Raw genomic sequence first — 110,513 nt, 5'->3', positions numbered from 1 at the left:
TAATCAGTAATTTGTAGCATGTTTTTCATTCTCTACAAAGGACTGATAGACCAAGGTCTCGGCGCACGAGAGGCAACGATAGCGGCGTCCCTTGCGGGCCAGCGAGTGCCGGTGCGAGGTGAAGAAGTGCGCCTGGCAGCCACAGTGGTAACGGTAAGGCATCGGGCTCGCCCGGCGGGTATCGAAGGAGTGCGTCACGTTTGCCTCGAGACCGAACAGGCGCTCCATCACGGTTCGCCACTCACGGCCATGAGGCTTTGCCTGGCGCCCGTCGCGCAGGTGGCGCACCAGCCAGTGAGCCATCTCATGGGGCACGACCTCGGTCAGGAAGGCATGTCGATTCTCAGCATAAAGCACCGGGTTGAAGCGTAGCCCACCGCGACCGTAGTGGGCCTGGCCGGCACACTTTCCGCGCAGGTCACACCAGACCTTGGGCCGCGGCAGGTCGGGGTAGTACTGGCAGCACAACTGCCAGGCGGCCTCCACTCGCTCCAGCAGAGCCCGGTGAAGCGTTGCCTCGTCGAGGCTCGCCAGCCATTGGGAGGAAGGATCGGGAAGCACGGGTCGTCTCATGGGTGCTAGAATGACGTCCCGCCAAGGTGACGTCCAGCCCGGCGCGGCCACTACCCGCTTTCACGATGCCATGCGAGAGGCCCATGTCAGACACGCCCCTGCCCCAGCCCCTGCTCGAGGACGAGGAGCTAGAACGTCTCGATGAGTTCCTCGACTCCAAGAGCGTCGATCCCGACGCCCTGGACCTGATCTCTGCTCACGGTTTCCTCGTTGCCTTGGCCGTAGCGCCGCGCGAGCTGGAGGCTGCCACCTGGGTGGCCGAGCTGTTCCACGGCGAACCCGCCTTCGTCGATGCCACCGAGCGCAGCGAAATCCTGGGATTGCTGGAGAAGCTGCGCGACAACGCCATCGCTACGCTGGAGCAGGGCGGGCTGCCCGAGTTGCCCTTCGAACTCACGCTGGACGGAGTGCCACCGGAGGAAACGCCCATCGGCGACTGGTGCGCCGGCTTCATGGAGGCTGTGTTTCTCGACGAAACGGCTTGGTTCGAACAGGACGAGGAGACCGTGGCCACCCTGCTGCTGCCGTTCATGGCACTTTCGGGGCTGTTCGAAGACGAGCCGGACATGGCCGAGATGGCGGCGGACACGGCACGCCTGGAGTCGCTGGTCATCCAACTGCCGGACCTGGTGCTGGACCTCTACTTGCACTACCGCGTACCGCCCGAGACACCCAAGCCGGTGCCGCGCAAGAAGAAGCCCGCCGGCCGCGGTCCTGGCAGGGGCAAGCGGTAGCTGTCTCCAGGCTTGCGTAGCACAGGCAGGTCGGCTTCTGATGCACTAGCGCTTGTTCAATCGGGTTGTGAATTCAGCCGTGGATGGGGCTCCTCGCCCCATAACATGACCAATGCACCCGAGAGGAACATGGCGATGGCAACGAACCAGAAGGTGCCTAGCGGCCATCGGTGAGGGTGGCGCCAGGCCTGAACCAGCGCTGCAGCGGCGGTTGTAACCCCTCCGCCGGGAAATTCCAGTCCACTGATAGCCGCACAGCACCGAGTGCGTGCCGTGTCGAGCCTCATCGCGCCTGTCCTCTTCAGCCTATGTTGACGAGGCGACATCTAAGAGGAAGAGAGGAATTGAGCGACTGCAGGCCCGAATCGCTTCTGCTAAGCAATCCCTTGTATTGAGTAAAGCTTCCTCGCGGAAATGGCGATAACGTTCAAGTTTTCTCGGGATGCATCTTCAGGATCCAGTCGACAAGCATCTCGGCCTCTTCTTCGCTAACTTCTGCACGTTCACCGGGCTCCGGCATGACAGCAGAACCCCAGTGCTTTTCTCCCCCCGAAACGATGACATCGATAAGATATCCCCTCATCTCACTGTCTGAATATTTTGCTGCGATACTGTTGAAGCCAGGCGCCCTGGGCGTGTCATCCTTTCTTTCGTGGCAACTAAGGCACTGCTTTTCTTCCGCTAGCTTCTGCATGTCTGTATGGGTGTCAGCTGTCACCGTAAGCGAGCTCAGAAGCAGGATGCCGAATGAAAATAAAGCAATAATAGTTTTCATTTTCCCTTTCCCCTTGTCAATTGAGTCAGTGAATCACTTGACTCTTGATTAAGCCAAGAGTCGTGGAGTTAAAGTTAGGCCTTGGCCAGATCTTGAGCTATAGGGATAGGTTGGTATTTTCGGCTTAAATTTGTAACCGCCCAAGGAAAACAATTTCAGCAGGCACCGCTCCTACCTCTAAGTCTATGCCAGCACGCCCTATGCTGAATAGAAGGGGGTGAACTATAAATTGAGCCAGATCCACGAGCTTCTGCCGCTGCACTAGAAGCCGGGCGCCTAATCACTCCTAATGGGTGATGCCCAACGCTTAGCATCGAGTATTTCTTAGCGGGTATTTGTAAAGGAGAAAGGGGACGATGCCACTCAGGACCACGCTGGGCTACACCATGCACCAATCACGGTCAGGGACTTCGCCGCTATCCCCGGATGCGCCTTACCTGCGAGACCGGCCAGGCAAGCCGATGACAATGTCGCTTGTCGTAATGATGGCATTAGCAGCCGGACCATGCGCGTCAGCCCCCGTCGACGCTCAGGAAGCCGATCGGCCTGGCCGTTTCTCTCAACGCAGCGTGGCCGCCCAACTGGAAACGACCATCAGCGAGCTGAGCGACTGGATCATCGATCACAGCGACTACCGTAAAGCCCCCAATGTCATTGTCACTTGGGAAGGGCAGCTTTCGTTGCAAGCGCGCTGCTTTCCAAATTTCCCGAGTGACTTGATGCCAGCCATCCTGATTAAGGCAGCCTACGACTCCAGCACTTCGACGATCTACGTGGACACCGGCTTCGACCCAGGAGATCCGATCGATATCAGCTACCTGCTACATGAACTCGTTCATCACCACCAGCTGCGCGCCGCCAAAAACACCACAGCGCGCCACCGGGGGGAATTGGAGGGCGAAGCGTACCGGCTACAGCTTGCTTGGCTCAGCGAGCAAGGGTACACCGACCCCTACGCTGAGCTCGGGATCGATGAAAAGACGCTGCTGATCATCGAGCGCTGTCCTCGCTAGCCCGTCTGCGACACCCTGCGCCGCGAGTTCTTCGCACACTTTGACGCCGCCAACATCGATACCAAGTTATACAGGGGCTGGCATGGCCAAGATTCCTTATGGCTCAAATGATCCAGAGACTTGGCTGGCCAGCCGTGATTTGGTTTTCAAGCCGGACCAGAGGGTGGCCAGGGCCACCAGAAGGATCAATGGCAGCATGGCCAGGTTGAGAGCCTCCCATCCCAGGCGGTGCAGCAGTTGCCCGGCCATCAGCGAGCCGATGGCCACCAGCGTGAAGATGATCAGGTCGTTGACGCCCTGCACCTTGCCCCGCTCGGCCTCGCTATGAACCGTGGAGAGCATGGCGCTGCCACCCACGAACAGGAAGTTCCAGCCCACGCCCAGCAGCACCAGTGCTACCCAGAAGTGCGCCAGGCTGGTGCCGAGTTTGGCGACCAGCACCGTGCCGATGAGCAGCGTCACCCCGCTGAGCAGGATGCGTTGCACGCCGAAGCGGGCGATCAGGCTGCCGGTCACGAAAGACGGCGCGAACATGCCAAGCACGTGCCACTGCATGATGAAGGCGATCTGGCTCATCTCGAAGCCTTGGGCGCGCATCGCCAGTGGCGTGGCGGTCATCACCAGTATCATGATGGCGTAGCCCACCGCGCCGGCCAGTACCGCCACCCTGAATTTGGGCAGGGCGGCGATTTCCGACATCGGGCGTGATGTCTCCCCGGGCTGCGGCTCGCCGCTGGGCGGTACGCGCAGTTGCGTCAGCAGGCCGATGGCCAGCAGTGCGAGGATGGCGATCACCAGATAAGGCCCACCGGAGGGCACGCCAGCGATGAGGCCACTGGCGGCGCTGGCGTTCCAGGGGCCGAGGAAGGCGGCCACCACCCCGCCGGCCATCACGAAGGAGATCGCACGACTACGAAAAGCAGGGTTCGCCACGTCGGCAGCAGCGAAGCGGTAGTACATGGCGAAGCCTTGGTAGAGCCCCAGCAGCAGGTTGCCGGCGCAGAACAGCCAGAAGGAGCCCAGCGCAATGGCACCGAAACTCAGCAGGCCACCGGCCACGCCACCCAAGCTTGCCCCGGTGATGAAGCCTCGGCGCCGGCCCACTCGCTTCATGAAAAGTGAGGCGGGTAAGGTTGATACCACCGTTCCCAACATCAATATGGCTATTGGCAGAGTGGCCAGCGCCGGGTCGGAAGTGAGTTGCTGCCCCACCACCCCGCTCAGGGTCATCACTGTCACCATGGCAATGACGAACAGGGTCTGGCTGAGCACCAGGATGGCGACGTTCTGCTTTTCCCGGTTTACCGGCTGCATCGCGATCTCTCCAAGGGAGTGAGGTTTTGGGATATTGGGACGACTAGAACACCAGTACCTTGTCGGCCTGCTCGGTGATTTCGGCCAAGGCATCCATGGTGCTGCGCTCGGCGCCTTTCACCACCTCCTCGCCGATGATTCCCCGGGCATCCATGCAGGTGCCACACAGCAGCACGCGGCCCTTGGTGGTGACCCGCTTGACCATGCGCTCGACGTTGTAGAAGCCATCCGGGGTCTTCTGTCCCGCCTTGGCACCGGACACGGCATCACCCATCAAGAAGACGGTGACGTCGCCTTCGCGCTTCAGCAGCGCATGAGCCAGGCGCAGGCCGTTGTAGAGGCGCTCGGTACCGTAGGGCGGATCGTTGATGATAATGAGCGTATTCATTGTGTTCCCTTGCTTCGAGGATGGGTATCCGGAGTGGAAAGCGGCGGGGCTGCCCGTGGCGTAACAGGGGTGCCGCCAGCTTCGACATGTCGTGCCACCTTGCCCTTCATGCGCACGCTCGCTTCACCGTAGTCGCGTCAGCCAGGCATCGAAACTGCCAAAGATCCACTCCTTGAAGCGCTGCCAGCGCGGGCGCCGCACCCACTCACGATGGTTGATCTCACGGCTGGCGGCGAAGTTGCGCTCGAACAGTGCCGCCACCTCGCTGGCGAAGCGGGCATCGTCCACTTCCTGGTTGGCCTCCAGGTTCCAGTGCAAGCTCCAATGATCGAAATTGCACGAGCCCAGGCTCGACCACTGGTCGACCAACGAGAACTTGGCGTGAATGAAGCTGGGCTGAAATTCGAAGATGCGCACCCCGGCGCGCAGCAGCCTGCGATAGAAGCGCTGACCGGCATAACGCACCCAGGGGTGGTCGTGGTCACGGCCAGGCAATAGCAGGCGCACGTCGACGCCGCGGCGGGAGGCACGAGCCAGCCGCCTGCGCAGGCTGCGGGTGGGGACGAAGTAGGGCGTGCACAGCCAGATGCGGCGTTGAGCCGATGACACCCGGCCATAGAGGGAGTGGCGAATGGCCTGGTAGCGATAGCCCTGCCCCCACACCACTCGGCCACGCATGCCATGGTAGTCCTCGTGGGGCCGGAGTTCGAGCTGCAGGTGCCGCACCATGGCCGTCTCGCCCGCGCCACGTGTCAGCGGCGAATCCCAAAGCCGCGAGAACAGCCGCACCCAGTCGGCAATGACCGGCCCCTCGATGCGCACTGCGACTTCGTACCAAGCCTCGATGAACTCATCCACCGCACCGAAGCCACCAGTGAAGGCCACACGGCCGTCGATCACCACCAGCTTGCGATGATCGCGGGTCAGGTTGCGTGTCAGCGAACGCAGCCCCAACGGATTGAACAGACGCAGCGCCACGCCAGCCTGCTCCAGCCGCCGGCGATCCTCGCCTCCAAGACCCATGGCGCCATAGGCATCCAGCATCAGCGCAACCGCCACGCCGCGCTCGGCGGCCCGGCACAGCGCATCGATCAGCGCCGTAGCCAAGTGCCCCGACTCCATCAGGTAGAGCTCGATGAGGATCGAGCGGCGCGCCTCCTCGATGGCTGTGAACATTACCGGCAGGAAGCACGACGACTCCGCCAGCAACTCGAACCGATTGCCGTCCCGCCACACGCCATGCATGGCATGCCTCCCGTCACCTCTCCTGCCGTGATTGACGCACGTTTGCCGGCCAAGGGAAAGCACCTGACCCGAAATGGCCCCGTGGCTATACTGGCCCCTCGGTTCGACGTCGAGGCAATAGGATGGCTCTAGCCCATACACTGCTCGCTGCACTTCGCGCCCCGCTGAAGGGCTTGATCAAGGCTTGGGTCGAGACTCGCCTCATCGAGCCCGATCCCGGCGACTTGCCCATCGACCCCGCGCTACCGACACTTTACGTACTGCCCCACTCGGCGCTCTCTGATGCCCTGCTGCTCGAGATTCTTGGCCAGCGCCACGGACTGCCGCCGGCCAGCGGCAGAATTTTCCTGAACGACCTTGCGCTACCGGCCAGCGTCGCGCTGCCCACCAGGCAGCGCCGCCTGTGGCGGCGCAACCGCGCACTGGAGGCTCCCTTTCGTCAGGCACTGGAGCATCTGGAGACCCACCCGGAGGCTGATCTCCAGTTGATTCCGGTGAGCGTGTTCTGGGGTCGCGCACCGGGCAAGCGCTTCGGCCTCTGGCGCCTGCTGGCAGCAGACAGCTGGCAGCTGACCGGGCGGCTGCGACGAGCGCTGTCGGTCCTGATCAACGGCAAGAGCGTGGAGGTCCACTTCGGCGCGCCGCTCAGGCTACGCGTCCTGCTCGACGAGCGTGGCCCGACCGTGGCCAACCGCAAGAGTGCACGGCTGCTGCGGGTCCACTTCCGGCGCATGCGCATCCGGGTACTCGGCCCTGACCTCTCCCACCGTCGCACCCTGATCGAAGGCGTGGCAACCAGCCGTGAAGTGCGCCGAGTCATCGGCGAGCTGGCGCCAGCCGAGAAGCGTTCGCCTGAGAGACTACAACGACGAGCCCTGCGTTACGGTCGTGAAATCGCTTCAAACATGACGTACCCGGTGCTGCGCTTCATGGATGGCCTGCTGCGTCGGCTGTGGAATCGACTGTACGATGGCGTCGAGGTGCGCGGCCTCGACCGGGTCAAGGCGCTGGCCGGCGACCACACGCTGGTCTACGTCCCGTGTCACCGCAGCCATATCGACTATCTGCTGCTCTCCTACGTGCTCTATCGCGACGGGCTGATGCCGCCACACATCGCCGCCGGGCGTAATCTGAACATGCCGCTGATCGGTCCGTTGTTGCGCCGCGGTGGCGCTTTCTTCCTGCGCCGTAGCTTCCGCGAAAAGCCACTCTATGCCGCGGTCTTTAACGAATATCTGCATCGACTGCTGGAGCGTGGCCACCCCCTGGAGTACTTCATCGAGGGCGGACGCTCGCGCAGCGGCCGCATGCTCTTGCCGCGGCCCGGCATGCTGTCGATGACACTGCGCTCGTTCCGCCGCAGTGCGGCAGGTACCGGCCCGCCCCGGCTCGTGTTCATCCCGGTCTATATCGGCTACGAGCGCATCATCGAGAATGCCAGTTACCAGCGCGAGCTGCGTGGCGGCAAGAAGCGCAAGGAGTCGCCATTGGCGCTGCTGCGGGTACTCGGCCAGCTGCGCCAGCGATTCGGCAAAGTGACGGTAAGCGTCGGCGAACCACTCCAGCTCGGCGCCTGGCTCAACGACACCAGGCCGGGATGGAGAGACGACCTCACCCAGGCCAAGCCGGCCTGGCTCACCCAGTCCGTGCCGGAACTCGGCAATGAGCTCGCCCGGCGAATCAACGCCGCGGCGGCCCTCAATCCGGTCAATCTGGTGGCGCTGGTCCTGCTGGCCACGCCCCACCACGCCATCGAAGCCAGCCTGATGTCGCGTCAGCTCGCCCTGCTCACCGCCCTGCAGCGCCACTGCCCCGGCGGACGCCACGTCAGCCTGCCGCCAGGTGATCCTGACGACTGGATCGCCGAGGTCGTCGCCCTGGGGATGATCGAACGCCGTCCGCATGCGCTGGGCGATATCCTCATGGTAACGGCTGATCAGGCCAGCCTGCTGGTGTGGTACCGCAACAACGTGTTGCACTTGTTCGCCCTGGCGGGCCTGACCGCCTTCGCTTTTCGCCATGCTCCGCGCCACGACCTCGAGGGTCTGCTCGCTCAGCTCGGCCCACCCTGGCCGATACTGGCACGCGAGCTATTCCTCGAGCCGGTGATGCTGCCACAGGCGCTGCCCACGATGTTGGAGGCACTGTGCAAAGAGGGATTGCTGCAGCCTCACGGGGACGGTTGGCAGCGCCCCAAGAGCCTGGAGGCCGGCGAACAGCTGCGCTTGCTGGCGAGGCTGATGCAGCCCTCGCTGGAGCGCGGCTATCTGCTGCTGACGATCCTGCTCGATCACACTCCCGGGCACCTGAGCCGTGATGCCCTGGCCGAACGCAGCCAGCAACTGACTGAGCGCCTGGCCCTGCTCACCGGCCGCGATGCGCCGGAGTTCTTCGACCACAAGCTGTTCGCCAGCCTGATCGAAAGCCTGGAGGCCGAAGGCTGGATCTGGGAGCAGGGCGAGCGACTATGGTTCGACGAACGGCTGCGCAGCGCCGCGCAACGCACCGGAGAGCTGTACGATCCGGCGCTGAGGCATCGTTTGCAGCTCATCAGCCACGGGTAGGGGAAGCGCTGGACTGGCTTGGATTAGTATTCAGGCCTTCAGAGAGCGGTGGACGTAGAGGTCGTAGCGGCTGGTCTTGCCTTCGATGACGTGCTGTGGCGCCGGCCCCTCGATGGGCGGCGCCTTGCGCGGCCGCTTGACCACCACTCGGTGGGTGGCCACGTCCAGCGCCGCTTCCAGCAGCCGCGGGGCATCATCGTCGTCGCCGGCGAGCTCACGAAACAGGCGCATCTCCTTCTTCACCAGCGCCGACTTCTCGCGATGCGGGAACATGGGGTCAAGATGGATCACCTGCGGTGCCACCGTGCTGGCGGCCACCAGCGCGGCGAGATCTCGGGCGGCATCGCCATGGGCCAGGTGCATGCGGGCCACGATGTCTGCCGTCTCGGGGTCGCGGACGGCACGCACCAGGCCATCCTCCAGCAGGGCATGGATCGCCGGTACGCGTTCGATCAGCAGCACCTCGGCCCCGAGGCTCGCCAGCACGAAGGCGTCGCGACCCAGGCCGGCAGTGGCATCGACCACGCTGGGCGTCCCGCCCGAGGCAAGACCACAGGCCCGTGCGATCAATTGCCCCCGGCCGCCACCGAAGCGGCGTCGGTGTGCAGCACGCCCCTCGGCGAAGTCGACCCGTAGCGGCTTGCCGTAGCGAACCGGGTCGCCAGCAAGCACCAGGGCATCCCCTTCGCGCAGAAGCGTGAGTCCTTCGTTCACCCGGCCCGGCCGCGCGTCGACGAAGCTCATTTGCCCTTCTGCCATGCCACCTCGTCGCGTAGATAGATCGGCTGCGCCTCATGGGCGACGGTGCGCACTCCCGCCGCATAGTCGCGTGCCGCCAGCATCACCATCTCCTCCGCCGCCGGCTCGGATTCGGCGTCGCGCTGGCCGACAGCCGCCTGGACCTCGGCCGGCATCGCTTCCCACAGCGACCAGCCGGAGCCGATGCCGTACCACCCGCCCTGGCTCGCAATCGTGGGCAAGTGCAAGCGCTGCGGCGGCAACACCGCCTCCTCGAGCAACGCCTCGGTCATTCCATCGCGACAGCGCCAGGCGGCTACGTAGATCTCTCCCATGCGCGCATCCATGGCGGTAACGACATGCTCGACGCCGTGGCGCCGATGCGCTGCCAGGGCCAGCGCCTCTAGCGTCGAAATGCCCAGCAATGGGCGGTCGAGACCATAGGCCAGCCCCTGGGCCGTGCCGGCGGCAATACGCAACCCGGTGAAGGAGCCCGGGCCGCGGCCGTAGGCCACGGCGTCCAGATCGGCAGGCGACACGCCCGCCTCGGCCAATACCGCGTCGACCATGGGTAGCAGGCGGCGGGTATGCTCGCGCGGCGTCAAGGCGAAGCGTGAAACGAGACGCTCTTCGCCGCCGTCGCGCCGAAGCAGCAGGGCGGCAGAGCAAGCGCTGGAGGAGGCGTCGAGGGCCAGCAGGATCGGCATAGGGATTGTCGCGTCAAAGCATGGGCAGGTCATTATACGCCGCCGAGCGGTGCAGGACGATGGCCCCTAACGAGACTGGCCCGCCAGGGCGGGCCAGTGCACAACGCACGCGAGCGAAGGGAGTTAAGCGTCCAACGCCTCAGTCACTTTGCGCGTGATCTCGTCGACGCTGCCGATCCCTTCCACGCGATGATAGGCGGGTGCCGCTTGCGGCTCCTCCTCGGCCCACTGCTGGTAGTAGTCGACCAGCGGTGCGGTCTGCTCGTGGTAAACCGCCAGACGGTTGCGCACGGTGGACTCGCGATCGTCGTCGCGCTGAATCAGCGGCTCGCCGGTCACGTCGTCCTTGCCTTCCTGCTTCGGCGGGTTGTACTCGATGTGATAGACCCGACCGGAGTCCGGGTGCACGCGACGGCCCGCCAGTCGCTTGACGATCTCCTCGTCGGCCACGGCGATCTCGAGCACGTGATCGATCTTGACCCCGGCCTCCTTCATGGCATCGGCCTGGGGAATCGTGCGCGGAAAGCCGTCGAACAGGAAACCATTCTCGCAGTCGGGCTGAGCGATGCGCTCCTTGACCAGCGAGATGATGAGATCGTCGGACACCAGGCCACCGCTGGTCATGATCTCCTTGACCTTAAGCCCCAGCTCACTGCCCTCCTTGACCGCCGCGCGCAACATGTCGCCGGTGGAGATCTGCGGAATCTTGTAGCGTTCGCAGATGAACTGGGCCTGGGTACCTTTGCCGGCACCCGGCGCGCCCAACAGAATCAAACGCATCTAGCTGCTCCTTGAGAGAGTGGAAATTCTTGTGAGTAAACGGAATGTCATGAACGATAACCGCGGTGGCAACGGTAGACAACCACAGCCTGCCTAAAAGCCCTGCACAGCGGTCCAAAGCTGCTGCGTTTTCAGCCTATTAAGGCCAGGTTGCACTTTGGTATCCCACCCTGAAACGAGGCCCGAAACAGCGACGGCGCCCCGCAGGGCGCCGTCGAAGCCACTTCAGTCCTCGATCACATCAGCATGCGCCGGATATCGCTGAGCGCCGCCGCCAGGAAGGCGGTGAAGCGTGCAGCGTCGGCACCGTTGACGGCCCGGTGGTCGTAGGAGAGGGACAGCGGCATCATCAGCCGCGGCTCGAAGTCGGAGCCGTTCCATACCGGCTTCATCTGCGCCTTGGAGATGCCGAGGATGGCGACCTCCGGGGCGTTGACGATCGGCGTGAAGGCGGTGCCACCGATGGAGCCCAGGCTGGAGATGGTGAAACAGCCGCCGGTCATCTCCTCGCGCTTGAGCTTCTTCGACTGTGCCTTGCCGGCCAGCTCCACGCTCTCCTTGGCCAGCTCGATCAGCGACTTCTTGTCGGCATCGCGGATCACCGGCACCATCAACCCGTCGGGAGTGTCGACCGCGACGCCGATGTGGACGTACTTCTTCCACACCAACGTCTCGCCGTCGCTCTTCAGGCTGACGTTGAACTGCGGGAACTTGCGCAGAGCGAAAGCGCACGCCTTGATCATGAACGGCAACGGCGTGAGCTTGGCACCCTGGGCCTCGGCTTCCGCCTTCATCGACTTGCGGAAGGCCTCCAGCTCGGTGATGTCCGCCTCGTCGAACTGGGTGACGTGGGGTACGTTGAGCCAGCTGCGATGCAGGTTGGTGGCACCCATCTTGAGCAGGCGGCCCATCGGCTTCTCTTCGATCTCACCGAACTGGCTGAAGTCCTGATCCGGCACCGGCGGTATACCCGCGCCCCCGGTCGCCGCTGGCGCAGCGGCAGGCGCCTTGGCCTGGCCCGCCATCACCTGCTTGACGTAGGCGTGGACGTCCTCCTTCAGCACCCGCTCCTTGGGTCCGCTCGGCTTGACCAGCCCCAGGTCGACGCCCAGTTCGCGGGCCAGCATGCGCACCGCGGGACCGGCGTGGACCAGCTTGCCGTCGCGCGGCTTGTGAGCTGCCATCTGCGCCTCGGGGCTCGGCGTGCCGGCCGGTGTCGGCTTGGCCTGGGTGGGCGAGGCCGGCTTTTCGCTCGGCTCGCTCGGCGCCTTGCTGGCCTTGGGCGTGGCCGCCCGCGGCTTGGCCCCTGCCACCTCGATATAGCCGATCAGGTCACCCTCGGAGACGGTGTCACCCTCCTTGACGGTGAGCTCGATCAGCTTGCCCTTGTAGGGGCTCGGCACGTCCATGGAGGCCTTGTCGGACTCCAGCGTGATCAGCGGATCCTCCTCATCGACCTCGTCGCCAGCACTGACGGCGATCTCGATGACCGGCACGTCGCTCGAGCCGGAGAGGTCCGGCACGCGGATCTCCTTGCGCTCGGGCTCGCCGCTCGTCGCCTCTTCCTCGGCCGGGGCCTCGGCCTGTTCGGCGGGCTCATCGGTGGTTTCGACCGCCTCGGGCTCGGCCTCATCGGCCTCGCCGTCGCCAGCGATCTCCATGGTACCGATCACGTCGCCCTCGGAGACGGTATCGCCCTCCTTGACGGTGAAAGACACCAGCTTGCCGGTGTAGGGGCTGGGCACGTCCATGGAGGCCTTGTCGGACTCCAGCGTGATCAGCGGATCCTCCTCGCTCACCTCGTCGCCTTCGGAGACGGCGACTTCGATCACCTCGACGTTCTCCGAGCCACCCAGATCGGGCACCTTGATCTCGACGGTGCGCTTGCCGCCGCCGGAGGATTTCTTCGCCGCCGGCTTCTCTTCGGCGGCCGGGGATTCCTTGGGCGCCTCTTCTCGCTTGGCCTCGGCCTTCTCGCCGCTGCCGGCGTCATCGCTACCGCCACCCTCTACCTCGAGTTCGACGATGTCGTCGCCCTCGGAGACGGTATCGCCCTCCTTCACCAGTACGCGAACGACCTTACCGCCCTTGGGCGAGGGTACGTCCATGCTGGCCTTGTCGGACTCCAGCGTGATCAGGGTGTCCTCGGGCTGGATGACGTCCCCTTCGGATACGGCGATTTCGATGATCTCGACGTCTTCGCTGCCGCCGATGTCTGGAACTTTTATGATTTCGCTACTCAAGGTCGCGCTCCTTCCAAATCGTGCCTGGAACAGGCGGGCTCATGCCCGCCTTGCCACCGGATCAGCTCGTCAGCGGGTTGGGCTTGCTGGGATCGATGCCGTATTTCTTGATCGCCTCGGCGACGACCTTGCGATCCAGCTCGCCACGGTCGGCCAACGCCTTGAGCGAGGCCACGGTCACGAAGTAGCGATCGACCTCGAAGAAGTGACGCAGCTTCTCGCGGGTATCGGAACGACCATAGCCGTCGGTTCCCAGTACATGGTAGTCGTTCGGCACCCAGGCACGAACCTGGTCGGCAAAAAGGCGCATGTAGTCGGTGGAGCCAATGACCGGCCCCTTGCGACCTTCCAGGCAGCGTGTGACGTGAGGTTTGATCGGCTCGTCGGCGGCACTGATGAATGCCTCACGCTCGAGCAGCAGCGCCTCGCGGCGCAGCTCGTTGAAGCTGGTCACGCTCCACACGTCGGATGCCACGCCCCACTCGTCGGCCAGCATCCGGGCCGCCGCTTCCACCTCGCGCAGGATGGTGCCGGAACCGAGCAGCTGCACATGGCCCTTGTCGCCCTGATGCTCGCGCAGCAGGTACATGCCCTTGATGATGTCTTCGGCAGGCACGTTCTCGAGTTCGGGATGCTCGTAGTTCTCGTTCATCACCGTCAGGTAGTAGAAGCAGTTCTCCTTGTCGGCGAACATGCGCTTCAGGCCGTCCTGAACGATCACCGAGACCTCATGGGCATAAGTCGGGTCGTAGCTGCGGCAGTTGGGGATCATTGCCGCCTGCAGGTGGCTGTGACCATCCTGGTGCTGGAGGCCTTCGCCGTTCAGCGTGGTGCGTCCGGCGGTGCCACCGACCAGGAAGCCCCGCGCCTGCAGGTCGCCGGCGGCCCAGGCCAGGTCGCCGATGCGCTGGAAGCCGAACATCGAGTAGTAGATGTAGAACGGCAGCAGCGGCAGGTTGTGGTTGCTGTAGGAGGTCGCCGCGGCGATCCACGCCGACATCGCGCCGGCCTCGGTGATGCCCTCCTCGAGGATCTGACCCTTCTTGTCCTCGCGGTAGAACATGATCTGGCCCTTGTCGACGGGCTCGTATTTCTGGCCTTCGGAGGTATAGATGCCGAGCTGGCGGAACATGCCCTCCATGCCGAAGGTACGCGCCTCGTCGGGGACGATCGGTACCACCTGCTGGCCGATCTTTTTGTCCTTCACCAGGCCGTTGAGAATGCGCACGAAGGCCATGGTCGTGGAGATCTCACGTCCCTTGGAGCCTGCCAGTTGGGTGGCAAAGGTCTTGTCTTCGAGAGTGGGGATCGTCAACGCCTGGAAGTCGCTGCGCCGCTGCGGCAGGTAACCACCCAGGCGCTCACGCTGGAGGTGCATGTACTTGAGCTCGGGCGAGTCGTCCTCCGGCTTGTAGTACGGCACCTCCTTGAGCTGTTCATCGGTCAGCGGAATGCCGAAGCGGTCGCGGAACTTGCGCAGCGCTTCGTATTCCATGGTCTTGACCTGGTGGGCTTCCATGGAAGCCTCGCCCTCGCCGCTGCCCATGCCGTAGCCCTTGACGGTATGCGCCAGGATCACAGTGGGACGGCCGTTGGCACTGTTGACCGCCTCATGGTAGGCCGCGTAGACCTTGAACGGATCGTGACCGCCACGATTGAGCCGCCAGATGTCCTCGTCGGACAGGTCCTTGACCATCTCGGCGGTTTCCGGATACTTGCCGAAGAAGTGCTCGCGGGTGTAACCGCCATCGATGGCCTTGTAGTTCTGGTACTCGCCGTCGACCGCCTCGTCCATGCGTTTCTGCAGGACGCCCTTCTTGTCCTTCTCGAACAGCGGGTCCCACAGCCGGCCCCAGACCACCTTGAGCACGTTCCAGCCGGCACCGCGGAAGACGCCCTCGAGCTCGTCGATGATGCGACCGTTGCCGCGCACCGGGCCATCCAGGCGCTGCAGGTTGCAGTTGACGACGAAGATCAGGTTGTCGAGCTTCTCGCGGCTGGCCAGGTGGATGGCACCCAGCGATTCCGGCTCGTCGCACTCGCCGTCGCCCATGAAGCACCAGATCTTGCGATCATGCATTTCCCGGAGCTCGCGCGAATCGAGGTACTTCATCACGTGAGCCTGGTAGATCGCCTGGATCGGACCGAGGCCCATGGAGACGGTAGGGAACTGCCAGAAGTCCGGCATCAGCCAAGGGTGCGGATAGGACGATAGGCCATCGCCGTCGACTTCCTGGCGATACTTGTCCATCTGCGCCTCAGTGAGGCGTCCTTCCAGGTAGGCGCGGGCATACACACCCGGTGCCACGTGGCCCTGGATGTAGACCAGGTCGCCCTCGAAATCGCCGTTGGGCGCACGGAAGAAATGGTTGAAGCCGACGTCGTAGAGCGTGGCGGCGGACATGAAGCTGGCGATATGCCCACCCAGGCCTGGGTTGGCGCGATTGTTGCGGATGACCTGGGCGATGGCGTTGTAGCGGATCAGCGAGCGGATGCGCCGCTCCATGAACAAATCACCCGGCATCGGCGCTTCGCGGTGCACCGGGATGGTGTTGCGATGCGGCGTGGTCACCGAGAAGGGTGCCTGCATGCCGTCACGACGCAGCCGGTCGGCCAGGCGTGTCAGCAGGTACCGGGCGCGTTCCTCGCCCTCACGATCCAGGACCGACTCCAGGGAATCCAGCCATTCCGTGGTTTCGACCGGATCGAAATCTTCTCTTGCCTCCAGACTCATAGACGTCTCTCCGAGTGACAATGTGATGTCAGATCGCCCCCTGCGTTTGGACGCTGGGACGGGTCAATGCTACTGACGATCAGGGGAATGTCAGGCCGCGACGCGGCTGTTGTAGTCATTTTACAGAAGCGCATACAACGAATGGCGTAGAACATACCGTAAAGTGGCCTCCCTGCCAATCACAGAGAAATGGAATTTTTTTCCATTCTAGCAATATTGCATTGCACACAAGATGTTACGACAACCATCTCGGCCTGGCCGCCACAGAACCCGAAATGTAATAAAACTACCGTATGATTACTTCCCCGCTGTTGGCATGCGCTTTATTTGCGTGGTCCCAACGCCTTGAGGCACTGGCGAAAATAGGCCCAGTCGAAGGCGGGGCCGGGATCGCTCTTGCGCAGAGGGGCCACCCTGGCGTGGCTGGTGATGCGCGCGGGATTCACTTCAGAGTAGCTCACCATCAGCGCCCTCATGGCCAGGGCCAAGGTCCGATATTGAGCATCACGATAGGCATGGATCTCATCGCCTTCCAGCTCGATACCGACAGTGAAATCGTTCAGCGCACGACGTGGGCGCCCCCCTTCGATCCAGCACGAGCGCCCTGCGTGCCAGGCACGGCGGTCGAAAGGTACGAACTGCACGCACTCGCCATCGCGGCGAATCAGCAGATGCGCCGAGACCCGCAGCTGAGCGATGCCGGGAAAGAAGGGATGAACTGCAGCCTCCAGCGAATTGGTGAACAGCCGCTCGATATGTTCGCCGCCGAACTCGCCTGGAGGCAGGCTGATCGAATGCAGCACTACCGCCGAGATCTCGCCCTGTGGACGGGCGTCCTGGTTGGGCGACGGCACGCGCCTTACGCCTTCCAGCCAGCCTTCCTCGATTCTCATCTCGATCCCCTGACGTCCTGGAGCTGGATTCCTCTATAATGACGGTCCCGACGCTCCATGAACATGAAAAGGCCCGCCATGCATTATCAGGACGCCCTTGCCGAAGCGATCCGTGAAGCCTCCGCCCACCTGCTGGCCGAGGATGTCGGCCCTGGCGACATCACCGCGCAGCTGATTCCCGAGTCGCAGTGGGCCACGGCCCAGGTCATCACCCGCGAACCGGCGGTGCTGTGCGGCATGGCCTGGGTGGGAGAGATCTACCGTCGCCTCGACCCCAGCATCCACTTGCGCTGGAGCGCCGCTGACGGCGACCGACTGGAGGCAGGCCAGTGCTTCCTAGAGATCGAAGGCCCTGCCCGCCGCCTGCTGACCGGAGAGCGCGCCGCCCTCAACCTGCTGCAGACGCTATCCGCCACCGCCACTCGCACGCGCCACTACGTCGATCTTATCGCAGGCACCGGCGTGCGCCTGCTCGATACCCGCAAGACCCTGCCTGGCCTGCGCCTGGCACAGAAGTATGCGGTGTCCTGCGGTGGCGGACACAACCACCGCATCGGTCTGTACGACGCCTTCCTGATCAAGGAGAACCACATCGCCGCCTGCGGCAGCATCGCGGCCGCAGTCAAGGAGGCGCGCAGCATTGCGCGTGACTTGCCGGTGGAAGTGGAGGTGGAGAATTTCGCCGAACTCGACCAAGCCTTGGCGGCCGGCGCCGACATCGTCATGCTGGACAACTTCACGCTCGACGACATGCGTGAGGCGGTGAAACGCAATGCCGGCCGAGCCACGCTGGAGGCCTCCGGTAACGTCGACGAGAGCACGCTGCGCCAGATCGCCGAGACCGGCGTCGATTGCATCTCCTGCGGCGCCCTGACCAAGGACGTCAAGGCGATAGATCTGTCGATGCGCATCACCCAACTACGCGACGCCTGAATCAGGTTTCGACAGCGGAGAGGCGCCTCTCCAGCCGCCGCCTCTCGAGTCGTGCGCCATTCCTCGTCACCCATTCCGTGCCGAGGTCTCGCCAGCCGCGGCGCAGCAGGCTCTCGGCCAGCATGCGGCTGGCATCGATAGTGGCATGCCCGCAACCGTGCTCGAGCAGCATGCGCTCGGCGTGCACCAGCAGGGTCGAGCCAATGCCGCGCCGTGCCAGTGAAGGCCATACGTAGAGGGTGTGGATGTGCCCCTTGGGGATGTCCAGCTCCAGAAACCCTACGCAGCGCCCGTCGCAGGTAGCCATCAGGGTCGTGTAGAGCGCCTGACGTGCAACCCAAGCACTGGCCTCCCTCGGCATCGTCGCGGCCCAGGCCGCACGCTGCTCCACGCTGTAATGAGCGGCAGCGCCCTGCATCACGGCGTGATGGAAGACCTCGGCCTGGTCGGCACCGTCACGCGCCTTGGCCTGACGATAGAGAATCCGCAGCGAACCACCCCTCGGGGAGGGCGCATCGTTCATCGTCGTCGTTTCCATCTTACCTGCCCCTGTCTCGCGTGCCTGTCTCGCCGTGCAGGGTACACAAGCTCGCCGCTGCGGCCAATGGCAGGCATAATGCAACGCCATGACCAACCCAACGCCTCCTGCCGCCGGTCTCACGATGCAACCCATCGGGCACATCGAGAGCGACTTCCCCGACAAGTTCGGCGTACCGCGCCAGCCCGGCCTGGCATCGGTTGCACACGCTGAGCTGATTCTCACCACGCCCTACGACGACCCCTTGACGGTGCGCGGCCTCGAGGCCTTCAGTCACCTGTGGCTGACCTTCGTCTTCCATCACAGTCCCGAGCGCTGGACGCCACTCGTTCGCCCGCCGCGGCTCGGCGGCAATGCCAAGGTCGGCGTCTTCGCCAGCCGCAGCACCCATCGCCCCAACCGGCTGGGGCTGTCACTGGTGGAACTGCTCGCGATCGATACCGGCCATGGGGTACGCCTGGTGCTGGGCGGCTGCGACCTGGTAAGCGGCACGCCGGTGCTCGACATCAAGCCCTACCTGCCTTGGGTGGAGGCGCGCCCCGATGCACGCGCCGGCTACGCACCGGCGGCACCATCGTTGCTGGAGGTACGCTTCAGCGATGCGGCCGAATCGACGCTGGCCACGCGTCCCGACGGTTCTTCACTGCGCGAACTGATTCGCCAAGTGCTGGCCCAGGATCCTCGCCCCGCCTATCGCAAAGGAGCTGAGGAGAGGCTCTATGGCGTGCGCTTGCGCGATGTGGACGTGCGCTTTCGCGCCCTCGAGGAAGCCCAGGCAACGCTGGTGGAAGTGGTGGAAATCGTCCCGAGCTGAAACGCTGACGCCCTCACAAGGAGGGCGCCAGGCAGATCGATGACGGAGAGGCTCGGTGCTTGCTCAGGCGAACTCGACACCGATGCGCCGACCCACTTCCTCGTAGGCCTCGATCACCCCACCCAGGCCTTGGCGGAAGCGATCCTTGTCCATCTTGTTGCGCGTCTCGGCATCCCACAGACGACAGCCATCCGGCGAGAATTCGTCACCCAGCACGATCCGGCCCTTGAACAGGCCGAATTCCAGCTTGTAATCCACCAGCAGCAGCCCGCCGTCGGCGAACAGCTGCTTGAGCACGTCATTGACCCTGAAGGTCAGCGCCTTCATCTCGGCGAGCTGCTCGGGCGTAGCCCAGCCGAAGGTCTCGGCGAGCGACTCGTTGATCATGGGGTCGTGCAACGCATCGTTCTTGAGGAACAATTCGAAGGTGGGCGGGGTGAGCTCACTGCCCTCCTCCACGCCGAGACGCTTGACCAAGCCACCGGCGGCGATGTTCCGCACTACGCACTCCAGCGGGATCATCTCGAGCTTCTTGACCAGGCTCTCGGTATCGGAAAGGCGCTTTTCGAAGTGGGTGGGAATGCCCGCTGCTGTCAGTTTCTCCATGATGAAGGCGTTGAAGCGGTTGTTGACCATGCCCTTGCGAGCCAGCGATTCCATGCGCTCGCCGTCGAAGGCACTGGTATCGTCACGGAAATGAAGGACGAGCAGGTCGGGATCGTCGGTGGCATATACCGATTTGGCCTTGCCGGCGTAGAGTTCTTGGCGCTTTTCCATGAGGATCTCCAGAAGGAATGAAGGCATGACCAGAGGATGGCAATTCAGGTGATCGCCTGCCAATCCAGCCCGCTGTCCTGGGCGGCGATCGTCAGGCGTGAGCCGTCGCCGTCGAGCAGCGGCGTCAGGGTATCGAGGACGAGCTCGGGGCAATTGTTGTGCTCGGAAAGATGCGAGCAGACGATGCGCTGCAGGCGATCGAGGCCCAGGCGCTGGAGCAGCGCCGCCGCCTGGACGTTGGCCAGGTGCCCCCAATTGCCGCCGACCCTGCGCTTGAGCCGCGGTGGGTAGGGTCCGACCTCGAGCATGTAACGATCGTGGTTGCACTCGAGGATCAGCGCATCGCAGCCGCTGAAGGCTTCGACGACATGATCGGTGGGCTGCCCCAGGTCGGTCAGCACGCCAAGATGACGGCCGTGCGACTCGAAGCGGAACTGGACCGGTTCACGGGCGTCGTGGGGCACCGTGAACGGATCGATCACGAGGCTCTTGACCGCGAAGCGCGATTGCGGCGTGATCCAATGTCGGCAGGGCACCTCGCCCAGACGTCCCGAAAGCCATGTGCCCGGGGTGATGTAGACCGGCACGGCGTAGCGCCGCGCTAGAGGGCCGACACCGCGCAAGTGATCGCCATGCTCGTGGGTCACCAGTACGGCATCGAGCTGGCGCGGATGCAGACCGAGACGCGCCAGGCGTCGCTCGGTCTCGCGCAGGCCGAAACCGCAGTCGACCAGCACCATGGTCTCTTCGTCGCTGACCAGGGTGGCGTTGCCCTTGCTGCCGCTGCCGAGCGAGGCGAAGCGAAGCTTGCCCATAACCGGCAACGGCTCGTTGACCTGCCCCAGCTGCATCAGCGCAGCAGGCCCGACACCCGCTCGAGCAATTCGCGGGCGTCCCCTTCGGTGAAGCGCCGCTCGCTCTCGTTGACGGCACGCAGCGTGGTGCGCTCGGGGCCATCGGACTCCAGCACCAGACGAATCTGCTGGGGCATCTGGCGCACGTCGGGGCTCAAGATGATCTGGAGCATGCCGCGGTCACGCTCGGAGGCGGTCATGTAGCTGACCAGGAAATCGTGCTGCTGCGGATTCTGCTCGAGCAGCTCGCGACGGTTCTCGACACTGAAGTCGGCTTCCAACTGGTGGTTCAGCTCGGCCCAGACGCGGTCGATGTCGAGCGGAATGCGTACCACCCACTCGCCGCTGTCGAGCTGCTCGAAGCGCAGGCGGTCCTCGCGTGACATCTGCTGCCCCGCCAGAGATGCGGCACTGGCACTCTCGCTGCGTGCACTGAAGTGCTGCTCCAGCGCATCGAGACAGGCCGCCACCGGGCGCCCGTTCTGGTCGCAGCGAACCTCGCTGTCCCCGGCGCGCAGCCCCTGGCTCACGCTCAGCCGACCCTGTGCCGTCTCCAGCACGCCTCGGGCGTCGTCGCTGGACTGGACCTGCAAGCCACGAGCACGGGCAAAATCCTGCAGCTGCGGCCACACCATGCCCGGGTCGGAGCCGACCACCAGCCAGCGATCAGTGCCGATCTCCCGCCGCTCGACGAAGTCCCGCTCCACCGCACCGCCCGATGCCAGGCGCTCCGGGCTGGGAGCACTGAAACCATCGTCGTCGGAGCGCAAGCTGCCTTGGGCCTCCGGCACCGGCATGGCGTCGCGATAACGCTGCTCGTTGCGCCCTTGCGGCAGGACCAGAGGCGCACTGCGCTGGGCCTTCACGTAATCGATGTTGCGGTCGTCATAGAAGCCTTCGCGGGCACAGCCAGCAGTGGCCAGGGCAGCGAGAGCCACCAGCGGCATCCATTTCAGCGCAGAATTCATGCGTTCACCTTGCAGTCAGATTATCGGGGCGGCGGGAGCTTTCCAGGCCGCCTCAATCGTCGATTACGCCAGCCAGTTGCAGGGCCTCATCCACCGTCGCATGGTACTTGCCGGACAGCCAGGTAAGCGGCAGACGAATGCCCTGCTCGATCATGCCCATGCGGTGCAGCGCCCACTTGACCGGAATCGGGTTGGATTCGATGCCCAGGTTGGTATGCAGCGGCATCAGCCGGGTGTTGATCTGGTGAGCGCGATCGGCATCACCGGCGACCGCAGCAACGCACAGCTCATGCATGGCCTTGGGCGCCACGTTGGCGGTAACCGAGATGTCGCCGTCGCCGCCCATCAACATGAATTCGCAGGCGGTACCGTCGTCACCGGAGTAGAGCATGAAACCGCTGCCCTTGAGCCGCGCGATGAGGTCTTCGGCGCGCTCGAGATTGCCGGTGGCATCCTTGAGCCCGACGATATTGCCGACCTCGGCCAGGCGCAACACGGTCTCGTTGTAGAGATCGGAGCAGGTGCGGCCGGGCACGTTGTAGAGGATTACCGGGAGGCGGCTGCCCTCGGCGACCGCCTTGAAGTGGCGATAGAGCCCTTCCTGGGTCGGCTTGTTGTAGTAGGGACACACCGACAGGCAGTAATCAGCGCCCACTTCGCTGGCATAGCGCGCCAGCTCCACGGCTTCGGAAGTGGCATTGGCCCCGGTGCCGGCGATGACCGGAATGCGACCATCGACCTCTTCCACCACGGCGCGAATCACGTCGAAATGCTCGGCGAAGGACATGGTGGTGGGCTCACCGGTGGTGCCGGCGGCGACGATGCCGTCGGTACCGTTCTCCAAGTGGAAGTTCACCAAGCGGCGCAACGCCTCCCAGTCGATATCGCCATTGGCCTTCATCGGCGTCGCCAGGGCGACGATACTGCCAGTGATCATCCTCTCTTCCTCTGCAATAGCCGCTCATGCCGCACTCGGGTGTCGTATCGACCACGAGCAAAGGGTAAATGGTACTCAGGCGGCACAGGCCTGTACAGCACGGCCGACGCGCTCTTTGACAGCACCCGCCGGGCTGCGTGTAATAAAGCGCCGTACATCCCATCAAGGAGCCCTTCATGACGCTAGCCATCGGTCAATCCGTGCCTGATTTCAGCGCCACTGCCACCGGTGACACGACAGTCACACTTTCCGCACTCAAGGGTCGCCAGGTGGTGATCTACTTCTACCCCAAGGCCAGCACCCCCGGCTGCACCACCGAAGGTGGCGACTTCCGCGACCGCAAGGCCGAGTTCGACGCGGCCAATACCGTCATCTTCGGCGCCTCGCGCGACGGCATTCGCGCGCAGGAGAACTTCAAGGCCAAGCAGGCGTTCAACTTCGAGCTGATTTCCGACAAGGACGAGGAAATCTGCCAGCTGTTCGACGTCATCCAGCTAAAGAAGTTGTATGGCAAGGAGCATCTCGGCATCGAACGCAGCACTTTCCTGATCGACGCCGAAGGCAAGCTTGCCCGCGAGTGGCGCGGCGTCAAGGTCAAGGGGCACGCCCAGGAGGTCCTCGAAGCTGCCCAGGCACTGCATACCGCCAACTGATCGCAGCCAAGATCAGCGCCCCGACCGGCACCCGGCCGGGACGCCCTTCACTCCTCGATCTGGTGCTCCAGCTCGACGGGCTGGAGCGAGTCGTGGTACTGCCTGATCCCCCTCGGCCAGGCATAGACCAGCGCCTTGAGCAGGGTGGCCAGGGGAATGGCGAAGAAGATGCCCCAGAATCCCCAGACTCCACCGAAGAACAGTACCGCCACGATGATCGACACCGGATGCAGGTTGACCGCCTCGGAGAACAGGATCGGCACCAGCACGTTGCCATCCAGTGCCTGGATCACACCATAGGCGAACAGCACGTAGAGGAACTGGTCGCTCATGCCGAAGTGAAAGCCCGCCACGGCGGCCACCGGCAGGGTCGCCACGGCAGCACCGATGTAGGGTACCAGTACCGAACAGCCCACCAGCACCGCCAGCAGCGCCGAATAAGGCAAGCCGAAAAAGGCGAAGGTGAAGAACGACACGGTGCCGACGATAATGATTTCGATGAATTTGCCGCGCACGTAGTTGGCGATCTGAGCATCCATTTCCTGCCAGATGCGCGTCATCAGCGAGCGCTGCTGGGGCAGCAGCGACAGACAAAAATTCACCAACTGATCGCGATCCTTGAGCAGGAAGAAGACCAGGATCGGCACCAGCACCAGATAGATGATCAGGGCCAGCAGGTTGCCAAGCGAAGCCAGCGACAGCGACAGCGCGCGCTGGCCGAATTGGGTCAGCTCGCGGCCGGCAACCGCGATCCATTCCTGCACCTGATCCGGCGTGACCAGATTGGGGTAACGCCCCTGGAGTTCATCCAGCCAGCGCTGACCGCTGGCGACGATGCGCGGCGTCTCCTGAACCAGGCTGACGAGCTGGTTCCATATCAACGGCATCAAAATGAAGGCCAGCGCCAGCAGCACGCCGATGAAGGCCAGGAAGATCAGCGTCACGGCCAGCAGGTGCGGCACGCCGCGTCGTGTCATGGCGTTGACGCCGCCCTGCAACAGGAAGGCGATCACCAGGGCGGTGAGGAACGGTGCCAGCATGCGGCCGAACAGGATCACCACGGCGAAGCCCAGTATCAGCAGCACCAGCAGGATCACCGCCTCCTCGTCGGAGAAGTAGTGCTCGACCCAGCCCTTGAACACCTCACGTAGGATCATGAGGTTGGCACCTCACCCTTGCGCAGCCAGTAATGATATATCTCGCCCCGCTCCTCCCGCTCGACTAACGCGTGAATACTGTTGTCGGCGAAGGTCTCGAAATCGCGCCAGGAGCCGGCATCGGTCGCCAGGACCTCGAGTACTTGGCCAGGCTTCAACCGAGCCAGCGCCTGCTTCGCCTTGAGCAGAGGCAGCGGGCAAGGCAGGCCGCAAGCATCGAGCACATCATCTGGTTGCACAGCCATGTCGTCTCCCGAAAAATGACTAACGCTCATACGCATCGGGCTACATGCCCTTGCAACAAAGCGCAAAACCCTTGAGATTTAAAGGCACTTTGCAGGCCGAATCAATGTCGGATAATGAACCGAACGCCGCTTCGAACGAGACTGGCACATGCTGCGCAAGACCCGAAACTGCCTGACCACCGCTGCCGTAGCGCTGACCTTGGGCCTGGCTGCCCCGGCCAGCGCTACGGAGGACTACGGACTGCCCAGCCTGACCGGCAGCAGCCAGGCCATCACCGGCGAGGAGTTCCGCCTGGGCCGCGCCTGGCTGCGCCAGTTTCGTGCTCGCACCCCCAGTTGGCAGGACCCTATCGCACAAGAGTATGTGGAATCGCTGGTGTCGCGCCTGCTGCCTCACAGCGGGCTTACCGATTCCAATACCGTCGTCACTCTGGTGGATAACCGAGCCCTCAATGCCTTCGCCGTGCCGGGAGGCGTCATCGGCGTCAACGCCGGCCTGTTCGCCTTCGCCAGTGAAGAGGATGCCGTCGCCTCGGTGCTGGCCCACGAACTGGGCCACCTCTCCCAGCGCCACTACTCACGCGGCCAGGCGCGTGCCGAGCAGACCCAGTTGCCGGCCATGGCGGCAATGCTGGCCGGAATGCTGATCGCCGCCAGCGGTGGCGGTGACGCCGGTATCGCTGCCGCCATGGGCTCTCAGGCCGCCTTCATTCAGGATCAGTTGGCCTACTCGCGGCGTTTCGAACAGGAGGCCGACCGCCTCGGCCTGCAGACCATGGTCCAGGCCGGCTTCGACCCCGACGCCATGGTCAGGATGTTCCGCGCCATGCAGCGCCAGGTGAGCCTCCAAGGCGGCAATCCACCGGAGTTCCTGCTCACCCACCCGCTGACTGAGTCGCGCATCAGTGATGCCGAGTCCCGTGCCTCTCAGCTCGAGCCAGCGCGCCCTCGCGAGGGTGACCCGATCTATCACCTGGTGCGCGCCCGGGCACTGCTGGCGGTGAATCAGCGCGACCCGCAGCAGGCGGCGACACGCCTGGCTCAGGATGACGCCCCGCCAGAGGCCAGGCGCTATCTCGACGCCCTGATTACCGCCCACCACGGCCAGACCGACAGCGCTCTCGGCCAGCTCGACAGTCTGGCCCGAGAACTCCCCGACCTGGCACTGCTGCCGGTCAGTGCCGCCGAGGTCGCCTTCAAGGCGGGCCGTTACGACGACGCCATCGAACGCAGCCGACGCCTGCTGCGCCTGATGCCGGGCCACATGCCGGCCACCCGCATCCTGGGCGAAGCGCTACTGCAGCGCGACCCCAACGAGGCTTACCGAGTCCTGCATGAGCTGTCGAACCGGCGCCCCGAGGACCCGCAGGTCTTCACCCTGCTCGCCGAAGCCGCCGGCCGTAGCGGTCGCGAGGCCTGGGGCCACCTGGCACGGGCCGAGCACATGCAGCTTACCGGTGAGATCGACCGCGCCATCCGCCAGCTCGACGTAGCCCGCCGAGTAGCGGAGCAGAGCGGCGCGACCAACGCCCTGGCGCGCATCGAGCAACGGCGGGAGGACTTCGTCGGCTATCGCGAGACAATGGAGAAGTTCTAGCTCGCCTCCGCCTGCTCGGCACTACCTCTGAAAGTTGAGCATGCGCTCCAGCGGTGTGAGGGCCTTCTGGCGCAGCTCGGCATCGACGAAGATCTCACCGCTGCCTTCGCGCAGGGCGCCGGCCAGGTTGTCCAGCGCATTCATCGCCATCCACGGGCAGTGGGCGCAGCTACGACAAGTGGCGCCGTTACCGGCGGTGGGGGCCTCGAACAGGGTCTTCTCCGGCACCATCTGCTGCATCTTGAAGAAGATGCCACGGTCGGTGGCGACGATCAGCTTGTCGTTCGGCAGCTCCTTGGCCGCCTTGATCAGCTGCGAAGTCGAGCCGGCCACATCGGCCAACGCCACGACTGAAGCAGGCGATTCGGGGTGCACCAGCACGGCGGCGTCGGGATAGACCCCCTTGAGGTCCTCGATGCCCTTGGCCTTGAACTCCTCGTGCACGATGCAGGCACCGTCCCAGAGCAGCATGTCGGCGCCGGTCTTCTGCTGGATATAGCCACCCAAGTGCTTGTCCGGGGCCCACAGGATCTTCTCGCCGCGCGCCTGCAGGTGCTCGATGACGTCCACCGCGATGGAGGATGTCACCACCCAGTCGGCGCGCGCCTTCACCGCCGCCGAAGTGTTGGCGTAGACCACCACGGTACGATCGGGGTGCTGGTCGCAGAAGGCGCTGAACTCATCTACCGGGCAGCCGATGTCGAGCGAGCAGGTAGCTTCCAGCGTCGGCATCAGCACGCGCTTCTCCGGGGACAGGATCTTGGCCGTCTCACCCATGAAGCGCACCCCGGCCACCACCAAGGTGTCGGCTTCGTGACGCGCGCCGAAGCGGGCCATTTCCAGCGAATCGGCAACGCACCCGCCGGTTTCTTCAGCCAGCTGCTGAATGGCATCGTCGGTGTAGTAATGAGCCACGAGCACCGCGTTGTGCAGCTCCAGCAGACGCTTTATCTCGTCGATGCGAGCCTCGTCCTCGGCCGGGATGCGGGTCGGGCAGTAAGCGCGAGCGAGGTGCTCACGCACCTCGATTCGGGAAGTCATGATCGTCATCGTGTCTACCACTGTGACTGGCAGGGGCTCCCCCTGCGTGTACCGGGTGCATCGCTGATCGTACGCTCCGTACGGGCGATACGCCTGGGGCTGATAACGGCGTCTCTCGCCACATCCGCCCATTGCGCTATCTTACACCACATCCCTGTGTTGCTGGCTAGTGCTTGGCCGCCTTGCCACTACATAACGACATGGAGGCACGTGCCGCCGTTTCAAGGTCGCCAACAGCAGAGCGCCCCCGCCTCGTGAGAGGCGGGGGCGCGATATCTGGTGGGTCGTGTAGGATTCGAACCTACGACCAATTGGTTAAAAGCCAACTGCTCTACCAACTGAGCTAACGACCCAGCACTTGCATACAAGCTTCCAGGCCCGGAATGGTGGGTCGTGTAGGATTCGAACCTACGACCAATTGGTTAAAAGCCAACTGCTCTACCAACTGAGCTAACGACCCTTCCGAACGGGGGCAGATATTACTGATCACACCCCCGCCTGGCAAGGACTTTTTTGACTTTAGGCGAGCATGCTCGCCCAGCTATTCGTCCATCGCTCATCTAGCGGCCCTTGATATTCTTGGGCTTACGCATCGCCTGTACCGGGCGCCGCTTGTTCTTGTCGCGGCTCCAGCGGTTCTTCTCGTCCGGCGTAAGCTCGGGCACCTTGCGCGGCGTCAGCCCGGCAGACTGGGCCAGGTCGTCGATCTCGTCCTGGGACATTTCCACCCACTCACCCGCTTTGGCGCGCTTGTCGAGGAAGATGTTGCCGTAGCGCACCCGCTTCAAGCGGCTCACCGTGAGCCCCTGAGATTCCCACAGCCGGCGCACCTCGCGGTTGCGCCCTTCCATGATCACCACATGGAACCAGGTGTTGATCCCTTCGCCGCCGAACTCCTGCACGTCGGTGAAGCGCGCCGGACCATCCTCGAGCATCACCCCCTCGACCATGGCCACGATATGTTCCTTGCGCACTTCGCCCATCACTCGCACGGCATATTCGCGCTCGATCTGGGTGGAGGGATGCATCAAGCGGTTGGCCAGCTCGCCATCAGTGGTGAACAGCAGCAGGCCGCTGGTGTTGATGTCCAGGCGGCCGATGGCGATCCAGCGTTCGCCCTTGAGGCGCGGCAGACGCTCGAACACGGTGCGCCTCCCCTCGGGATCCTTGCGCGTACACAGCTCGCCTTCCGGCTTGTTGTACATGATCACCCGGCGCGGCGTCTCCTCGGCGCCGCGCAGGGTCACCGGGCGGTCGTCGAAGGCGACCCGGTCGCGCATCTCGATGCGATCGCCGAGCGTGGCGACCTTGCCGTTGACCTTGACGCGGCCGGCTTCGATGGCCGCTTCCATCTCGCGGCGCGAACCCAACCCGGCCCGGGCCAGGACCTTCTGCAGTTTTTCCGTGTTGCTCGTCATGTGTCTTCTGACTTCTCGTCTACGGTGGATTCCGCCCCCGCTCCGCCGTCATCGTCGACGCTGGTGCGGGCACGTTCGGCCAGGCGAGCCTCGAGATCGGCGAAGCTCAATCCTGGCCTGTCGGACGCCTTCCCGGCGTGTGGTACGTCGGCCGTCCCGGCCGTCGGTTCGTCAAGCGTAGCGTACGTTTCGGCACGCTCGTCGGCATTCTGATCTTCGATGCCGGCGCCATAGCTGGCCTCATCCTCGTCGCCGGTCATTTCCCCGCCTACGGCATCTTCGTCGGCCTGAGCCAGCAATGTGCTGGGCGGCGGCGGGGCCTCGTCCTCGAACACCGGCTCCGCCATACCCTTGAGTTCGTGCATGGGCGGCAGCTCATCCAGGGTCTTGAGCCCGAAGTCATCGAGGAACTGACGGGTGGTGGCATAAACCGCCGGACGACCCGGCACGTCACGGTGTCCGACCACGCGAATCCAGCCACGTTCGGCCAGGGTCCGCATGATCGAGCTGCTCACCGCCACCCCGCGCACTTCCTCGATGTCGCCGCGGGTCACCGGCTGACGATAGGCAATCAGCGCCAGGGTCTCCAACAGCGCTCGCGAGTAGCGCTGCGGGCGTTCGTCCCACAAACGCGAGACCCAGGGCGAAAGTCGCGGGCGAATACGCAATTGATAGCCCGAGGCGGTCTCGATCAGCTCCATGGCGCCGCGTTCGTGACGCCCTGCCACTCGTTCCAGCGCCTCGCGCAAGCTGCGCCGCTGCGGCCGCTCATGGTCGTCGAACAGCCCTTCGAGGCGTTCGAGCGACAGCGGCTCGGCTGCCGCCAGCAGTGCCGCCTCGAGGATCTCGTCGAGGCTGTCGGGCAGCTCCATGGCGGTCATGCGTTATCACCCCCTTCGGACATGCTCTTCTCCCCTCTGGCCACGGGCGATTCGGCAAAGGGGCTCTCGACGTCAACGCCCTCGTCATCGAAGGCTTCCTCCCCCGACTCCTCTCGTGGTGCACGGGCGCGCACATGGATCGGCGATAGCGGTGCATTCTGCACGATCTCGATCATCGCCTCCTTGGCCAGTTCGAGAATGGCCATGAAGGTGACGATGACGCCGGCACGCCCCTCCTCGAGGGTGAACAGCGCCTCGAACGGCGTGTAGTGCTCGTGGTTGAGACGCTCCATGATCGCCAGCATGCGCTCGCGAGTCGAGAGCACTTCGCGTCCCACCTGGTGGGCCTGGTTGAGTTCGGCCCGGCGCAGGATCCCGGCCAAGGCGCCGAGCAGTTCGTCGAGCTCCACGTCGGGGTGAATCACCCGTGCCTGCAGCGGCGGCAGTGCCGCCCGTGCCGGAAACCAATCGCGCCCCACCCGCGGCAGCCCGGCCAACGCCTCGGCCGCGCTCTTGAGCTGCTCGTACTCCTGCAGGCGGCGTATCAGCTCGGCACGTGGGTCGTCTTCCTCGTCGTCGCCCCCCTCCCTTGGCGGGCGCGGCAGCAGGGTCCGTGACTTGATCTCGGCCAGCATCGCCGCCATCAGCAGGTACTCGCCGGCCAGCTCGATCTCCATCGCCTTCATCAACTCCACGTACTCGATGTACTGCCGAGTGATGGCGGCCACGTCGATGGCCAGAATATCCAGGTTTTGCCGGCGAATCAGGTAGAGCAGCAGGTCGAGCGGCCCCTCGAACGCCTCGAGAAAAATCCGCAGCGCCTCCGGCGGGATATACAGATCCTCGGGCAGCTGAGTGATCGGCTCGTCGAATAGCCGCGCCAGCACCGCCGACTGGGTCTCGGCGTCGCTCGTGGCCGGCTGATCGGGAACAGCCGTGTGGGGCGTCTCGCTCACGCAGCGCGGACCTCTCGGGATGGGTCACAAACAAACGGACAGTCTAACCGAAACCATCATGGTGGAACATGGCAGCTCAGGACCTGACCGGGGCGCCACGGACCAGATAGAGAGCGAACAACGACAGTAGTGCAGCGAAGAAGCACCACACCGAGAAGAAGGCATAAGCGTAGAACATCATCGTCGCCACCATAGCAACCAGAAGCATAAGGCTGAAGACCATCAGGCGCCGATCCGAGGCAATCATGAAGGGAATGAGCGTCACGATCACATAAGCCAGGGTATAAAGCTGCTTCTGCAGCACTGGCCTGGCAGTCTCGTAAGCAATGGAGCTATTGACCACCGTGGTGGTAAAACCGGTGATACCAAGCAGTAGCGGCAGGTAGACCATCACTCCTACTCCGCCGCCAATGACCAAGAAGGAAAGCAGGAGGCTGCGCCGGCGTGCACTGCCCGTCTCAAGCCGGTAGGCGATCCAAGGAGAGTAGAAGGGCCAGATGCCAAACGCGAAGAAAAGGTAGACCAGCGATAGGGAGTGGACCCGGGATGAATCTCCCTGGCCCAAAGCCAGCCAAAGCCAGCCCTCGGTGGCTTGTTGCGCAGCGAATAGCAGCGGCATGGCAGCTATGGGGCGGTAACGTGGCTCCCTACCCCGGCATCGGTACAAGCAATAGGCTCCGGCCGCGACAAGCAGTCCGCTAGCCGCAAAGCTGGACTCGGCAGAGAAACACATGGCTCGCCCTCGCACCCCCGTTGTCTTGCACAGTAGCGAGTTATTCCCAGCACCTCAATCGGCGGCAACAGCACGTCGATAGCGCCCGGTGTAGTCGAACAGCTTCTCTCGCACCTGCCAATGTCGGCCCACCTTGCGCCCCACCACGAAGTCGGGGTGGCGCAGACGCCGACGCTCGACGACGACTTCCTCCGCGCTCAACGGCCGCCAGCGTGCTCCCGGCGCGCGTAGGTGATCGCGCAAGAAGACAGCAGCGAAAGCGGCACGCTGGGCCGCGGTCTCCAAGGCGAACCACTCGGCCAGCGTCTCCCCATCCTCGTCGTGGTAGGTGACCTTGAGGCGCGGCAGGCCACGCCCGTTGTCGGTGGCCTCGAGTTGCATTCCGGCCACTCGCAGCACTTTGGCATTGCTGAGGCGCAGCGCTTCCTTGAGCTTGTCGTCGGCGTCGACCAGCAGGGTCTCGCAGCCGTGGCAGCGCCGCGCGGCGATGTCGTTTTCGGCGCCGCACTCGCCGCAAACCTTGAAGCGATAGCGAAATTCACACTGATACTGTTTACAGGCGCCCGAAGCCGCGCCCCGTTGGCCACTGCCCTCCCCGCTGGAAGGGCCAGGATCGTTGATGAGCCCTTGGCAGCGCCTGCCGAAGTGCTCGATGACGATGTCGCCGTCGCGCCGCCCCCAGAACAGGTTGGCGTGGCCGCAAGCGGGGCATTCGACCTGCACCGGCTCGGTGTCCGAGGCCGGCCTGGGGCTGCCCACCTCCGGTGCGTAGAGGTCCCAAGGATTGCCGGCGTAATCGAGGATCAGGCAGTCGGTCTTGCCCGGTGCGAGTCGCAGGCCACGCCCCACGATCTGTTGGTAGAGACTCACCGACTCGGTGGGCCGCAGGATCGCGATCAGGTCGACGTGGGGCGCATCGAAGCCGGTGGTGAGCACCGCCACGTTGACCAGGTACCTGAGCTCCTGCCCCTTGAAAGCGGCTATGAGGCGTTCGCGCTCGCGTGATGGCGTCTCGCCGGTGATCAGTGCCGCCTCATCGGGGGGCAGGTAGCCGAGGATCTCCTCGGCGTGAGCCACCGTGGCGGCGAAGAGCATCACGCCCTGGCGCTGGCGGGCGCGCTCGATGATCTCGGCGACGATGCCCGGCGTAGCGCGGCTGCCCGCCACCACCCGGTTGAGTTCCTCTTCGCGGTAAAGCCCACTGGCGGCCGGGCGAAGCGAGGCGAAGTCGTAGCGCTCGACGGCAGCATCCACGCGCCGTGGCTCGGCCAGGTAGCCCTGCTTGACCATTAATCGCAGCGGCTGCTCGAAGACGCAGTCGCGAAAGAAGCAGTCGTCGTCGCCGCGTACCATGCCGTGATGATGCCGGTAGTAGATGAACCCCTGCCCCAGGCGATAAGGCGTGGCGGTCAGCCCCAGCACCTTGAGCCGCGGGTTGGCCTGGCGCAGGCGCTCGATCACGCGGCGGTAACCGGCGTCCTTGTCCGGCGAGACCCGATGACACTCGTCGATTACCAGCAGGGTGAAATTACTGTCGTCGAAGCGCTCCAGGTTGCGCACCACCGACTGTACCGAGCCGAACACCACCTGGCGCGCACTCTCCTTGCGCCCCAGCCCGGCACTGTAGATATCCGCCTCGAGGCCATAGGCCAGGTACTTGGCGTGGTTCTGTTCCACCAGTTCGCGCACATGAGCGAGCACCAGCACCCGTCCGCGTGCGAGGCGCGCCAGCTCGGCAATCACCAGCGACTTGCCGCTACCGGTGGGCAACACCACCACCGCCGGCTCGTCACTGGCGCGGAAATGTGTCACCACGCGACGCACGGCCTCCTGCTGGTAAGAACGCAGCGAAGGGCAGCGAGAGGTGGACATGGCAGCTACGCCGGAGGAATTCATAAAAGGCCAGTCGGACGATCGAGGCCCGTCATGTTAACCGTGATCGGATTCTTCGTCAGGTCGACATGGGTCGGCAAAGCACGGCTTGCGCCCGGCCATTCTGGCCGCCACGGCTTCCAGTTGCTCCTCGCCGCCGAGCAAACCCCGCTGCAGGCTCGCCTCCTGCGCCAAGCGCTCGCGCTCCGACATGCCAAGGGCGCGGGCAAACAGCTCGCGGGCTGCGGCCACGGCCTTGGGCGAGCGTGCTGCAACCGCCGTGGCGATATCGCGAGCGGTACCCTGCGGGTCGTCGGCCAGGCGAGTAGCCAGGCCCAACGTTACGGCTTCCTGCCCGTCCACCTTGCGTCCCGTCCAGGCCAGCTCGCGCAGCACGTCGCGGCGAATATTCTCTCCGGTCACGCTGATGGCCATATCGGGAATGATGCCCCAGACGATCTCCAGCAGTGCCAGCCGAGCCTCGCGGTGCACCACGCGAATATCGGCGCCCAATGCGATCTGCAGGCCACCCCCATAGACATGCCCGTGCAGGGCGGCGATCACCGGCACGCCGGCATCGCGCCAGCCCAGCGCCAGACGCTGCACCGGATTGATGCCCTGTTCGTCGGCAGCCAGCAACGAGGGCAGCCGCTCGGGGCGGGACATGATCGCTGCCATGTCGAGGCCGGCGCAGAAGCTCTCCCCCTCCCCCTTGAGTACCACGGCGCGCAAACCGTCGAGTTCACGCAAGCACTGCTGCGCTGCCAGCAGGGCATCGATCATCGCCCAGTCGAGGCCGTTGTGCTCGCGAGGTCTCGCCAGGGCGACCTCGGCCACATGATCCTGAAACGTAAGTGTCACCCGTTCATGAAAAACTTGCTGTGTCATGCATGGCTGCCTCATGTCATTCGTCAAGGCAGTCTGGCGCGACGGCTACAGTTGTCAAACCTTCGTTTCATTTTGCTTCGATGGATTTTTCCGCAGTTCGTCTATAGTGAGAGTTCAGTGCTGTGTCGGGCGAAGCCACCAAAGGGCAATGGGGAGTAGCGTGGCTTTCGTCATACCCGTGGATGGAATCACTGGTTCATCGGACCTAAACGTCGCGAAACTTGATGAAGGTCATGCAAACCGAAGGCATTCTCTGAGCATCATTGTGGCCGCCAACATGCGGGGAAGCGGCTGATGCTCGGCCTTCGTAAAGAGGACACCGCCATGCCAGAAAAACAAACAAGGATCACCAGGCTGGCCCTGGTGCTGGAAGAGCTGCTGACACTCGCCGAAGCGCACGAGCGCAACGAGGTCATGCGCTATAGACGACTCGCTTTCAGCTTCCTGCCTTTCGATACCGCCGTGAGCCGCCTGATGGCCTCACTTGGAATCCAATGCGAAATGCGCGTCGAGGAGTTACGCCGCCTCTCGCGTCAGTTGGGCCTTCCGGAGCCTTCCGGCATTCAGGCACAGCCAAGTGCTACCTTGGCACCTCCCTTCTTCGTCAGCACTCAGGCAGTGGCATATGATGTCTTGACCCAGGCGGTGACCGACGCCGGATACTCGCTGCACTTCCATGAGCATCTGCGCGAAGCCAGCACCGTACCGGCGCTATATCCCGCCCTGACGGCGGTGATCAAGCAGAAGCGGGCGGAGCATACCGTGCTGGAGGGTTTCCTCGCTTCTCGCAGTGAATCGACGCAAATGGAACAGCGCGCCTGAAGCGATGCCTTAGTCGGGCAGCGCAGCCAGCCATAAAACGGCAGGGATGAGCCAGGACAGCTGTAAACGAAGAGGCGGCCCGCAGGCCGCCTCTTTTATTTCGTTTCTTTCATGCCGATCGAGAATCAGCCAAGCCACACGCGCGCGTTGCGGAACAGCCGCATCCAGGCACCGTCCCGACCCCACTCCGCAGGACGCCAGGAGTTGCTCACGGCCCGCACCACCCGCTCCGGGTGAGGCATCATGATGGTGACACGCCCATCCGGTGTGGTCAGGCCGGTGATGCCGGAAGGCGAGCCGTTGGGGTTGGCCGGATAGTGAGTGGTCACCTGGCCGTAGTTGTCGACGTAGCGCAATGCGACCTGTGCGCTGCCCTGCATGCTGCGCAGGTGGGCGCTGTCGCGGAACTCGGCACGCCCCTCGCCGTGTGCCACGGCGATCGGTAGCCGCGACCCCTCCATGCCGGCCAGCAGGATCGAAGGATTCTGCTCCACCTGTACCATGGCCACCCGGGCCTCGAACTGCTCGGACTCGTTGCGCACGAAGCGCGGCCAGTTCTCGGCACCGGGGATCAGTTCCTTGAGCTGGGCGAACATCTGGCAACCGTTGCACACCCCGAGACCGAAGCTGTCGTCGCGCTCGAAAAAGGCTGCGAACTGCTCCCGGGCACGCGGGTTGAACAGCACCGACTTGGCCCAGCCGCCGCCGGCGCCGAGCACGTCGCCGTAGGAGAAGCCGCCGCAGGCGACCAAACCCTTGAACTCCTCAAGGGTAATTCGCCCTTCGAGAATGTCGCTCATGTGCACATCCACCGCCTCGAAGCCGGCACGGTCGAAGGCCCAGGCCATTTCCACATGACCGTTGACGCCCTGCTCGCGCAGGATGGCCACCGCCGGACGCGACGTGTTGACGAACGGCGCGGCGATGTCCTCGTCGACATCGAAGGTGGCAGTGGCCGAGAGGCCCGGATCGCGGCCGTCGAGCAGTCCGTCGAACTCGCTCTTGGCGCAGTCGGGATTGTCGCGCAGCGCCTGCATGCGGTAGCTGGTCTCGGCCCAGGTGCGCTGAGTCAGCAGCCGGGTGGTCTCCAGCAGCGGTTCCTCGAACAGGGTCACGCGCACCTGGTCGTCGTAGCGTGGCCGAGCGATGACGCCACAGGTCTCGATGCCGGCCGCGGCGAACTGGGCCAGCACCTCTTCGGTATGCCGGCGGTTGACCTGAATCACCGCGCCGAGCTCCTCGGCGAACAGCGCATCGACCGCCTGGGTCGGCTCGTCGATCAGCCAGTCGAGCTTGATCTCGAGGCCGGCGCGAGCGGCGAAGGCCATCTCCAGCAGAGTCACCAGCAGGCCACCGTCGCTGCGATCGTGGTAGGCCAGCAGTTTGTCGTCGCGGTTGAGCCCCTGGATTACGGCGAAGAACGCCTTGAGATCCTCCGGGTCATCGAGGTCCGGGCACTCGTTGCCGACCTGGCCGTAGACCTGCGCCAGTGCCGAGCCGCCCAGGCGGTTCCGGCCGCCACCCAGGTCAACCAGGATCAGGTCGCTCTCGTCCTGGTCGAGGTTGATCTGCGGCGTCAGGGTCTTCAGCGCATCGGTGGCCGGCGCGAAGCCAGTGACCGCCAACGTGAGCGGCGCGGTGACGCTCTTCTCCTCGGCCTCGTCGTCGCTCCGCCAGGCGGTGCGCATGGACATGGAGTCCTTGCCCACCGGGATGGCAATGCCGAGCTGCGGGCAGAGTTCCATGCCCACCGCGTGGACCGCGTCGAACAGCGCCTGGTTCTCGCCGACGTGATCGGCGGCACTCATCCAGTTGGCGGAGAGCTTGATGTCGCCGAGATTCTCGATGGGTGCCGCCGCTAGGTTGGTGATGGTCTCTGCCACCGCCAGCCGGGCGCTCGCCGCCGGGTCGATCAATGCCACCGGCGGGCGCTCGCCCATGGCCATGGCCTCGCCGGCGTGGGTATCGAAGCTCGCGGTGGTGACGGCGACGTCGGCCACCGGCACCTGCCACGGGCCGACCATCTGGTCGCGGGCCACCATTCCGGTAATCGAGCGGTCGCCAATGGTGATCAGGAAACTCTTGGAAGCCACCGTGGGCAGGCGCAGCACACGCTCCATCGCCTCGCGCAGGTCGAGGTTGTCGAGCATTACGCCGGGCAGTTCCAGCGCCTCGCGCTGAAATTCACGCTGCATCTTCGGCGGCTTGCCGAACAGGACGCTCATCGGCAGGTCGACCGGTTTCGTCGCGAAGTGACCGTCGTGCACCTCCAAGTGATGCGCCTCGGTGGCCTCGCCGACCACGGCGTAGGGGCAGCGCTCGCGGGCGCACAGCGCATCGAAGGTGTCGAGGTCCTGCGGCGCCACGGCCAGCACATAGCGTTCCTGGGCCTCGTTGCACCAGATCTCCAGCGGGCTCATGCCGGGCTCGGCGTTGGGTACCTCGCGCAGCTCGAAGCGTCCGCCGCGCTCACCGTCCTTGACCAGCTCGGGCAGGGCGTTGGAGAGCCCGCCGGCACCGACGTCATGGAAGAAGCGGATGGGATTGGCCTCGCCCAGCGCCCAGCAGCGGTCGATCACTTCCTGGGCTCGGCGTTCCATTTCGGGGTTCTCGCGCTGCACCGAGGCGAAATCGAGGTCGGCGCTGGAGGCGCCGGAGGCCATCGACGAGGCCGCCCCGCCACCCAGGCCGATCAACATGGCCGGCCCGCCCATCACGATCAGCTTACCGCCGACGGGGATCACGCCCTTCTGCACATGGCCTTCACGAATGTTGCCGTAGCCGCCGGCGATCATGATCGGCTTGTGGTAGCCGCGCCGCTCGATGCCACCAGCCCCCATGGTGTCCTGCTCATAGGTACGGAAATAGCCGGCAAGGTTGGGGCGCCCGAATTCGTTGTTGAACGACGCCCCGCCGATGGGCCCCTCAAGCATGATTGCAAGCGCCGACTGCATGCGCTCGGGCTTGCCGTAGTCGAACGCCTCCCAGGGTTGAACGAACTCGGGGATGCGCAGGTTGGAGACGGTGAAGCCGGTGAGGCCGGCCTTGGGCTTACCGCCGATGCCGGTGGCACCTTCGTCGCGGATCTCGCCACCAGCGCCGGTGGCTGCTCCCGGATAGGGCGCAATCGCCGTGGGGTGGTTGTGAGTCTCCACCTTCATCAGGATGTGGATCGGCTCGCGCTGCGCAGCGTACACGGCGCGCTCGGCGGCCTTGCCGGTCAGCGGCGCGGCGAAGAAACGCGGCGCCGTAGTCCCTTCGATCACCGCGGCGTTATCGCTATAGGCGGAGAGAATGTTCTCGGGTGCGGCCTGGTAGGTATTCTTGATCATCTTGAACAGCGAATGGCTCTGCGCCTCGCCGTCGATCACCCAGTCGGCGTTGAAGATCTTGTGTCGGCAATGCTCGGAGTTGGCCTGGGCGAACATCATCAGTTCGACGTCCGAGGGGTTGCGCTCCAGGTCGCGGAAGGCATCGACCAGGTAGTCGATCTCATCCTCGGCCAGCGCCAGGCCCAGGTTGAGGTTGGCTTCCTCGAGCGCCGCACGGCCCCCCTCGAGGATATCCACCTGCCCCAGCGGCGCCGGCTCATGATGAGCGAACAATCGAGCGGCATCTGAGGCGTCGGTCAGCACGCTCTCGGTCATGCGGTCATGGAGGGTCTCGTGAATCGCCATGAAGGCCGCCTCGGACATCGGCGCTTTGAGTGCCACGCGGTAGGCGATCCCGCGCTCGATCCGACGCACTCGCTCCAGGCCGCAGTTGTGGGCGATGTCGGTGGCCTTGGACGACCATGGCGACTGAGTACCGATGCGCGGCACCACGAGGAACAGTTGGCCTTCGCTATCGAGCGCGCTCTGGGGCTCATCGCTCCCGCTTCTGATGCCATAATCGAGCAACTGGCCGAGGAGGTTACGCTCCTCGTCGGAAAATTCACCGGAGTGATCCACGAAATGCACGTAGGCGGCGCGCAGGGACTCGACCTCGGGAACCCGTGCGCGCAGGGCAGCCAGCAGCTTGTCATGACGGAAAGCGGAAAGGGCAGGCGCGCCTCGAAGTTCGAGCATGTCTTGAAGCCTCTGAAGCAAGCGGAGGAAGGGGCCGCACGGCGGCGCAGAAAGGCGACATGATACTGGAAAGCGAGGGGTAGACGAAATGCAGCAGATGACAGTCGTGCCTCGGACCGTTATCGTGAAGCTCTCTTCGCCGATCGTCGTCTGAATGCCCCAGTTTGATAGTCCTGTCCCGCTAAGCCGCCTGCGCCTGGCCGCCTTGTTGCTGCTAGGAGTCATCCTGTGCCTGGCGCCCTACCGCCATTTCAAGCCCCCCAGTGGTTTGCTGGAAGCCGTTCGTCACCGCGATTTCATCAGCATTCACACGCGCAATACGCCGACCACCTACTACGAGGGGCGTCACGGCCCGACGGGATTCGAATACGAGCTGATGCTCCGTTTCGCCGACTTCCTCGGCGTCAGCCTGACCCTGGACTCGCGCCACCATATCCAGAGCGCGCTGGATGCGGTGCGCCAGGAAGGCGATCTGGCCGCGGCCGCCCTGCCGCTTGACCTGACCCAGCAAGACCTTATCTATAGTCGCCCGATCCTCGACCTGCAACCGCTGCTGGTCTACCGCCGCGGCCTGCCGCCGGTCGATTCCACCGAGGATCTCGCCGGCCTCACCATCGGCACCATCCGCGGCTCGGGTACCGATCTTGTACTGCGCGAACTGCAAACCGAGCATCCGGAGCTTGGCTGGCGAGAATCCTCTGACCTGGAAGTCGCCGAGCTGCTCAGCCGGGTGGAGAGCGGCAACCTCGATGCAGCCGTGGTCTTCGAGCATCAGTTTCGCATCAACCGGATCTTCTTTTCCGGCGTGGAGCGCGGCTTTCCGTTGGGCAAGCCGCTCTCGATGGCCTGGGCCTTTCCGGCCAAGGGCGGTTTGGGGCTGCAGCAGGAGGCCAACCGTTTCCTCACCGACCTGCAACAGAAAGGGCTGCTCGACGAACTGATCGCCAACCACTTCGGTCATGACGACTATCTCGAGTACGTTGGCGCGCGTACCTTCATCGCCCACCTCAACGAGCGCCTGCCGGACTACGCCGAGCTGTTCCGCGAGGCGGCGCGCAACACCGGTTTCGACTGGAAGCTGCTGGCGGCAGTGGGCTATCAGGAGTCGCACTGGAACCCCGAAGCCACCTCACCCACCGGCGTACGCGGGCTGATGATGCTGACGCAGCCCACCGCTGGCGAGATGGGCGTGAGCGACCGCCTCGATCCGGCCCAGAGCGTGGATGGCGGCGCGCGCTACCTGCGCCAGATCAAGGAGCGTCTACCAGAATCGATCCAGGGCGAAGACCGGCTCTACATGGCCATGGCCGCCTACAACGTGGGGCTCGGTCATCTGTACGATGCGCGCAAGATCGCCGAGGAGCGCGGCGGCAATCCCGATAGCTGGAAGGACGTACGCGAGGCGTTGCCGCTGCTGCAGCAACATGAATGGCACAGCAAGACTCGCCATGGCTACGCCCGTGGCGGCGAGCCGGTCATCTATGTGCGCAACATCCGGCGCTACCATGAGATCCTGACTTACGTCGACCGCAGCCAACAGCAGTACCTTCAATTGAACAACCTGCAGAACGGAGAGGATGATGGCGCACCGCTGTTCGACATCGTCTCTCCCCTTCTCTAGAAGAGCGTGATCATGTGCCGCCATGCCACCTTCTTCACCTGCCTGGCCAGCATTTCGCTCGCCATTGGTGTCGTATTCGTGGGTGAAGACGGCCCGGTGCATGAATTCGCTGCGCTCGGGCTGACGGGCATGCTCGTCCTGGCCCAGTTGCTGCTGTTGCGGGGCTGGCATGCGCCGGCCAAGATACTGGTAGGGCTCACCCTGTTGCCGCTGGCCTTGACGCTGGCCAGCTATGTGCTGCCGGAGTACTGGATTCCACTGCCGCACTGGAACGCCATGAGTCGCGGCCTGGCCGACGGGCTGACGCTGGAAGCCTGGCGTCCGGCACTGCTGACGACCCTCAGCCCGATTCTGCTTGCCACACTGATCGCCACGCGTACCCGTCGTCACCTTGGTCGACGGCCCGCTTGACGTCGCCGTTCGCATGCAGGCTGCCGACGATGCGCTCTACCGCGCCAAGGCCGAGGGGCGCAATCAAGTCAGGATGACCCCACCGTTAACCACCTTCGAAAAAGTCTGACGAGGCTGCCCCGCTCTCACGCCTGGTTTCGAAGAAGGCCTTGAGCATTTTTGCTGCACGCGCGGCGAGCACACCCCCCTCCACCATGACCCGATGGTTGTACCAAGGCTGGGCGAACAGGTTGGCCTTCGATTCCACCATGCCGGCACGCGGTTCGGCGGCGCCATAGACCAGCCGGGCGATACGAGCATGGATGATCGCTCCGGTACACATCAGGCAGGGTTCCAGGGTGACGTAGAGGGTGCAGCCATCGAGGCGATAATTGCCCAGGTGCACCGCGGCGGCACGCAGTGCGCGAATCTCGGCGTGGGCGCTGGGGTCGTGGCCCGAAATAGGCGAATTGTAGCCGGCGCCGACGATTTCACCGGCGGCATCCACCACCACCGCCCCCACCGGCACCTCACCGGCAGCCAGCCCTTCGCGGGCCTGGTCCAGCGCCCGGTGCATGTAGAATTCGTCACTGCGCATCGGCGCGGACTCCGTTATGCTGTTGCCTGAAACAACCGTATGATACGCCAGAGGAAGCCCCATGACCGTTGCCCTGAATGCGCTCGTCGACCTGCTCGGTCTGGAAGAGATCGAAGAGAACCTGTTCCGCGGCCGTAGTCAGGATCTTGGCCTGCCGCAGCTGTTCGGTGGCCAGGTGCTTGGCCAGGCCCTCTCGGCCGCCTCTCACACGGTGGATGCCAGCCGCCAGGCACATTCGCTGCACGGTTATTTCCTGCGCCCCGGGGACCCGCATCGCCCGGTAGTCTATCAGGTCGACGCCGTGCGCGATGGCGGAAGCTTCACTACTCGGCGCGTCACCGCCATCCAGAAGGGGCGTCCCATCTTCTTCTGCAGCGCCTCCTTCCATGGCCGCGAAGAGGGCATGACGCACCAGATAGCCATGCCCGAGGTTACCCTTCCCGAAGCGCTGGACCAGGATCCGAACGCCCGCCTGGAGCGCTTTCCCGGTCATCCCATCGAATTCCTGCACCTAGGTGACGAAGCCGAGCCGGGCCAACCTTCACGCAAGCGGCTCTGGTTCCGCCTCACCGGCGAGCTGCCCGACGATCCGGCGCTGCATCGCTACCTGCTGGCCTACAGTTCCGACTTCAATCTGCTGACCACGGCCCTGGTGCCACATGGCATTACCTTCCGCGATCCCAAGCTGCAGATCGCCAGTCTCGATCACGCGCTATGGTTCCATCATGACGTCAAGGTCAATGACTGGCTGCTCTACGAGATGGACAGCCCCTGGGCCGGCGGCGCTCGTGGCTTCGCCCGCGGCAGCATCTTCGACCGCAGCGGCCGGCTGGTCGCCTCTACCGCTCAGGAGGGCCTGACTCGCCTGCGCGATACTCCCTGAAACCACTCCTATGAGGCCACTGTCGGACTAATGTCGTAGCCGCGGAGAGTGAGGAAGACCTAAAGAATCGCTGAAATCGGCCGATGTAAGTAAGTGCTTACGATCGTATCAGTACACTTCCATCTCCGAGGTTTCGCAATGCAAGCATCAGCTCCCAAGGCCTCATTTGCACTGAGCCTTCAGGCTCGCCTCCTGCTCCTGGTCCTGGTCCCACTGTTGATCACCACCGTCGGCCTGGTCGTCCTGGATGCCTACAGCCGGATACAGGACAATCTCGACGCCCTCGACCGGCAGCGCCAACTGCTCATCGACACCCGAAAGGCCGGCGTTCGCGATGTGGTAGAGAGCGCCCACACCGCCATCGAACCGGTGCTGCAAGCTCCGGGCCTCAGCGATGCCGAGCGGCGCGAGCGAGCTGCCGAGATACTGCGCTCCATCAAGTTCGAAGGTAGCAACTACATCTTCGCCTACCAGTACGACGGCCTAAACGTGGTCACCGCACCGATGCCCGAGCGCGAAGGCACGAACATGTGGGACCTACAGGCCCCGGATGGTTCCTACATCCTCCGCGACCTGATCGCCGCAGCGCAGCGGGGAGGCGATTTCTATGAGTATCCGTGGGAGCATCCGAGCACGGGCACCGTCGAACCCAAGTACTCTTACGCAGCCAATGTGCCCGAACTGGGCTTGATGATCGGCGCCGGCGTCTACGCTACCGAGATCGACGCTGCGATGGCCAGCGCCAAGGCCCAGTCAGCCGCCTCTCTACGTCGCGCCATCCTGTTCTCATCGTTGCTGGGGCTGGGACTATTCGTCGGCGTAGCGATCGTATCGATCTGGCTGGTACGCCGTACCGTGGCACCGATACGTCGCACCGCCGAGGCCATGCGCGACATCGCCAAGGGGCAAGGCGACCTGACCCGCCGGCTGAAGGTGGAGAGCCGCGATGAGATCGGTGAACTGGCAAGCCAGTTTAATGCCTTCGTCTCGCGCATGCAGGATACCCTGCGTGACGTGCGCCGTAGCACCGCGAGCGTAAACCAGGCCGCCGAGGAAATTGCCCAGGGAAGCGACGAGCTCGCCACCCGCACCGAGCAGGCTGCCGCCAACCTGCAGGAGACCTCAGCCTCGATGGAGGAGATCACCGCCACGGTGAACCACAGCACCGAATCGGCCGAACAGGCCAACCAGTTGGTGGTGGCAACCTCCCAGGTCGCCCGCGACGGGGAGAGCGCCATGCAGCGGGTCGAGCGCACCATGGCCGATATCGACGCCTCATCCAGCCGCATCGCAGAGATCGTCAGCCTGATCGACGGCATCGCCTTCCAGACCAATATCCTGGCTCTCAACGCCTCGGTGGAAGCGGCACGCGCCGGCGAGCACGGGCGCGGCTTCGCCGTGGTCGCCCAGGAAGTGCGCACCCTGGCCAGCCGTTCCGGCGAAGCGGCCAAGGAGATCCGTGCCCTGATCAACACCTCCGTGGCCCACGCCCGCGACGGCAGCGAGATCGTCCAGCGTGCCGGTGCCACCATGCAGGAGATTGTCTCCAGCGTGGCGCGGGTCAGCGACGTGATCGCCGAAATCAGTGCCGGAGCAAGGGAACAGAACGCCGGCATCGGCCAGATCAATACCGCCGTGGCCGAGATGGACACCATGACCCAGCAGAACGCCGCCATGGTGCAGCAGACTTCTACCGCCGCAGCCGAAATGCGCCGCCATGCACAGCACCTCGGCGACCTGATCGGAACCTTCGTCCTTGGAGAGGAAAGGTCCGTACAGCCGAAGGCACAGCAACGGGTCGTTCCTGCGGCTCGGCCCACCGCGCTTCCGCGCCCTGCCACGGATCCCAAGCCGCGCAAGGCGCACACTGCCGAGGAGGAGTGGGAAACTTTCTGACGAAGAAGACGAACGGCCAGCCAGGGAGGTCTGACCATCTTGCACTGTCGCCTCGTGTCTTCTCTAACACGGTCAGGTACGAACGCCGGGCACGTCATGCCGCAGCCGCGGCACGGGCTGCGGCGGGGGGACGTCGGTGGTGATCTTCAGCTCGTTCTCCTCACCCTCCTGCCAATAACGCAGCCGGGTGTCTTCTTCCACGGCGGTATCGCGGACCAGCTCAAGATAACGCAGCGGCGTGACGGGAACCTCTCCGTTCACCTCGAGCAGCAGCGCGCCGGGGCGTACCCCGGCCTCCGCCGCCGGCCCGCGCACGTCGCTGACCAGCACACCGGGGCGGTCGGGCAGGCCCAGTGCCTCACGCAAGTCGTCGGTCGCCGGCGTGACGCTTATGCCCAGCGCCACGACGACCTGTTCTTCCAGGCCTTCGTATTCGATATTCCGAGCCGCCTCGAGGACTTTGGGCGCCACGTGAATGCTTGCCCCCGCATAGAGGGCCAAGGCGATGGCATCGCTGGGCCGGCTGTCGATGAGCAGCGTCTCTTCACGCCCCGGCAGGCGCAGTTCCAGCATGCCGAGAAAGGTGTGACCGACGATGGCATCGACGTAGACCCGCTCCAAAGTGACGTCGAGACCATCAAGCACGCCGCCCAGCAACTCGTGGGTCATGGGCCGGGGAGAACGCTCACCGGCCAGCCCGCGCAGGATCGCGCCCGCCTCGCTGATACCGATGAAGATCGGAATCACCTCGCGCACGCCCGGCTCGCGCAGCAGCACCACCGGCGGACCGCCAAAGCCGGCCAGCCCCACCGTGGCGACCTCCACCTCGACCATCTCGCCGATTTCGGCGGCGAGTTCACGGGCGCCTGCGGCCAACGGGCCAGCCAACAGCACGGCCCCACACAGCAGCGACAGCAGGTAGTGCCAGCGATTGGACAGTGGCATGGGGTATCTTCTGTAGGCAGGCAGTTGGTTTCAGCATGGCACCCGGGGCGCCTCCCTTCCATGTTGGCAAGCGCTTTGCGACCTTACCGGCAATCAAGCCCACCGTCGGCACTATCCCGCCGCAGCGACGCGCCATAGCGTCATATCCTGAAAGAGCCCCTCGACGCCGAGACTAGCGGCCAGCAACAGCACGAACCCGACCAGCATGGCAAGCCACGAGGCCCGCCCCAGCGTAGAGACCTCCCCTTCAGGAGGAGCGAACAGCATTGCCGCAGCCACCCGCAGGTAGTAGTACAGCGAAACCAGGGTATTGAGCACCGCGATTACGGCCAGCCAGGCATGGTCGGCCGCCAGCGTAGCCTCGAAAAGCAGGAACTTGCCGAAAAAGCCAACCAAGGGAGGAATGCCCACCAGTGACAGCATGGCGACGATGAGCACCGCTGTCGCAAGGGGTTGTGTCCGTGCCAGGCCACGGTAGTCGTCAAGATCGGTTCGTCCGCGCAGGTGCGTGATCACGGCGAAGGCGGTCAGATTGGCCAGCGCATAGGCGGCCAGGAATGCGAGCAGCGCCGTTACGGCAACCTCGGCGCGTTCGATCACGGCCACCGCCATCAATGCATAACCGGACTGGGAGACCGACGACCAGCCCAGCAGCCGGCGAACGTCGGACTGGCGTAGTGCCGCCAAGTTGCCCAAGGTCATGGTGATCGCCGACACCATGGCCACCAGCCAGATCAGTCCCTGATCCCCGGGCAATAGAGCCATCAGGCGCGCAAGCGCCAGCGCCGCCCCCACCTTGGGCGCCACGCTCAGCATCGCGGCGACCGGTGCCGGCGCTGCCTGGGCGACATCGGGCATCCAGGCATGGGCCGGAAATGCCGCCAGCTTGAAGGCGAGCCCCAAGATCACGCAGCCCATGGCCACACTGAGCGCCAGGCGGTCGCTCTGGGCAAGAAAAGCGGACAACACGCGGTAGTCGGTATCACCGACCAGGCCGAACAGCATGACTACCCCGACACACAGCAGCGCATTGGCCAGGGCGCCGATCAGAAAGTATTTCATGCCCGCTTCCAGCGCCGGTGCAAACCCGCGATGGTAGGCTACCAGCGGATAGCTGGCCGCCGAGGAGAGCAGCACGCCAAGCAGCAGCTCCATGCTATCGCCGGCCGCAGCCATGACCATGGCGCCCAGCAGCGCGAACAGGCACAGCGCATAGTACTCGCCATGCCGCGGGTCGCTGCGCATCCAATCGGGGGACATCGCCACGGCAAGCGCGCCGCTACCCACAATGAGCAGCTTGGCCAGCGAGGCTGGCGCGTCCAGGATCCAGACCCCCGAAAACGTCAGCGAAGGCGCTGCCGGCCACTGAACGACCACGGCGCCCAGGGCGGTAATCAGCACCACCAGGGCCGCGCCGGCCAGCCAGCCTTGGCGGGAGTGCGGCATGAAGGCCGCACCCAGCACTATCACCACCGCCCCGATCAGCAGCGCAAGTTCGGGGGTCAGGTCCGCCACGGGCATCAGCGTCCTCCGGTCAGCAGGCTCGCCGAGGCCTCAACCACGTCGAGCAGGAAGTGTGGCGCCACACCGATCGCCACGATACCCAGCGCCAGGACACCGAGCACACCGATTTCGGCACGGTCGAGGTCGGGAAAATTTTCCAGGTGCTCGGGCAGCCGACCGAAGAACAGCCGCCACAGCAGGTCCAGAAACAGCGCCGCGGTGACCAGTATGCCTAGGACCCCCAGCACCGCCAGCCAGGGGTAGACGGCGAAGGTTCCGGTGAATACCTGAAACTCGGCAACGAAGCCGGCCAGCCCCGGCATGCCCAGGCTGGCGAAGGCTGCCAGCACGGTCAGCGCGGTCAACTGCGGCGCCCGGCGAGCCAGGCCACCGTAGCGCGCCATGGCATAGTCCCCCGTGCGCTGCCACAGCGAGCCACTGATCAGGAACAGCGAGCCGGTGATCAGGCCGTGGGCAACCATCTCCACCGTGGCACCGGTCAGCGCCAGCCGACGCGCCTCATCATGCCCGCCGACCAGCGAAGCGGCCACGGCGATCCCCAGCACGGTGTAACCCATATGGTTGATCGAGGTGTAGGCGATACGTCGCTTGAGGTTGCTCTGGCCCAGCGCCACCAGGGCACCGTAGAGAATCGCCACCAGCGCCAGCAGCGCCACCGGCAAGGCGAAGCGGGCAAAGGTCTCGCCGAGCATGGCCAGCGGCAGCCGGATCATGCCGTAGGTACCCATCTTGAGCAGCACCCCGGCGAGAATCGCCGAGGCCGGCCCCGGCGCGTCGACGTGGGCCTGGGGCAACCAGGTATGCACCGGCACCAGCGGCGTCTTGATCGCCAGCCCCAGCATCATCGCCAGGAACACCAGGCTGGCATAGGCACCGCTGCCCGCCAGCGGCTGCTGCTCGATGATGGTACGCATGTCGAAGGTCGGCGAGTCGAGGGAGAGATAGAGCCCGATGATGCCGAGTAGCAGCGCCAACGAACCGGCGAACGTATAGAGGAAGAACTTGAAGGCGGCGAGCTGGGGTTCGCCATGCCCCCAGCGACCGATCAGGAAGTACATGCCCACCAGGGTGAGATCGAAGCAGACGTAGAACATCAGCAGATCGAGAGACAGGAAGACACCCAGCGATACCCCATGCATGAAAAGCAGCCAGGCATAGTACTGTCGCGCCTCGCCCCGGGTATCGAAGGGATAGAGGATAGCCGCCACGAACAACACGGCACTCATGGTTGCCACGGCCAGGGCGATGCCATCGACGCCCACTCGATAGGCCATGCCCAGCGACGGTACCCACTGCACCTCATCGACATGCTGAAACAAGGCACCGGTCGGATCGAACGCCAGCCAGGCCACCACCAGGGCCAGCAGCGATACACCGGACGCCCCCGCCGCGATCCAGCGCGCCTGACCGGCGCTCCAGCGTGAGGTTGCAGCGAGCACGAGGGCGCCCAGCAAGGGAGCGAACAGCGCGACGGTCAGCATCACAGAAAGGCTCCTATCAGCAGAAACAGGAAGAACGCACCGAGACCGACGGTGATCATGGTGTAGTAGTGGTGAGTCTGTCCGGATTGAGTAGCCCGCGCCCAGCGCCCACCGGTCTCGGCCCCTTTAGCCAGCCCATTGGGCAGGCCGTCGGCCAGCCACTCGCCGCGGCGTGCGTTGAAATCGGCAAGCCACTGCCAGCAACGCGCCGTAATATCCAGGCCGGCATCGACGACACGATCGTCGCCGCTCGCCAGGCCTCGTGCAGTGCCGCGAATTCCCCTTGCGAAGTGGGTGGCAGGGGCATCGAATACACGATCGTCGAAGCGTGCCAGGCGGTGGGCAAACCGCATGATGCCGTCTGCCACCCCTTGATGCAGCGCCGGCAGGCCGAACCAGCCGGCCAGCGCAAACTGCCAGGCCGGCTTGGCTTCGCGCGTCTCCTGGCGCGTTATCCAGAGCCCCACGCCAATGCCCAGCGCCACGAGTGCCAGCGACACGACCATCAGCCACAGATGCTCCTTGGGCAGCACAATCCCCAAGGCCGCGGCTACCGACTCGGAGAACGGCCGCCACCAGAGTATCGAGAGCATCAATGTGGCAAGCGCCAGCCCCGCCAGCGAAACACGCTCCCCCCAGGCCGGCGGCCGCCCCGAGGAGAGCCGCCTTGGCGAGCGACCGAAGGCCAACCGCTGGAAGCGCGTGGCATAAAGCGCACTGAGCCCGCCCGCCATGGCTACGCCCAGCGCCAGCCAAGGCGTGAGCTCGGCGGCGGCCGAGGCAATCTGTTCCTTGCTCCAGGCCGCTCCCAGCGGCGCCAAGCCGGCCAGTGCCAGGCACAGCACCAAGCTCAATGCCGCCACGCCCGGCAGTTGCCGCCCTAGGCGCATATCGGCTAGCTGATAGCTATCGACGCGCCGCTCGGCTAGTCCCGCGACCAGGAACAGCCCCGCCTTGAGGCAGGCATGGGTGATGGCGTGCAGCAGCGCCACGCCGGGGAACCCTGCCCCCACGGCCACCCACATCAGCCCATACTGCGCTGACGTGGAAGCGGCCAGCAGCCGCTTGGCGTGGCCCTGAAAGCTCGCCACCAGGCCACCGGCCAGCGCCGTAGCCAGCCCTAGAAAAATCACCAAGGGCGAAAACCAGGCGGCCTGCTCGAGCTGCGGCGCCAGCCGAGCAAGCAGGAAGGTACCCGCGGCGACCATGGTTGCCGAATGCAGCAATGCCGAGGCCGGCACCGGCCCGGCCATGGCGGCAAACAGCCAGGCGCTGAACGGCAGCTGTGCGGACTTGACCGCCGCCGCCAGGACGATACCGGCCACGGCGACGTGCAATAGCCCACCCGAGAGATCGCCGAGGGCGGCATAGCCGAAACCACCGGTGCCGGCAAACAAGGCCGCTGCGGCGATGTACAACCCCAGGTCGCCCAACCGCGTGACGAGAAAGGCCTGTATCGCCTGGCCCGGGATGCCTTCCTCCTGCCAGCGATGCAGGATCAAGCCCCAGGAACAGGCCCCGACCAGCTCCCAGGCCACCAGCAAGGTCAGCAGGTCACTGGCCAGCACCAACAGCTGCATGGCGCCGACGAACGCCAGCAACAGGGCTACCAGGCGACGCGGAGCTTGACTGACATGTATCGCGGCATAAAGCGCCACCGGCAAAGCCACCAGCGGCACCAGCCAGGCGAAAATGTCGCCTGCCATGGAGCGCTCCAGCCCCAGCATCAGGGACTCGCTCCAGCGATAGCTCGCCGTCGCCCCCGTATTCAGGGAGAGCCCGGTCACGGCAAGCGTCAGCAATAGCGCCACCCCCGCCGAGAGTCCGAGAGCCAGCGGCCGGAGGCGTCGCCCTGCCCCGTACAGCAGCAGCGCCAGCAGCCACGGCGTCAGCGGTACGATCCAGAGCGTCATTGCTTCAGCTCGCTCAAGGCTTCGGTCGTGTCGGCCTGCTTGGCGCGAAACACTGCCACCACCAGGGCAAAGCCGAGCGCCATCTCGATTGCCATGACCGCCATGACCACGATGGTCAACAGCTGCCCTTCAGGGGCACCGGTGCCGCTATAGGCCCAGAAGGCCACTGCGGCCAGCATCACCCCGTTGAGCATCAGTTCGAGGCCCATCATCAGCATCACGAACGATTGCTGGGACAGCGCCCCGTAGAGGCCGATCCCGATCAACGCTGCGGCAAGAATGAGAAGTGTGGTGAGTGTCATGTCGCCCTCCTGGCCTCGTCCTTAGTCGTTCCCTGGCTTCGTCGTTCAATGATGGTGGTGGGTGTGCTCTCCCTCCTCCTCCTCGCTCGGTTGCCCGGCCGGTTCGCCGCCGGGCATGAGGCCCGGTGGCATCGACCCCTCGTCGGCGCGACCGTAGCGTCCACGCCGACTCGACAGCACCACCACACCGACCATGGTCGTCAGCAGCACTACGCCGGCGGTCTCGAAGACCAGCATCGAATCGCCAAGCAGCTCGCGGCCCAGCGAAATCACCGGCGCATGCTCCGCCGGCAGCGGCGCATCGGGAAAATCGCTGAGCACGGCCACCGCCGAGAGCACGATAAAGGCAATGACGCCGGCAGCGATGGCGACGCGCTCCTGGTGAACCATCTTCATCGGATTGAGCCCGGCCGGGTTCATCATGAACATGACCATGAACAGCGCCATGACCATCATCTCGACGGCCATCATGAAGAACATCGCAACTCCCAGGTATTCGGCGGTCAGCAGGATCATGATTCCGCCCACAGCGATGAACGACAGCAGCAGGAAGAACGACGCTCGCACCATCGAATCGGTGCAGAACACTCGCCAGCCGGTGAGCACGGCGAACGTCGCCAGTACCCCAAAGGCGATATGTGTACCGAGACTCGGCGTCATGACATCTCCTTGGCCTCGCTCAGGCCATCCACAGGGCTACTGCCCCCGCCCAGATCAAGTCGACGAAGGAGAGCGGCAGCAGCAGCACCCACATCAGCGTCACGCAGCGCTCGGGCGCGAGCCTGGGCAGCCGACGCCCCAGCCACAGCAGCGCGACCAGTACCGCCAGGCTCTTGATCAGCAGCCAGGCCGGCCCCGGCAACCAGGGGCCCATCCAACCTCCAAGGAAAGCGGTGGCGGCAATCGCACTGAAGGCCACCAGCATGGCGGCGCGCGCCAGCGCCCATACCAGACGCGGCGGGCCCGAACGTTCCACCGCGGTGCCGCCCGAGAGGTCCTCCGAGTCGGCCAGGTCGAGCGGCCCCCAGAAGGTCAGCCCCAGACCCACCACCAGAAACAGCGGCAGCCCCAACGGCTGGGAAACCACGTGCCAGAGCGACGCCTGCGCCGCCACCACCTCGGTCAAGCGCAGCGACTCGGCCGGCAGCGCCACGCCGATCAGCACGAACATGCTGATCAGCAGGTAGGAGAGCCCCAGGGCGACGTAACGGTAGGCGCCGATCAGGGCCAGGTGAGAGTTGGCCGACCAGCCATGTAGGAAGATCACCACCGTGGCCAGTGCTTCCAGGCTGCCCCACAGCACCAGGCTGGTCGACAGATCGACACCGACCAGCGTCGGCGACCAAGGCACCAGCGCCAGCCCGGTGGCGGCCAGGGCCAGGTAGAGCGCCGGCGCCAGCCGCCAGGCGGGAGCGTCCGGTGCCTCGGTGGTCGTGGCCTGCTGCGTCATCAACCAGGCAGCGCTGGCCAAGGGCGCGAGCCATACGCTTTTCGCCTGGGCCGAGCCCGTTGCCATCAAACGGTCGAGCACCGCCACCAGGTAGGCGCCCAGGCCAGCCACCAGCCAGGCCAGCAGCCACGGCAGAATCAGTTGGTCGAGAATCATGCGCGCCCCTCCCGGCCCGTGTCGGCCAGCCAAATATCGAGGGGGTGCAGATCAAGAGCGGCCACGTCCAGGCTGGCCAGGGTCAGCAGCGCTTCGCCCCACTCCAGCCCCGGCAGCACTTCGCCCAGCAGATCGCTCATGTCGTGAGGAGAGCCATCGGCCCAAGGGCCGCGCGGGGTCTCGACGGCAGCGGTCTCGGCGGTCTTCAGGTCGTGACGGGCGGCCTGGCCGGCCAGCGCCAGCGACTGCTCGATCTCGTCGAGCCACTGTTGCCAGCGAGCCGCCGTATCGCCCGCCTCGCGACAGGTCGGCGCAAAGCCGAGCCGGCGGTAGTGCGCGTCCTGGCTGCGCAGGTCCTCATCGATGCCCGCCGCACGTGCCGCCGGCCCACCGAGCTGCCGCGCCTGCTCTTTGTCCAAATCACCGCGGCCGGGCTCGGGCAACGCCAGCCGCCACAGTCCCCCGCGCTCCAAGGCGCGGCGCAGGCCTGCGATATCGCTGTTGGGGCTCAGCTGCCCGGCCATGCGCAGGGTTCGTTCAGCCAGTCTCGGCCAGCCCGCGACCCTTAGACCCCGGTAAAGCCGGCGCAGGTGATGGCGAGCACGGCTCAGCTCAAGCTCGGCGATTGGCACCGGCTCCTGGCGAGCCGCATGGAAGATCGGCTCGACGACGCTGGCAAAGGGCTTGCGCGTGATCGTCCAGGCCTGCACCAGGTCGCCCTGCAGGCTGACCTCTGCCTGCAGGCCCGGCGGCAAGGCGGAATGAAAAGGCCCCAGCCTGAAGGTCAACGTATCCAGCGTCAGGCCATCGCGAAGATCGTCCTGCATGTTCATGGCCATGGGCCGACCGTAGGGCGTGCCCCCCATCATGCCCTCGCCGCCATGGCCATCGTCGCCGAGTCCCTCCCAGGGATTCGGCGGTTCGTCCGGCAGCAGCCGAGGCGCACTGTCGCGCTTGCCCAGCATCAGCTCGCGATGCGTCTCGACGACGCCTTGGGGCAACGCCTCGATGGCATCGTTGCGTATGGGGTTGCGCAGTGCCTCGAACGGCTCGCAACGACACCACACGCTGGCGAACGGTGCGGGCAACTGATCGTGGAGTCGGCGCAGGTCGTCGCGCCAGCCGGTCGGGATATCGCCCGCCACCACCAGCACGCTGGCATGACGAGGCGTATCGACAAGGCGAATGCCGGGTGAGAGCGCAAGCGTTTCGCGCAGCGGGCCGATACGCGCCCCTTCGGCAAGGAAGACGGGCGCCGGCGCGCGAGCCGCCAGGCGACGTTGCCAGCTTACTGCCACCGGAACACCCCCTCACGCCAGGCGTAGACGATACCCACCGACAGGATTGCCAGAAACATGCCCATTTCCATGACCGCCATGGCACCCTTCTCGACGAACACCACCGCCCACGGGTACATGAACATCATCTCCATCTCGAAGGCGATCAGGAGCAGCGTCATGGGGTAGTAACGAATGTGGTAGCGGCTCCAGGCATGCGTATCAGGGCCGCCGCCACCCAGGAAGGGTGCCCGTTGCGGGTAGGTCGGCTTCGGCTTTCCGCGCGCCGGTAGCCATTGCAGTAGCAACCCCAGCCCCAGGGTTGCCAGCAGAATGAGAGACAGAGTGAGCAGCGCCATGCGAATCCCTCGCTTTGCGGCGATCATTACCAAATCCTGACTGAAAGCTAGTTGCCATCGCAGTCGAACTCAAACCCGGTTGCTTTCCTGTAGTGCACCGAATTGATCAAGGCTTCGTTACCGACCACTCTGAATGGCAGAACCTTCAGGGACGAGAATGAAATGGAAGAAGCTACCCGTGAGTTTCTTTTCACCAACAGGAATTTCATCGAACTCGGCGTAGCGCTGATGCTGGGTGCCCTGATCGGCATCGAACGAGGCTGGGTCGCCCGTGAGCGGGAGTGGGGCGAGCGGGTCGCCGGGGTGCGCACTCACGCCTTGGTGGGATTGTTCGGGGGCGTGGCAGCCCTACTGTCAGAGGTGCTGACGCGCTGGGCCTTCCCGCTGATCTTCCTGGCCGTGGCGATCACCGCCCTGGTCGGCTACCGGGCTCGCATGGAGCAGATCCGCGACTACAGCATCACCGGGCTGATCGGACTGCTGCTGACGTTCTGCTTCGGCGCACTGGCGGTAGCGGAGGACATTGGGCTGGCCACGGCCTGCGCAGTGGTCACGGCGCTGATTCTCGACAACAAGCGCGAGATCCATGGCCTGCTCAACAAGCTGCAAGCCAACGAGCTCGATGCCGGTCTCAAGCTGTTGTTGATCAGCGTGGTGATGCTTCCGCTGCTGCCCAACGAGGACATGGGCCCCGGCGGCGTGCTCAACCCCTACGAGATCTGGTGGCTAGTGGTGCTGATCGCCTCGATCTCGTTCGTCGGCTACTTCGCCGTGCGCCTCGGCGGCACCGAGAAAGGCATACTGTTCACCGGGTTGTTCGCCGGACTCTCCTCCTCCACCGCCTTGACCCTGCAGTACGCTCGCCAGGCGCGCCGCGAACCGCAGCTCGCCCCGATGCTCGCCGCAGGCATCCTGCTGGCTTGCGGCACCATGCTGCCGCGCCTGTTACTCTATGCCGCCTTGCTCGGCCCCGAGATGCTGCCGCGACTGGTGGCACCGGTAACGGCCATGGGGGTGACGCTCTACCTGCCGGCGCTGTGGCTATGGCGCCGCCATCGCCGCGGCTTCAAGGCCGACCGACCGATGACTCAGAACCCTTTGGAACTGCGCGCCGCGCTGCTGCTCGGCGCGCTGTTGGCGGTGGTCATGGTGCTGGGAGAATGGCTGCGCGCCTGGCTCGGCGCTGCCGGCGTCTACCTGCTGGCTGCCGTTTCCGGCATGGCGGACGTGCATGCCGTTGCCCTGTCGCTGAGCCGCATGGCCACGAGCACCATCGAACTCACCACCGCCGTGCTGGGCATCGTGCTGGCGGCCTCGGTCAACAACCTGTTCAAGGTGGTGCTGGCCATCAGCGCCGGCAATGCTCATCTGTCCCGCTGCATTGCCGGTCCGACATTGGCTTCCGCGGTGGTGGGGCTGGCCATCGCCTGGCTGCAGTAGACCCTAGGGCATTCTCAGCGCCTCACGGAATCCTCCCCAGATCATGCGCTTGCCATCGAACGGATGGTTCGCCGGATCCATCATATCTGCCATGCGCGGATCCTCCATCACCTTGGCATTGATGCGATCGCGCTCCTCGCGCGAGGGGTAGAGGATCCAGGAGAAGATCACCTTCTCCCTCGGTTCGAGCTTGACGCTCAGCGGAAAGGAGGTGTGCTGTCCCGGCGGGACGTCATCGGCCACGCACTCGACGTACTCCAGCGCGCCGTGCTCGCACCAGATTTCGCCGGCACGCCGGGCCATGTCCAGGTAGGCGTCAAGATTCCCTTCGGGAACCGGCACTACGAAACCATCGACGTAGCTCATGGGGTGTCTCCTGAGTGATGAGCTTTGAATGGGCCAAGCGGCCTCATCCCTCTTTCGAGCCAGCCAACGGCAAATCGACATCGGCGGCGTTCGCCATGACTTCGCGCAAGCGGCATTCAAGAAAACGTCGCTCGGCGTCGTGGGTGACCAGTTTCAACGCCTCACGGTAGTGCACTGCCGCCTCGTCAAGACGGCCCAGCCGGCGCAGCAGGTCGGCACGCGTCGCAGGCAGCAGGTGATAGTTGGGCAAATGGATATTCTCGAGTTGCTCGAGGCCCGCTTCCAGCCCATCGGCCATGGCGATCGCCACGGCCCGATTGAGCGCCACCACGGGCGTGGGTTGTAGGGCGTAGAGCAGACTGTAGAGCGCGGCGATGCGCCGCCAGTCGGTCTCGGCGGGTGTCGCAGCCTGGGCGTGCAGGGCCGCGATGGCGGCTTGCACTGCGTAGGTGCCCAGCGGGCTGCCGCGTAGCGCTACCTCGATATGGGCGGAGCCCTCCTCGATTTCGTCGACATTCCAGCGCGTGCGATCCTGCTCCTCCAGCAGCACGATGTCGCCGGCCTCGTCGGTACGCGTGTCACGCCGGGAATGGTGCATCAGCATCAGCGCCAGCAAACCACGCGCCTCGCGCTCGGCCGGCAATAGCCGCACCAGCATTCGCCCCAGGCGAATCGCCTCGGCGCAGAGGTCGCCGCGCACCCAGTCGTCGCCGAAGCTGGCCGCGTAGCCTTCGTTGAAGATCAGGTAGATTACCGCCAGTACCGACTCCAGGCGTTCGCCAAGCGCCGTGTCGTCAGGCACCTCGAAGGGAATGCCGGCATCGCGGATCTTGGCCTTGGCTCGCACCAGCCGCTGGGCCAGGGTCGGCACCGGCACCATGAAGGCGCGGGCGATCTCCTCGGTACGCAACCCGCCCAGGGTATGCAGCGTCAGTGCCACCTGGGCGGGTCGTGCCAGAGCCGGGTGGCAGCAGGCGAAAATCAAGCGCAGGCTGTCGAGCGGCTCGGCCTCGAGGTCGCACTCCAGCATCAGTTCGAGGTGCTGGCGCAGCTCGTCGCCCTTGCGCTCGCGCATCTGCTGATGGCGCAACTGGTCGACCACCTTGTGACGAGCAGTGGAGATCAGCCACGAGGTCGGGTTAGGCGGCCAGCCCTGGGCCGGCCACTGCACCATCGCCGCCTCGAAAGCCGCCTGCACGGCATCCTCGGCCAGCTCGAATTGGCCGAACCGGCGAATCAGGCTGGCCAGCACACGGCCATACTCGCGGCGATAGAGATCGTCCAGGGTCACGCAAATCCCTCACAGTCGATAAGCGGGATCCACCGGTCGCACCTCGACCGAGCCGCCGACCCGCAGCGGCGGGATGCGCCGCGCCAGCCCCAAGGCCTCGTCCAGGTCGCGGCACTCCACCACGTGAAAACCGCCCAACTGTTCGCGGCTCTCGGCGAAGGGCCCGTCCAGCGTCACCACTTTGCCGTTCTGCTCGCGCAGGGTGGTGGCCGAATCCACCGACTGCAGCCGGGCACCGCCGCGATAGTGGCCACTGGTGACCATTTCCTGGATCAGGGCGTTGTAGTCGTTCATGACAGCGTCGCGCTCGGCATCCGGCAAGCCGTTCCACAGCGCCTCGTCGATACAGCACATCAGCATGTATTGCATGGTCGTCTCTCCTTGAATGGCATGACAGCTCATTGCTATCCGATGAGTCATCGAACCAGGGCACTGCGAATCGACAGTCGCCATGACATGCCAAAGAGAGGGAACTGTTCTTCTCGCCACTGGTATATGGTCATTGATCTCGGTTCAAGAGAAGATAGCACGCACTACCGAGACCTGACCGAGACCACCATGGACATCACCCGTAGCCGGGACTTCACCGCGGAGCATGCCTGGGGAGCCAAGGACATTGCCAGCATGAACGGCATCACCACTCGCCTGCATTGGACAGACCAGCCATACCGCTGGCACGTCAACGATGGGGAAGAGGTTTTCGTGGTGCTCGATGGCCAGGTGGAAATGCGTTATCGCAACGAGGGCATAGAGCATTCCCGACTGCTGGAGGTAGGCGACATCTTCTTTGCCTCGGTGGGCACCGAACATATCGCTTGTCCTGTCGGAGAAGCCAGGGTATTGGTGATCGAGAAAGAGGGCAGCGTCTAACGATACGGGGCCGTCAGGCCCCATTCCATTCCACCACGAAGCGCTCCCTGGGCCAGCGCACCTTGGCCAGCCCGGCCAGGCGATCCTGCGTCGTATCGCGATAGCCAAGCGCCAGCAGCACCACGCTACGCAACCCTTGCGCCTCGAGACCCAACAGGGCGTCCAGGGCCGAAGGGTCGAAACCTTCCATCGGCGAGGCGTCGATCCGTTCCGCTGCCGCTGCGGTCAAGGCCGTACCCAAGGCAATATAGGCTTGTCGAGCCGCCCAGTGATGCCTTACCTCCGCTGTGGTGAAGCCGGCCACGGCAGCATGGAGCGACTGGCGATACCCTTCCAGCTCTACCGGATCGAGACCGCGAGCCGCAGCAGTCAGCTCGATCAGCTCATCCACGTGCCGTTCATCCACCTCGGTCCAGGCAGCGAAAATCAACAGGTGGGAGCATTCGCTGACCTGTGGCTGGTCGCACGCAGCGTGCCGGATCCGCTCACGCAGCGTTGGGTCTTCCACCACCAGCACACTATATGGCTGAAGGCCGTAGGACGATGGCGCCAGACGCGCGGCATCGAGGATAGTATCAAGCGTGCCTTGTGGCACCTTGCTGCCATTCATGTGCTTGGCGGCATAGCGCCAATGCAGGGCTTCCATGGGGGTCATGCATCTCTCCTGTGGTCAGACTTCCACCGTTGCAGGCGGTGGCGTTTCGCGGCGCGCAGCGCCACGGTGGAACAGGACCGCACCGAGGACCACCAACACCCCCGCCAGGCCCAGATAGGGCGGTACCGTCTCGCCTAACAGCGAGACCGCTATCAACGTGCCGACCAATGCCGCCACCATGCCGATCTGGCTGAGGTAGACGGGGCCGGCGATTTTCTGCAGCATGAAATAGAAGACGTAGAGCACCGTAAAGACGGCCACTTCGGCGAGCAGCAGCCGAAGCACCCCCGTCGAGCCGAGCAACAGCGCCAGTTGCTGCGCTTCGAATGCCAGCACGAAGGGGGCAAGCGCCAGCGCGCCGCCCAGCAGCATCAGCGCGGCGAGGTAGACCGGTCCTGCCCCGCCGGGCCAGCGCAGGGTGCGGTAGATATTGCCCAGCGCGATGACCAGTGGGATCGTCAGCACCAGTGCGACCCAGCCCTGTGCGCCCTGCATGCCGCCCGCCTTGGCCCACGCCAGTAACACACCTCCGGCCAGCCCCAACAGCACGCCGAGCAGCCGCAGCACATTGACACGCTCCATGCCCAGCCCCACTGCAATCACCCAGGTCACCAGAATCGGGAAGGCGAAGCTGAGCGAGACGAACCCGGCTCCTACGTGACGCACCGCCAGGAAGCCCAGCGCATTGGGCAGGGCAAACAGTGCACCCGAGACCAGCGAGTACTCGACAATGCGCCGGTCGAGTCGCATCGGCTGAGGTTGCTGGGTTGCCACCGTTAGGAGCAGCACGCCGGCGCCGGTCACTGCCACCATGAGGAAGCTCAAGCGCGGCGCGCCGGCTCCGTCGGCGACTTTGGCCACGACCAGCGACAGGGCCAGCAGGCTGCCGACCAGCAGCAGGCAAGCCAGGGCATACCAGCCGGTGCGGTTGCGTGGCTTGGTTGAGTTGGTCATGATCGGCTCCTGTTCAGCTCAACAAAAGATTCTCGACACAAAGTATCTTGATGGAAAGATAATCGCGCCTATGAATCGTGTCAAGCAAGCCATTGCCCAATGGCAACGGGAAATGCCCGAACTCGACCTGCTACCGATGGAAGTGGTGGGATACATGAAGACGACCCAATTGCTCACCCAAGAGCGGCTACAAGCCTTCTTCAAGGAGTACGGTCTGCAAGCGGGGGAGTTCGACGTGCTGGCCACATTGCGCCGCTCGGGAGCGCCCTACCGCCTGGGACCGACACAGCTGTTCGAGACACTGATGGTCTCGTCGGGAGGCATGACCAGTCGGCTCGATCGCCTGGAGAAGGCGGGCCTTATCGTGCGCTCGCCGAATCCCGAGGACCGACGCGGCACGCTGGTGTCTCTAACCGAGGAAGGCTTGGCGCTGATGAACCGAATGGTTCCTCGCCACGTGGAGAACGAGGCCAGGATGCTCTCCGCCCTAAGCCTCGAGGAGCAGCGCATGTTGAGTGAATTGCTCGGCAAGTTGCTGGAAGGATTTGCCGAAGAAGGCTGAGCAGGCAACATGCCGCTACGCGAGGGTGAACAGGTCGCTCTGCAGCTGCCGCCTTTCGTGCTCCACCAGCCAGCGTTTGCGCGGCAGCCCGCCGCCATAGCCGGTCAGAGTGCCGTTGGCACCGATCACCCGATGGCACGGTACCACGATGGCGACCGGGTTGGCGCCGTTGGCCATGCCGACGGCGCGGCTGGCGCCGGGGCGCCCGATGTTGGCGGCCAGCTCGCCGTAGCTGATCGTGGTACCGGCCGGAATCTGGCGCAGCGCTTGCCAAACCAGGCGTTGGAATTCGGTGCCGCCGGTCGCCACCGGCACCGCATCGAGGTGGGACGGATCCCCGGCAAAGTAGGCCTCCAGCGCCTGGCGGATGGCTTCAGGCGCCGTGCCCTCGACGAGCTCGTAGTCGCGATAGTGACGTCCCAGCAGGCGGTGCAGCCGTTCGTCGTGGCTATCGAATTCCAGCGCTCGCAGCGCTCCTTGGTCGTCACCGACCAAGCGCAGTTCGCCCACCGGGGACGGCAGTCGGTCAAGCCAGAGTCGCATCGCACTCCTCCTGCTGCGGTTTTGCTGCCTTAGTCGTGGCCGCATCGGCATGCCACAGGTGCATCACGGCATAGGCACGCCAGGGCCGCCAGGCCTCGGCCCGTGCAAGCAGCTCGCGCGGCGTTGGGCGCCGACCCTGTTCAGCCAGTACCCGTTGCAGCGCCACGTCGGTGGGCAGAAAGGCGTCACTGTCCTGCAATCCGCGCATGGCGATGTAGTGGGCCGTCCACTCGCCGATACCTGGCAGGGCGCACAGGTGGGCCACGGTCTCGTCAAGGTCCTGGCGCCGGTCGAACAACCGTGGCTGCTCGCGGTAGGTGTCTGCCAACTGCACCAGGGCGGTGGCCCGTGCGCTGGGCATGCCGAGCGCCTTGATCTCATCGAACGCGAAACGCTCGGCCGCAGGGAATAGCCGCTCCAAGCCGATTCCAGCCTGCCCCTCCAAGCATTCCCCCAGGCGCTCGACCAGCCGCCCAGCCAGCCGCGTGGCCGCATCGACGCTGACCTGCTGGCCGAGAATCCCCCGTACGGCGATCTCGAACGGATCCCATCCTCCCGGCACACGTAGCCCGGGGCGGCCCTCCACCAGTGGCGCCAACGCCGGGTCGCGACCGAGCCCTTGGCGTATCGCCTCGGGGTCGGCCTGCAGATCGAAGAGTCGACGCAGCCGAGCAATGACGCTCGGCAGTGCCGAGAGTTCGGTCAGCCGGATCGAGGCGTGCAGTGCGCTGTCGGCGGAAGCATTATTCACACTTACGCTGCCGATCGTTTCGCCGACGCGGAAAACCCGGTGATAGCCCTCTCCATCAATACGCTCGAGCCCCGGGATGGTCCGCCGGGCCAGGAAGGCCAGTATCGCCTGCCAGTCGTAGGGCGGCCGGTACGGCAATCGAAGCGTCAGCGCAGCTGCCTGGGAAAGCTCGGCACGGCGACCGCGCAGGGTTCCCTGCGCTCGGCCATAGAGCTGCAGAAATACTTCGTTGAAGCGGCGCACGCTACCGAAACCGCTGGCCAACGCCACATCGGCGAGAGGCAGCTCGGTCTCGTGCAGCAATTGCTTGGCCAGGAGTACGCGACGAGTTTGGGGCCACGGCCAACGGGGAGGCTCCAACATGACGCTGGAACAGCCGCCGCAGCTGGCGAGCGCCCACGCCGATACGATCGCACAGCGCTTCCACCCCGCCTTCGTCCAGTGCGCCTTCGTCGATCAGTCGCAGCGCCCGCATCACCGTGGTCGAGGTACCGGCCCAGGCCGGGGAGTCCGGCGCGCTTTCCGGCCGACAGCGCAGGCATGGCCGGAACCCCGCCTCCTGCGCTGCCGCAGCGGTGGAGACGAAGCGGCAGTTCGAGAGCTTCGGCGCTGTCGCCGGACAGATCGGGCGGCAGTAGATACCGGTGCTGGTCACACAGGTAAAGAAGCGTCCATCGTAGCGAGCGTCGCGTGCCAGCAGGGCTTGGTAGCAGATATCGGTCGAGAGGTTCATGGCTCCATTCTAGCTTGGGCACAGCCTATGTCTGGCGGTTTTCGGACCTGAACGTCAACGCAAAGTGGCTCTGCAAAAATCGACATAAATGGCTCTTAGCATGGAGCCAGTCAGGCCTCACACTCGGTGATATCCAATGTAAATGCGAGGATTTACCGGTGCCCATACGATATGCCACCCCGCAAGATCTCGACCCGCTCAGCCAGTTGCTTGACGGCTATCGGCAGTTCTATCGCCAGGAGCCGAATCTCGAAGGCGCCCGGCGCTTCTTGCAGGCGCGCCTGGAGCGCGGCGACTCGCATATTCTGGTACATGTAGGGCCGCAAGGAGAATTGCAGGGCTTCGTTCAGCTCTACCCCCTGCTTTCCACCGTGCGCCTAGCGCCGTTATGGCTGCTCAATGATCTGTTCGTCTCGCCCGAGGCCCGCCGCGGCGGTGTCGGCCGCGCCCTGATGCAGGCTGCCAGGGAACTGGCCGAAAGCCATGGCGTCGGCCACCTCAAGCTCGCCACCGAAATCGACAACCGCACCGCCCAGGCGCTCTACGAATCGCTCGGCTGGCAGCGCGACACCACCTTCTACCACTACGGCCTGCTGTTCGATTCGCAAGCGAGCCAGGACTGAGCCGGAGGCACCATGTACGTCCCCCCCTCGATGCAACTCGAACGCGAGCAGTCCTGGGAGCTGATGGAACGGCACGACTTCGCCGCCCTGGTCGGCGCCGACCTGCAGGCTACCCACCTGCCCTTGCTGCTGGAGCGCAGCGAGGGCGAGCAGGGCACGCTCTATGGCCACTTCGCCCGAGCCAACCCGCATTGGCGAACGCTTGATGGCAGCCGGGCGCTGGCGATCTTCAGCGGCCCCCACGCCTATGTCTCACCGACCTGGTACGCCAGTCAGCCAGCCGTGCCCACCTGGAACTACCTGGCCGTGCACGCCACGGGCACCCTCGAATTGCTGGGGCCGGAGGCCACGCGCGAACTGCTTGATCGCAGCCTGGCGCACTACGAACCCGCCCTGCTCGATTCGCTGTCCCGTGAACAGGGCTACCTGGAGAAGATGCAAGCCGGCGTGGTCGGCTTTCGCCTGCCCATCGAGACACTCACGGGCAAGGCCAAGCTCGGTCGCCAGCGCTCCGAGTCCGACCAAGCCGGCGTCGAGGCAGCCCTGGCCGAGAGCCGCGACCCGCAGGCGCGCCAGCTGTGGCGCTACATGCAGCAACTGAACAGCGAGGAGAGCCCATCATGACCCTGGCCGATACCAGCCATAACGTGAGCCACAACGATTTTGGCCAACCGGTCGGCGCCGCCCTGCCCGACTGGCAGCCGGCGCGCCGGCCGGATCGCATGCCGCTGCAGGGCCGGCGGGTTCGCCTCGAGCCATTGTCAGCGGAGCGTCATGCCGATTCGCTGCATGCCGCTTTCATGGCACCCGGCCAAGGCATGCACGATGCCCCTGAGGCGCGCTGGACCTATTCCGGCGGCATGCCGTTCGCCGATGCCGAACAGTACCGCGCCTGGCTGAAGGCAAGATCGGAAAGCGACGATCCGCTGTTCTACGCCATCGTCACGGCGGCTGGTGAGCGGGCACTGGGGCTGGCCAGCTATCTCAATGTCGTGCCGGAGCACGGCAGCATCGAGGTCGGTCATATCCACTTTACCCCAGCGCTACGGCGCACGCCGGCAGCCACCGAGGCCATGCTGCTGATGATGCGCCACGCTTTCGAACTGGGTTATCGGCGCTACGAGTGGAAGTGCAATGCGTTCAACGCCGCCTCGCGGCGTGCCGCCGGGCGCCTGGGCTTCCATTTCGAGGGTATCTTCCGCCAGCATCGGGTGGAGAATGGGCATAGTCGCGACACCGCCTGGTTCTCCCTGCTGGACAGCGAATGGCCTGCCGTCGAGACATGCCTGGAACGCTGGCTCGCGCCGGAAAACTTCGATGCAGCGGGCAGACAGCTAAGCTCATTGTCGACGCTGGCGCAGATGTGTCGCTGAGCGACTAGGCGTCTGTCAATTCACACCACGCCTGCGCCAGCCAGTGCCCTGCACGCTCGATCTCGGCTTCGACGGTACCGGCATAGCCCAGCACCAGGCCGGGGCGGCCGGGGGCGTTGAGGTAGTAACTCGACAACGGCGAAAGCAAGATCCCCTGCCCTGCGGCCCGCTCGACCAGGATGCGTTCGTGCTGGGACTCGTCGAGCCAGGCGACCAGGTGCATGCCGGCCTGACCTTCGGATAGCCTCAGGCCACGCGCCACTGCCGGCGCCAGCGATTCGCGCAGCAGCGCCTGACGCCGGCGGTAGCAATCGCGCATGCGACGAATGTGACGCGAGAAATGACCGCGGGAGATGAACTCTGCCACGGCGGCCTGTACGGCATACTGCCCCTCGCGATGGAGCCGGGCATTGGCACGGCGGAACGGCGCCACCAACGGCTCGGGCAACACCAGATAACCCAACCGCATGCCGGGGTACATGACCTTGCTGAAGGTGCCTACGTAGATCACCCGCGAGTCATCCACCAGCCCCTGCAGGGCGGCAACGGGCCGCTGGCCGTAGCGGAACTCGCTGTCGTAGTCGTCCTCCACGACCCAGGCGCCGTGCCGCTCGGCAGCTTCGAGCAGCGCCAGCCGCCTGGCCAGGCTCATGGTTGCGCCACTGGGATACTGATGCGAAGGCGTGACGTAGATCAGCCGCGGTCGACGGGAACCCGGCATGTCTTCGATGCACATGCCCTCGCCATCCACCGGTACCGGCGTCATAGCGAGCCCGGCCGCCATAAAGCAGGCCTGGGCGCCTTGATAGCCCGGCTCCTCGATCCACACTTCGTCACCGCTGTCACTCAGCAGCCGCACGATCAGTTCGAAACCCTGCTGGGCGCCCTGGACGATGAGGATCTGCTCGGGGCGGCAGCGCACCGAGCGTGAGAGCTGCAGGTAGTCCGCCAGCGCTTCGCGCAGTGCCGGCACGCCCCCTTGAGCCTGATAATCGAGCCAGTTCAGCGGCATGCGTTGTTGCTGGCGGTGCAGCAGTCGCTGCCACTGGGCGTGAGGGAAACGGTCCAGCGCAGGCACGCCTGGAACGAAGGCGGGATGGCGTTCTTGCGGAGAATGACAGAAGGCGAGCAGGGACGTACCGCGTGAGGAGAGCAGCGGTTCGGCAGGCAACGAAGGCGACGCAGAGGCAACGTTCGCCGCAACCGACTGCGTCTGCTGAAATGCCAAGTCGGCAACGAAGGTACCCGCACCATGGCGGGTGGTCAGGAAACCCTCGGCCAACAGCTGATCGAAGGCGGCCAGTAGCGTGTTGCGCCCCAGATCCAGCTCTCGAGCCAGCTGCCGGGTGGAAGGCAGCCGCTGGCCGCTGACCAGGCCCCCCGTCTGAATCCACTCGCGCAGGGTGTGGTAAAGGCGCGTGGTCAATGGCTGGTTTGACGGTTCACCCAGTACCAGGCCCAGCGCATCGACCAGCCAGTCGGCTCTCTCCAGGAGAGGCGTTGCCCGTGAGGACGCGCCTTCAGCGATCCGGTTCATCCGCCACGACCCGATTGCGGCCGGCTCGCTTGCCTTCATAGAGATTCTGGTCGGCACGATGAAGAATGGCCTCCACCGTCTCCTCGGTACCCCGGAAAGCCGATACGCCACAGGTAATCGACGCACCGAAGCGATGGCCCTCTTCAGAAACGAGCTCCTGCTGATGTATCAGTAGGCGCACCTTTTCCGCTACGCCAACGGCTTCCTCGAGACTGGTTTCAGGCAGCAGAAGGGCAAATTCCTCTCCGCCGAGCCGCGCCGGGATGTCGTTCGTACGCAGCTTGCTGCGCAGCAACTTGCCCACGCTCACCAGCGCCTGGTCGCCGGCGGAGTGGCCATAGGTATCGTTGATCCGCTTGAAGTGATCGAAGTCGAACAGCACCACCGCTGTCGACCTGCCGTAACGGCGATAGCGGGCCAGCTCCTGCACCAGCCGCCGCATGAAATAACGCCGATTGAACAGCGCCGTGAGTTCATCGGTGCGCGATAGCTGGCGCAGACGCAGCTCCAGCCGCTTCTGCTCGGTAATGTCACGCACGGTGCCGATCAGAATCTGCTCGTCTCCCTCGGGAGCGTAGTCGGCCAGTTCATGCACCCAGCGCACCTCGCCGTTGGGCCGCACGATGCGATGTTCAACGTCATGACTCCCGCTTTCCTGCGCGCGCCACATGCTGGCCTCGACGCTTTCCAGGTCTTCAGGATGGACCATGGCCTTGAAGGCACGAATGCTGGGGGTGAATGTCTTGGGATCAACGCCGAAGATGTCGTAGATCGCCTCGGACCAGAACAGCTCGTTGGCCTTGAGGCTGGCTTTCCAGTAGCCCAGCCGGGCGATGTACTGAATGCGGTGCAGGGTACGATTGAGGCGCGCAATCTCTTCGCGCGCCTCCTCGAGTTCTCGCCTAACCGCGGCACAGGAGCGGCTGGAAGAGTCGCAATCATGCGTCTCCTCAGACAATCGCTGTTTATTTACGTTGTTATGCGAGCCCTTCATGGTATCTCTACGGCGATTTCGAGATAAGTTGGAAGCAGCATACCGTTAGTCCTGCATCTCTACCAACGCTCTCTCGACGCTAAACCCCGCCTCCTTGCATCTGAATGGGGCAAGGTTCCCAAATGTCGCGCCAACCCCGCACGCCCTTCGCGCATCATGACGTGATGGTTCCAGACCACCAGCGGACGCGCCACTCGCGCCAGCAGGCCCATCCACGGCCGCGCCGTACGAACTTGCCAGAGGTAGCGAATACGGGTCCCTTTCTGCTGTTCATGAAGCTGCCAGCTACCGATGCCGGCCACATCGCCACTGGCCTTGCCCTCGATCAGCCAAGGACTGCGGACACGGGTGATCCGAATGTGGAAGCGTAGATAGTAGCCCAGCCGACTCTTCCAGACGAAGCACTGGGTGCGTCCTATGCCATGCTCGTCGCCAGCCTCGATCTCCCGTACATCCTCGAGCCCCGGCCACCAGTCGGGCCAGTGCAACGAATCGGTCAGGGCATCGAAGACTGCCTCGATCGGGGCATCGAGATCCCAGGCCGTATCGAACTCGAAACTTGCCATTGGGCTACGGTGCGAAGTGGTCGGGCGGGAAGGCTGGGTCGAGCTCGACATCCTCCAGATGCACGCTTTCGAGCCGTTCGCCGCGTCGATCGTAGCTGATCACCCGAAGAGGAAACAGCGTCTCCTCGTCGAGCCAAAGGTCGTAGCGCGCCACCTCGTGCACCGCCCGGCCGGGCTCGGCCTCAACCACCACATGCTGCACCGGGTGCTGCCCATCGAGCGTCGTCGGCCCAAGCAGGCGTGCACTGCCGTGCTGCTGTAAACGCTGAACGTTGCGCAGCAGCGTAGCGACGTCCGATTGATCCACGCGATGCCCACGCGAGCTGCGTACCATGCGGTTGGTGGGGCGCAGGGAGAGGCCCGGTCGGCTGCCGGGGCCACCGAAGGGCCACAGTTGCACCTTGCCCGTATCGGGGCGATAGACCAGGACCGCCCCGCGATAGGGTGCCTCCATTTCCATGCGTACGTAGCCCGGCGGCCGGTAGCTGTAACGAATGACCTCTTCGCCACCGCTGCCCTGGCTGCGCAGCGTGAGGCGATAGCCTTGCAGCGCATCGATGCGCGCCAGCGCCGCTGCGACCGGGTCCTCCTCGATGGAAGTACTCATCGCCACCAATACGAGTAGCAACATTGTGCCTCTCCTCGACTTTTCCCTTGAGCCTAGCAGGGCCACGGCGGCGAGCGAGGTAAAGGTTGAGAGGTGGCGTGCATGCTATCGTTGTGGCATTGCCAACCACGGAGAGGCCAGATGAAATACCTCGGAGCCCATGTCAGTGCCGCCGGCGGCCCCGACCAGGCCGTGCTGCGCGCCGTCGAGATCGGTGCCGACGCCTTCGCCCTGTTCACCAAGAACCAACGCCAATGGCGGGCCAAGCCCCTCGACGAGGCCACCATCGAGGCTTTCCGTGCCGCCTGCCGGGAACACGGCTTCGGCCCAGGGCAGATCCTTCCCCACGACAGCTACCTGATCAACCTCGGCCACCCGGACAAGGCGGGGCTCGAAAAGTCGCGCGCCGCCTTTCTCGACGAGATGCAGCGCTGCGAGCAGCTCGGCCTGACGCTGCTCAACTTCCACCCCGGCAGCCATCTGAAGAAGATCAGCGAGAGCGAGTGCCTGACCCGCATCGCCGACTCGATCAACCACGCCCTGGCTGAGACCCGCGGCGTTGTTGCGGTGATCGAGAACACCGCCGGCCAAGGCACCAACCTGGGCTGGCGCTTCGAGCACCTGGCCGAGATCATCGATCAGGTCGACGACAAGTCGCGGGTCGGCGTCTGCATCGACACCTGCCACGCCTTCGCCGCTGGCTATGACCTGCGCACCCCTGAGGCGTGCACCGACACCCTCGACGAGTTCGGCAAGGTGGTGGGCTTCGAGTACCTGCGCGGCATGCACCTCAACGACGCCAAGAGCGAGTACGCCAGCCGCGTCGATCGCCACCACAGCCTGGGCCAGGGCAACATTGGCCTCGACGCCTTCACCACTATCATGCGCGACTCACGCATCGATGAAATTCCCATGGTGCTGGAAACCATCGAGCCGGAGATCTGGGCCGAGGAAATCGCCTGGCTACGCGCCCAGGCCGCAGACGGATAAGGAGTTCCAGGTGGGCTTCCTTGTCTCCACCCAGCCAGCGCAATATGGCGAAACGTTAAAACTTAGTCGCTGCCATAGGGTCAAAGCATTTGTCGGCCAGCGAGAAAACTGCCACCCTCAGTTTGTAGGCACATCTCTCGTAAGGGACAGTGAAGTCCCGAGGGTCGCCCCATTCACCCGCAGGAGGACATGCGCATGGGTATCATCGAAATGCTGACCGTGAGCGTGGCCGCGGTGGCGCTATTGGCTCTGGCCTTCGCCATGAGCGAGAAGCAGAGGCACCTCATCCGCAAGGAAGTGCGTATCGAGGAGGATGAACGCGATCCTTACCGGAATCGCAAGCGGCACGACTGATCGTCAACGCATCGATATCGCAGCCCCTGGCACCTCAGGTGTCAGGGGCTTTTGCTGTCCCGGACCCCGCCGCAACAACTGCTGTACCTGCCAATTCTCCTCGGCGGGCAGTATCTCGAGGAAGTGCACCTCGCCGTTCTGCAGCACTGCCTCCGGCACGCCGTCACGATAGAGCAGCCGGTTGCCCGAAACGGCCGGCAGCCGTGACCCGGGCGTGAGAACTCCCATCAGGTTGAGCGGGTCGGCAGCGGCCACCACGCTTCGCGAGCCGTCCGGCTCGCGCCGGCGCATGGCCTTGAGTCCGCCCACCGCTTCGGCCAAGGCGAACTGCTCGCCGGCAAATTGCTGCACGAAGCGCCCGCCGCGTATCTCGCCGCGCGCCTCGAGGCGGCGATAGACATACAGCAGCTCACGCCACGGCGGCAATGCCGGCTCGCGCTCGATTACTCGGCGGAACACCACGCCGTAACGCTCCAACAGCACCCAGGCGATATGCTCGAGGCTCTCCATATCGGTCGTGATGCTTCGCTTCTCGGCAGGCGATTTGCCCTCAGGTGACGGCAGCCACGACCAGCGCCCGGCGGCATCCACACCCGGCGCGTGTCGACGCCGACGTCGGCCGCTCGCGGCAATGGGCGGGCGCTTGCTGGCCGGGGCGATCAACGCGCGCAGGCCGGTGAAGCTGTCGGAGGTGACCAAGCCCCAGGAGGCCAGCTCGCCCAATGCTTCTTCGACCTGAGTACGCAGCATGCGGATGGTGCCGAGCAGGTCGGCGAAGAACATCGCCCCGCCATTCTGCAAAGCTTCCAGCACTCGCCGCGCGCCGCCGGACAGCGGAAGTTCGTCCAGCTCGGGGGCCGGCGCCGCCTCGCGCCAGTCGGCCAGCGCCTGGCGGTCGATCAAGGCGACCGGGGTATTGCGAAGCGGCCCGGGGCGCTGGCGCTCGTCGCCTTCGGCTAACCGCGGCGGCAGCAGCCGCAGCCAGATAAAGCGTCCGCTGGCCAGCAGCTGGTCGAGCATGTGCGGCGTGAAATCGGCCACCCTGGCTGGCAGTATGTCGCTCTCCCAAGCCCCGGCAGCGACGGGAAAGCCTTCCAGGCGCTCCACTGCCCCGGCCAGCGCCTCGGGCCCTTCCGGCCTTTCGGTCAGGCCGTGCCAGTCGAGCAGGAAACGCAGGTAGTGCTGGATACTCACCGGCTTGATCTCGGCGCGGCGGCGGTCGATGGCGTAGCGATGCATGCGTGCGAGCAGGCGCCGCTCGCACCAGGCTACCTCGCTGCCCCCCAGGAAATTCCCTTGCAGCACGAAGCCCTCGACCTCGAGGCTTGCCAGCGCCGCCATGATGCGATCCAACGATACGCCGAGCGGCGCGCCCAGGCTTGCCGCCGTGACCGGCCCCAGCGTTTCCAGCCGCGAACGCAGCAGCTCGACCAAAGCCTCGTCGGCGTTTTCAGGTGCCTCGCCCACCGCGTCGATTGTCGGTTCGAGTAGCGCCTCGGAATGGATCGCGAGCAGCTCGCCCAGACGCTCCGCCGCCATCCATAGCGGCTCGCTGCCAAGCGGCGTGACCAGGGTGGCACGGCGCGATTCGGCGAGCACCTCGAACCAGGGCCACCAGTCGACGCCGGTCTCGCTTGCGGCAATGAAGCCCGTCATCACCAAAGCATCGTGCAGCTCGTCGGTATCGCGCGGTGCAGGCCAGGCCTCCTCGCGCACGCGGGCGATCACTTCAGTCGCATAGCGCGCCGAGGCGGCGGCGTCGACCACGTCGAGCGCATCGCCGGTGCGCACGCTGAGCGTGCGCCGCTCCTCCTGGGCGCCATCGTCGAGGAAAGCATAGGGCCGCGCGTTGACCACTTCTTCCGACAGCGGCGAAGGTACCGCCAGGTCGCGCCCACTGACAGCGATCTCGCCGGCTTCGAGGCGTTTCAACAATCGCTCTAGCGCATCGATATCCATGGCGTCGGTCAGGCAGTCGTGCAGGGTCTGGTTGACCAGCGGATGGGCGGGTAGCTCGCGCGCCCCAGCCAGGTTCTCGGCACAGGCGAGCTGGTCGGGAAAGACCACCGAGAGCAGATCCTCGGAGTCCTGACGCTGCAGCTGCGGCGGGCGCCGTCGGCCGTTACGGGTTCGCGGCACGGCAAGCCCCACCGAGGCGTTCCAGCGCCAGCGCAGGCCGAACATCGGCGCGTCGAGCAGCGCCTGGATCAGCACCTCGCGTACCGTTCTGCTGTTGAGATAGTCCCATACCTCATCGAGCGGGAAGCTGTGGGTCGGCCCCAGCGACAGCACGATGGAATCCTCCAGCGCTGCCGCCTGCAGCTCGAAGTTGAACTTGCGGCAGAAGCGCTTGCGCAGTGCCAGGCCCCAGGCGCGGTTGAGCTTGGAGCCGAACGGCGAGTGCAGCACCAGATGCATGTCGCCGGCCTCGTCGAAGAAGCGCTCCAGCACCAGATGACGCTGGGAAGGAATCTCGCCCAGCGCCGCCCGCGCCACGGCGAGGTAACGCACCAATTGCTCGGCCGCAGCGGGCGTGAGGCCATATGCCGCTTCCAGCCACTGTTGGGCGTCGCTCTCGTCGCCCTCGGCCAGTTGCCGGTCGACGCCTTCGCGCAGCCGCGACACCGCCTCGGAGAGTTCCGCGGTGCGCGCCGGTGCCTCGCCGAACCAGAACGGGATGCTCGGCGGCGCCCCGCGGGCGTCCTCGACGTAGAGCTTGCCGGTGGCGAGCTTGAGGATGCGATAGGCCTGATTGCCGAGCTGGAAGATGTCACCCGGCATGCTCTCGAAGGCGAAGTCCTCGTTGACGGTGCCGACGCGGATCTCCTCGGGCTGCAGGATCACGTCGTAGTCGAAGTGGTCGGGAATCGCCCCGCCGTTGGTCAGGGCGACGAGCCGCGCGTTGCGCCGCGGGCGCAGGCGGCCGTTGACCCGGTCGCGATGCAGGTAGGCACCGCGCCGTCCGCGCCGGGTGGTGTAGCCGTCGGCGAGCATCTGCACCACGGCGTCGAAGTTCTCCTCGCTCAGCGCCCGGTAGGGCCAGGCCGCTCGTATCCGTTGGAACAGCTCTGCCTCGTCGGTCTCGCCCGCCCCGGCGACCTCGGCGACGATCTGCTGGGCCAGCACGTCGAGCGGCCCCTCGGGAATGTGCAGCCGGTCGAGCTCACCGGCCTGCACCGCGCCCATCAACGCGGCGCACTCGACCAGGTCGTCGCGGGTCAGCGGGAACAGCCGCCCCTTGGGCACGCGCCCCACGCCATGGCCGGAGCGGCCCACCCGCTGCAGGAAAGCCGACATCGAGCGCGGCGAGCCGAGCTGGCAGACCAGGTCGACCTCGCCGATATCGATGCCCAGCTCCAGCGAGGCGGTAGCCACCAGCGCGCGCAGCTCGCCCTGTTTCAGGCGCTGTTCGGCCTCCAGTCGGTGCTCGCGGGCCAGGCTGCCGTGGTGCGAGGTCACCCACTCCTCGCCCAGGCGGTCGGCGAGATGCCTTGCCACCCGCTCGCAGACACGCCGCGTGTTGGCGAAGATCAGCGTGGTGCGGTGCTCGCGTACCAGCGCCGCCAGGCGGTCGTAGACCTCCTCCCACACATCGTTGGTCATCACTGCGGTAAGCGGCGAGCCGGATACTTCGATGGCCAGGTCGCGCTCGCGCACGTGGCCGGTATCGATGATGGTGCAGTCGGTGCCGCCGGCGAGAAATGCTGCCACCGCCTCGACCGGCTTCTGCGTCGCCGACAGACCGATGCGCTGCGGCGGCTGCGACGTCAGCCCCGCCAAGCGTTCCAGCGACAGCGTCAGGTGCGAGCCACGCTTGGTGCCGGCGACGGCATGGATCTCGTCGACGATCACCGTGCGCACGGTCGACAGCATGCGGCGACCCGAGTCGGAGGTCAGCAGCACGTAGAGCGATTCCGGCGTGGTGACGACAATATGTGGCGGGCGCTTGCGCATGCGCTCGCGCTCCGATGACGTAGTATCGCCGGTGCGCACCCAGGCGCGAATCTCCGGCGCCTCCCGTCCGTCTGCTGCGAGCCCATCGGCGATGCCGCGAATCGGAGCCTGCAGGTTGCGCTGGATGTCGTTGGAGAGCGCGCGCAGCGGCGAGACGTAGAGCACCACGGTCTCGTCGGACAACTCGCTCTCGAGCCCGCGGCGCACCAAGGCATCGATGGCGGCGAGAAAGGCCGCCAGCGTCTTGCCCGAGCCGGTGGGTGCGGCAATCAGCACGTGGCCGCCCGCGCCAATGGCCGGCCAGGCGCGCGCCTGCACCTCGGTGGGCGCACCGAGATCGCGTTCGAACCACTGGCTGACGGCGGGGTGGAAGACATCGAGCGGCATGGGCGCTCCGGGATATCGCTTTCCTACAACGTAATCGAGGGATGGGCGAAACGCGATGCCCTTCCCTTGGGAGAGATCAATTGTTACGGCATGAGCATGTCGCCCAGTTCACGCTTGAGCCACTCGATTAGCCGGCCGCTACGCCGTTGATTGCCACTGGGAGCATGCCACAGACATAGCCGAGCGGGCGTCTCGACGAACCCCCATGGTGCAACGAGGCGCCCCATACGCAGGTCGTCCTCGACCAGCAGCCGGGGCGCTATCGCTATGCCCAACCCGGCCACCGCCGCCTCTATCAGGTAATAGAGATGATCGAAGCCTTGCCCCTCGGCCAGCGCCCGGTCGAGGCGCGCCGGGTCGAGTGCCTGTGCGCCTGCCCACTGCGGCCAGGCCTGCGGCCGCGAGGCGGTATGCAGCAGCTTGGCGTTGAACAGCGTTGCTGGCTGCGTGGGATCGAACCGAGCGGCCAACTGCGGGCTCGCTACCGCACAGATATGCTCTGCGGCAAGCTCGCACACCTCCACGTCGGCTGGCCACGGCGGTGCGGCAAACGTCAGCGTCGCGCTTACCTCGTCCTTACCGGGGGTAGCTTCGCTCTCGCTGGATACGACATGCAGCTTGAGTTCGGGCAGCTCACGATTCAGATGATCGAGCCGGGGAATGAGCCAGCGCGCCAGGAGACTTCCCGGGCAGGCCAGGATGAACGGCGCCCCCTCGACGTCACGCTTCAACTGCGCGCAGCTATCGCGCAGGCGGACGAATGCCTCGCCAACGCCGCGCTGTAGCCGTTCCCCGTGGCTTGTGAGTTCCAGGCCTCGCCCTGCCTTGGCAAACAGCGCTACACCGAAGTGTTCTTCCAGGCTACGCAACTGACGACTGACCGCACCGTGAGTCACGCTGAGTTCATGCGCCGCGGCCGTGACGCTACCCAATCGGGCAGTCGCCTCGAAGGCACGCAAGGCGCTGAGAGAAGGCATGGAGTTAAGCATGATCTGTGATCCAGGCTCACATATAGCGGCTATCTTATCGATTTTTCGCCCCGCCTGTCTGCGCTAGTTTCATCGAACGTTTCCTGAACCTTCGAGGCAACCCATGACCGACTACTCGATGCAGCCCGATGCCGATGGCTTGTTCGGCCGCTTCGGCGGTCGCTTCGTCCCCGAGACGTTGATGCCGCTGATTGCCGATCTTCAGGCCGAATACGATGCGGCGCAGAAGGATGCCGAGTTCCAGCGCCAGCTCGCCTACTTCCAGCGCGACTACGTTGGCCGGCCCAGCCCGCTCTACTATGCCGAGCGTCTTACCGAGCACTTCGGCGGCGCAAAAATCTATCTCAAGCGCGAAGAGCTCAACCATACCGGCGCGCACAAGATCAACAATTGCATCGGCCAGATCCTGCTCGCCAAGCGCATGGGCAAGACACGCATCATTGCCGAAACGGGAGCCGGCATGCACGGCGTCGCCACGGCCACCGTGGCGGCACGTTTCGGCATGCCCTGTGTCGTCTACATGGGTTCGGTCGATATCGAACGCCAGCAACCCAACGTGTTCCGCATGAAGCTGCTCGGCGCCGAGGTCATTCCGGTCACGACGGGTACCGGCACGCTCAAGGATGCGATGAACGAGGCGCTGCGCGACTGGGTCACCCATATCGATGAGACCTTCTACATCATCGGCACCGTGGCGGGGCCGCACCCCTATCCCGCCATGGTGCGTGACTTCCAGGCGGTGATCGGGCGCGAGACTCGTGCGCAGATCCTCGAGAAGGAAGGACGTCTTCCCGACTCCCTCGTCGCCTGCATCGGTGGTGGCTCGAACGCCATGGGATTGTTCCACCCCTTTCTCGCCGACGAAGCGGTCAAGATGGTCGGCGTCGAGGCCGGCGGCAAGGGCCTCGAGACCGGCCTGCACGCGGCGAGCCTCAGCGGCGGCGTGCCCGGCGTACTGCATGGCAACCGCACCTACCTGCTGCAGGACGAGGATGGCCAGATTGCCGATGCCCACTCGATATCCGCCGGGCTCGACTATCCCGGCATCGGCCCGGAGCACGCCTGGCTGCATGAACTGGGACGCGTCGAATACGTCTCGATCTCCGACGACGAAGCGCTCGAGGCTTTCCAGTGCTGTTGCCTTCAGGAGGGAATCATTCCGGCGCTCGAATCGGCCCACGCCCTGGCCGAGGTCGCCAAGCGCGCGCCGACATTGCCCGGCGATCACCTCATGGTGGTCAACCTGAGCGGACGAGGCGACAAGGACATGATGAGCGTCGCCCAACACCTGGGAGAAAACTTCCAATGAACGCCGCCAAGGAGAACCCCATGAACGACGCCACTCGCCTCGACCAGTGCTTTACCGCGCTCGAAGCGGAGAAAAGGCCTGCCCTGGTGACCTACATTACCGCCGGCGACCCCGACTTCGAAACCTCGCTGGAAATTCTCAAGGGACTGCCGGCGGCAGGCGCCGACGTGATCGAGCTCGGCATGCCATTCAGCGATCCCATGGCCGACGGGCCCACGATCCAGAAGGCAGCGCTACGCGCCCTCGAGAGCGGACAGGACATGACCCGGACACTCGAGATGGTGCACGCCTTCCGCCGCCAGGAGTCGCAAACGCCGCTGGTGCTGATGGGCTATTACAACCCCATACACCGCTACGGCGTGGGGCGATTCCTGAAGGATGCTGCCCATGCCGGAGTCGATGGCTTGATCGTGGTCGACCTGCCGCCCGAGCATGACGACGAACTGTGCCTGCCCGCCAGGGAGCACGGCATTGCCTTTATCCGCCTCGCCACGCCGACCACCGACGCCAGGCGGCTTACCCGGGTGCTGGAGAATGCCTCGGGCTTCCTGTATTGCGTCTCGGTGAACGGCATTACGGGTGGTAGCGCCCCGGCGCTACAGGATGTCGAGCGCATGGTGGGCCAACTGCGCGAGCATAGCCACCTGCCGATTGCGGTCGGTTTCGGTATTCGCACTGCCGCACAGGCGGCAGCGATTGGCCGATTCAGCGATGCTGTGGTGGTAGGCTCGGCTCTGGTGGAGGGCATCGAAAGCGCCGAGACACGGCGCGGCGCCGTCGAGGCGGTTCATGGCTTGGTGCGTGAGCTGGCCGCAGGTGTGCGTCGAGCGAGAGAGTCCTAGAGCAGGCCTGAGCAGAGCGCAGCGCATCAGGGCCAGGCCGGCAATGAAAGCGAGTGGCGACGCACATACCCTAGACGCCGTGGCGTGGCTCCGCGGCGAGCTTGGCTGCCATGCCGGCCAGTACGCCGCCCATGACGTAGCGCTGTACGGCCAGCCAGGTCGGGAACAGCAGGAACAAGGCACCGAGCCACTTAAGTATTTCGTAGGCCAGCGGGATGTTCAGGAACAGCGCGGTCAGGACGACAGCCGCCGCCAGCATGTGCACCAGGAAGCCGGTGACCTTCCACCCAGAAACCGGTCCACTGTCAATGTGGGATTTCCGCTACGTTTATCCTAATAGCAGAAGATCTTACGATGAAGCGTAACCGACATACCGAAGAGCAGATCATCAGCATTCTCAAGGACAACGAGCGCGGCGTCTCGATCGCCGATTTGGCCCGGCTCCTGGATGGGATCGGGCAGCAGCGCTCACTGCTAGCCTCGATTGTTTGGATAGCGGGCCGGAGCTTACCAGCAAGGCAATGCTCTTTTGGACGCATGAACGGAAGGTTAAGCTGGCGTTCATCCAGCCGGGCAAGCCAACGCAGAATGCAATCATCGAGAGCCTCAACGGCAAGTTCCGAGACGGCTGTCTTAATCAGCACTGGTTTCTGAGCCTGGCGGATGCACGACACGAAATCACACAATGGAGAACCACTACAACCATGTCAGACCGCACAGCTCGCTGGACTATTTGCCACCGGTAGCGTATGTCGATCAGGGTGCATGAAGCAGCGGCTTCTCACATTGATAGCGGACCTAAACCAGGGGAAAGGTCAGGCGGGCCCTACTCTTACTTTTTATGTTACACCGCAGGGGGTTCCGTTCTTGGCCATCAAGACAAACCATGAATTTCCTTCCAGTTCCCCGGATAGACCACATAGAAAATGGTGGCACCTTCCCCCTCATACTTGAGCTCGGTGCCTTCGGGAATCCAGATCACGTCCCCAGGATGGCCTTCAAGAGTGCCATTGGAAGTGACTAAGCGGAAGATGCCCTGGTGGACAAACACAACCTCGTCATAGAGCACCGTCCAGGCGATCGAGCAGGCATCGAAGCGTGCCAGCCCCGCAGCAATGGTATCGCTCAGATCGCCACCAACCGCTCGCGCCACCTCGCCATAGCCAGGTGGGCCACCACGATACTGGAACTCCAGGTCGGCGGTACTTATCAACTTGGCAGACATCGGAATTTCCTGTAATGAGCGGAGTGCCGCCGAGCGGCACGCCGAAGTAGGGGGCGGGTTACATCGCGCCCAGCAGCCGGGGAATGGTCAAGGATAGTGCTGGCAGGAAGGTCGTTATTAGCATCACAGGCATGCCCACAAAGGCGATCAGGAACAACGCCGGAGCGATCGACTTGTGAATCGACACCTTGCCGATACGACAAGCCATGTAGAGGATTGGCGCGACAGGGGGGCTGTTGGCCCCGATGACCACAGAACAGGCGACAATAGCGCCGAAGTGGACTGGGTCGACCCCTATGGTCTGCATCAATGGCATAAACAAAGGGGCGATCACCACCGTCACCGACAAGTCATCCATGATGGCCCCAGCAAAGATCAAGAAGCCATTGACTAGCAGCAGGATCAGGATCGGGTTATTGACCAGTGTAGTGATCATCACGGTCAGTTCCTGGGGCACGCGTTCTGCGACAAGGATGCGACCAATCATGAAGGAGAACAGCAGGATCAGAATGATGGTACCGGTGGTTTCAGCCGAGGACGCTAGGCTCTCCTTGAGATTCGCAAAGCTCAGGTCTCGATAGATGAAAAAGCCGATAAACATGGCCACGACTACCGCCACTCCAGCGGCCTCGGTCGGCGTGAAGATACCGCCATAAATCCCGCCAAGAATGATGAAGGGCATCGAAAGCGCCGGTAGTGCCGACAGGGTGATCCGACCCGCAGAACGCGGCAGCTTCCCAGGCAACAGCCCGGCGCTTCCGACCTCTTCCTTGAACCAGCGACCGGCGCAGAAGCGGTTGAAAAAGATCAGGCCCAGCAGCAGCAATAATCCCGGACCGATGGTCGCCGCAAAGAGTGCCGTAATGGACTGGCGCGTGACGACACCGAACAGGATTAATGTGATCGAGGGTGGAATAAGGATGCCGAGCAAAGAGGACATCCCCAGCAGAGCACTGGAATAGCCCCGCGGATAGCCACGTTGTGCCAAGGGGCCCACCATAATGGTACCGATGGAAGCCACGGCGGCGGTAGCCGTGCCGGAAATGGCACCGAACACCCCGGAAGCGATGACCATGGAGGCCCCCATCCCTCCGCGCCGACCCATGACCAGCAGTTCGATGAAGTCCACCAAACGACGGGCGATGCCGCCACTCTTCATGAGATAACCGGCCAGGACAAATAGCGGTAACGCTAGGAGGATGATGTGATCCAGCGAACGGAATCCCTGAAGAAGTAGGGACGTGGTGTTGACGTCGAACACCAGTACCAGATAGCCGAGCACGGCGGCAAATGACCAGGCGACCGGAACTCCGATCACCATAAGAAAGACTAACAGTAGAATCGAAAAAGCGGCCATGCCGTTACTCCTCTTCTTGAGGGTTGTGGCAAGTCTTGCCGGTGAGAAGATCACGCAACGCATACAGGAAGCAACCGACACTGGCCAACATGACGGCACTCTTGGCAATCAACTCAGGTAGCTTCAGGCCGGGCGTGTACTGAGGAAGACGCAGCGAAAACCCAAGCAGCTTCCAAGCAAGAAAAACGAAGAACCCAGAAGTCAAAAGCATAATCATTGCAATTAAGCGTTGATGGATCTTTAATAAAGCAGGTGATGAAATGCGCTGAGGAAGAAAGTCGACGACCAAATGTTCGCTGCGTCGGCTAGCGATTACTGCACCAGACATATAGAGCCACATAGCTGATATCAGAGCTATCTCATCCATACCGATGATCGACCAGTTAAAGACATAGCGAGAAATCACCATAAAGAAGACCATGCCGACCAATACGACACTGGTGATGATCGCCACGGCATTGATCAGCCGGCTGACCCACAGGTGGAAAACAGAAAGCAGTGAAGACATGTTAATCACTCTTGTAATGAGAGCAGGCAAGAGGGGAGGCATGTCGCCATCATAATGCCAGGCACGACAAGGGCCGTATTGTACGGCCCCGACAGGCATCACAGTTCAGGGGCACGTTCACGGATCTTACTGACCAGCTCACTACCGAACTCGTCGTCCAGCTGAGGCCATACTTTTTCTCGGGTGACGAGGGCCAATTCCTGCAACTCCTCCTCCGACGGCTCGATATATTTCATGCCGGCCTCGATCGCCTTTTCAACATAGGATTGGTCGAACTCACGAGCATCCTCGAACTGCTGAGCCGAGACTTCAGCTGCTGCATCAGCCACGATCTCCTTCTGATTTTTGTTGAGTTGCTCCCAACTCTGCTGATTCATGGACAGCACCCCAGTGACAAAATTATGTCGGGTGCGCACATAGTAATCCAGAACATCTCGGAAATATTCATAGTCCCAGTAAATAACGTTGCCGCCATCACCATCTACGACGCCCGTCTGTAGCGAAGTATAGACCTCACCCCAAGTGATAGAAACCGGTGCATAGCCCATGGCCTGCATAGTTTCCGGATTGGGAAAGTTACCTGGCACCCGAATTTTAAGGCCATCGGCGCCCTCTACCGTGGTGGCGTATTGTCCGCGGGTGGCCACACCGGCAAAGCCTTCCGGATAAGCGCCGAAGAATTTCAACCCCATGTCTTCATGTACTTCACTGTAGAGGTCGTTCAACCAACCACCAGTCTTGTAGGCAGCGAAAGCCTCCTCCCAGTCGAGGAACAAGTAAGGCACATTACGAAGCCCCATGCGACGATCATAGGAAGTCATCGGCCAGTTGATCATCATATCAACTTCGCCGACCATCAGCAGGTCGAAAACTTCTTTCTGGTCGCCTAGCTCATCCTGATAGAAAATATCCACCGAAATCTCATCCGGCGTACCTTTAGTATTCTCTTCGATGATCGAGGCCCAGCGCTCCATAGAATCACCGACAGGAGACCCCTTGCTCCCCGAGTCAGTGGCCAGGCGAAATTCAACCGGCTCTGCCAGTACCATGCTTGACACACAGCCAAGGGAGGCAAGAATCGTAATTTTGTAATAAAATTTCATATTGAAGACCTCTTTTCTTTTTTCCGCGGTTGATTTTATGATTGGCCATGGATTTTACATAAAACCATGACGCCCTATAACTGGTTAACGTCATATCTCCGACCAGCTAGCAATGCTAGCCATTTTCATACGCAAGGGAACGCCTATCTTGAGCAGAAGCTTAGGGGGCAGCCTAGAGGGTTTACCAGAAACCTCTTGAATATCATCGAGCAAGGATGAAAAACGCCCAGCGGCCATATCAGCCATCATCATCCCGGAAATAGTGCCTCGGCATATGCCGACACTCTGGTCACACCCCGCACTATAAATGCCTTCTTCTAAGGGTCCGAAAAAAGTCTCGAAGTTCCCCGACAGACTACTTGTGCCCCCCCAAGTATAGGGGTACTCAAGGCCCTCTAGTTGTGGATAACGGTCTTTGTGAGCTTTGAGGTGACGCTCGAGTATCATTGGCAAAAGCTTTGCTGGCGTGTTGTAGTCATGCGCATAGCGATAGGAGTTTCGAATGACCAATCGGCGGTCTTTAGTCATCCTTACCGTAGTCCCTGCATGATCTGCCGGTGTTATTCCCCAATCGAACTCGCCGCCAAATTTACGAGCCTCCTCGTCAGTCAGGGGGCGGCTCATGCTGGCAAATGTCATAACCGGGAGAATGCGATCCTGCATGAATCCAAACTCGGCTGTGAAGACATTCGTTGCGAGCAATATTTGATCACAGGTGATTGAGGCGGTTGATGTCTTCACCCTAAAGCCTTTTACCCTGCGCTCGATACAGGTCACCGCAGAGTCTTCAGAGACCGTGACGTTATGCGGCATATTTTCGACCAGTCCTCTCATTAGAGCTGCTGGCTGGAGCAGGATTCCCCCGGGGGTATGAATAGCAGCGCGGTAGAAGCTTGTCCCGAGAATGCTGGCCAGCTCATTACCCTCGATGCGCTGATAAGGCTCCCCAAAATCCTTCAGTGTAGATTCATATTGCTTGAGGAAATTAAGGCCACGCTTACCGACGGCGGCCTGGTACTTGCCGGCCGGTGACCACTGACAATCGATGCCGTAGGTCTTGACCTGGGTTTCCAAATATTCAATTGCGGCACGATTAAGCCTAACTAGTTTATGTTTGTGCAGATTGGAGGACCTTTCAAGATCACGCTTATGAGGCAGGTCGATGGCAAAGCCGGAGTTTCGCCCCGATGCCCCCTGCCCTACCTTAAGCGCTTCCAGCAATAGGACACTATCCTCCGGGCGGTTCTCGGCCATACGTCGAGACGCAGCCACACCTGTCAACCCTCCCCCGATTACAACTGAATCGAAATGGTAATCACCCTGCAGGGCAGGATAACCTGACACCGATTCGAGCAGCTCGTACCAACCACATCGATTGTCATATTCCGGGAAGATCATTTTCATCCTTCATAGCGTTAATCGCTTCATCCGTCTATTGGACAGCTAAGCTTCTACTGCATGTGCCCAATGTAACCAACTAAATAAGGATTACTACTCTAAAAACTCATTTTAAGCACTTTTTATCAACTTAAATAAGCAAAACTTAACTTCCACCCCTTTGGATTCATCCTTTTGCGCCGAAGGTCTACTGGACAATCGCCTTCTGCGAATGTTTTGAAATATGTCTAGCTGTCTGGTCCCGTGTGATTGACCACCCGCTTGATAAATAACTCCGGCCGCTTGACCGTAAGCGAACGGCGATCACCCTTCGCGGGTAATTAGCCGACTGGTAGCCAGTTCTGAGGCAGGAGTTCGCAAGGTGATCGTGCCTCTTGCCGAGGGCAACTCAATGCATATCTCGCCAGCGGTGGAGGGCGGCGCTGGCAGGTCAGCCGTTGCTGACGGTACAGGAAGGGGCACAAAGTCCGGCACGGCCGGTAACTGGCTCTGCCGTTTGGCCTTGCGGATCCACGTCTGGACGAGGTTGGTGTTCAGCCCGTGCTGCAGGGCGACCTGGGCAATCGAGGCGTTGCCCTGCAGGCAGGCCGCGACGATCTTGGCCTTGAACTCGGGGGCATAACGACGACGGCGACGAATCTCACGCTCGGTGCTAGAAGAAGTCATGATAGTTGCCCACTTATTAATAGATGGGCACCTAATGTGGCTGGCGAGAGCCGTCTGCGGAAGGTGTGTTCACCGGACGGATACCCACTTATTAACAGATGGGCACCTAATGTGGCTGGCGAGAGCCGTCCGCGGAAGGTGTCTTACTGGATGGATACGAACAACCGGATCAAGGTCATCAAGAGGATGGGCTACGGGTACCGAAACGGCGTACTTCTTCCTGAAGAACCGCGCCGCGTTTCCCGGCAAAGTGCGATGAACCAGAAGTTTGTGACGCGTGTACGGACGATCATAGACTTCTGCACAGTACCGCCAGCGCCGGATAGTCGCGGTGGCAACGCCATACTAGCGGACCAGCTCGGCGATCGGGACGCCGCGCTCGAGGGCCTTGAGAATGCTGATGATCTGCTCTTCAGTATGTCGGTTACGCTTCATCGCAAGACCTCCTGCTATCAGGATAAACGTAGCGGAAATCTCACATTGACGGTGGACCGGTTTCTGGGGGGATGGTCACCCGGTAGAGGATGAACAAGGGTGACCGAAAGATGCCAGGTAGCTCGAACAGGAAGGAGCAAGAGTCGTCGAGCTGAGCCGTCAGGAAATGCCCTGCTGCTGCCTAAGCAACTCAATAATCAGTGGCGTATTGGCATCACGGTGGGTCGGATGATCGAAGCGCGCAGCGGCAATTGCGTCCCGGCATAGCTCGGCTCTGATTAACTGTTCTCCCGGCTCGGCCAGCGCCAGCAGCTCACCCCGCGGGCCGTAGATGGAGGTCCCGCCCCAGAAAAGCGACTCTCCTTCCGGACCATAGCGGTTGGCCATGATCACCGGTGTACCATATAAGTGGGCATAGAACTTAAGATTGAGAGGCCAACCATCCTCATTAGAAAACTCGGTACTGACAATACCAGAAGCAGAATTCACTGAGGCGCACAGCACCTCTGGGCGCTGCATCATGGCACAGTGAACCACCCCAGCATTCCACAAGTCTTCGCAGATCAGCGAAGAGCTCCTCCAGCCTGGCTGGACCTCACTGCAGACTAATCTTCGCCCCGGCGAGAACCACTTGCCTTCCTCAAGGCCGCCATAAGTCGGCAGGATCATCTTGCGGTAAACGGACACCACCTCGCCGTGCTGCAGCATGGCCATGGCATTGCAGTACTCCCCTGGCGAAGCTTCCTCTACGAAACCAATAATTACCTGCATGTCTCCGGCGGCAGCCGCCAAGGCGTGCAGGCGCTCATCGTCGGCTTCCATGGCCACCTGGGGCACGGCCGTCTTCAACCCATAGCCCGTCAGAGACAACTCCGGGAATACCAGTAGCTCGAGCCCCTCGGCCTGCGCCTGTTCAATCCATTCCTGATGGTGCATAATATTGCTTGCTACATTCCCTAGCAAGGGATTCATCTGCACGGCACCTACGTGCAACACTTTCTGTTTGTTCATGATCCTAGCCTCGGCATTTCACTTCGCGCAGATATTTACCCATATTTGCTTGTTTTACTACTACCATAGATTGATTAAGCAAATATTAAATACGGTATAACTTATGACTATTTACGGCCTACCATGAGCCAAGACCAGCTGCTTGATACTCACCTGCTACACCTTTTCGTTACCATTGCCGAGTCCGACTCTCTCAGTGATGCCGCCGCTCGCTTGCATATTACACAACCGGCCATTTCGCAAGGGTTGCGACAGTTGGAAGAACGGCTCGGGACCCAGTTGGTGGTGCGTCGCACCCGACCAGTCAAGCTGACCATTGCGGGCACAGTCCTGCGACAGAACGCCGCCAGCATTCTCGGCGAGTTGCGCCGCCTGAATGCCTTGGTGCGTGACTCAGCAGACAAGGGGCTGGTGCAATGCCGTCTAGGGATGATCACCTCTTTATCGGAGGTTTTCGGCAGTCAGCTCTTTGGCCAGCTCCGCGAGCAGGTCGAACGGTTGACCCTGCGCAGTGGTCTGACCAACCAGTTGCGTAACGCCTTCCTGAATCGGGAAACCGATATCCTGATCTCCAACGACCCCCTTGATGGCATCGAGCAACTGGAGCGCTTTCGCCTGCTGCGCGACCCTATGCTTGTAGCTATTCCTAATAACCTGATCAGCTCGGCGGTTGTGAATCTACAAAGCCTCAGCACCGGCAGCCCGCTCATCAAGTACGGGCGAGCCAACGACATCGGCATCTATACTGAAGTGGTGCTACGCCGCATGGGACTGGTCGCTAAAGTTAACTACGAGACCGACGATACACATACCTTGATGCGTTTCATTCAGGACGGGCACGGCTGGGGGATTCTCAGCGCCCTTTGCCTTGCACAAAGCCTGCATCGACTCGAGGGGACCTCCTTGCACCCGCTCGACAACAGCCGTCACTACCGAAGTATATATCTGATAGCACGTCAGGGTGAGATGGGGCGCTTGCCAGCGTTGATGGCCGAGACCATTCAGGAGCTCTTCCATTCCGAGATATACCCCCAGCTCAAGACAGCCGCTCCTTGGATGAGCGCAGAGGAGTTTCAGCTCTCCTCATGACCATCCGACAAGATAGGAAGCGTCAGTACTCCCTTGGCTCGAAGCGATGCTCGCAGAGGCGTTTGGGCAATAGCGGCGCGAGCTAAAATGGAACTCTTATAGGTGCCGATAACTTCGCCAATGATCAGCTTGAGTTGGTTTATGGTGCCCTCCTCAGGCGGCCAACATGGCCATACGACGCTCTAGTTCTTCATAGAACGGGAGTTCTCAATGAGCAAGTGCAACACTGACCATCCGATATGGTGCCGCCATGACTCACTGCTATCGCCATCTCTCTACTGAAGACCGAGCCCGACTGACGCATTGTCAGCCTCGTCGCCGTCCCAAGCTGCAGCCCGACAACGAGCTGTTCGAGTTGGCGGTCTACTTGCTGTGCCGGTAATGGTCACCGGAGCAGTATGCCCACACACACTGAGACGCATGTTCCCTGATGACATTGACCTCCAAGTCTACCACTAAGCCATCTACAACGCGATCTACGTCATGCCGCGGGTCGCTCAAGAAGGAGCTGAGACAAGGCAAGGGCAAGCGTTGACCACGCAGTCGTGGTCAAGATCGCCAGCAGATTCCGGAACTGGTCAGCATCCACCTGCGCCCACCGGAGATCGAAGATCGTCTGATGCCGGAGCACTGGGAGGGCGACCTGACCATGGGCGCCAATAACCGCTATGCCGTCGGAACCCTGGTGGAGCGCACCACTTGCCTGGTCATCCTGGCAAAAGTGGATGGCACAACAGCCACAGCAGCCGCCGTTGGGTTAAGCGACATGCTGCACGAGGTGCCGCGATCTCTCTGCGTCTCAGCATGACTTACGTCCAAGGCCGCGAGATGGTGAGACATGCCGAGATTACCCAGAAGACTGGCAAGGCGATCTACTTCGCGGATATCCATAGCCCATGGCAGCGGGGCCCCAACGAGAACACCAATGGCCTGTTGCGGCAGTATCTGCCGAAGGGGACCGATCTCTCGGTCTGCAGCCAGGAAGAACTCGATGCCATTGCCGATTCACTGAACACGCGGACGCGGCCTCGCAAGACACTGGGTTGGCGAACGCCACTGGAGGACTGTGCCGAGGTGCTCAAGAAATTGATCGGGTCCGCCCACCCTGCAATAGCGTTGCACTTGGATATTGAGACCGCCACGCCTCGACCACTTGGCAATGATGCGAAACTTCGCCTCGTGCCGTTAGGCCCGCTTCACGAACAGAGGCATGCACGGCCAGTAGATAACAAAGTCGATCTACTAAAACGGCTGCTGAACACACCTTCCGCAAAAAGCCTTTACCGGTGACAATGGGTGCCCACGTAACAAAAGAGTGGGCGCCTACTCTTGACATCCCGAGCACCGAATGTGAATTCCGTCGTCGACGCCGCTATACCTCGTCGTGCTATGCCAAGATCATTGCGTCCTGCCTGTAGGATAACGCCTCGATTGCAAAGATTGTCCTGCAGCACCCGCTCAAAACCAACCTCATCTTGACTTGGATCTGCAAGGCGAAGCGCCAGTGCCAGCTACTGGCCGTGCTGTATTTTGTGCCCCTGACGGTGCCGCGTGCGGGCAAGGTAGTGCGGTTGCTTACCGGTCCCGGTCGCCAGCCATTCTTACCAACACCAGCAGGCACGCAAGCCGATCGCCTTTCCGGCAACTACGCCGAGCGGGATGATTGCTCGCTGGGCTGCGTGATGTGCACGACCGAAGGTCACTGATTCTCGACGATGCAAGCTTCAAGCCGTGGTTTGACCCGGACTTGATCGACCGTGAGATGGTTCGGTATATGGTGCGCCACTTGGGTACCGGCCTAATCGAGCATTATGCGGTGAACCGGCCTAGCAATGAGGGTAATTCGGGGTTGGTTGACCCAGCCTGACGGCACTACCCCACCAGCGCTGGCGGTGGGGCTTGCACCCGGCGGAGATCGAAGCCGCGGTGCAGCGAGCCATTGCAGCCGGCGCCACTCAGGAGCAGCCACCGCCCTGATGACTGGAGCAAGCTCGCACTGATGGCCGACCCTTTCGGTCACGGCTTCTGTTTCGTGCAGTTCTTGAATCGCGGCTACGATGAAATCGCAGCGCTTGACCACATCTGCTACGAGGCGTTCACGAACCCGACTCTTGCATCAGCGCCTGATGCCCAATCTCGCTGATACTCACTACCCGCGAATGCTTCTGCCGGTCAATCCAGCCGAGTGCCAGCATGCGCTCGGCCATGGCGGCCCCTACAGCACCCCCGAGATGATATTGCCGTTCGCTCCAGTCGAGGCAGGGATAGGCAAAGCGCGGCGGCGCTTGCGCAGGGAAGCGAGGTCATTACCGAATTGGCAAACCAGGCCTCCCCACGCTCCGTCACGTTCATGGCTTCGCCAGTAGGTCTCCTTCCCCACTCGTTGGTCCCAATACGAGTGGCGTCCATTTACCATAGCCGGTGAGCCGTGAGCAGCACCTGCGGGTGGAGCCCAACATTTTGAAACCAAGCCTCATGTGGCGATGCCTCTAACTGTCTGAATCAGGAGTTCACAATGATCGCCGTTATCTTCGAAGTCATCCCCAAGTCCGGCCGCCGCGACCAGTACCTGGACATCGCAGCCAGTCTGCGTCCGCTGCTCGACGAAATCGATGGTTTCATCTCGATCGAGCGCTTCGAGAGCCTGACCCAGCCGGGCAAGATCCTCTCGCTCTCCTTCTGGCGCGACGAAAAAGCCGTCGCCCAGTGGCGCCAACTCGAACGCCATCGCACTGCCCAGACCCAGGGCCGCGAAGTGGTCTTCGACGATTACCGACTGCGCGTGGCCACGGTGCTGCGCGACTACGGCATGAACGAACGCGAACAGGCGCCTGCCGATAGCCGCGAACGTCACGAAACTCCGTGAGTGCTCACGGCCAGCGAGCACCATGCCAAACACGTAAACCGCCTCGAGCCGGCGCTAGCGACCCTCCAGCTCGGCCTGCCGCTGCCTGATCGCCTCGACCGCAAAGGCCATGAAGGCGCGGATGCGTGCGCTGTGACGCAAGTCTGGATGGACCAGCAGCCACAGGTCTGTCGCCACCTCCGGGCCGATCGCCAGCACACACTCCAGCTCGCTCTCCTGGCGAGCCATGTAGTGCGGCACCACGGCGAGTCCCGTGCCGGCCCGGGCGGCCCCTAGCGCCGCGACGACGCAGTTCGTGCGCAACACGCAGGCTTCCGGCGGCACCCGCTCGTCCAACCATCGGCTGCTGGCGAGATGGCGAATCATCTCGTTGCCGCCGATAAAGGGATGCCCCTCCGGACGCGACGGATCCTCGAGCGCAGGACGGTCCCTCAAGTAGTCGCCTGCGCCGTACACCCCCCAACGAATGGTGCCCAGCCGGCGGCCGATCAGGTTCTCCGGCGGCGCCTGCGTCGGACGAATGGCGACATCCGCCTCACACCGGGCCAGATCGAGGAAGGCACTGTCGATCAACAGTTCCAACCCGATGCCCGGGTAGCGCTCGACGAAGCCCTGGAATACCGGGGCGAGCAACGCATTGGCCAGGGTATCGGTGGTGGTGACGACGACCCGCCCGGACAGTTTCACGTCGTGCCCCCCGAGCTCACGCTCGATGGCCTGCGCCTCCTCCTCCACCCGCTCCGCGTGCCTGCGCAGCATCTCGCCCGCCGCTGTGGGCACATAGCCATGGGGCAAGCGGTCGAACAGCCGCACCCCCCTGTACTGCGCCAGCGCGACCTGCCAGAACTCACACATGGTGGCCAACCAGCTCGAGGCCATGGGCTATACCAACGTTGCCGTTTACCAGGGAGGCAAGGCGGATTGGGAGGAAGCCCAATTACCCGTTGCCACGGCCTGATGGGGCGATGCACTCCGCCAGGGCCTGCCGGTCTTCTATCCGACAGGCCCCCTCGTGGCGATGCGGATTCCATTCAGCGAGATTGTGCTGGCGCCCCGGTAAGCCCTTACTTACCGGGAAACTAGCGCTGGACAAGCTCGATGGCCGTGTGGTCGACCAGGTTCCATTCGCCACTGTTGCGATACAGCCGCTTGCCCTGGCGCGGGTAGTCGCATACGTCCTGGGCCAGCCGCTGGCCCACTAACAGGCATACCAACGGCTCGTCGCCGTCGTTGTACTTCTCATGGGCCACGCCGTTGGTCGGGCAACCGATGAAGTCGCCGGGGCCGATCGGTAGCTTCCGCTCGCCCAGTGTGGCCACGCCACGTCCCGAAAGCACATAGATGGCCTCCTCCTCGTAGCGATGGCAGTGATACTCGGTCGAGAAATTACCGGGTGGCACACTGATCTGATGGATCCCGAGCTGGGTCATGCCCACGGCATCCCCCAGCGATTTGTTGATGCGCAGCCTTCGCATTGAGGAAGTGTACTTTCCTCGCGCCCTCAAGGGCTTCGATATCCTGTGCCGATAGGAACATGCTCGCAGTCCTCCTCGGTTGCACTGCTAATCGTTACCGCTTCTCACCACGCCTGCCTCAACTCTCCCAATGACTCGATGGCATTCGCTGCAGATGAAGGTGGCTCACCAGACGAATAGTGGGGCGAATCAGGAACTGAAAACTGCCGACGATAAACAGCCATGCGGCGACGCTTTCCATGCTGGGGTCGAGAAACAGGATGCTGCTGGCCAAGAACCAGACGGCAATCAAGAAATCGTTGGCGATGCTGAGCGTCTCGTAGCGGCGTCGGATCACCAACTCCTCCCGCCCGAAATGCAAAGTGAGCGGGTTATCGAGTCGTGTATCAGGCATGAAAATATGTCCTGTTCAGATACTTTAGCAGAACTTCATATTAGACCTTGTTTTCTAGTCTCCCCAGGGCTACGTGTCGCCCTCTTGAGCCAGGCCGCCCGCCTCCAGCGGCTGGCAGAAAGAAAATGAGCGCTCGAGTCGAAATTGACTAAGTTGTATCGACGAAGGGAAGTAACACCTATAACAACCCTTGGAGACCCACCATGCAGCTTTCCACCTACCTGATTTTCAACGACAACTGCCGCGAAGCCTTCGAATTCTATCAGCGTTGCCTCGACGCCAAGCTCGAGGCCATGGCCACCTACGCCGAAATGCCCGCCAGCGAAGGCATGGAAATTCCTTCGGAGGCTCGCGACCTGATCATGCATGCCCGACTGCGTATCGGTGACCAGTTGCTGATGGCGTCGGACAACTCCCCTTGCAGCCCTGCACCCTATGAAGGCATCAAGGGGGCGAGTATTGCGATCGGGGTCGACTCGGTAAAGGAGGCCGAACGCCTCTTCAACGCGCTAGCCGACAACGGCACCGTGCAGATGCCGCTAGAGGAAACCTTCTGGGCGCACCGCTTCGGCATGTTGGTGGACCGGTTCGGCGTCGCCTGGATGATCAACTACGAGAAGGAGGTGCAGGCTGCCGCCTAGCGCCTCGCCATCTCGGCACCTAGCCGCTCGACCGCCAGTTCGACCAGCGCGGACCTGTCCGCCGGGCGGCAATCAACGGAGCGTGGCCTCTCAATCGAAAAGGGAAAGTGAGGAAACGGAAAGAATGGAACCGTTCATGTCACACGGTGCCCTCCTGAATCGTCATCTCAATGACGGTCGCTCGGCCTTCATCGCCCCAACGATTCAGGAGCCACACATGAGCCAGAACACTCTGTTCATCATCCACAAGGCAGTTCCCGGCAAGCGCGACGAGGTGCGGCGCGCCTGGGAGACCCACCTGACCCCCAGTATCGAAGCGCGCCAGGTCCACGATGCCTATTACTACTGCTACGACGACAGTGACCCCGATACGATCCGCGTCTTTCAGCGCTATGCCGACGGCGCGGACCCGAAGGCATTCATGCAGGGGCCAGCCTATGACGCCTATATCGCCGCGGTGTCGCCCCTGCTTGCCCATCCCCCACCTACAACAACGCCACGGCCAATGTCTCGATCGAAGACTTGGGCGGCATCAGCGTGTTCTACCAGAACGCCAAAGGCGAAATCTTCCACACCTATTCAACCTATGGACGTGGCGACGAACTCGTCGACAGCGCCTACATGCTGCTCGACATGACGCCCAAGGGCCGCAACGAAACGGGACCCCATCACAACCTGATGGATTGGGTGAAACGCCACGACGAGTACGAATCGGCGAGATAGGGGTGGGCGAGCCACATCTGTGCCTACGTTCTGCCTGACCCTATGCCCCCAGGTAACTGAGGTTTACTTACGGTTGAATTTGACGACATACCGCCGCTGCACATGGTCGAGGTAACCGCCCGGTGTGAAGCCGGTCACGGCCTTGAAGTCATGGATGAAATGCGACTGGTCGAAGTAGCCGACAGCGAAGGCGGTATCGGTCAACGAAGTGGCCGCCCCGCTCTGCTTGATCAGTTCGCGGCTGTGGGCCACGCGCAGCAGCCTGGCGTAACGCTTGGGCGAAAGCCCCACATGGCGCTGGAACAGGCGCTCCAGCCGGCGCTGGCCGAACGGCAGCTCGTCGACCAGCGCGGCAATGCTGCCCTGGCCATGATGGCGCTGGAGCCAGCCAAGCGATGCCATCAAGCCTGACGGCACACGCTCCGAGAGTCGCTGCTTGTTCAGCAGGTACTCGTCCAGTAGCGCCAGGCGTTCGGCCAGAACAGGGGCCCGCCACAGCCGCTCGTGCAGCGCTTCGAGTTCGAGCCGGCGCAGAGCATCCGCCGGCGTCAGCCCTTCACCGGACAGTGCCGACAGCGTTTCGCCAACGAAGGGAAACGCCATGCCCGGCAGGAAGCGCACCCCGAGTAGGTCGAGCGCGCTGCGCACCGCCAGCCGCGCCGTGCACCGCTTGGGGCCGTCGATCCAGCAATCGCCATGCACTCGTTCGCCGTCGCGTTCGAGCGCAGCGCCGAAGTTGAACAGCAGCCCCGTGGCGCCATCCGGGTGCAGCAGCTCCATGCCCGCCGACTTGCCGCCGCCACCCTGCCACCTTGCCTGCCAGTAGCACTGCACATAGGGGCGCAGCGCCGCACCGGGCGCGTAACGCTCGAGCTTCAGGCCGGCGGTTACCGCCTGCGCAGGCCGAAAATATCCAATGCCGATGCTGCCAGCCAGGTCAGGCTGGGAAACTCCACTCATGTTCGAAGCCTCTCCAGCAAAGGGTGAACCACCCGAGGCGGCCATTCACAGCATGCCTGAGCGCGGATGTAGGTAAGCAAAAAGTCCAACCATCCTCATCGTCCAGTTGTAGAGTAGGGGGACCATTTCTCAATTACCTAATCTTTCATACTAGCGGAGTCATACATGGACAGAACGCGCATCATGGTCGTCGGCGGCGGTGCCGGCGGGCTGGAGCTGGTCACACGCCTCGGTCGGCGCCTGGGCAGACGCGGCAAGGCCGAGATCACCCTGATAGACCGCAATACGACCCACATCTGGAAGCCCCTGCTGCACGAGGTCGCCACCGGAGCGCTCGATTCCAGCATCGACGAGATCTCATACCAGAGCCATGCTCAGCTCAATGGGTACCGCTTCCAGCGCGGTACGCTCGAGGGCCTCGACCGCGATGCCCGCCAGTTGCGCCTGGCGCCGGTGTTCGATGACCACGGCCAGGAAGTACTACCGGCGCGCACCCTGGATTACGACCTCCTGGTGCTGGCATTGGGCAGCGTGAGCAACGACTTCGGCACACCCGGTGTCTCCGAGCACTGCCACTTTCTCGACAGCCCGGCCCAGGCCGAAGCGTTCCGCCACGACATGCTCAATACCTTCCTGCGCTACAGCGCCCCCGAGCGGCGTCATCACCCACGGCTGACCGTAGGTATCGTTGGCGCCGGTGCCACCGGGGTGGAGCTTTCGGCGGAACTCTACGATGCCTCGCGCATGCTGCACAGCTACGGCTTCACCGAGATGGACAGCCGCCACCTGGAAGTCCACCTGATCGAAGCGGCACCGGACGTTCTGCCGGCCTTGCCCGAGCGTATTCGCGGCGCCGTGCGCACCGAGCTGGAACGCCTCGGCGTACAGGTACATACCGCTACCCGTGTGGTGTGCGTAGAGGAAGGCGCCATTGTCACCGCCGACGATCAGCGCATCGAGACCGATCTCAACGTCTGGGCCGCCGGCATCAAGGCGCCCGACATGCTGCGCGAACTGGGGCTGACTCTGGAACGCAACCAGCGCATCAAGGTCGAGCCGACACTGCAGAGCGTCGACGACCCCAACATCTTCGTCTTCGGCGACTGCGCCAGCTGCCCACAGCCGGACGGCACCGTGGTGCCGCCGCGGGCCCAGGCCGCTCACCAGCAGGCCCAGCGGCTCTACAAGAACCTGCTGGCCCGGCTCGATAGCGGCACGCTCAAGCCGTTCCGCTACCGTGACCGCGGCTCGCTCATCTCCTTGGCTCACTTCGAGGCGATCGGCAGCCTGATGCGCGGCGCCTCGGCGCGCAGTCTGTTCATCGAGGGCCGTCTGGCCAAGTTCTTCTATGCCTCGCTCTACCGCATGCACCAGCGCGCCATCCACGGCACGGCCAAGACGGCGCTCATCCTGCTCTCGGACGGGCTCAACCGCTTCATTCGACCGCGCATGAAGCTGCACTGAGCCGCCGGGTCGAAAATCTACAATTCTGCCCGTGATTCACCGGCTAGGGTGGGGCTTCCACCCCCTTACGGAGTCCCACCCATGCGCATGAACTACTTCTCCGCCAGCCCCGCCGGCCTCAGGGCCATGCTCGACCTGCAGAATCACGTTCACAAGACAGCCCAAGAGGGCGAACTGGGCGACGGCCTGCTGGGATTGGTCTATACCCGCGTCTCGCAGATGAATGGCTGTACCTACTGCATCGACATGCACACCAAGGACGCGCGCAAGGGCGGCGAAACCGAGCAGCGGCTGTACGCCCTGAGCGCCTGGCGCGAAACGCCCTTCTACACCGAGCGTGAGCGCGCCGCCCTGGCCTGGGTCGAGGCCAACACCCTGATTGCCGGGAACGGCATCGACGATGCCTTGTACGAGGCCACTCGCGAGCACTTCTCGGAGAAAAGACTGACCGACCTCACCCTGGCGATCTGCACCATCAACGCCTGGAACCGCCTGTCGATCAGCTTCGCCGCCGACGCCGGCAGCTACCAACCGGCTGAGCGCGGCTAGGCCTCCAGCGAGACGGCATGCCCGGTTACGACGATGCCACCCGAGAGCGGAATATCCACCTGCAGGCGGCTGGGCCACCCCATCGCCTCGCCCTGCCGGATCGTCAGTTGGGCGGGCGCCTGGAGCAGGCCGGCGTCGCGCAGGTAGCCACCCAGGGCGGCGGCCGACGCACCGGTGGCGGGGTCCTCCACCACGCCGCCCACCGGGAACGGGTTGCGCGAGTGGAAATCGCCTTCGCCCTCGCGCCACACCAGTTGCAGCGTGGTCAGGCCCTCGCGCAGCATCAGCGCCTTGAGCCCTTCGAAGTCGTATTCGAGCCGTTCGAGGCGCGCTTTCTCCTGGCACGCCAGTACCAAGTGCCAGGCCCCGGCATAGGCCAGTGCGGGCGCAATCTCGAGATCGAGTTCCTCGGCCTGCCAGCCGAGCAGTTCACGCACCTGCTCGACCAGCTCCGGTGCGGCGGGGCGAAATTCCGGCGTAACCGATACCAGCGATGCCTGCCACTCCCCATCTACCTGGTTGACCGTGACCATCACCTCGCCCACCGCCGTATCCAGCATGTAGCTGCCCGCTCCGCTCAGTTGCCCAAGCAACACGCCGCTGGCTACCGTGGCGTGGCCGCAGAAGCTCACCTCCGCTTCGGGGCTGTAGTAGCGCACCGTGCGCCGCTCACCGTTGGTAGGTGCGATGAAAGCGGTTTCGGAATAGCCCACCTCGGCGGCGATGCGCTGCATTTCAGCCGGCTCGGGCAACGCCTCTCCCAGCCACACCCCGGCGGGATTGCCGCCGTTGGGGTTGTCGGTAAAGGCAGCAAGACGATAAAGGGTGCCGCTCATCGGAGTCTCCTTGGGTGCGATGCGGTCTCTTCCATTTTGGGGCAAACCGGGGCCAACACAATGGGCGAGCTATATAGGAATAGTGTTTGATGCAAAGCAGTACAATTGCAGGCCTTCAGTCTTGCCCCAATGCATCGACCTGCGCGCACACGAGTGGCACGGCCCGCGCGATGCCACTAGCTTTAGTGCGAACGATCCGAGCATTCCAACAAGAACGAGGTAACGCATGAAGGTCAAACGCATCATGTCCAACACGGCGACGTCGGATTTCGACAAGGCGGCCGCTTTCTATGGAGAAATCCTGGGCCTCGACCTGTTCATGGATCACGGCTGGTTTCGAACGTACGGCTCGGATGAAAGAATGATGGTTCAGGTGAGCTTCGGCACCGAAGGCGGCTCGGGCACCCCCGTGCCGGATCTCTCAATCGAAGTCGACGATATCGAAACGGCGCTATCACGCTTCGAGAAGGCGAGCGTACCTATCGAATACGGGCCTGTCAGCGAACCCTGGGGCGTGAGGCGGTTCTATGTCCGCGATCCATTCGGCAAGCTCATCAATATTCTGCAGCATGAGTGAACAGGCGAAACTGGCGGCAGCAAATGAAGGAGGGAGGCCCAGGCCTCCCTTCTTCATATTCAGGTTTTAACCTGTGGCGAGCCAGCGATCACCGCGGGCGGAAGTTGAACTCCTGGCGGGAGATCGCACCGTTATGGTCGCGGTCCAGGATGACGAAGACTTCAGGCAGGCTGCCCGCCTTGGCCTCTTCATGGGAAATACGACCATCGCCATCATGGTCCATTTGTTCGAAGCCATTCTGGCCGGAGGCGTTCGAGTAAGCAGAGGGCGGAATCAGCTCTTCTGCGCCCATTTCGGCAAGGGCAACACCGGAGGACAGGACCAAAGCAAGGAACAGTGCGGTTTTTTTCTGGACGGAGCCCGCCGCACAAGCGCTTGCCCCTCTGATCGTGGTTGGCTCCCTCCTGCTTTGCACTGGAGCTGCGAGTCTCTTTCGGGCCGAGCAACGGCAACGTGCACCCATTCGTGAAGGATCCCGTTGAAATGGAGGCATGTCCGTTGCGACGCTACCGCTCAGCTCGTAGCAAGCCGGCAGCGAGCTGACGAAACGCCTCGACGGCCTTGGGAAGAACGGCGCGGGGATCCTCGGCGGCAGTAATCCACAGGGCAGCGTTGAGCGCCGCGCCATTGATCAACCGAGCAGCGGCCTCCGCATCCACCGGCTTGACTGTGCCCTCATCGATGAGCGCCTGGAGGGTCTGCGTCGTGCGCAACAGGCAGGCATTCTGGTTGGGCCACTGCGAGGGATCGCCGAGTACGGCCGGCCCGTCCAGCAGCATGATGCGCTGGACTTCCGGCTCAAGCGCCATTTCGATATAGGGCCCAAGGGTCATATGGTCGATATGGGCTATGCCCTGGCGGGCCAATTCTGGGGGCAAGGCATCATGACAGAAGCGCTTGCCGAGCTGACTGAGCGCTGCCTGGCACAGCCCGAGTGTTACCGGGTTCAGGCCGCATGCGATGTCGAAAATCAGGCTTCCGCTCGCCTATGGGAAAAAGTGGGCTTCTCGAGATAAGGGCGACTCGAACAGTACGCCTTGCATCCTAATAACGGTCCGGAGCCTAGGGCATGCTTCATGTATGCCCGCTGCCGCTAGCTAAGCCATACTGCTGCAGATGGTGCGGCCAAACCGTATGAGAAAACCAGGGGGAGCGCTCATGGACGAAGACCTCGAGAGAATGAGCCGCGAAGAGCTGATCGAAGAAGCCAAGCGGCTACGTCAGGGCATCCGTGAGCATCGCGACTGTAGCCGGCACGAGCTGTGCTGGCACCATCCTGCCCTGTGGAAATTGTTGCCCGACAAGACAGACCCGGTTCCCGTGGTACCGGAATGGTCGGAATTCATCAGGGGCTGCATCAAGTACCGGCAGTCGCTCGATGAGCAGTTGCCGAACGCCCCGCGCACCGATGAGCCGTATGAAGAGTAACCTTGGTATGCTCAAGTGTTGCGCCAGCTCACTGACACGTAGCAACTATGTTCGAGCCATGATCCGATGAGCCCAGCTTGAAGAAAGAATTCCTGCGCTATTTCGCCAGGCTGAAATCGCCGGAATCTCAGGCTAGCAAGGCACAGCAAGCCTTGCATGTTCTCTCTGGAAAAAGGGGCATGTTCCTCGCCCGTTCATGGCATGAAGGTCGAGTCCAACAAGGTAGATCATATGAATGAAGTCGTGCACTGGTACGCCGTCTCTACGGTGCTACTGTTCGTGAAAATGTTCTCCATTTCCTTGTTTCAGGGCTATCACAGAATCGGCAAGCGAACCTTCAAGACTCCTGAAGACGCTGCCCTCGTCGGGCGGCAAGCCGCCACAGAGGAGTTACCCCAGGTTCAGCGTGCCGCCAATGCCTGGCGCAATGACCTCGAGAACATTCCGATATTCCTCGCCCTTGGCGTTGTCTATGTTTGGGTGGAAGCCTCACCGAGCCTGGCGCCCTGGCTGTTCCTCCTGTTCACGGTGGCGCGCTACCTGCACACGGTGTTTTATCTGTCGGCCCTGCAGCCTTGGCGCACGGTCGCCTATGGCGTAGGCATCGTCTGCCTCTTTGTCATGTGCGCGATGATTGTCGCAGCGTTATTTTGACGACGACACCTGCCTTAACCCAACGTTGTAAGCCATTCACTACATGCACGTAAGCCATGACCTCAATCAAGACGACGGAGGCCTTTTTCGGGCTAGATGATATAGCGCATTCACAACGTTACGTTTACGTTAAGTAAAAACGTGAGGGAGAAATGGCGGGGTGAAACGCATCGTCATCTGCGCCGATGGCACTTGGCAATGCCCGGAAAGCAACACCGCCACGCATGTGTTGCGCCTGGCACGCGGCATCGCGCCCTGTTGTGACAACGACATAAAGCAGATCGTCTATTACGACTGGGGCGTGGGCACTGAGGGTGACAGCATTCGCGGTGGTGCCACCGGCGCCGGTATCGACAAGAACATCATGGATTGCTATCGCTTCATCGTGCACAACTACGAGCCCGGTGATCAGCTCTTCCTGTTCGGCTTTAGCCGCGGGGCCTACAGCGTACGCTCCCTGGCCGGGCTCATCCGCAACTGCGGTGTGCTGCTCCGGCTCTACGCCGACCGCATCCCCGAAGCCTACCAACTCTACCGGCAACGCGCACGAAGCTCGGCACCCGGTGCCGAGAGATCCATCGATTTCCGCCGCGCCTACGCCGTAGCCGATATCACCCCCATCGAATTCCTCGGTGTGTGGGATACCGTAGGCGCCCTCGGCATACCCGCCCCTTTCCTCGGTACCCTGGGCACCGAACGCTACCTGTTCCACGACACCGAGCCCAGCAGCATCATCCGCCACGCCCGGCATGCCGTCTCCATCGACGAAAACCGCCAGGACTTCGAGCCCACGCTGTGGTCGGCCAAGCCCGGCATCGACCTGAAGCAGGTGTGGTTCGCCGGCGTGCACACCGATATCGGGGGCGGCTACCCGCAGCGCGAACTCGGCGACTACGCCGGCCAATGGATGGTCACCGAAGCCGAGCGGTTCGGTCTCGTCCTCGAGCCGCACTTCGTCGCCTCGATGACCCCGCACCACAACGGCCGGCAGCATGACGAGTACAAAGGCTTCTACAAGATCATGCGCCGCTCGCAACACCGCACCCCAGAGCCCTGCCTGCACCAAAGCGTACGCCTGCGCTGGGAAGACCCGCACGTAACCTACCAGAGCCCAGCGCTAAGCAAGCTGCTCGACTCGGTGGATGGAGATTGGGGTAAGGTGGAGTTGGTGGGATTATGAATGATTGGGTAAGAAAGGTGCTGTCTTACGACCGAGGCTGTAAAAAATACCGTCGTTTACTTTAACGCACGACGCCCCCTTTGGGAGCGCCGTGCTTGCTGAGGAAGCCCTTTCCCGAGATGCTTGATCACATTATAAGCAACATTGACCGGTGTGTGCGGGCAGTTTGGATGGTTCTACCAAGAGATCGAATATCCCACCTTATTGGTGACTAACGTACCAGTGCGACAGCTGTGCCGCCAGTCGAGCGAGAAGCCCTCTATTGTGAGAAATGGTTAAGGCCAAAAGGCAGCCCAAGTCAAAATAGTGAGCCTTCATTAGTACAGTTCACCGAGTCCTGCAGCTGAATTTCTTTAAGTACCCTTATAATGCGGCTTGCGTTTTTCAAGAAACGCTGCCATGCCTTCTTTTTTATCTTGGGTGGCAAAAAGGAGCTGCACGGCTTTGCGCTCTAAGGCCAAGGCGGACCCCAGCGGGGCATCTGCCCCGTACAAGATAGCCTCCTTGATCTGCGCCAAGGCAATAGGCGGCAGTTCGGCGATCTGCTCGGCCATCGCTAGAGCTTCTTTCATCACTTCGTGATCGTCGACCAGCTTGCTGATTAGGCCCATTTCGTAGGCCTCCTTGGCGCGAATGATCTCGCCGGTCAAACACATCCGCATAGCGCGGAACTTACCAACTGCCCGCACCAGACGCTGGGTGCCACCAGCTCCTGGCATGATGCCGACCTTGGCCTCCGGCTGACCAAAACGAGCGCCGCGTCCGGCGATGATGATATCGGCGAGCATGGCCAGCTCCATCCCCCCGCCGAGGGCAAAGCCATTGACCGCGGCAATTACCGGCACTGGACATTCCCCCACAGCGCCCCAGAGTCGCTCGGTGTGGCGGTGATAAAACTCTACCGCGTCGATTTGCGACATATCCTTGATGTCGGCTCCGGCGGCGAAGCTCTCCTCGTTGCCGGTGAGGATGACGCATCGCAGCTCCCGATCTTCGACCAGACTACGAAAGATCTCGGCTAGCTGCTGACGCACGGTAAGATTGAGAGCGTTACGGACTTCTGGCCGGTTGAGGCGGACAATGGCAATAGCGGGACTAACACGCTCCAGTAGGACCTGCTTGGGTGATTCGCTCATAGTTACCTCGCTCTCTCGATGACCATGGCGATACCCTGACCGACGCCAATGCACATGGTGCACAGCGCCTTATCCAGAGACCGCTCCTGCAGTTCTAAGGCCGCGGTCAGGACTAGCCGGGCGCCAGACATGCCCAGCGGGTGGCCCAGGGCGATGCCCCCGCCGTTGGGATTTACATGTTCCGCATCATCCGGAAGCCCTAGCTCACGCAGCACTGCCAAAGTTTGTGCGGCAAAGGCTTCGTTTAACTCCACCAGATCGATATCACCGATCCCTAGGCCCAGGCGATCGAGCAGCTTCCGGCTGGCTGGTGCCGGGCCGATACCCATGAGGCGCGGTGGTACGCCGGCAGTCGCCATCCCACGTACCCGCGCTAATGGCTGCAAGCCATAGCGTTCTACCGCCTCGGGCGAGGCAATCAGCAGTGCCGCAGCGCCGTCGTTGACCCCTGAAGCGTTGCCGGCTGTCACCGAGCCGTCGGCGCGGAACGGCGTCGCCAGACTGGCGAGCTTCTCCAAGGTAGTCTCGCGCGGATGCTCATCTACGCTAACCTGCACCGGATCTCCCTTGCGCTGCGAGATCTCTACCGGGGTAATTTCTCGTCCTAACCGGCCGCTACGTTGGGCGACGGCAGCCCGTTGCTGGCTGCGCAGAGCGAAGGCGTCCTGATCTTCGCGGCTAATGCAGAACTCGGCGGCAACGTTTTCTGCCGTCTCCGGCATAGAATCGATGCCGTACGGGGCCTTAATCAATGGGTTGACGAAACGCCAGCCTATGGTGGTGTCGAAAATCTCTGCCTGGCGGGAATAAGCGGTGTCAGCCTTGCCCATCACAAAGGGGGCGCGAGTCATGGACTCTACACCGCCGGCCACGATTACTTCGGCCTCGCCGGTACAGATGGTGCGGGCGGCCATGCCGACCGCATCCATTCCCGACCCGCAAAGACGGTTCACGGTAGTGCCAGGGACTGTGTCGGGAAGACCTCCGAGCAGCACCGCCATACGGGCTACGTTACGGTTGTCCTCGCCAGCCTGATTGGCGCAGCCGAGAATAACGTCTTCCACCGCCTCTGCTGGCAGGCTTGGTACCTGCTCCATCAGGGCCCGTAGCACCTGGCCGGCCATGTCGTCTGGGCGAACCGTCGCCAGGGCGCCGCCGTATCGACCGATGGGAGTGCGCGTGCCGGCGCAGATATAGGCGTCTCTCATAACCCCTCCTATAGTGGGCAGTCCTTGTCGAAGTCAGGCTTGCGTTTCTCACGCAGTGACTTCAGCCCCTCCTGGACGTCGGGGCCATTGAAGCCCATGAACTCCAGAGCCAGCGAGGTATCGAAGGTCGGGCCTGCCATACGCAGCCAGTTGTTGAGTGCGTATTTGGTCCAGCGGATTGCCGTGGGCGAGCCGGATGCGAGCTTTTTCGCCACCTCCAGGGCCCTGTCGTGCAGATCCTCCTGCTCGGTGACCAGCGAGATCAGTCCGATACGCTCGGCCTCTTCACCACTCACCGGCTCGCACATCATCAGGTAATACTTAGCCTTAGCTAGGCCGCACAACAACGGCCAAACGATAGCGGCGTGATCGCCGGCAGCAACGCCTAGGCGGGTGTGGCCATCGATAATGCGAGCATTGCGCGAGGCGATGGAAACGTCAGCCAGCAGCCCAGCTACCAGGCCGGCGCCTACGGCCGGGCCGTCCATCGCCGACACCACTGGCTTTGAACAGTTGACTATGTTGTAAACGAGGTCGCGAGCCTCCTTCCAGACCCGGGTCAAGGTACCGAAGTCCCTACTCATCTCCTCGACCAGATCTAGGTCACCGCCTGATGAGAATGCCTCACCGGCGCCGCGTATGATCACTGCGCTGATGTCCGGATCAGCGTCGATGTCGCGCCAGACGCGCACCAACTCTCCATGCATGATGCTATCGGCAGAGTTCAGCCTGCCTGGATTGTCCATGGTGATCCGCAGGACTCGCTCCGCCGGACGATCGAACTTCAGGCGTTGATAGTCTGAGTAGCGCTCGCTCATATCTTTTTCTCCCGATCTTTCCAGTAGTTCTCGCGTAAGACGTTCTTCTGTATCTTACCGATGGGGGTTTTAGGGAAACTGTCGACGAATTTCACCAACCGCGGACGCTTGAAGCGAGCGAGACGATCGGCGCATAGTTCGACCAGCTCCTCCTCCTTGACTTCGACACCAGGTTTGACCAAGACATAGGCTGCCGGAACTTCACCCCACTTGTCGTCGGGGATGCCAAACACTGCACACTCCGCTACGGCAGGATGCTCATAGATGACATTCTCGATCTCTTTGGGATAGATGTTCTCGCCGCCGGAGATGATCATGTCCTTGGCGCGATCAACCAAGGTGACGAAGCCGTCTTCGTCCATCACACCTAGATCGCCTGTTAAAGCCCAACCGTTGCGCCAGAAGGCGGCAGTCTGGTCGGGCTCCTTGTAGTATTCGAGCATCACGTTTTCGCCACGGGAAGCGATTTCGCCTACCTCCCCGGGGCCAACAGGCTCACCGTTAGGATCAAGCAGGGCGAGGTCCACGTTGTAAGCCTGACGGCCAATCGAACCCAGCTTTTCTGGCAAGTACCAAGGCCTCAGAGCGGTGAGCACTCCCATCTCCGACTGGCCATAGGTCTGGATCATTTCCACCTTGGGCAGATGCTTAAGCATTGATCGCTGAACCCAGTCCGGCATTGGGGCGCCGGCGAACGAGAGCTTGCGCCAACTCTCGTACGGGGCAGCGTCGAAGTCAGGATCCTTCATGATCATCGATACCTGAGTGGGTACCATGAACGCAGCCGTCATTTTGGTATCGTGCACCATGCTGGCGAAGTCGGGCACGCTCCATTGGCTCAAGAAGGTACAAGTGGCACCGGCCAGGACCGCCGGCTGGAACATGATGTTCAGGGCCGCGACATGGAACAGAGGGGTAACGATGCCAACCACATCGCGCTCGTCGAGAGCTTCTTCCACCATCACCGTATGGGCGGTGATGGCACGATTACGGTGGCTGCAGAGTACACCCTTGGGACGGCCAGTAGTCCCGCCGGTATACGTCATGCAGAAGGGATCGTCCTCTTCAATCTCCACCTGCGGATAGTCATCTGCCCCCTCGGCAATGAAGGCTTCGAACAGCGGATCTTGTCCACCTTCGCCCAGACGCACTACCTGCTTGAGCTTGGGCAGGCGCTCACGAACGGCGTCGATTTTCTCGGCTAGCGCATCCTCGTAGAAGAGCAGCTCCACATCTGCCTGGTCCAGGACGTAAGTCAGCTCATCAGGCGAATAGAGCACAGAAATATTTACGAGTACTGTGCCAGCTCGTGCCGAACCGAAGAAAACAGTTCCGTACTCGATGCGGTTGCGGCTCAAAATGCCAACCTTCGCTCCCTTCTGAAGGCTGTAATCGATCAGTGTGTTGGCGAACCGATTAGCCGCACGGTCCAGCTCGCGATATTTGAGTTCCGTGCCTTGCCAGAGGATGGCGGGCTTGTTTGGGAAGCGCTCGGCAGCGCGACGCAGCATGTCCCCGGTAAGCATCTCAAGATCCTCATTGATTATTTTCAGCGTGCCGAGAACCTCGCAGTTGGCGCTCGACTTTTGCTAATCTTAAAGCATGTGAGCAAAAACAATTTCCGCACACCGGAATACTGGGAGAGCCAAGATGCCACGTGAAGACCGTCAGCTTGTAGATGCCCTAGCGCGTGGATTCGCCATACTCGAATGCCTATCCCGCGCCCGAAAACCCTTGGGAAATGGCGAAATTTCCACCATAGTCGACCTACCTCCTTCCACTGTAAGCCGTCTGACGCATTCTCTAACGGTACTCGGCTATATCCGCCGCAGCCCTTCACAGCGTACCTATGAGCTGACGCCAAAGAACCTCATTCTCGGCTACCCTGTGCTCGCAGGAATGTCACTACTTGACCGTGCACGCCCTTACCTGAAGAGCATTAGTGAGCAGACAGGGGAGACTGTGACTCTGGCCGTTCGCGATGGCCTCTACTCCACCTTCATGGAAGTGGTACAGGGGGTGAATTTAGTTGCGGTGCGTCTGGCAACCGGTGGTCGCTTGCGACTCGCGGTCTCTGCATCAGGAATCGCTATGGTTGCATCTCTGCCCGAGAAGGAGAAGCGGTCCGTCGCAACACGCATACGAGCCGATATAGCCCGACGTGGCGAGGATCCTACCGTCTTCAATAGCGCTCTAGAAGAATGTGAGGCGACGGACGTTGCGGTGGTGCGGAATACTTGGCAGAAGGGGATCGGAGGGGTCGCCGTCGCATTGCAGATTCAGGGTGAACTGGCTGCGCTAACTATTCCTGTTGCTACCGGAAGCGTGGGCGAGGAGTCGATGCGCAGCACCCTTACAGATGCGCTGCAGGAGGCGGCGGCGGCAATCAGCCCTAGCTACGACTCGCAGCCGGGCTGAGGTCATAGGGACTCTTAGGTCGTGCGCGCAGGCAATCCCAGCTGTGCGCGCCGCCGCAGCCACTGACTAGGGCGATAGCGATCATCGCCGCTGAGAAGTTGAGTCTGCTCCAAGATACGGAAAATCACTCCCGGCTCCAAGTGATCGGCTAGCTCCAAGGGTCCAAGAGGATAGTTCAGTCCTAACCGCAGTGCTAAGTCAATATCTTCAACTTTAGCAAGCCCCATCTGCGCCATCTCGCAGCCAAGATTAGCCACCATAGCAGCGATACGCTGGCCAACGAAACCTGGAGAATCGCCGATTAGGCTCACTCGCCTGCCCTGAGCAAATCGCGCTACAACGGACATCACCAACTCAGCATCGTTGCCGGGGGCAGCCATCAGTGTCACCCGTTTCTCGCAGTTGGTCACCGTGTCCACGCAAACCAAACGACGGTGATCAAGCCCATGGCGAGCTGCGTAGGCTGAAGCGTCCTCGCCGACTGGGGCAGCTAGCACTGGTGCCCGGCCATCGTCGCTCTTTAGCACAGAAGCGCCACAGGCCTCGACTAGGGCAGTGAGCTTGGGTGCTTCTCCGTGTACAAACACCTCCGTGGCTGGTTCGGCGCTGGCCTCGGAGTCGGGCAAAGGGGGGAGCACACCTTTTCTGTGGTCATAGAAGCCGCGGCCTGTCTTACGGCCCAACTGACCGGTGTCCAGCATGTAGCGGTGCAGCGGCGTAGAGCGCAGTCGCGGGTCATTGAAGAAGCTTTCGTGGACAAATTGGGTAACAGGGAAGTTCACATCAACCCCCGTGAGATCCATCAGCTCGAAGGGGCCCATGCGAAAACCGAAGCCATCGCGCATGATGGCATCCACTTGAGCCGGTGTTGCCACACCCTCGTGTACCAAAGCGAGGCCCTCAGTGGTGTAGGCGCGGCCACCGAAATTAACTAGGAAGCCAGGCGTATCTTTGACCACCACCGGCGTACGGCCGAGGCGTTGGCCTAGCTCGATTAGGGCCTCCATCACCGCCTCCGAGGTATCGGGGGCGCGGATCACTTCCACCAGCTTCATCACCGGGACAGGATTGAAGAAGTGCATCCCAGCCACTCGCTCTTTGCACTTGAGCCCGGCGCTGATCGCGCCAATGGGGAGCGAGGAAGTATTCGATGCGAGGATAGCGTCCTCACCCAGTAGCTCCTCCAGCTCGGAGAACAGGGCGGTCTTCACCTCCAGTTTCTCGACGATGGCCTCGATCACTACGTCGCAGTCAGCCAGGTCGCTCAAGCTAGAGGCTGGCGACAGGCAAGCACCGGCTGCCTCAGCATCCGCAGCACTCATCTTGTCGCTGGCGACGCGCTTTGCGAAGCGATCGCGAATTTTTTCACAGGCCTCGGCAGCGGCACCCTCACGGGCATCGTGAACCCATACGCGGATGCCGGCTACTGCTGCTACTTGGGCAATGCCGCTGCCCATAGCGCCGGCGCCGACCACGCCGAGGGTAAGCTCGGAGGAATCCATCGCTTTCATGCTTGCTCCTGCGGATTAGAGGTACGTTAAAGCAACGAGCGGGACAGGCCGCCGTCCACGGTAATGTTCTGGCCGGTCATATAGGCGGTATAACGTGAGCAGAGGAATGCACAGACCTGCCCAAAATCATCAGGAAGGCCTAGTCGGCGCATTGGCACCGACTCAGCCATGCGCGCCTTGGCGGCTTCCTCGCTGATGCCCTCTCTGGCTGCCTGAGCGGAGTAAACGCGATGCAGCGCACCGGTATCCATCAGCCCAGGGAGTAGGTTATTGACGGTGACACCTGTTTCAGCGACTTCCCTGGAAAGGCTAGCCATGGCGCCAGTCAGGCCAGCGCGCACGCCAGTGGCAAGGCCCATGTTGGGATAAGGTTCGCGTACGGTGAATGAGGTGATGTTGACGATGCGGCCAAAGCCTTCCTCTTTCATCACTGGCAGACACTGAACGGCAAAATCCAGGGCGGCAAGCATGTTGGTCTCAAGGGCCTTAAGCCAAGCCTCATGATTATGATTTTCTACTGGCCCGGGAGGTGGGCCTCCGGCGTTGGTGACCAGAATGCTGATCGGACCAATGGCGCTAGCCTCTTCGACGATGCGGCGACGCTCTTCGGGCCGGGATACATCTCCAACTACCGCTGTGGCGCCGAAACTCTCCGCGGTCTTAGCGGCACGCTCCGGATCGCGGCCATTAATGACCACCTTGACGCCAACGGCGGCCAGAGCTTGAGCACAGCTCAGCCCCAGGCCTTGTGTGCCACCTAGAACGAGTGCGGTCCGTCCGGAAATTCCAAGATCCATAGTGAGTTTTCCTTTGGCTGCTACAGGAGCGAAGGTAGGAACAGAATGATCTGAGGAAACAGGGCCAGTATCACAACGACAAAGCCGAAGATTGCAATGAAGGGCAACACCGAGCGGTAGACGGCCTGGATAGGCACATCGCTTGCCACGCCCTGCAAGGCGAATAAGGTATAACCAAACGGTGGAGTAATGCCGCCTATCGACATATTGATAAGAAAGATCGCCCAGAACCACATAGGGTCGAATCCCAAAGCATCGACAATAGGCTGGTACAGAGGCACTAGCAGGATCATGAGCGCGATCTGGTCGATAAACATACAGAGTACGAAGGGTAATGCCATCAAGGCGATGAACATTAGCACTAGTGAAATATCTAGCTCAGTGACCCACGCGACGAGTTCGAAGGTCACACCGCTCATGTTCAAAACCTGACTGAAAGATACGGAGCTGACCATGATTACCATGATCATTCCTGTTATCCATGCAGTGGCGCGCACGGCCTCGAACAGAGCTTTTAAGTCTAGCTTAGCGAATACCGAGCATATGACCATTGCAACGATACAGCCCATGGCTGCCGACTCCGTGGGCGTAGCAACACCTGCCAGGATCAGTCCCAGAATAGTGACTATTATCAGCAGGAAAGGAAGAGCACGTAGAAAAAGCGTTACCCGCTCCCGCCCTGGCAACGAAGTTTGCTGGCTTACCGGAGCTAGTGAAGGGTTCAGCCAACCCCGGATCACCACGTAGACGAAAAAGGCTAAAGCGAGCAACAGACCAGGAAGAATGCCTGCAACAAGAAGGCCGGATATGGACACCCCAGAAAGAATGCCAAGGACTACGGCCATCACGCTGGGTGGGATGATAGGAGCTAAGCTAGACCCTGCAAGGATAGCGCCTATGGAGAGATTGCGGTCATAACCGCGCTTGCGCATTTCCGGTAAAAGGGAGGCGCCCATCATGGCCGCGACCGCCATGGCTGAACCGGAGAGTGCTCCGAATACCGCCGACAGTAAGATGCTAACCGCATATAACCGTGCGCGTATATTTCCAATGAGGCCATCAACGGCGTTGAAAAGGATATGCACCGCACTTGAGCGGAACAGAATTTCGCCGAGAAAGATGAATAGAGGGATAGCGGCCAAAGACATGCTGGTGCCAGTATTGAGCATGGAACTCACTACCAGTGTCACGCCGTCGAAGCTGCCCCTGAGCAGGTAGATACCCAAGATATTCAGAGTTAAAAACGACAGGAAGATCGGCAATCCGGTTGCGAACAACGCGAGAAGCAGAAAAAACACTGCCGAAATAAGAACATACCATTCCATCAGCTGTTCTCACTATGCGTAGCTTCGGCAGTCAAGGAGCTGTCGAAGAGGTGCCGGAAGAAGTACAGGGCCATACTAGCCACTCCATAGGTCAAGGCCGCCATGACCCACCACTTTGGAATCGGCGTAACAGCGATCATCATCACGCCGCGGTTATACAGGCGAAGGGTCTCGTTGCCGGCGTACCAGGCAACAAGGACACAGGCGGATGCACCAAGCAGCATGGTGAAGCGTCGCATCCAACGAGCGGCGCTTGTCGGCAGAGCCTCAACAACTGCGTTCATAGAGGCATGTCCCATCTTCCAGGTAAGCATGGGGGCGGCAAAAAAGGTCACTAGGGCGAAGCTCACAGTGGCGGTGTCGTAGGTCCAACTAGCCGGCGACCCCAGCAAGTAGCGGCCTATCACTCCCCAGCCGGTCACAACCGTCAGGTATAACACGGCCAGCATGGCACCCCAGAAGCTGAGCTGAGTCAGGCTATCGTGCGCGCGCATAAGCGCGCGCACGACAGGACTCAGGAACGGTACCTGAGGACGGGCAGTATTCATTCGGCAGTCAGCCCAGCCTCTACGGCACGTTCATGGAAAGCTGCGCCGAGCGAACCTGAGCGTTCACGCACTTGCTTCCAGATGCCGTCGGCGAAAATCGCGTCCACCTGCGGGGCGGTCTCAGGGCCAAACTCGGTGATTGCCAGACCGGCTTCCTGCATGGCTGAATCCTCTTCGGCCCAAAGGGTCTCAAAGTGCTCACGGCCACTTATCTCCAAGTCTTTCGCCACCTGTAGGATTAGCTCCTGATTCTTCTCGGGCAGGGCATCCCAGCTATCGAGGTTCATGAACAATGAGAGATTGGTAACACCGAAGGTGGGACGAGTCATGTAATCGGCTACCTCGTACCAAGAGTAATCCATGGCACCGAACACAGGCCAGGCGGCACCGTCCACTACACCACGATCCAGAGCTGAATAAATCTCGCTAGCAGGAAGGGTTACCACTGCTCCATTGAGTTCCTGTACCATATCGTGATAAGTGGCCGAAGCGCGAATGCTCATACCGCTCAGGTCACCGGATTCTCCGATTGGGTCACGCAGAAGAAAATGGTAACCAGATGCAGCGGAAAATACCCCAATTAGCTTCAGGTTATGCTCTGTCTGGTAATGCTCGTCGATCAATTCGTAAATGCCACTTTCACGCCGTTCCTCGGGGTTATCTTTTACGGCATCCATCCCGAATGCCATTGCCGTCTCACCCAGATGGTAGGCGCCATGTGTAAATAAAAAGTCAAACATCCCTGACGAGACAGGTTGTAGCTGCTCGAACGGCGAGACGGTCTCAGGACCGCGCATGCTTATCTCTAATTCTCCACCAGAACGCTCCTTCACCTCCTGCATGAAGCCTTCGGCGAAAACCGGCACCGCGTTATAGCTGGCCTCCCAGCTGGAAAGCAATGTCATTGGACGTGCTTGTGCCGATCCAGCGAAGGCCATGGTGGCCACCAGCACGCCTGATACCAGAGTCTTTTTGAACATTATTTTTCTCCTACCCAGCATAGTAAATTCGCTTTCTGGATTCCGCACCACAGAAGAAACTGTCAAGAGCACCCCCTCCTTCGGATGTAGTGCTAGAGGCAGCATAAAGCATATTCGTGAACGTTAATTCTGCTCTGCGGAAATTGACGATGCTGATCAAACTTAGCATCCGATGCAAAAGGACTCCCTGGCCAATGCCGCTTAGCGTGAGATGGAAAGCAGAGGGGGTCGTGTGTTAGGGGGCCGATAGGTGGCTGGAACAAGTGCTTGTCATTTTCCTGTGAATGTGGGCGTACGCTTCTCTTTGAATGCAGCGACCCCCTCTCGATAGTCAGTGCTGCGGCCTGCAGCTCTCTGCAGATCACGCTCTAGATCAAGCTGGGCATCCATGTCGTTGCGTTCGGCGGCCTCCAACGCCTGTTTGATATATGCAAGGCCCTGTGTTGGTTGGGTTGCTAGATGACGAGCAAGAGCCATCGCCTCCTGTATCAGGTATTCATCATCCACAACCTTCCAGATAAGACCCCAAGCCTCCGCCTGCTCAGCGTCTAGTCTATCCCCGAGCAGGGCCAGGCCGCGTGCTCGAGCGCGCCCTACGAGGCGTGGCAACAGCCAGGTGCCACCGGAGTCTGGTACTAGGCCAAGCTTACAAAAGGCTTGCACGAAGCACGCCGAGCGTGCTGCCAGGACGATGTCACAATTCAACGCGAGGTTAGCCCCGGCCCCAGCTGCTATGCCGTTAACGGCGCAAATCACGGGCACGGTTAGGGTGCGTAGGCGGCGAACGAGAGGGTTGTAATAGACCTCCAACGATTGGCCTAGATCTGGTGCTTCACCGTTGGGTCCAGGCTTGCGCTCAGAAAGGTCCTGCCCAGCCGAAAAGCCTCGGCCTCGCC

Annotated in this window: 110 protein-coding genes, 2 tRNA genes and 3 pseudogenes (1 of these 115 only partly in view); 38 read left to right on the top strand and 77 right to left on the bottom strand. The window is 62.8% G+C overall.

All coding sequences use genetic code 11. The features are described from left to right. Positions 1 to 3 precede the first annotated feature (3 nt). Positions 4 to 573, bottom strand: coding sequence for a SprT family zinc-dependent metalloprotease (locus HNO52_RS04265; RefSeq protein WP_197567978.1), 570 nt, complete (start codon positions 571 to 573; stop codon positions 4 to 6). Between the two features lie 83 nt (positions 574 to 656). Between HNO52_RS04265 and HNO52_RS04260 the strand changes: the two genes are divergently transcribed. Beyond that, positions 657 to 1,307: a YecA/YgfB family protein gene (locus HNO52_RS04260; RefSeq protein ID WP_197567977.1), complete on the top strand. Its 651-nt coding sequence runs from the start codon at positions 657 to 659 to the stop codon at positions 1,305 to 1,307. Positions 1,308 to 1,734: 427 nt separating this feature from the next. Here HNO52_RS04260 and HNO52_RS04255 read toward each other — a convergent pair whose 3' ends face one another. Then, positions 1,735 to 2,082 (bottom strand): c-type cytochrome, encoded by a 348-nt coding sequence (locus HNO52_RS04255; RefSeq protein ID WP_197567976.1) that lies wholly within the window; start codon positions 2,080 to 2,082, stop codon positions 1,735 to 1,737. 461 nt (positions 2,083 to 2,543) lie between these two features. Between HNO52_RS04255 and HNO52_RS04250 the strand changes: the two genes are divergently transcribed. After that, positions 2,544 to 3,095: a DUF6647 family protein gene (locus HNO52_RS04250; protein WP_197567975.1), complete on the top strand. Its 552-nt coding sequence runs from the start codon at positions 2,544 to 2,546 to the stop codon at positions 3,093 to 3,095. 96 nt (positions 3,096 to 3,191) lie between these two features. On the opposite strand, the gene HNO52_RS04245 is transcribed toward HNO52_RS04250, so the two are convergent. The 3 genes from HNO52_RS04245 to HNO52_RS04235 all read right to left on the bottom strand — a co-directional run bounded on the left by HNO52_RS04245 (position 3,192) and on the right by HNO52_RS04235 (position 6,042). Continuing rightward, on the bottom strand, positions 3,192 to 4,409 hold the full coding sequence (locus HNO52_RS04245; protein WP_197567974.1) for an MFS transporter: 1,218 nt from the start codon (positions 4,407 to 4,409) through the stop codon (positions 3,192 to 3,194). Positions 4,410 to 4,452: 43 nt separating this feature from the next. Then, on the bottom strand, positions 4,453 to 4,797 hold the full coding sequence (locus tag HNO52_RS04240) for a DsrE/DsrF/TusD sulfur relay family protein (protein ID WP_197567973.1): 345 nt from the start codon (positions 4,795 to 4,797) through the stop codon (positions 4,453 to 4,455). Between the two features lie 123 nt (positions 4,798 to 4,920). After that, positions 4,921 to 6,042, bottom strand: a complete 1,122-nt coding sequence (locus HNO52_RS04235) for a phospholipase D-like domain-containing protein (RefSeq protein ID WP_197567972.1) — start codon at positions 6,040 to 6,042, stop codon at positions 4,921 to 4,923. 122 nt (positions 6,043 to 6,164) lie between these two features. Here HNO52_RS04235 and plsB point away from each other — a divergent pair, with 122 nt between their 5' ends. Further along, entirely contained in the window at positions 6,165 to 8,606 is a 2,442-nt protein-coding gene (plsB, locus tag HNO52_RS04230) for a glycerol-3-phosphate 1-O-acyltransferase PlsB (RefSeq protein ID WP_197567971.1), read from the top strand. Positions 8,607 to 8,636: 30 nt separating this feature from the next. Here plsB and HNO52_RS04225 read toward each other — a convergent pair whose 3' ends face one another. The 6 genes from HNO52_RS04225 to ampD form a co-directional block, all read right to left on the bottom strand. Continuing rightward, positions 8,637 to 9,365, bottom strand: a complete 729-nt coding sequence (locus HNO52_RS04225; RefSeq protein ID WP_232090554.1) for a class I SAM-dependent methyltransferase — start codon at positions 9,363 to 9,365, stop codon at positions 8,637 to 8,639. Continuing rightward, positions 9,347 to 10,051 carry a tRNA (adenosine(37)-N6)-threonylcarbamoyltransferase complex dimerization subunit type 1 TsaB gene (gene tsaB, locus HNO52_RS04220; protein WP_197567970.1) on the bottom strand — a complete coding sequence of 235 codons (705 nt, stop codon included), beginning with the start codon at positions 10,049 to 10,051 and terminating at the stop codon, positions 9,347 to 9,349. Before tsaB ends, HNO52_RS04225 begins: the two co-directional genes overlap by 19 nt. Positions 10,052 to 10,174: 123 nt before the next feature. Further along, complete coding sequence (gene adk, locus HNO52_RS04215) at positions 10,175 to 10,831, bottom strand: adenylate kinase (protein ID WP_197567969.1); 657 nt, start codon at positions 10,829 to 10,831, stop codon at positions 10,175 to 10,177. 236 nt (positions 10,832 to 11,067) lie between these two features. Then, complete coding sequence (gene aceF, locus HNO52_RS04210; RefSeq protein WP_197567968.1) at positions 11,068 to 13,074, bottom strand: pyruvate dehydrogenase complex dihydrolipoyllysine-residue acetyltransferase; 2,007 nt, start codon at positions 13,072 to 13,074, stop codon at positions 11,068 to 11,070. Positions 13,075 to 13,135: 61 nt separating this feature from the next. Next, positions 13,136 to 15,808: a pyruvate dehydrogenase (acetyl-transferring), homodimeric type gene (gene aceE, locus HNO52_RS04205; RefSeq protein ID WP_197567967.1), complete on the bottom strand. Its 2,673-nt coding sequence runs from the start codon at positions 15,806 to 15,808 to the stop codon at positions 13,136 to 13,138. Positions 15,809 to 16,131: 323 nt separating this feature from the next. Continuing rightward, on the bottom strand, positions 16,132 to 16,701 hold the full coding sequence (gene ampD / locus HNO52_RS04200) for a 1,6-anhydro-N-acetylmuramyl-L-alanine amidase AmpD (RefSeq protein WP_197567966.1): 570 nt from the start codon (positions 16,699 to 16,701) through the stop codon (positions 16,132 to 16,134). A gap of 78 nt (positions 16,702 to 16,779) precedes the next feature. Between ampD and nadC the strand changes: the two genes are divergently transcribed. Further along, the gene (gene nadC / locus HNO52_RS04195; RefSeq protein ID WP_197567965.1) at positions 16,780 to 17,634 is read left to right on the top strand and encodes a carboxylating nicotinate-nucleotide diphosphorylase; all 855 of its coding nucleotides are present in this window, start codon (positions 16,780 to 16,782) and stop codon (positions 17,632 to 17,634) included. 1 nt (position 17,635) lies between these two features. Here the strand turns inward: nadC and HNO52_RS04190 are convergent, their stop codons facing one another. After that, positions 17,636 to 18,157 carry a GNAT family N-acetyltransferase gene (locus HNO52_RS04190; protein WP_232090552.1) on the bottom strand — a complete coding sequence of 174 codons (522 nt, stop codon included), beginning with the start codon at positions 18,155 to 18,157 and terminating at the stop codon, positions 17,636 to 17,638. Between the two features lie 103 nt (positions 18,158 to 18,260). Here HNO52_RS04190 and tsaA point away from each other — a divergent pair, with 103 nt between their 5' ends. After that, the gene (gene tsaA, locus HNO52_RS04185) at positions 18,261 to 18,986 is read left to right on the top strand and encodes a tRNA (N6-threonylcarbamoyladenosine(37)-N6)-methyltransferase TrmO (protein ID WP_232090550.1); all 726 of its coding nucleotides are present in this window, start codon (positions 18,261 to 18,263) and stop codon (positions 18,984 to 18,986) included. Positions 18,987 to 19,049: 63 nt separating this feature from the next. On the opposite strand, the gene purC is transcribed toward tsaA, so the two are convergent. The 4 genes from purC to dapA are packed head-to-tail and all read right to left on the bottom strand — an operon-like array spanning position 19,050 to position 22,522. Further along, a complete protein-coding gene (gene purC, locus HNO52_RS04180) occupies positions 19,050 to 19,763 on the bottom strand; it encodes a phosphoribosylaminoimidazolesuccinocarboxamide synthase (protein WP_197567963.1) in 714 nt (237 codons plus the stop codon). A 44-nt stretch (positions 19,764 to 19,807) separates the two neighbouring features. Further along, complete coding sequence (locus tag HNO52_RS04175; RefSeq protein ID WP_232090548.1) at positions 19,808 to 20,614, bottom strand: MBL fold metallo-hydrolase; 807 nt, start codon at positions 20,612 to 20,614, stop codon at positions 19,808 to 19,810. Continuing rightward, positions 20,614 to 21,585, bottom strand: coding sequence for a lipoprotein, NlpB (locus tag HNO52_RS04170; RefSeq protein ID WP_232090546.1), 972 nt, complete (start codon positions 21,583 to 21,585; stop codon positions 20,614 to 20,616). The genes HNO52_RS04175 and HNO52_RS04170 overlap by 1 nt, the downstream gene beginning before the upstream one ends. Positions 21,586 to 21,637: 52 nt before the next feature. Continuing rightward, positions 21,638 to 22,522, bottom strand: coding sequence for a 4-hydroxy-tetrahydrodipicolinate synthase (gene dapA, locus HNO52_RS04165; protein WP_197567962.1), 885 nt, complete (start codon positions 22,520 to 22,522; stop codon positions 21,638 to 21,640). Positions 22,523 to 22,698: 176 nt separating this feature from the next. Here dapA and HNO52_RS04160 point away from each other — a divergent pair, with 176 nt between their 5' ends. Next, the gene (locus tag HNO52_RS04160; RefSeq protein WP_197567961.1) at positions 22,699 to 23,175 is read left to right on the top strand and encodes a peroxiredoxin; all 477 of its coding nucleotides are present in this window, start codon (positions 22,699 to 22,701) and stop codon (positions 23,173 to 23,175) included. A 47-nt stretch (positions 23,176 to 23,222) separates the two neighbouring features. Here HNO52_RS04160 and HNO52_RS04155 read toward each other — a convergent pair whose 3' ends face one another. Together HNO52_RS04155 and HNO52_RS04150 are read right to left on the bottom strand one after the other, a co-directional pair. After that, positions 23,223 to 24,332, bottom strand: a complete 1,110-nt coding sequence (locus HNO52_RS04155) for an AI-2E family transporter (protein WP_197567960.1) — start codon at positions 24,330 to 24,332, stop codon at positions 23,223 to 23,225. Next, positions 24,329 to 24,577: a sulfurtransferase TusA family protein gene (locus tag HNO52_RS04150; protein ID WP_197567959.1), complete on the bottom strand. Its 249-nt coding sequence runs from the start codon at positions 24,575 to 24,577 to the stop codon at positions 24,329 to 24,331. Before HNO52_RS04150 ends, HNO52_RS04155 begins: the two co-directional genes overlap by 4 nt. Before the next feature lie 148 nt (positions 24,578 to 24,725). On the opposite strand from HNO52_RS04150, the gene HNO52_RS04145 reads away from it, so the two are divergent. Beyond that, a complete protein-coding gene (locus tag HNO52_RS04145) occupies positions 24,726 to 26,174 on the top strand; it encodes a M48 family metalloprotease (protein ID WP_197567958.1) in 1,449 nt (482 codons plus the stop codon). A gap of 21 nt (positions 26,175 to 26,195) precedes the next feature. On the opposite strand, the gene nadA is transcribed toward HNO52_RS04145, so the two are convergent. The 9 genes from nadA to HNO52_RS04100 all read right to left on the bottom strand — a co-directional run bounded on the left by nadA (position 26,196) and on the right by HNO52_RS04100 (position 33,963). Beyond that, entirely contained in the window at positions 26,196 to 27,224 is a 1,029-nt protein-coding gene (gene nadA / locus HNO52_RS04140; RefSeq protein ID WP_442907106.1) for a quinolinate synthase NadA, read from the bottom strand. Positions 27,225 to 27,492: 268 nt separating this feature from the next. After that, positions 27,493 to 27,568: transfer RNA gene (locus HNO52_RS04135), tRNA-Lys, on the bottom strand. Between the two features lie 31 nt (positions 27,569 to 27,599). Then, a tRNA-Lys gene (locus HNO52_RS04130) sits at positions 27,600 to 27,675 on the bottom strand. 100 nt (positions 27,676 to 27,775) lie between these two features. Next, entirely contained in the window at positions 27,776 to 28,633 is an 858-nt protein-coding gene (rluB, locus tag HNO52_RS04125) for a 23S rRNA pseudouridine(2605) synthase RluB (RefSeq protein ID WP_197567956.1), read from the bottom strand. Then, entirely contained in the window at positions 28,630 to 29,514 is an 885-nt protein-coding gene (gene scpB, locus HNO52_RS04120; protein WP_197567955.1) for an SMC-Scp complex subunit ScpB, read from the bottom strand. Before scpB ends, rluB begins: the two co-directional genes overlap by 4 nt. Further along, positions 29,511 to 30,470, bottom strand: a complete 960-nt coding sequence (locus HNO52_RS04115) for a segregation and condensation protein A (protein ID WP_197567954.1) — start codon at positions 30,468 to 30,470, stop codon at positions 29,511 to 29,513. The genes scpB and HNO52_RS04115 overlap by 4 nt, the downstream gene beginning before the upstream one ends. A 76-nt stretch (positions 30,471 to 30,546) precedes the next feature. After that, the gene (locus HNO52_RS04110; protein ID WP_332107659.1) at positions 30,547 to 31,203 is read right to left on the bottom strand and encodes a DUF6629 family protein; all 657 of its coding nucleotides are present in this window, start codon (positions 31,201 to 31,203) and stop codon (positions 30,547 to 30,549) included. Positions 31,204 to 31,257: 54 nt separating this feature from the next. Then, positions 31,258 to 33,075 carry a DNA repair helicase RadD gene (gene radD, locus HNO52_RS04105; protein WP_197567952.1) on the bottom strand — a complete coding sequence of 606 codons (1,818 nt, stop codon included), beginning with the start codon at positions 33,073 to 33,075 and terminating at the stop codon, positions 31,258 to 31,260. A gap of 57 nt (positions 33,076 to 33,132) precedes the next feature. Continuing rightward, entirely contained in the window at positions 33,133 to 33,963 is an 831-nt protein-coding gene (locus tag HNO52_RS04100; protein ID WP_197567951.1) for a crotonase/enoyl-CoA hydratase family protein, read from the bottom strand. 324 nt (positions 33,964 to 34,287) lie between these two features. Between HNO52_RS04100 and HNO52_RS04095 the strand changes: the two genes are divergently transcribed. Continuing rightward, positions 34,288 to 34,785: a hypothetical protein gene (locus HNO52_RS04095; protein ID WP_197567950.1), complete on the top strand. Its 498-nt coding sequence runs from the start codon at positions 34,288 to 34,290 to the stop codon at positions 34,783 to 34,785. A gap of 125 nt (positions 34,786 to 34,910) precedes the next feature. Here HNO52_RS04095 and purL read toward each other — a convergent pair whose 3' ends face one another. Further along, positions 34,911 to 38,852 (bottom strand): phosphoribosylformylglycinamidine synthase, encoded by a 3,942-nt coding sequence (gene purL / locus HNO52_RS04090; RefSeq protein WP_197567949.1) that lies wholly within the window; start codon positions 38,850 to 38,852, stop codon positions 34,911 to 34,913. A 154-nt stretch (positions 38,853 to 39,006) separates the two neighbouring features. Here purL and mltF point away from each other — a divergent pair, with 154 nt between their 5' ends. Both mltF and HNO52_RS04080 read left to right on the top strand, forming a co-directional pair. Continuing rightward, positions 39,007 to 40,473, top strand: coding sequence for a membrane-bound lytic murein transglycosylase MltF (gene mltF, locus HNO52_RS04085; RefSeq protein ID WP_197567948.1), 1,467 nt, complete (start codon positions 39,007 to 39,009; stop codon positions 40,471 to 40,473). Between the two features lie 12 nt (positions 40,474 to 40,485). Continuing rightward, on the top strand, positions 40,486 to 40,884 hold the full coding sequence (locus HNO52_RS04080; RefSeq protein ID WP_197567947.1) for a hypothetical protein: 399 nt from the start codon (positions 40,486 to 40,488) through the stop codon (positions 40,882 to 40,884). Between the two features lie 85 nt (positions 40,885 to 40,969). Here HNO52_RS04080 and tadA read toward each other — a convergent pair whose 3' ends face one another. Next, on the bottom strand, positions 40,970 to 41,461 hold the full coding sequence (gene tadA, locus HNO52_RS04075; protein WP_197567946.1) for a tRNA adenosine(34) deaminase TadA: 492 nt from the start codon (positions 41,459 to 41,461) through the stop codon (positions 40,970 to 40,972). 61 nt (positions 41,462 to 41,522) lie between these two features. On the opposite strand from tadA, the gene HNO52_RS04070 reads away from it, so the two are divergent. Together HNO52_RS04070 and HNO52_RS04065 are read left to right on the top strand one after the other, a co-directional pair. Beyond that, entirely contained in the window at positions 41,523 to 42,344 is an 822-nt protein-coding gene (locus HNO52_RS04070) for an acyl-CoA thioesterase (RefSeq protein WP_197567945.1), read from the top strand. A gap of 138 nt (positions 42,345 to 42,482) precedes the next feature. After that, the gene (locus HNO52_RS04065; RefSeq protein ID WP_197567944.1) at positions 42,483 to 44,240 is read left to right on the top strand and encodes a methyl-accepting chemotaxis protein; all 1,758 of its coding nucleotides are present in this window, start codon (positions 42,483 to 42,485) and stop codon (positions 44,238 to 44,240) included. 72 nt (positions 44,241 to 44,312) lie between these two features. On the opposite strand, the gene HNO52_RS04060 is transcribed toward HNO52_RS04065, so the two are convergent. The 9 genes from HNO52_RS04060 to HNO52_RS04020 form a co-directional block, all read right to left on the bottom strand. Continuing rightward, entirely contained in the window at positions 44,313 to 45,185 is an 873-nt protein-coding gene (locus tag HNO52_RS04060) for a bifunctional nuclease family protein (RefSeq protein ID WP_232090544.1), read from the bottom strand. 111 nt (positions 45,186 to 45,296) lie between these two features. After that, positions 45,297 to 46,706 (bottom strand): NADH-quinone oxidoreductase subunit N, encoded by a 1,410-nt coding sequence (locus tag HNO52_RS04055; protein ID WP_197567943.1) that lies wholly within the window; start codon positions 46,704 to 46,706, stop codon positions 45,297 to 45,299. Then, positions 46,706 to 48,190: a complex I subunit 4 family protein gene (locus HNO52_RS04050; RefSeq protein ID WP_232090747.1), complete on the bottom strand. Its 1,485-nt coding sequence runs from the start codon at positions 48,188 to 48,190 to the stop codon at positions 46,706 to 46,708. Before HNO52_RS04050 ends, HNO52_RS04055 begins: the two co-directional genes overlap by 1 nt. Further along, positions 48,190 to 50,103: an NADH-quinone oxidoreductase subunit 5 family protein gene (locus tag HNO52_RS04045; protein WP_197567941.1), complete on the bottom strand. Its 1,914-nt coding sequence runs from the start codon at positions 50,101 to 50,103 to the stop codon at positions 48,190 to 48,192. Before HNO52_RS04045 ends, HNO52_RS04050 begins: the two co-directional genes overlap by 1 nt. Next, positions 50,100 to 50,405 carry an NADH-quinone oxidoreductase subunit NuoK gene (gene nuoK, locus HNO52_RS04040; protein WP_197567940.1) on the bottom strand — a complete coding sequence of 102 codons (306 nt, stop codon included), beginning with the start codon at positions 50,403 to 50,405 and terminating at the stop codon, positions 50,100 to 50,102. The genes HNO52_RS04045 and nuoK overlap by 4 nt, the downstream gene beginning before the upstream one ends. A 45-nt stretch (positions 50,406 to 50,450) precedes the next feature. Then, a complete protein-coding gene (locus HNO52_RS04035) occupies positions 50,451 to 51,065 on the bottom strand; it encodes an NADH-quinone oxidoreductase subunit J family protein (RefSeq protein WP_197567939.1) in 615 nt (204 codons plus the stop codon). 19 nt (positions 51,066 to 51,084) lie between these two features. Then, complete coding sequence (locus HNO52_RS04030) at positions 51,085 to 52,011, bottom strand: complex I subunit 1 family protein (protein WP_197567938.1); 927 nt, start codon at positions 52,009 to 52,011, stop codon at positions 51,085 to 51,087. Beyond that, the gene (locus HNO52_RS04025) at positions 52,008 to 53,309 is read right to left on the bottom strand and encodes an NADH-quinone oxidoreductase subunit D-related protein (RefSeq protein ID WP_197567937.1); all 1,302 of its coding nucleotides are present in this window, start codon (positions 53,307 to 53,309) and stop codon (positions 52,008 to 52,010) included. The genes HNO52_RS04030 and HNO52_RS04025 overlap by 4 nt, the downstream gene beginning before the upstream one ends. Then, on the bottom strand, positions 53,300 to 53,674 hold the full coding sequence (locus tag HNO52_RS04020) for an NADH-quinone oxidoreductase subunit A (protein WP_232090537.1): 375 nt from the start codon (positions 53,672 to 53,674) through the stop codon (positions 53,300 to 53,302). Before HNO52_RS04020 ends, HNO52_RS04025 begins: the two co-directional genes overlap by 10 nt. A 135-nt stretch (positions 53,675 to 53,809) precedes the next feature. On the opposite strand from HNO52_RS04020, the gene HNO52_RS04015 reads away from it, so the two are divergent. Beyond that, positions 53,810 to 55,087 carry an MgtC/SapB family protein gene (locus tag HNO52_RS04015; protein WP_197567936.1) on the top strand — a complete coding sequence of 426 codons (1,278 nt, stop codon included), beginning with the start codon at positions 53,810 to 53,812 and terminating at the stop codon, positions 55,085 to 55,087. Between the two features lie 3 nt (positions 55,088 to 55,090). On the opposite strand, the gene HNO52_RS04010 is transcribed toward HNO52_RS04015, so the two are convergent. The 3 genes from HNO52_RS04010 to HNO52_RS04000 are packed head-to-tail and all read right to left on the bottom strand — an operon-like array spanning position 55,091 to position 57,113. Continuing rightward, a complete protein-coding gene (locus HNO52_RS04010) occupies positions 55,091 to 55,453 on the bottom strand; it encodes a DUF1428 domain-containing protein (protein ID WP_197567935.1) in 363 nt (120 codons plus the stop codon). Between the two features lie 43 nt (positions 55,454 to 55,496). Then, on the bottom strand, positions 55,497 to 56,744 hold the full coding sequence (locus tag HNO52_RS04005; RefSeq protein WP_332107658.1) for an RNA polymerase sigma factor: 1,248 nt from the start codon (positions 56,742 to 56,744) through the stop codon (positions 55,497 to 55,499). A 9-nt stretch (positions 56,745 to 56,753) separates the two neighbouring features. After that, positions 56,754 to 57,113: a YciI family protein gene (locus HNO52_RS04000; RefSeq protein WP_197567934.1), complete on the bottom strand. Its 360-nt coding sequence runs from the start codon at positions 57,111 to 57,113 to the stop codon at positions 56,754 to 56,756. 189 nt (positions 57,114 to 57,302) lie between these two features. Here HNO52_RS04000 and HNO52_RS03995 point away from each other — a divergent pair, with 189 nt between their 5' ends. Continuing rightward, positions 57,303 to 57,614 carry a cupin domain-containing protein gene (locus HNO52_RS03995; RefSeq protein WP_197567933.1) on the top strand — a complete coding sequence of 104 codons (312 nt, stop codon included), beginning with the start codon at positions 57,303 to 57,305 and terminating at the stop codon, positions 57,612 to 57,614. 13 nt (positions 57,615 to 57,627) lie between these two features. Here the strand turns inward: HNO52_RS03995 and HNO52_RS03990 are convergent, their stop codons facing one another. Together HNO52_RS03990 and HNO52_RS03985 are read right to left on the bottom strand one after the other, a co-directional pair. After that, complete coding sequence (locus HNO52_RS03990; protein ID WP_197567932.1) at positions 57,628 to 58,269, bottom strand: nitroreductase family protein; 642 nt, start codon at positions 58,267 to 58,269, stop codon at positions 57,628 to 57,630. Positions 58,270 to 58,284: 15 nt separating this feature from the next. Beyond that, a complete protein-coding gene (locus HNO52_RS03985) occupies positions 58,285 to 59,223 on the bottom strand; it encodes a DMT family transporter (RefSeq protein WP_197567930.1) in 939 nt (312 codons plus the stop codon). Between the two features lie 70 nt (positions 59,224 to 59,293). Between HNO52_RS03985 and HNO52_RS03980 the strand changes: the two genes are divergently transcribed. After that, positions 59,294 to 59,785, top strand: coding sequence for a MarR family winged helix-turn-helix transcriptional regulator (locus HNO52_RS03980; RefSeq protein ID WP_197567922.1), 492 nt, complete (start codon positions 59,294 to 59,296; stop codon positions 59,783 to 59,785). A gap of 15 nt (positions 59,786 to 59,800) precedes the next feature. Here HNO52_RS03980 and ogt read toward each other — a convergent pair whose 3' ends face one another. From ogt to HNO52_RS20980, 3 genes are read right to left on the bottom strand one after another with little or no spacing between them, the layout of a single operon-like run. After that, positions 59,801 to 60,328: a methylated-DNA--[protein]-cysteine S-methyltransferase gene (gene ogt / locus HNO52_RS03975; RefSeq protein ID WP_197567921.1), complete on the bottom strand. Its 528-nt coding sequence runs from the start codon at positions 60,326 to 60,328 to the stop codon at positions 59,801 to 59,803. Next, entirely contained in the window at positions 60,312 to 61,382 is a 1,071-nt protein-coding gene (locus HNO52_RS03970) for an AlkA N-terminal domain-containing protein (RefSeq protein WP_232090535.1), read from the bottom strand. The genes ogt and HNO52_RS03970 overlap by 17 nt, the downstream gene beginning before the upstream one ends. After that, positions 61,324 to 61,812, bottom strand: coding sequence for an Ada metal-binding domain-containing protein (locus HNO52_RS20980; RefSeq protein ID WP_232090533.1), 489 nt, complete (start codon positions 61,810 to 61,812; stop codon positions 61,324 to 61,326). Before HNO52_RS20980 ends, HNO52_RS03970 begins: the two co-directional genes overlap by 59 nt. A 158-nt stretch (positions 61,813 to 61,970) precedes the next feature. Here HNO52_RS20980 and HNO52_RS03965 point away from each other — a divergent pair, with 158 nt between their 5' ends. The 3 genes from HNO52_RS03965 to HNO52_RS03955 are packed head-to-tail and all read left to right on the top strand — an operon-like array spanning position 61,971 to position 63,808. Beyond that, entirely contained in the window at positions 61,971 to 62,435 is a 465-nt protein-coding gene (locus tag HNO52_RS03965; RefSeq protein WP_197567920.1) for a GNAT family N-acetyltransferase, read from the top strand. Positions 62,436 to 62,447: 12 nt separating this feature from the next. Next, entirely contained in the window at positions 62,448 to 63,059 is a 612-nt protein-coding gene (locus HNO52_RS03960) for an FMN-binding negative transcriptional regulator (RefSeq protein WP_197567919.1), read from the top strand. Beyond that, positions 63,056 to 63,808 carry a GNAT family N-acetyltransferase gene (locus tag HNO52_RS03955; protein WP_197567917.1) on the top strand — a complete coding sequence of 251 codons (753 nt, stop codon included), beginning with the start codon at positions 63,056 to 63,058 and terminating at the stop codon, positions 63,806 to 63,808. Before HNO52_RS03960 ends, HNO52_RS03955 begins: the two co-directional genes overlap by 4 nt. A 4-nt stretch (positions 63,809 to 63,812) precedes the next feature. Here the strand turns inward: HNO52_RS03955 and pdxR are convergent, their stop codons facing one another. From pdxR to HNO52_RS03935, 4 genes are read right to left on the bottom strand one after another with little or no spacing between them, the layout of a single operon-like run. After that, a complete protein-coding gene (gene pdxR / locus HNO52_RS03950; protein WP_197567916.1) occupies positions 63,813 to 65,345 on the bottom strand; it encodes a MocR-like pyridoxine biosynthesis transcription factor PdxR in 1,533 nt (510 codons plus the stop codon). Continuing rightward, positions 65,329 to 66,339 carry a GGDEF domain-containing protein gene (locus HNO52_RS03945; RefSeq protein ID WP_197567914.1) on the bottom strand — a complete coding sequence of 337 codons (1,011 nt, stop codon included), beginning with the start codon at positions 66,337 to 66,339 and terminating at the stop codon, positions 65,329 to 65,331. Before HNO52_RS03945 ends, pdxR begins: the two co-directional genes overlap by 17 nt. Positions 66,340 to 66,398: 59 nt before the next feature. After that, positions 66,399 to 66,905, bottom strand: a complete 507-nt coding sequence (locus tag HNO52_RS03940) for an SRPBCC family protein (protein ID WP_197567913.1) — start codon at positions 66,903 to 66,905, stop codon at positions 66,399 to 66,401. Between the two features lie 4 nt (positions 66,906 to 66,909). Beyond that, positions 66,910 to 67,536 carry a LolA family protein gene (locus tag HNO52_RS03935; protein WP_197567912.1) on the bottom strand — a complete coding sequence of 209 codons (627 nt, stop codon included), beginning with the start codon at positions 67,534 to 67,536 and terminating at the stop codon, positions 66,910 to 66,912. Between the two features lie 117 nt (positions 67,537 to 67,653). Here HNO52_RS03935 and nfo point away from each other — a divergent pair, with 117 nt between their 5' ends. Continuing rightward, a complete protein-coding gene (gene nfo, locus HNO52_RS03930; protein WP_197567910.1) occupies positions 67,654 to 68,502 on the top strand; it encodes a deoxyribonuclease IV in 849 nt (282 codons plus the stop codon). 195 nt (positions 68,503 to 68,697) lie between these two features. Continuing rightward, positions 68,698 to 68,856 (top strand): hypothetical protein, encoded by a 159-nt coding sequence (locus HNO52_RS03925; protein WP_197567908.1) that lies wholly within the window; start codon positions 68,698 to 68,700, stop codon positions 68,854 to 68,856. A gap of 3 nt (positions 68,857 to 68,859) precedes the next feature. Here HNO52_RS03925 and HNO52_RS03920 read toward each other — a convergent pair whose 3' ends face one another. After that, positions 68,860 to 73,197 (bottom strand): DEAD/DEAH box helicase, encoded by a 4,338-nt coding sequence (locus HNO52_RS03920; protein ID WP_197567907.1) that lies wholly within the window; start codon positions 73,195 to 73,197, stop codon positions 68,860 to 68,862. A gap of 83 nt (positions 73,198 to 73,280) precedes the next feature. Then, positions 73,281 to 74,186, bottom strand: coding sequence for a LysR family transcriptional regulator (locus tag HNO52_RS03915; RefSeq protein WP_197567906.1), 906 nt, complete (start codon positions 74,184 to 74,186; stop codon positions 73,281 to 73,283). Positions 74,187 to 74,289: 103 nt separating this feature from the next. On the opposite strand from HNO52_RS03915, the gene trpB reads away from it, so the two are divergent. Together trpB and trpA are read left to right on the top strand one after the other, a co-directional pair. Then, positions 74,290 to 75,495 carry a tryptophan synthase subunit beta gene (gene trpB, locus HNO52_RS03910; protein WP_197567905.1) on the top strand — a complete coding sequence of 402 codons (1,206 nt, stop codon included), beginning with the start codon at positions 74,290 to 74,292 and terminating at the stop codon, positions 75,493 to 75,495. Between the two features lie 20 nt (positions 75,496 to 75,515). After that, positions 75,516 to 76,337, top strand: coding sequence for a tryptophan synthase subunit alpha (trpA, locus tag HNO52_RS03905; protein WP_197567904.1), 822 nt, complete (start codon positions 75,516 to 75,518; stop codon positions 76,335 to 76,337). Positions 76,338 to 76,407: 70 nt separating this feature from the next. On the opposite strand, the gene HNO52_RS03900 is transcribed toward trpA, so the two are convergent. Next, positions 76,408 to 76,596: a hypothetical protein gene (locus tag HNO52_RS03900; protein ID WP_197567903.1), complete on the bottom strand. Its 189-nt coding sequence runs from the start codon at positions 76,594 to 76,596 to the stop codon at positions 76,408 to 76,410. Between the two features lie 232 nt (positions 76,597 to 76,828). Here HNO52_RS03900 and HNO52_RS03895 point away from each other — a divergent pair. Beyond that, positions 76,829 to 77,106 (top strand): annotated as a pseudogene (locus tag HNO52_RS03895) (integrase core domain-containing protein); the annotation flags it as partial. A gap of 105 nt (positions 77,107 to 77,211) precedes the next feature. Here the strand turns inward: HNO52_RS03895 and HNO52_RS03890 are convergent. The 7 genes from HNO52_RS03890 to HNO52_RS03855 form a co-directional block, all read right to left on the bottom strand. Beyond that, positions 77,212 to 77,562, bottom strand: coding sequence for a EutQ-related cupin domain-containing protein (locus HNO52_RS03890; protein ID WP_197567901.1), 351 nt, complete (start codon positions 77,560 to 77,562; stop codon positions 77,212 to 77,214). Positions 77,563 to 77,620: 58 nt separating this feature from the next. Further along, the gene (locus tag HNO52_RS03885; protein ID WP_232090531.1) at positions 77,621 to 78,919 is read right to left on the bottom strand and encodes a TRAP transporter large permease; all 1,299 of its coding nucleotides are present in this window, start codon (positions 78,917 to 78,919) and stop codon (positions 77,621 to 77,623) included. Between the two features lie 4 nt (positions 78,920 to 78,923). Then, positions 78,924 to 79,427, bottom strand: a complete 504-nt coding sequence (locus tag HNO52_RS03880) for a TRAP transporter small permease (protein WP_197567898.1) — start codon at positions 79,425 to 79,427, stop codon at positions 78,924 to 78,926. A gap of 98 nt (positions 79,428 to 79,525) precedes the next feature. Further along, complete coding sequence (dctP, locus tag HNO52_RS03875) at positions 79,526 to 80,530, bottom strand: TRAP transporter substrate-binding protein DctP (protein WP_232090529.1); 1,005 nt, start codon at positions 80,528 to 80,530, stop codon at positions 79,526 to 79,528. A gap of 90 nt (positions 80,531 to 80,620) precedes the next feature. Next, the gene (locus tag HNO52_RS03870) at positions 80,621 to 81,934 is read right to left on the bottom strand and encodes an NAD(P)/FAD-dependent oxidoreductase (protein WP_232090528.1); all 1,314 of its coding nucleotides are present in this window, start codon (positions 81,932 to 81,934) and stop codon (positions 80,621 to 80,623) included. Between the two features lie 297 nt (positions 81,935 to 82,231). Then, positions 82,232 to 82,594 (bottom strand): IS66-like element accessory protein TnpA, encoded by a 363-nt coding sequence (gene tnpA / locus HNO52_RS03865; RefSeq protein WP_197567896.1) that lies wholly within the window; start codon positions 82,592 to 82,594, stop codon positions 82,232 to 82,234. Between the two features lie 594 nt (positions 82,595 to 83,188). Further along, positions 83,189 to 84,040 (bottom strand): nitrilase-related carbon-nitrogen hydrolase, encoded by an 852-nt coding sequence (locus HNO52_RS03855; RefSeq protein WP_197567895.1) that lies wholly within the window; start codon positions 84,038 to 84,040, stop codon positions 83,189 to 83,191. A 123-nt stretch (positions 84,041 to 84,163) separates the two neighbouring features. Between HNO52_RS03855 and HNO52_RS03850 the strand changes: the two genes are divergently transcribed. The 3 genes and pseudogenes from HNO52_RS03850 (at position 84,164) to HNO52_RS03840 (ending at position 87,995) form a co-directional block, all read left to right on the top strand. After that, entirely contained in the window at positions 84,164 to 85,129 is a 966-nt protein-coding gene (locus HNO52_RS03850; RefSeq protein ID WP_197567894.1) for a LysR family transcriptional regulator, read from the top strand. 462 nt (positions 85,130 to 85,591) lie between these two features. Next, a pseudogene (locus HNO52_RS03845) lies at positions 85,592 to 86,239 on the top strand (IS30 family transposase); the annotation flags it as partial. A 1,405-nt stretch (positions 86,240 to 87,644) separates the two neighbouring features. Beyond that, positions 87,645 to 87,995, top strand: coding sequence for an antibiotic biosynthesis monooxygenase family protein (locus tag HNO52_RS03840; protein WP_197567893.1), 351 nt, complete (start codon positions 87,645 to 87,647; stop codon positions 87,993 to 87,995). Positions 87,996 to 88,049: 54 nt separating this feature from the next. Here the strand turns inward: HNO52_RS03840 and HNO52_RS03835 are convergent, their stop codons facing one another. Next, the gene (locus tag HNO52_RS03835) at positions 88,050 to 88,850 is read right to left on the bottom strand and encodes a LysR family transcriptional regulator (protein ID WP_197567892.1); all 801 of its coding nucleotides are present in this window, start codon (positions 88,848 to 88,850) and stop codon (positions 88,050 to 88,052) included. On the opposite strand from HNO52_RS03835, the gene HNO52_RS21290 reads away from it, so the two are divergent. Further along, entirely contained in the window at positions 88,849 to 88,953 is a 105-nt protein-coding gene (locus tag HNO52_RS21290; protein ID WP_332107657.1) for a rhodanese-like domain-containing protein, read from the top strand. The genes HNO52_RS03835 and HNO52_RS21290 overlap by 2 nt on opposite strands. Before the next feature lie 121 nt (positions 88,954 to 89,074). Here HNO52_RS21290 and HNO52_RS03830 read toward each other — a convergent pair whose 3' ends face one another. Together HNO52_RS03830 and HNO52_RS03825 are read right to left on the bottom strand one after the other, a co-directional pair. Next, positions 89,075 to 89,470: a cupin domain-containing protein gene (locus HNO52_RS03830; RefSeq protein WP_232090526.1), complete on the bottom strand. Its 396-nt coding sequence runs from the start codon at positions 89,468 to 89,470 to the stop codon at positions 89,075 to 89,077. Between the two features lie 118 nt (positions 89,471 to 89,588). Then, positions 89,589 to 89,864: a YrhK family protein gene (locus HNO52_RS03825; RefSeq protein WP_197567891.1), complete on the bottom strand. Its 276-nt coding sequence runs from the start codon at positions 89,862 to 89,864 to the stop codon at positions 89,589 to 89,591. A gap of 203 nt (positions 89,865 to 90,067) precedes the next feature. Between HNO52_RS03825 and HNO52_RS03820 the strand changes: the two genes are divergently transcribed. The 3 genes and pseudogenes from HNO52_RS03820 (at position 90,068) to HNO52_RS03815 (ending at position 91,228) form a co-directional block, all read left to right on the top strand. Further along, positions 90,068 to 90,505, top strand: a complete 438-nt coding sequence (locus HNO52_RS03820; protein ID WP_197567890.1) for a VOC family protein — start codon at positions 90,068 to 90,070, stop codon at positions 90,503 to 90,505. 124 nt (positions 90,506 to 90,629) lie between these two features. Then, a pseudogene (locus HNO52_RS21400) lies at positions 90,630 to 90,947 on the top strand (putative quinol monooxygenase); the annotation flags it as partial. Positions 90,948 to 91,042: 95 nt separating this feature from the next. After that, complete coding sequence (locus tag HNO52_RS03815; protein WP_442907105.1) at positions 91,043 to 91,228, top strand: DUF899 family protein; 186 nt, start codon at positions 91,043 to 91,045, stop codon at positions 91,226 to 91,228. 63 nt (positions 91,229 to 91,291) lie between these two features. Here HNO52_RS03815 and HNO52_RS03810 read toward each other — a convergent pair whose 3' ends face one another. Beyond that, complete coding sequence (locus tag HNO52_RS03810; RefSeq protein ID WP_197567889.1) at positions 91,292 to 92,188, bottom strand: helix-turn-helix domain-containing protein; 897 nt, start codon at positions 92,186 to 92,188, stop codon at positions 91,292 to 91,294. Positions 92,189 to 92,353: 165 nt separating this feature from the next. On the opposite strand from HNO52_RS03810, the gene HNO52_RS03805 reads away from it, so the two are divergent. Both HNO52_RS03805 and HNO52_RS03800 read left to right on the top strand, forming a co-directional pair. Next, positions 92,354 to 93,652, top strand: coding sequence for an NAD(P)/FAD-dependent oxidoreductase (locus tag HNO52_RS03805; protein ID WP_197567887.1), 1,299 nt, complete (start codon positions 92,354 to 92,356; stop codon positions 93,650 to 93,652). An 81-nt stretch (positions 93,653 to 93,733) separates the two neighbouring features. Continuing rightward, positions 93,734 to 94,201 carry a carboxymuconolactone decarboxylase family protein gene (locus tag HNO52_RS03800; protein WP_197567886.1) on the top strand — a complete coding sequence of 156 codons (468 nt, stop codon included), beginning with the start codon at positions 93,734 to 93,736 and terminating at the stop codon, positions 94,199 to 94,201. On the opposite strand, the gene HNO52_RS03795 is transcribed toward HNO52_RS03800, so the two are convergent. Continuing rightward, positions 94,198 to 95,037 (bottom strand): PhzF family phenazine biosynthesis protein, encoded by an 840-nt coding sequence (locus tag HNO52_RS03795; RefSeq protein ID WP_197567885.1) that lies wholly within the window; start codon positions 95,035 to 95,037, stop codon positions 94,198 to 94,200. The genes HNO52_RS03800 and HNO52_RS03795 overlap by 4 nt on opposite strands. A 226-nt stretch (positions 95,038 to 95,263) precedes the next feature. On the opposite strand from HNO52_RS03795, the gene HNO52_RS03790 reads away from it, so the two are divergent. Beyond that, a complete protein-coding gene (locus tag HNO52_RS03790; RefSeq protein ID WP_197567880.1) occupies positions 95,264 to 95,614 on the top strand; it encodes a VOC family protein in 351 nt (116 codons plus the stop codon). A gap of 88 nt (positions 95,615 to 95,702) precedes the next feature. On the opposite strand, the gene HNO52_RS03785 is transcribed toward HNO52_RS03790, so the two are convergent. Then, the gene (locus HNO52_RS03785; RefSeq protein ID WP_197567878.1) at positions 95,703 to 96,029 is read right to left on the bottom strand and encodes an EF-hand domain-containing protein; all 327 of its coding nucleotides are present in this window, start codon (positions 96,027 to 96,029) and stop codon (positions 95,703 to 95,705) included. 91 nt (positions 96,030 to 96,120) lie between these two features. Beyond that, positions 96,121 to 96,492 carry a TetR family C-terminal domain-containing protein gene (locus HNO52_RS03780; protein WP_232090524.1) on the bottom strand — a complete coding sequence of 124 codons (372 nt, stop codon included), beginning with the start codon at positions 96,490 to 96,492 and terminating at the stop codon, positions 96,121 to 96,123. On the opposite strand from HNO52_RS03780, the gene HNO52_RS21395 reads away from it, so the two are divergent. The 4 genes from HNO52_RS21395 to HNO52_RS03760 all read left to right on the top strand — a co-directional run bounded on the left by HNO52_RS21395 (position 96,448) and on the right by HNO52_RS03760 (position 98,876). Continuing rightward, the gene (locus HNO52_RS21395; RefSeq protein WP_197567876.1) at positions 96,448 to 96,630 is read left to right on the top strand and encodes a GNAT family N-acetyltransferase; all 183 of its coding nucleotides are present in this window, start codon (positions 96,448 to 96,450) and stop codon (positions 96,628 to 96,630) included. The genes HNO52_RS03780 and HNO52_RS21395 overlap by 45 nt on opposite strands. A gap of 142 nt (positions 96,631 to 96,772) precedes the next feature. After that, positions 96,773 to 97,042: a hypothetical protein gene (locus tag HNO52_RS03770; RefSeq protein ID WP_197567874.1), complete on the top strand. Its 270-nt coding sequence runs from the start codon at positions 96,773 to 96,775 to the stop codon at positions 97,040 to 97,042. A gap of 156 nt (positions 97,043 to 97,198) precedes the next feature. Next, positions 97,199 to 97,696, top strand: coding sequence for an MAPEG family protein (locus HNO52_RS03765; RefSeq protein WP_232090522.1), 498 nt, complete (start codon positions 97,199 to 97,201; stop codon positions 97,694 to 97,696). 160 nt (positions 97,697 to 97,856) lie between these two features. Continuing rightward, on the top strand, positions 97,857 to 98,876 hold the full coding sequence (locus HNO52_RS03760; protein ID WP_197567872.1) for a T6SS phospholipase effector Tle1-like catalytic domain-containing protein: 1,020 nt from the start codon (positions 97,857 to 97,859) through the stop codon (positions 98,874 to 98,876). Positions 98,877 to 99,229: 353 nt separating this feature from the next. Here HNO52_RS03760 and HNO52_RS03755 read toward each other — a convergent pair whose 3' ends face one another. The 4 genes from HNO52_RS03755 to HNO52_RS03740 are packed head-to-tail and all read right to left on the bottom strand — an operon-like array spanning position 99,230 to position 103,564. After that, entirely contained in the window at positions 99,230 to 100,012 is a 783-nt protein-coding gene (locus HNO52_RS03755; protein WP_197567870.1) for an enoyl-CoA hydratase-related protein, read from the bottom strand. Positions 100,013 to 100,014: 2 nt separating this feature from the next. Beyond that, the gene (gene pcaF, locus HNO52_RS03750) at positions 100,015 to 101,220 is read right to left on the bottom strand and encodes a 3-oxoadipyl-CoA thiolase (protein ID WP_197567868.1); all 1,206 of its coding nucleotides are present in this window, start codon (positions 101,218 to 101,220) and stop codon (positions 100,015 to 100,017) included. A gap of 8 nt (positions 101,221 to 101,228) precedes the next feature. Further along, positions 101,229 to 102,038 (bottom strand): enoyl-CoA hydratase/isomerase family protein, encoded by an 810-nt coding sequence (locus HNO52_RS03745; RefSeq protein WP_197567866.1) that lies wholly within the window; start codon positions 102,036 to 102,038, stop codon positions 101,229 to 101,231. Then, positions 102,035 to 103,564: a class I adenylate-forming enzyme family protein gene (locus HNO52_RS03740; RefSeq protein WP_197567864.1), complete on the bottom strand. Its 1,530-nt coding sequence runs from the start codon at positions 103,562 to 103,564 to the stop codon at positions 102,035 to 102,037. Before HNO52_RS03740 ends, HNO52_RS03745 begins: the two co-directional genes overlap by 4 nt. 124 nt (positions 103,565 to 103,688) lie before the next feature. On the opposite strand from HNO52_RS03740, the gene HNO52_RS03735 reads away from it, so the two are divergent. Beyond that, the gene (locus tag HNO52_RS03735) at positions 103,689 to 104,456 is read left to right on the top strand and encodes an IclR family transcriptional regulator (protein ID WP_197567862.1); all 768 of its coding nucleotides are present in this window, start codon (positions 103,689 to 103,691) and stop codon (positions 104,454 to 104,456) included. A 14-nt stretch (positions 104,457 to 104,470) separates the two neighbouring features. Here HNO52_RS03735 and HNO52_RS03730 read toward each other — a convergent pair whose 3' ends face one another. The 6 genes from HNO52_RS03730 to paaG all read right to left on the bottom strand — a co-directional run. Next, positions 104,471 to 105,967: a 3-hydroxyacyl-CoA dehydrogenase gene (locus HNO52_RS03730; RefSeq protein ID WP_197567861.1), complete on the bottom strand. Its 1,497-nt coding sequence runs from the start codon at positions 105,965 to 105,967 to the stop codon at positions 104,471 to 104,473. A 26-nt stretch (positions 105,968 to 105,993) separates the two neighbouring features. Next, positions 105,994 to 106,764, bottom strand: coding sequence for an SDR family oxidoreductase (locus HNO52_RS03725; RefSeq protein ID WP_197567860.1), 771 nt, complete (start codon positions 106,762 to 106,764; stop codon positions 105,994 to 105,996). A 20-nt stretch (positions 106,765 to 106,784) separates the two neighbouring features. Further along, positions 106,785 to 108,089 carry a TRAP transporter large permease gene (locus HNO52_RS03720; RefSeq protein WP_197567859.1) on the bottom strand — a complete coding sequence of 435 codons (1,305 nt, stop codon included), beginning with the start codon at positions 108,087 to 108,089 and terminating at the stop codon, positions 106,785 to 106,787. Beyond that, on the bottom strand, positions 108,089 to 108,637 hold the full coding sequence (locus tag HNO52_RS03715; protein ID WP_197567858.1) for a TRAP transporter small permease: 549 nt from the start codon (positions 108,635 to 108,637) through the stop codon (positions 108,089 to 108,091). The genes HNO52_RS03720 and HNO52_RS03715 overlap by 1 nt, the downstream gene beginning before the upstream one ends. Continuing rightward, a complete protein-coding gene (gene dctP, locus HNO52_RS03710) occupies positions 108,634 to 109,617 on the bottom strand; it encodes a TRAP transporter substrate-binding protein DctP (protein ID WP_197567857.1) in 984 nt (327 codons plus the stop codon). The genes HNO52_RS03715 and dctP (HNO52_RS03710) overlap by 4 nt, the downstream gene beginning before the upstream one ends. A 270-nt stretch (positions 109,618 to 109,887) precedes the next feature. Next, positions 109,888 to 110,513 carry the 3' portion of a 2-(1,2-epoxy-1,2-dihydrophenyl)acetyl-CoA isomerase PaaG gene (gene paaG / locus HNO52_RS03705; protein ID WP_197567856.1) on the bottom strand. The gene runs 163 nt beyond the window's last position, so the window shows 626 of its 789 coding nt (coding positions 164-789); its start codon lies off the right edge, out of view — the gene reads right to left on this strand; it ends in the stop codon at positions 109,888 to 109,890.

The sequence above is a fragment of the Halomonas sp. MCCC 1A13316 genome (genome assembly GCF_014931605.1).
Lineage (GTDB): Bacteria > Pseudomonadota > Gammaproteobacteria > Pseudomonadales > Halomonadaceae > Halomonas.
This window is presented reverse-complemented; position numbering and strand designations above follow the sequence as displayed.

Excerpts from the sequence above, each read along its gene's own strand:
- HNO52_RS04265 (WP_197567978.1), bottom strand. The coding sequence starts at position 573 with ATGAGACGACCCGTGCTTCCCGATCCTTCCTCCCAATGGCTGGCGAGC.
- HNO52_RS04260 (WP_197567977.1), top strand. The coding sequence starts at position 657 with ATGTCAGACACGCCCCTGCCCCAGCCCCTGCTCGAGGACGAGGAGCTA.
- HNO52_RS04255 (WP_197567976.1), bottom strand. The coding sequence starts at position 2,082 with ATGAAAACTATTATTGCTTTATTTTCATTCGGCATCCTGCTTCTGAGC.
- HNO52_RS04250 (WP_197567975.1), top strand. The coding sequence starts at position 2,544 with ATGACAATGTCGCTTGTCGTAATGATGGCATTAGCAGCCGGACCATGC.
- HNO52_RS04245 (WP_197567974.1), bottom strand. The coding sequence starts at position 4,409 with ATGCAGCCGGTAAACCGGGAAAAGCAGAACGTCGCCATCCTGGTGCTC.
- HNO52_RS04240 (WP_197567973.1), bottom strand. The coding sequence starts at position 4,797 with ATGAATACGCTCATTATCATCAACGATCCGCCCTACGGTACCGAGCGC.
- HNO52_RS04235 (WP_197567972.1), bottom strand. The coding sequence starts at position 6,042 with ATGCATGGCGTGTGGCGGGACGGCAATCGGTTCGAGTTGCTGGCGGAG.
- plsB (WP_197567971.1), top strand. The coding sequence starts at position 6,165 with ATGGCTCTAGCCCATACACTGCTCGCTGCACTTCGCGCCCCGCTGAAG.
- HNO52_RS04225 (WP_232090554.1), bottom strand. The coding sequence starts at position 9,365 with ATGGCAGAAGGGCAAATGAGCTTCGTCGACGCGCGGCCGGGCCGGGTG.
- tsaB (WP_197567970.1), bottom strand. The coding sequence starts at position 10,051 with ATGCCGATCCTGCTGGCCCTCGACGCCTCCTCCAGCGCTTGCTCTGCC.
- adk (WP_197567969.1), bottom strand. The coding sequence starts at position 10,831 with ATGCGTTTGATTCTGTTGGGCGCGCCGGGTGCCGGCAAAGGTACCCAG.
- aceE (WP_197567967.1), bottom strand. The coding sequence starts at position 15,808 with ATGAGTCTGGAGGCAAGAGAAGATTTCGATCCGGTCGAAACCACGGAA.
- ampD (WP_197567966.1), bottom strand. The coding sequence starts at position 16,701 with ATGAGAATCGAGGAAGGCTGGCTGGAAGGCGTAAGGCGCGTGCCGTCG.
- nadC (WP_197567965.1), top strand. The coding sequence starts at position 16,780 with ATGCATTATCAGGACGCCCTTGCCGAAGCGATCCGTGAAGCCTCCGCC.
- HNO52_RS04190 (WP_232090552.1), bottom strand. The coding sequence starts at position 18,157 with ATGAACGATGCGCCCTCCCCGAGGGGTGGTTCGCTGCGGATTCTCTAT.
- tsaA (WP_232090550.1), top strand. The coding sequence starts at position 18,261 with ATGACCAACCCAACGCCTCCTGCCGCCGGTCTCACGATGCAACCCATC.
- purC (WP_197567963.1), bottom strand. The coding sequence starts at position 19,763 with ATGGAAAAGCGCCAAGAACTCTACGCCGGCAAGGCCAAATCGGTATAT.
- HNO52_RS04175 (WP_232090548.1), bottom strand. The coding sequence starts at position 20,614 with ATGCAGCTGGGGCAGGTCAACGAGCCGTTGCCGGTTATGGGCAAGCTT.
- HNO52_RS04170 (WP_232090546.1), bottom strand. The coding sequence starts at position 21,585 with ATGAATTCTGCGCTGAAATGGATGCCGCTGGTGGCTCTCGCTGCCCTG.
- dapA (WP_197567962.1), bottom strand. The coding sequence starts at position 22,522 with ATGATCACTGGCAGTATCGTCGCCCTGGCGACGCCGATGAAGGCCAAT.
- HNO52_RS04160 (WP_197567961.1), top strand. The coding sequence starts at position 22,699 with ATGACGCTAGCCATCGGTCAATCCGTGCCTGATTTCAGCGCCACTGCC.
- HNO52_RS04155 (WP_197567960.1), bottom strand. The coding sequence starts at position 24,332 with ATGATCCTACGTGAGGTGTTCAAGGGCTGGGTCGAGCACTACTTCTCC.
- HNO52_RS04150 (WP_197567959.1), bottom strand. The coding sequence starts at position 24,577 with ATGGCTGTGCAACCAGATGATGTGCTCGATGCTTGCGGCCTGCCTTGC.
- HNO52_RS04145 (WP_197567958.1), top strand. The coding sequence starts at position 24,726 with ATGCTGCGCAAGACCCGAAACTGCCTGACCACCGCTGCCGTAGCGCTG.
- nadA (WP_442907106.1), bottom strand. The coding sequence starts at position 27,224 with ATGACGATCATGACTTCCCGAATCGAGGTGCGTGAGCACCTCGCTCGC.
- rluB (WP_197567956.1), bottom strand. The coding sequence starts at position 28,633 with ATGACGAGCAACACGGAAAAACTGCAGAAGGTCCTGGCCCGGGCCGGG.
- scpB (WP_197567955.1), bottom strand. The coding sequence starts at position 29,514 with ATGACCGCCATGGAGCTGCCCGACAGCCTCGACGAGATCCTCGAGGCG.
- HNO52_RS04110 (WP_332107659.1), bottom strand. The coding sequence starts at position 31,203 with ATGTGTTTCTCTGCCGAGTCCAGCTTTGCGGCTAGCGGACTGCTTGTC.
- radD (WP_197567952.1), bottom strand. The coding sequence starts at position 33,075 with ATGTCCACCTCTCGCTGCCCTTCGCTGCGTTCTTACCAGCAGGAGGCC.
- HNO52_RS04100 (WP_197567951.1), bottom strand. The coding sequence starts at position 33,963 with ATGACACAGCAAGTTTTTCATGAACGGGTGACACTTACGTTTCAGGAT.
- HNO52_RS04095 (WP_197567950.1), top strand. The coding sequence starts at position 34,288 with ATGCCAGAAAAACAAACAAGGATCACCAGGCTGGCCCTGGTGCTGGAA.
- purL (WP_197567949.1), bottom strand. The coding sequence starts at position 38,852 with ATGCTCGAACTTCGAGGCGCGCCTGCCCTTTCCGCTTTCCGTCATGAC.
- mltF (WP_197567948.1), top strand. The coding sequence starts at position 39,007 with ATGCCCCAGTTTGATAGTCCTGTCCCGCTAAGCCGCCTGCGCCTGGCC.
- HNO52_RS04080 (WP_197567947.1), top strand. The coding sequence starts at position 40,486 with ATGTGCCGCCATGCCACCTTCTTCACCTGCCTGGCCAGCATTTCGCTC.
- tadA (WP_197567946.1), bottom strand. The coding sequence starts at position 41,461 with ATGCGCAGTGACGAATTCTACATGCACCGGGCGCTGGACCAGGCCCGC.
- HNO52_RS04070 (WP_197567945.1), top strand. The coding sequence starts at position 41,523 with ATGACCGTTGCCCTGAATGCGCTCGTCGACCTGCTCGGTCTGGAAGAG.
- HNO52_RS04065 (WP_197567944.1), top strand. The coding sequence starts at position 42,483 with ATGCAAGCATCAGCTCCCAAGGCCTCATTTGCACTGAGCCTTCAGGCT.
- HNO52_RS04060 (WP_232090544.1), bottom strand. The coding sequence starts at position 45,185 with ATGCCACTGTCCAATCGCTGGCACTACCTGCTGTCGCTGCTGTGTGGG.
- HNO52_RS04055 (WP_197567943.1), bottom strand. The coding sequence starts at position 46,706 with ATGCCCGTGGCGGACCTGACCCCCGAACTTGCGCTGCTGATCGGGGCG.
- HNO52_RS04050 (WP_232090747.1), bottom strand. The coding sequence starts at position 48,190 with ATGCTGACCGTCGCGCTGTTCGCTCCCTTGCTGGGCGCCCTCGTGCTC.
- HNO52_RS04045 (WP_197567941.1), bottom strand. The coding sequence starts at position 50,103 with ATGACGCTCTGGATCGTACCGCTGACGCCGTGGCTGCTGGCGCTGCTG.
- nuoK (WP_197567940.1), bottom strand. The coding sequence starts at position 50,405 with ATGACACTCACCACACTTCTCATTCTTGCCGCAGCGTTGATCGGGATC.
- HNO52_RS04035 (WP_197567939.1), bottom strand. The coding sequence starts at position 51,065 with ATGACGCCGAGTCTCGGTACACATATCGCCTTTGGGGTACTGGCGACG.
- HNO52_RS04030 (WP_197567938.1), bottom strand. The coding sequence starts at position 52,011 with ATGATTCTCGACCAACTGATTCTGCCGTGGCTGCTGGCCTGGCTGGTG.
- HNO52_RS04020 (WP_232090537.1), bottom strand. The coding sequence starts at position 53,674 with ATGATCGCCGCAAAGCGAGGGATTCGCATGGCGCTGCTCACTCTGTCT.
- HNO52_RS04015 (WP_197567936.1), top strand. The coding sequence starts at position 53,810 with ATGGAAGAAGCTACCCGTGAGTTTCTTTTCACCAACAGGAATTTCATC.
- HNO52_RS04010 (WP_197567935.1), bottom strand. The coding sequence starts at position 55,453 with ATGAGCTACGTCGATGGTTTCGTAGTGCCGGTTCCCGAAGGGAATCTT.
- HNO52_RS04000 (WP_197567934.1), bottom strand. The coding sequence starts at position 57,113 with ATGCAATACATGCTGATGTGCTGTATCGACGAGGCGCTGTGGAACGGC.
- HNO52_RS03995 (WP_197567933.1), top strand. The coding sequence starts at position 57,303 with ATGGACATCACCCGTAGCCGGGACTTCACCGCGGAGCATGCCTGGGGA.
- HNO52_RS03990 (WP_197567932.1), bottom strand. The coding sequence starts at position 58,269 with ATGACCCCCATGGAAGCCCTGCATTGGCGCTATGCCGCCAAGCACATG.
- HNO52_RS03985 (WP_197567930.1), bottom strand. The coding sequence starts at position 59,223 with ATGACCAACTCAACCAAGCCACGCAACCGCACCGGCTGGTATGCCCTG.
- HNO52_RS03980 (WP_197567922.1), top strand. The coding sequence starts at position 59,294 with ATGAATCGTGTCAAGCAAGCCATTGCCCAATGGCAACGGGAAATGCCC.
- ogt (WP_197567921.1), bottom strand. The coding sequence starts at position 60,328 with ATGCGACTCTGGCTTGACCGACTGCCGTCCCCGGTGGGCGAACTGCGC.
- HNO52_RS20980 (WP_232090533.1), bottom strand. The coding sequence starts at position 61,812 with ATGAACCTCTCGACCGATATCTGCTACCAAGCCCTGCTGGCACGCGAC.
- HNO52_RS03960 (WP_197567919.1), top strand. The coding sequence starts at position 62,448 with ATGTACGTCCCCCCCTCGATGCAACTCGAACGCGAGCAGTCCTGGGAG.
- HNO52_RS03955 (WP_197567917.1), top strand. The coding sequence starts at position 63,056 with ATGACCCTGGCCGATACCAGCCATAACGTGAGCCACAACGATTTTGGC.
- pdxR (WP_197567916.1), bottom strand. The coding sequence starts at position 65,345 with ATGAACCGGATCGCTGAAGGCGCGTCCTCACGGGCAACGCCTCTCCTG.
- HNO52_RS03945 (WP_197567914.1), bottom strand. The coding sequence starts at position 66,339 with ATGAAGGGCTCGCATAACAACGTAAATAAACAGCGATTGTCTGAGGAG.
- HNO52_RS03940 (WP_197567913.1), bottom strand. The coding sequence starts at position 66,905 with ATGGCAAGTTTCGAGTTCGATACGGCCTGGGATCTCGATGCCCCGATC.
- HNO52_RS03935 (WP_197567912.1), bottom strand. The coding sequence starts at position 67,536 with ATGTTGCTACTCGTATTGGTGGCGATGAGTACTTCCATCGAGGAGGAC.
- nfo (WP_197567910.1), top strand. The coding sequence starts at position 67,654 with ATGAAATACCTCGGAGCCCATGTCAGTGCCGCCGGCGGCCCCGACCAG.
- HNO52_RS03925 (WP_197567908.1), top strand. The coding sequence starts at position 68,698 with ATGGGTATCATCGAAATGCTGACCGTGAGCGTGGCCGCGGTGGCGCTA.
- HNO52_RS03920 (WP_197567907.1), bottom strand. The coding sequence starts at position 73,197 with ATGCCGCTCGATGTCTTCCACCCCGCCGTCAGCCAGTGGTTCGAACGC.
- HNO52_RS03915 (WP_197567906.1), bottom strand. The coding sequence starts at position 74,186 with ATGCTTAACTCCATGCCTTCTCTCAGCGCCTTGCGTGCCTTCGAGGCG.
- trpB (WP_197567905.1), top strand. The coding sequence starts at position 74,290 with ATGACCGACTACTCGATGCAGCCCGATGCCGATGGCTTGTTCGGCCGC.
- trpA (WP_197567904.1), top strand. The coding sequence starts at position 75,516 with ATGAACGACGCCACTCGCCTCGACCAGTGCTTTACCGCGCTCGAAGCG.
- HNO52_RS03900 (WP_197567903.1), bottom strand. The coding sequence starts at position 76,596 with ATGCTGGCGGCGGCTGTCGTCCTGACCGCGCTGTTCCTGAACATCCCG.
- HNO52_RS03890 (WP_197567901.1), bottom strand. The coding sequence starts at position 77,562 with ATGTCTGCCAAGTTGATAAGTACCGCCGACCTGGAGTTCCAGTATCGT.
- HNO52_RS03885 (WP_232090531.1), bottom strand. The coding sequence starts at position 78,919 with ATGGCCGCTTTTTCGATTCTACTGTTAGTCTTTCTTATGGTGATCGGA.
- HNO52_RS03880 (WP_197567898.1), bottom strand. The coding sequence starts at position 79,427 with ATGTCTTCACTGCTTTCTGTTTTCCACCTGTGGGTCAGCCGGCTGATC.
- dctP (WP_232090529.1), bottom strand. The coding sequence starts at position 80,530 with ATGAAATTTTATTACAAAATTACGATTCTTGCCTCCCTTGGCTGTGTG.
- HNO52_RS03870 (WP_232090528.1), bottom strand. The coding sequence starts at position 81,934 with ATGAAAATGATCTTCCCGGAATATGACAATCGATGTGGTTGGTACGAG.
- tnpA (WP_197567896.1), bottom strand. The coding sequence starts at position 82,594 with ATGACTTCTTCTAGCACCGAGCGTGAGATTCGTCGCCGTCGTCGTTAT.
- HNO52_RS03855 (WP_197567895.1), bottom strand. The coding sequence starts at position 84,040 with ATGAACAAACAGAAAGTGTTGCACGTAGGTGCCGTGCAGATGAATCCC.
- HNO52_RS03850 (WP_197567894.1), top strand. The coding sequence starts at position 84,164 with ATGAGCCAAGACCAGCTGCTTGATACTCACCTGCTACACCTTTTCGTT.
- HNO52_RS03840 (WP_197567893.1), top strand. The coding sequence starts at position 87,645 with ATGATCGCCGTTATCTTCGAAGTCATCCCCAAGTCCGGCCGCCGCGAC.
- HNO52_RS21290 (WP_332107657.1), top strand. The coding sequence starts at position 88,849 with ATGGTGGCCAACCAGCTCGAGGCCATGGGCTATACCAACGTTGCCGTT.
- HNO52_RS03835 (WP_197567892.1), bottom strand. The coding sequence starts at position 88,850 with ATGTGTGAGTTCTGGCAGGTCGCGCTGGCGCAGTACAGGGGGGTGCGG.
- HNO52_RS03830 (WP_232090526.1), bottom strand. The coding sequence starts at position 89,470 with ATGCGAAGGCTGCGCATCAACAAATCGCTGGGGGATGCCGTGGGCATG.
- HNO52_RS03825 (WP_197567891.1), bottom strand. The coding sequence starts at position 89,864 with ATGCCTGATACACGACTCGATAACCCGCTCACTTTGCATTTCGGGCGG.
- HNO52_RS03820 (WP_197567890.1), top strand. The coding sequence starts at position 90,068 with ATGCAGCTTTCCACCTACCTGATTTTCAACGACAACTGCCGCGAAGCC.
- HNO52_RS03810 (WP_197567889.1), bottom strand. The coding sequence starts at position 92,188 with ATGAGTGGAGTTTCCCAGCCTGACCTGGCTGGCAGCATCGGCATTGGA.
- HNO52_RS03805 (WP_197567887.1), top strand. The coding sequence starts at position 92,354 with ATGGACAGAACGCGCATCATGGTCGTCGGCGGCGGTGCCGGCGGGCTG.
- HNO52_RS03800 (WP_197567886.1), top strand. The coding sequence starts at position 93,734 with ATGCGCATGAACTACTTCTCCGCCAGCCCCGCCGGCCTCAGGGCCATG.
- HNO52_RS03795 (WP_197567885.1), bottom strand. The coding sequence starts at position 95,037 with ATGAGCGGCACCCTTTATCGTCTTGCTGCCTTTACCGACAACCCCAAC.
- HNO52_RS03790 (WP_197567880.1), top strand. The coding sequence starts at position 95,264 with ATGAAGGTCAAACGCATCATGTCCAACACGGCGACGTCGGATTTCGAC.
- HNO52_RS21395 (WP_197567876.1), top strand. The coding sequence starts at position 96,448 with ATGGTCGATATGGGCTATGCCCTGGCGGGCCAATTCTGGGGGCAAGGC.
- HNO52_RS03770 (WP_197567874.1), top strand. The coding sequence starts at position 96,773 with ATGGACGAAGACCTCGAGAGAATGAGCCGCGAAGAGCTGATCGAAGAA.
- HNO52_RS03765 (WP_232090522.1), top strand. The coding sequence starts at position 97,199 with ATGTTCTCTCTGGAAAAAGGGGCATGTTCCTCGCCCGTTCATGGCATG.
- HNO52_RS03755 (WP_197567870.1), bottom strand. The coding sequence starts at position 100,012 with ATGAGCGAATCACCCAAGCAGGTCCTACTGGAGCGTGTTAGTCCCGCT.
- pcaF (WP_197567868.1), bottom strand. The coding sequence starts at position 101,220 with ATGAGAGACGCCTATATCTGCGCCGGCACGCGCACTCCCATCGGTCGA.
- HNO52_RS03745 (WP_197567866.1), bottom strand. The coding sequence starts at position 102,038 with ATGAGCGAGCGCTACTCAGACTATCAACGCCTGAAGTTCGATCGTCCG.
- HNO52_RS03740 (WP_197567864.1), bottom strand. The coding sequence starts at position 103,564 with ATGCTTACCGGGGACATGCTGCGTCGCGCTGCCGAGCGCTTCCCAAAC.
- HNO52_RS03735 (WP_197567862.1), top strand. The coding sequence starts at position 103,689 with ATGCCACGTGAAGACCGTCAGCTTGTAGATGCCCTAGCGCGTGGATTC.
- HNO52_RS03730 (WP_197567861.1), bottom strand. The coding sequence starts at position 105,967 with ATGAAAGCGATGGATTCCTCCGAGCTTACCCTCGGCGTGGTCGGCGCC.
- HNO52_RS03725 (WP_197567860.1), bottom strand. The coding sequence starts at position 106,764 with ATGGATCTTGGAATTTCCGGACGGACCGCACTCGTTCTAGGTGGCACA.
- HNO52_RS03720 (WP_197567859.1), bottom strand. The coding sequence starts at position 108,089 with ATGGAATGGTATGTTCTTATTTCGGCAGTGTTTTTTCTGCTTCTCGCG.
- HNO52_RS03715 (WP_197567858.1), bottom strand. The coding sequence starts at position 108,637 with ATGAATACTGCCCGTCCTCAGGTACCGTTCCTGAGTCCTGTCGTGCGC.
- dctP (WP_197567857.1), bottom strand. The coding sequence starts at position 109,617 with ATGTTCAAAAAGACTCTGGTATCAGGCGTGCTGGTGGCCACCATGGCC.